This is a genomic window from Janthinobacterium woesei (genome assembly GCF_051380875.1).
In the GTDB taxonomy this organism is placed as follows: Bacteria; Pseudomonadota; Gammaproteobacteria; order Burkholderiales; family Burkholderiaceae_D; genus Janthinobacterium.
Genome location: NZ_JBNYXW010000019.1, coordinates 1 through 114,495, shown reverse-complemented (window position 1 = coordinate 114,495; position 114,495 = coordinate 1). Strand labels below are relative to the sequence as shown.

The 114,495-nt window shown below is 64.0% G+C and carries 93 protein-coding genes and 7 pseudogenes (1 of these 100 only partly in view); 45 read left to right on the top strand and 55 right to left on the bottom strand.

Annotated features, from left to right (window positions below; genetic code table 11):
* A pseudogene (locus tag ACQ4W6_RS21330) lies at positions 1-112 on the top strand (methyl-accepting chemotaxis protein) (its annotated part extends 1,101 nt beyond the left edge of the window); the annotation flags it as partial.
* 70 nt (positions 113-182) lie between these two features.
* The gene (locus ACQ4W6_RS21325; protein WP_436569171.1) at positions 183-719 is read left to right on the top strand and encodes a hypothetical protein; all 537 of its coding nucleotides are present in this window, start codon (positions 183-185) and stop codon (positions 717-719) included.
* Here ACQ4W6_RS21325 and ACQ4W6_RS21320 read toward each other — a convergent pair.
* A complete protein-coding gene (locus ACQ4W6_RS21320; protein WP_436569170.1) occupies positions 701-1,342 on the bottom strand; it encodes an MFS transporter in 642 nt (213 codons plus the stop codon). The genes ACQ4W6_RS21325 and ACQ4W6_RS21320 overlap by 19 nt on opposite strands.
* On the opposite strand from ACQ4W6_RS21320, the gene ACQ4W6_RS21315 reads away from it, so the two are divergent.
* From ACQ4W6_RS21315 to purT, 3 genes are all read left to right on the top strand, one after another.
* Positions 1,323-1,967, top strand: a complete 645-nt coding sequence (locus tag ACQ4W6_RS21315; protein WP_436569169.1) for a LysR family transcriptional regulator — start codon at positions 1,323-1,325, stop codon at positions 1,965-1,967. The two genes, ACQ4W6_RS21320 and ACQ4W6_RS21315, sit on opposite strands and share 20 nt — an antisense overlap.
* An 83-nt stretch (positions 1,968-2,050) precedes the next feature.
* On the top strand, positions 2,051-2,548 hold the full coding sequence (locus ACQ4W6_RS21310; RefSeq protein WP_436569168.1) for a VOC family protein: 498 nt from the start codon (positions 2,051-2,053) through the stop codon (positions 2,546-2,548).
* 132 nt (positions 2,549-2,680) lie between these two features.
* Positions 2,681-3,901: a formate-dependent phosphoribosylglycinamide formyltransferase gene (purT, locus tag ACQ4W6_RS21305; protein ID WP_436569167.1), complete on the top strand. Its 1,221-nt coding sequence runs from the start codon at positions 2,681-2,683 to the stop codon at positions 3,899-3,901.
* Between the two features lie 73 nt (positions 3,902-3,974).
* Here purT and ACQ4W6_RS21300 read toward each other — a convergent pair whose 3' ends face one another.
* The 6 genes from ACQ4W6_RS21300 to ACQ4W6_RS21275 are packed head-to-tail and all read right to left on the bottom strand — an operon-like array spanning position 3,975 to position 8,718.
* On the bottom strand, positions 3,975-4,706 hold the full coding sequence (locus ACQ4W6_RS21300; protein ID WP_436569166.1) for an ABC transporter permease: 732 nt from the start codon (positions 4,704-4,706) through the stop codon (positions 3,975-3,977).
* A complete protein-coding gene (locus tag ACQ4W6_RS21295) occupies positions 4,703-5,965 on the bottom strand; it encodes a glycosyltransferase (RefSeq protein WP_436569165.1) in 1,263 nt (420 codons plus the stop codon). The genes ACQ4W6_RS21300 and ACQ4W6_RS21295 overlap by 4 nt, the downstream gene beginning before the upstream one ends.
* Before the next feature lie 23 nt (positions 5,966-5,988).
* The gene (locus ACQ4W6_RS21290; RefSeq protein WP_436569164.1) at positions 5,989-6,867 is read right to left on the bottom strand and encodes a hydrolase 1, exosortase A system-associated; all 879 of its coding nucleotides are present in this window, start codon (positions 6,865-6,867) and stop codon (positions 5,989-5,991) included.
* On the bottom strand, positions 6,864-7,724 hold the full coding sequence (locus tag ACQ4W6_RS21285; RefSeq protein WP_436569163.1) for a hydrolase 2, exosortase A system-associated: 861 nt from the start codon (positions 7,722-7,724) through the stop codon (positions 6,864-6,866). Before ACQ4W6_RS21285 ends, ACQ4W6_RS21290 begins: the two co-directional genes overlap by 4 nt.
* Positions 7,721-7,966, bottom strand: coding sequence for an acyl carrier protein (locus ACQ4W6_RS21280; protein WP_436569162.1), 246 nt, complete (start codon positions 7,964-7,966; stop codon positions 7,721-7,723). Before ACQ4W6_RS21280 ends, ACQ4W6_RS21285 begins: the two co-directional genes overlap by 4 nt.
* Positions 7,945-8,718 (bottom strand): GNAT family N-acetyltransferase, encoded by a 774-nt coding sequence (locus tag ACQ4W6_RS21275; protein ID WP_436569161.1) that lies wholly within the window; start codon positions 8,716-8,718, stop codon positions 7,945-7,947. Before ACQ4W6_RS21275 ends, ACQ4W6_RS21280 begins: the two co-directional genes overlap by 22 nt.
* A gap of 197 nt (positions 8,719-8,915) precedes the next feature.
* Here ACQ4W6_RS21275 and ACQ4W6_RS21270 point away from each other — a divergent pair, with 197 nt between their 5' ends.
* The 3 genes from ACQ4W6_RS21270 to ACQ4W6_RS21260 all read left to right on the top strand — a co-directional run bounded on the left by ACQ4W6_RS21270 (position 8,916) and on the right by ACQ4W6_RS21260 (position 13,929).
* Entirely contained in the window at positions 8,916-10,553 is a 1,638-nt protein-coding gene (locus ACQ4W6_RS21270) for an acyl-CoA ligase (AMP-forming), exosortase A system-associated (RefSeq protein ID WP_436569160.1), read from the top strand.
* Entirely contained in the window at positions 10,550-11,803 is a 1,254-nt protein-coding gene (locus ACQ4W6_RS21265) for a pyridoxal-dependent decarboxylase, exosortase A system-associated (RefSeq protein WP_436569159.1), read from the top strand. The genes ACQ4W6_RS21270 and ACQ4W6_RS21265 overlap by 4 nt, the downstream gene beginning before the upstream one ends.
* Before the next feature lie 275 nt (positions 11,804-12,078).
* Positions 12,079-13,929 (top strand): asparagine synthetase B family protein, encoded by a 1,851-nt coding sequence (locus ACQ4W6_RS21260; protein ID WP_436569158.1) that lies wholly within the window; start codon positions 12,079-12,081, stop codon positions 13,927-13,929.
* Here ACQ4W6_RS21260 and ACQ4W6_RS21255 read toward each other — a convergent pair.
* Together ACQ4W6_RS21255 and ACQ4W6_RS21250 are read right to left on the bottom strand one after the other, a co-directional pair.
* Complete coding sequence (locus ACQ4W6_RS21255) at positions 13,838-14,773, bottom strand: polysaccharide deacetylase family protein (protein ID WP_436569157.1); 936 nt, start codon at positions 14,771-14,773, stop codon at positions 13,838-13,840. The genes ACQ4W6_RS21260 and ACQ4W6_RS21255 overlap by 92 nt on opposite strands.
* Positions 14,770-16,071, bottom strand: a complete 1,302-nt coding sequence (locus ACQ4W6_RS21250) for a putative O-glycosylation ligase, exosortase A system-associated (protein WP_436569156.1) — start codon at positions 16,069-16,071, stop codon at positions 14,770-14,772. Before ACQ4W6_RS21250 ends, ACQ4W6_RS21255 begins: the two co-directional genes overlap by 4 nt.
* 146 nt (positions 16,072-16,217) lie before the next feature.
* Here ACQ4W6_RS21250 and ACQ4W6_RS21245 point away from each other — a divergent pair, with 146 nt between their 5' ends.
* The 6 genes from ACQ4W6_RS21245 to ACQ4W6_RS21220 all read left to right on the top strand — a co-directional run bounded on the left by ACQ4W6_RS21245 (position 16,218) and on the right by ACQ4W6_RS21220 (position 24,854).
* Entirely contained in the window at positions 16,218-18,311 is a 2,094-nt protein-coding gene (locus tag ACQ4W6_RS21245) for a glycosyltransferase (RefSeq protein ID WP_436569155.1), read from the top strand.
* Between the two features lie 15 nt (positions 18,312-18,326).
* Positions 18,327-19,817: a lipopolysaccharide biosynthesis protein gene (locus tag ACQ4W6_RS21240; RefSeq protein ID WP_436569154.1), complete on the top strand. Its 1,491-nt coding sequence runs from the start codon at positions 18,327-18,329 to the stop codon at positions 19,815-19,817.
* 42 nt (positions 19,818-19,859) lie between these two features.
* Positions 19,860-20,966 carry a glycosyltransferase family 4 protein gene (locus tag ACQ4W6_RS21235; protein WP_436569153.1) on the top strand — a complete coding sequence of 369 codons (1,107 nt, stop codon included), beginning with the start codon at positions 19,860-19,862 and terminating at the stop codon, positions 20,964-20,966.
* A complete protein-coding gene (locus ACQ4W6_RS21230) occupies positions 20,956-22,533 on the top strand; it encodes an MBOAT family O-acyltransferase (RefSeq protein ID WP_436569152.1) in 1,578 nt (525 codons plus the stop codon). The genes ACQ4W6_RS21235 and ACQ4W6_RS21230 overlap by 11 nt, the downstream gene beginning before the upstream one ends.
* A 13-nt stretch (positions 22,534-22,546) precedes the next feature.
* Positions 22,547-23,737, top strand: coding sequence for a hypothetical protein (locus tag ACQ4W6_RS21225; RefSeq protein WP_436569151.1), 1,191 nt, complete (start codon positions 22,547-22,549; stop codon positions 23,735-23,737).
* A 112-nt stretch (positions 23,738-23,849) separates the two neighbouring features.
* Positions 23,850-24,854: a 2-hydroxyacid dehydrogenase gene (locus ACQ4W6_RS21220; RefSeq protein WP_436569150.1), complete on the top strand. Its 1,005-nt coding sequence runs from the start codon at positions 23,850-23,852 to the stop codon at positions 24,852-24,854.
* 3 nt (positions 24,855-24,857) lie between these two features.
* On the opposite strand, the gene ACQ4W6_RS21215 is transcribed toward ACQ4W6_RS21220, so the two are convergent.
* The 14 genes from ACQ4W6_RS21215 to ACQ4W6_RS21150 form a co-directional block, all read right to left on the bottom strand.
* Positions 24,858-25,247, bottom strand: a complete 390-nt coding sequence (locus tag ACQ4W6_RS21215; protein WP_436569149.1) for a TfoX/Sxy family protein — start codon at positions 25,245-25,247, stop codon at positions 24,858-24,860.
* A 182-nt stretch (positions 25,248-25,429) separates the two neighbouring features.
* Positions 25,430-27,361 carry a sulfatase-like hydrolase/transferase gene (locus tag ACQ4W6_RS21210; RefSeq protein WP_436569148.1) on the bottom strand — a complete coding sequence of 644 codons (1,932 nt, stop codon included), beginning with the start codon at positions 27,359-27,361 and terminating at the stop codon, positions 25,430-25,432.
* A 41-nt stretch (positions 27,362-27,402) separates the two neighbouring features.
* The gene (locus ACQ4W6_RS21205; protein WP_436569147.1) at positions 27,403-29,850 is read right to left on the bottom strand and encodes a glycosyltransferase; all 2,448 of its coding nucleotides are present in this window, start codon (positions 29,848-29,850) and stop codon (positions 27,403-27,405) included.
* Positions 29,847-31,061: a TIGR04063 family PEP-CTERM/XrtA system glycosyltransferase gene (locus tag ACQ4W6_RS21200; RefSeq protein WP_436569146.1), complete on the bottom strand. Its 1,215-nt coding sequence runs from the start codon at positions 31,059-31,061 to the stop codon at positions 29,847-29,849. Before ACQ4W6_RS21200 ends, ACQ4W6_RS21205 begins: the two co-directional genes overlap by 4 nt.
* A 4-nt stretch (positions 31,062-31,065) precedes the next feature.
* Complete coding sequence (locus tag ACQ4W6_RS21195; protein WP_436569145.1) at positions 31,066-33,006, bottom strand: XrtA/PEP-CTERM system amidotransferase; 1,941 nt, start codon at positions 33,004-33,006, stop codon at positions 31,066-31,068.
* A 10-nt stretch (positions 33,007-33,016) separates the two neighbouring features.
* Entirely contained in the window at positions 33,017-34,207 is a 1,191-nt protein-coding gene (locus ACQ4W6_RS21190) for a TIGR03088 family PEP-CTERM/XrtA system glycosyltransferase (protein WP_436569144.1), read from the bottom strand.
* The gene (gene xrtA, locus ACQ4W6_RS21185) at positions 34,197-35,804 is read right to left on the bottom strand and encodes an exosortase A (RefSeq protein WP_436569143.1); all 1,608 of its coding nucleotides are present in this window, start codon (positions 35,802-35,804) and stop codon (positions 34,197-34,199) included. The genes ACQ4W6_RS21190 and xrtA overlap by 11 nt, the downstream gene beginning before the upstream one ends.
* On the bottom strand, positions 35,801-37,126 hold the full coding sequence (locus ACQ4W6_RS21180) for a TIGR03087 family PEP-CTERM/XrtA system glycosyltransferase (RefSeq protein ID WP_436569142.1): 1,326 nt from the start codon (positions 37,124-37,126) through the stop codon (positions 35,801-35,803). The genes xrtA and ACQ4W6_RS21180 overlap by 4 nt, the downstream gene beginning before the upstream one ends.
* A gap of 15 nt (positions 37,127-37,141) precedes the next feature.
* Positions 37,142-38,251 (bottom strand): FemAB family XrtA/PEP-CTERM system-associated protein, encoded by a 1,110-nt coding sequence (locus tag ACQ4W6_RS21175; protein WP_436569201.1) that lies wholly within the window; start codon positions 38,249-38,251, stop codon positions 37,142-37,144.
* Entirely contained in the window at positions 38,251-39,126 is an 876-nt protein-coding gene (locus tag ACQ4W6_RS21170; RefSeq protein ID WP_436569141.1) for an XrtA system polysaccharide deacetylase, read from the bottom strand. Before ACQ4W6_RS21170 ends, ACQ4W6_RS21175 begins: the two co-directional genes overlap by 1 nt.
* Positions 39,123-40,307 carry a non-hydrolyzing UDP-N-acetylglucosamine 2-epimerase gene (gene wecB, locus ACQ4W6_RS21165; RefSeq protein WP_436569140.1) on the bottom strand — a complete coding sequence of 395 codons (1,185 nt, stop codon included), beginning with the start codon at positions 40,305-40,307 and terminating at the stop codon, positions 39,123-39,125. The genes ACQ4W6_RS21170 and wecB overlap by 4 nt, the downstream gene beginning before the upstream one ends.
* A gap of 12 nt (positions 40,308-40,319) precedes the next feature.
* The gene (locus ACQ4W6_RS21160) at positions 40,320-41,891 is read right to left on the bottom strand and encodes a TIGR03016 family PEP-CTERM system-associated outer membrane protein (RefSeq protein ID WP_436569139.1); all 1,572 of its coding nucleotides are present in this window, start codon (positions 41,889-41,891) and stop codon (positions 40,320-40,322) included.
* A complete protein-coding gene (locus ACQ4W6_RS21155) occupies positions 41,869-42,720 on the bottom strand; it encodes an XrtA-associated tyrosine autokinase (RefSeq protein ID WP_436569138.1) in 852 nt (283 codons plus the stop codon). Before ACQ4W6_RS21155 ends, ACQ4W6_RS21160 begins: the two co-directional genes overlap by 23 nt.
* Before the next feature lie 20 nt (positions 42,721-42,740).
* Positions 42,741-44,270 carry an XrtA system polysaccharide chain length determinant gene (locus tag ACQ4W6_RS21150; RefSeq protein ID WP_436569137.1) on the bottom strand — a complete coding sequence of 510 codons (1,530 nt, stop codon included), beginning with the start codon at positions 44,268-44,270 and terminating at the stop codon, positions 42,741-42,743.
* 273 nt (positions 44,271-44,543) lie between these two features.
* On the opposite strand from ACQ4W6_RS21150, the gene ACQ4W6_RS21145 reads away from it, so the two are divergent.
* Both ACQ4W6_RS21145 and ACQ4W6_RS21140 read left to right on the top strand, forming a co-directional pair.
* Positions 44,544-45,167 (top strand): XrtA/PEP-CTERM system exopolysaccharide export protein, encoded by a 624-nt coding sequence (locus ACQ4W6_RS21145; protein WP_436569136.1) that lies wholly within the window; start codon positions 44,544-44,546, stop codon positions 45,165-45,167.
* A gap of 197 nt (positions 45,168-45,364) precedes the next feature.
* On the top strand, positions 45,365-46,111 hold the full coding sequence (locus ACQ4W6_RS21140; protein WP_436569135.1) for an N-acyl amino acid synthase FeeM domain-containing protein: 747 nt from the start codon (positions 45,365-45,367) through the stop codon (positions 46,109-46,111).
* 23 nt (positions 46,112-46,134) lie between these two features.
* Here the strand turns inward: ACQ4W6_RS21140 and ACQ4W6_RS21135 are convergent, their stop codons facing one another.
* Genes ACQ4W6_RS21135 through prsT form a run of 3 tightly spaced genes read right to left on the bottom strand, consistent with a single transcriptional unit; the run spans position 46,135 to position 52,265 of the window.
* Positions 46,135-46,908 carry a S1 family peptidase gene (locus tag ACQ4W6_RS21135; RefSeq protein WP_436569134.1) on the bottom strand — a complete coding sequence of 258 codons (774 nt, stop codon included), beginning with the start codon at positions 46,906-46,908 and terminating at the stop codon, positions 46,135-46,137.
* A complete protein-coding gene (locus tag ACQ4W6_RS21130; protein WP_436569133.1) occupies positions 46,905-49,436 on the bottom strand; it encodes a hypothetical protein in 2,532 nt (843 codons plus the stop codon). The genes ACQ4W6_RS21135 and ACQ4W6_RS21130 overlap by 4 nt, the downstream gene beginning before the upstream one ends.
* 21 nt (positions 49,437-49,457) lie before the next feature.
* Positions 49,458-52,265 carry an XrtA/PEP-CTERM system TPR-repeat protein PrsT gene (gene prsT / locus ACQ4W6_RS21125; RefSeq protein ID WP_436569132.1) on the bottom strand — a complete coding sequence of 936 codons (2,808 nt, stop codon included), beginning with the start codon at positions 52,263-52,265 and terminating at the stop codon, positions 49,458-49,460.
* A gap of 223 nt (positions 52,266-52,488) precedes the next feature.
* Here prsT and ACQ4W6_RS21120 point away from each other — a divergent pair, with 223 nt between their 5' ends.
* From ACQ4W6_RS21120 to ACQ4W6_RS21105, 4 genes are all read left to right on the top strand, one after another.
* On the top strand, positions 52,489-53,793 hold the full coding sequence (locus tag ACQ4W6_RS21120; RefSeq protein ID WP_436569131.1) for a nucleotide sugar dehydrogenase: 1,305 nt from the start codon (positions 52,489-52,491) through the stop codon (positions 53,791-53,793).
* A 137-nt stretch (positions 53,794-53,930) separates the two neighbouring features.
* Positions 53,931-55,127 (top strand): SDR family oxidoreductase, encoded by a 1,197-nt coding sequence (locus tag ACQ4W6_RS21115; RefSeq protein ID WP_436569200.1) that lies wholly within the window; start codon positions 53,931-53,933, stop codon positions 55,125-55,127.
* Positions 55,128-55,596: 469 nt separating this feature from the next.
* On the top strand, positions 55,597-56,778 hold the full coding sequence (locus ACQ4W6_RS21110) for a chymotrypsin family serine protease (protein ID WP_436569130.1): 1,182 nt from the start codon (positions 55,597-55,599) through the stop codon (positions 56,776-56,778).
* Between the two features lie 161 nt (positions 56,779-56,939).
* The gene (locus ACQ4W6_RS21105) at positions 56,940-57,284 is read left to right on the top strand and encodes a hypothetical protein (protein WP_436569129.1); all 345 of its coding nucleotides are present in this window, start codon (positions 56,940-56,942) and stop codon (positions 57,282-57,284) included.
* 156 nt (positions 57,285-57,440) lie between these two features.
* On the opposite strand, the gene ACQ4W6_RS21100 is transcribed toward ACQ4W6_RS21105, so the two are convergent.
* From ACQ4W6_RS21100 to ACQ4W6_RS21085, 4 genes are all read right to left on the bottom strand, one after another.
* Complete coding sequence (locus ACQ4W6_RS21100) at positions 57,441-58,877, bottom strand: catalase (protein WP_436569128.1); 1,437 nt, start codon at positions 58,875-58,877, stop codon at positions 57,441-57,443.
* Between the two features lie 272 nt (positions 58,878-59,149).
* Positions 59,150-59,413 carry a hypothetical protein gene (locus ACQ4W6_RS21095; RefSeq protein WP_436569127.1) on the bottom strand — a complete coding sequence of 88 codons (264 nt, stop codon included), beginning with the start codon at positions 59,411-59,413 and terminating at the stop codon, positions 59,150-59,152.
* A 130-nt stretch (positions 59,414-59,543) separates the two neighbouring features.
* Entirely contained in the window at positions 59,544-60,236 is a 693-nt protein-coding gene (locus tag ACQ4W6_RS21090; RefSeq protein WP_436569126.1) for a tetratricopeptide repeat protein, read from the bottom strand.
* Between the two features lie 68 nt (positions 60,237-60,304).
* The gene (locus tag ACQ4W6_RS21085) at positions 60,305-62,401 is read right to left on the bottom strand and encodes a bifunctional 2',3'-cyclic-nucleotide 2'-phosphodiesterase/3'-nucleotidase (protein WP_436569125.1); all 2,097 of its coding nucleotides are present in this window, start codon (positions 62,399-62,401) and stop codon (positions 60,305-60,307) included.
* A 294-nt stretch (positions 62,402-62,695) separates the two neighbouring features.
* On the opposite strand from ACQ4W6_RS21085, the gene zigA reads away from it, so the two are divergent.
* From zigA to ACQ4W6_RS21070, 3 genes are all read left to right on the top strand, one after another.
* Positions 62,696-63,922, top strand: coding sequence for a zinc metallochaperone GTPase ZigA (zigA, locus tag ACQ4W6_RS21080; RefSeq protein WP_436569124.1), 1,227 nt, complete (start codon positions 62,696-62,698; stop codon positions 63,920-63,922).
* A gap of 19 nt (positions 63,923-63,941) precedes the next feature.
* Positions 63,942-64,955, top strand: coding sequence for a CobW family GTP-binding protein (locus ACQ4W6_RS21075; RefSeq protein WP_436569123.1), 1,014 nt, complete (start codon positions 63,942-63,944; stop codon positions 64,953-64,955).
* Positions 64,956-65,129: 174 nt separating this feature from the next.
* Positions 65,130-65,528 carry a GFA family protein gene (locus tag ACQ4W6_RS21070; protein ID WP_436569122.1) on the top strand — a complete coding sequence of 133 codons (399 nt, stop codon included), beginning with the start codon at positions 65,130-65,132 and terminating at the stop codon, positions 65,526-65,528.
* 113 nt (positions 65,529-65,641) lie between these two features.
* Here the strand turns inward: ACQ4W6_RS21070 and ACQ4W6_RS21065 are convergent, their stop codons facing one another.
* From ACQ4W6_RS21065 to ACQ4W6_RS21035, 7 genes are all read right to left on the bottom strand, one after another.
* On the bottom strand, positions 65,642-66,067 hold the full coding sequence (locus ACQ4W6_RS21065; protein WP_436569121.1) for a Fur family transcriptional regulator: 426 nt from the start codon (positions 66,065-66,067) through the stop codon (positions 65,642-65,644).
* A gap of 104 nt (positions 66,068-66,171) precedes the next feature.
* Positions 66,172-67,530, bottom strand: coding sequence for an alpha/beta hydrolase (locus ACQ4W6_RS21060; RefSeq protein ID WP_436569120.1), 1,359 nt, complete (start codon positions 67,528-67,530; stop codon positions 66,172-66,174).
* A 108-nt stretch (positions 67,531-67,638) separates the two neighbouring features.
* Positions 67,639-68,502: a proteasome-type protease gene (locus ACQ4W6_RS21055; protein WP_436569119.1), complete on the bottom strand. Its 864-nt coding sequence runs from the start codon at positions 68,500-68,502 to the stop codon at positions 67,639-67,641.
* Positions 68,503-68,593: 91 nt separating this feature from the next.
* Entirely contained in the window at positions 68,594-69,403 is an 810-nt protein-coding gene (locus tag ACQ4W6_RS21050) for a transglutaminase family protein (RefSeq protein ID WP_436569118.1), read from the bottom strand.
* Positions 69,403-70,347, bottom strand: coding sequence for an alpha-E domain-containing protein (locus tag ACQ4W6_RS21045; protein ID WP_436569117.1), 945 nt, complete (start codon positions 70,345-70,347; stop codon positions 69,403-69,405). The genes ACQ4W6_RS21050 and ACQ4W6_RS21045 overlap by 1 nt, the downstream gene beginning before the upstream one ends.
* Positions 70,341-71,804: a circularly permuted type 2 ATP-grasp protein gene (locus ACQ4W6_RS21040; RefSeq protein ID WP_436569116.1), complete on the bottom strand. Its 1,464-nt coding sequence runs from the start codon at positions 71,802-71,804 to the stop codon at positions 70,341-70,343. Before ACQ4W6_RS21040 ends, ACQ4W6_RS21045 begins: the two co-directional genes overlap by 7 nt.
* Before the next feature lie 147 nt (positions 71,805-71,951).
* The gene (locus ACQ4W6_RS21035) at positions 71,952-73,103 is read right to left on the bottom strand and encodes a sensor histidine kinase (protein WP_436569115.1); all 1,152 of its coding nucleotides are present in this window, start codon (positions 73,101-73,103) and stop codon (positions 71,952-71,954) included.
* Between the two features lie 767 nt (positions 73,104-73,870).
* Between ACQ4W6_RS21035 and ACQ4W6_RS21030 the strand changes: the two genes are divergently transcribed.
* Positions 73,871-74,287, top strand: a complete 417-nt coding sequence (locus tag ACQ4W6_RS21030; protein WP_436569114.1) for a DUF2384 domain-containing protein — start codon at positions 73,871-73,873, stop codon at positions 74,285-74,287.
* A complete protein-coding gene (locus ACQ4W6_RS21025; RefSeq protein ID WP_436569113.1) occupies positions 74,284-74,793 on the top strand; it encodes an RES family NAD+ phosphorylase in 510 nt (169 codons plus the stop codon). The genes ACQ4W6_RS21030 and ACQ4W6_RS21025 overlap by 4 nt, the downstream gene beginning before the upstream one ends.
* Positions 74,794-74,888: 95 nt before the next feature.
* Here the strand turns inward: ACQ4W6_RS21025 and ACQ4W6_RS21020 are convergent.
* The 3 genes and pseudogenes from ACQ4W6_RS21020 to ACQ4W6_RS21010 form a co-directional block, all read right to left on the bottom strand.
* Positions 74,889-75,742, bottom strand: a pseudogene (locus ACQ4W6_RS21020) (Tn3 family transposase); the annotation flags it as partial.
* Positions 75,734-76,399, bottom strand: a pseudogene (locus ACQ4W6_RS21015) (IS4 family transposase); the annotation flags it as partial. The pseudogenes ACQ4W6_RS21015 and ACQ4W6_RS21020, both read right to left, overlap by 9 nt.
* Before the next feature lie 82 nt (positions 76,400-76,481).
* Positions 76,482-78,689, bottom strand: coding sequence for a TonB-dependent receptor (locus tag ACQ4W6_RS21010; protein ID WP_436569112.1), 2,208 nt, complete (start codon positions 78,687-78,689; stop codon positions 76,482-76,484).
* A 228-nt stretch (positions 78,690-78,917) separates the two neighbouring features.
* Here ACQ4W6_RS21010 and ACQ4W6_RS21005 point away from each other — a divergent pair, with 228 nt between their 5' ends.
* The 3 genes from ACQ4W6_RS21005 (at position 78,918) to ACQ4W6_RS20995 (ending at position 82,046) form a co-directional block, all read left to right on the top strand.
* Entirely contained in the window at positions 78,918-79,619 is a 702-nt protein-coding gene (locus ACQ4W6_RS21005; protein WP_436569111.1) for a hypothetical protein, read from the top strand.
* A 140-nt stretch (positions 79,620-79,759) separates the two neighbouring features.
* Entirely contained in the window at positions 79,760-80,713 is a 954-nt protein-coding gene (locus ACQ4W6_RS21000) for a 2-hydroxyacid dehydrogenase (protein WP_436569110.1), read from the top strand.
* 148 nt (positions 80,714-80,861) lie between these two features.
* A complete protein-coding gene (locus tag ACQ4W6_RS20995) occupies positions 80,862-82,046 on the top strand; it encodes a low temperature requirement protein A (protein ID WP_436569199.1) in 1,185 nt (394 codons plus the stop codon).
* A gap of 5 nt (positions 82,047-82,051) precedes the next feature.
* On the opposite strand, the gene ACQ4W6_RS20990 is transcribed toward ACQ4W6_RS20995, so the two are convergent.
* Positions 82,052-82,948: a LysR family transcriptional regulator gene (locus tag ACQ4W6_RS20990; protein WP_436569109.1), complete on the bottom strand. Its 897-nt coding sequence runs from the start codon at positions 82,946-82,948 to the stop codon at positions 82,052-82,054.
* A 63-nt stretch (positions 82,949-83,011) separates the two neighbouring features.
* Here ACQ4W6_RS20990 and ACQ4W6_RS20985 point away from each other — a divergent pair, with 63 nt between their 5' ends.
* Both ACQ4W6_RS20985 and ACQ4W6_RS20980 read left to right on the top strand, forming a co-directional pair.
* Positions 83,012-84,520 (top strand): MFS transporter, encoded by a 1,509-nt coding sequence (locus tag ACQ4W6_RS20985; RefSeq protein WP_436569108.1) that lies wholly within the window; start codon positions 83,012-83,014, stop codon positions 84,518-84,520.
* Positions 84,521-84,635: 115 nt separating this feature from the next.
* Positions 84,636-86,195, top strand: a pseudogene (locus ACQ4W6_RS20980) (EAL domain-containing protein).
* Positions 86,196-86,265: 70 nt separating this feature from the next.
* On the opposite strand, the gene ACQ4W6_RS20975 reads toward ACQ4W6_RS20980, so the two are convergent.
* The gene (locus ACQ4W6_RS20975) at positions 86,266-86,973 is read right to left on the bottom strand and encodes a serine hydrolase (protein WP_436569107.1); all 708 of its coding nucleotides are present in this window, start codon (positions 86,971-86,973) and stop codon (positions 86,266-86,268) included.
* On the opposite strand from ACQ4W6_RS20975, the gene ACQ4W6_RS20970 reads away from it, so the two are divergent.
* Entirely contained in the window at positions 86,916-87,275 is a 360-nt protein-coding gene (locus tag ACQ4W6_RS20970; RefSeq protein ID WP_436569198.1) for a DUF1801 domain-containing protein, read from the top strand. The genes ACQ4W6_RS20975 and ACQ4W6_RS20970 overlap by 58 nt on opposite strands.
* A 72-nt stretch (positions 87,276-87,347) precedes the next feature.
* On the opposite strand, the gene ACQ4W6_RS20965 is transcribed toward ACQ4W6_RS20970, so the two are convergent.
* Complete coding sequence (locus ACQ4W6_RS20965; RefSeq protein ID WP_436569106.1) at positions 87,348-88,370, bottom strand: DNA-binding protein; 1,023 nt, start codon at positions 88,368-88,370, stop codon at positions 87,348-87,350.
* A gap of 221 nt (positions 88,371-88,591) precedes the next feature.
* Between ACQ4W6_RS20965 and ACQ4W6_RS20960 the strand changes: the two genes are divergently transcribed.
* Entirely contained in the window at positions 88,592-89,620 is a 1,029-nt protein-coding gene (locus ACQ4W6_RS20960; protein ID WP_436569105.1) for a tyrosine-type recombinase/integrase, read from the top strand.
* 88 nt (positions 89,621-89,708) lie between these two features.
* On the opposite strand, the pseudogene ACQ4W6_RS20955 reads toward ACQ4W6_RS20960, so the two are convergent.
* The 4 genes and pseudogenes from ACQ4W6_RS20955 to ACQ4W6_RS20940 form a co-directional block, all read right to left on the bottom strand.
* Positions 89,709-90,076: pseudogene (locus ACQ4W6_RS20955) on the bottom strand (helix-turn-helix domain-containing protein).
* Between the two features lie 122 nt (positions 90,077-90,198).
* A complete protein-coding gene (locus tag ACQ4W6_RS20950) occupies positions 90,199-90,543 on the bottom strand; it encodes a helix-turn-helix domain-containing protein (protein ID WP_436569104.1) in 345 nt (114 codons plus the stop codon).
* A gap of 8 nt (positions 90,544-90,551) precedes the next feature.
* Positions 90,552-90,866, bottom strand: coding sequence for a type II toxin-antitoxin system RelE/ParE family toxin (locus ACQ4W6_RS20945; RefSeq protein WP_436569103.1), 315 nt, complete (start codon positions 90,864-90,866; stop codon positions 90,552-90,554).
* A gap of 70 nt (positions 90,867-90,936) precedes the next feature.
* Positions 90,937-91,818: a LysR family transcriptional regulator gene (locus ACQ4W6_RS20940; protein ID WP_436569102.1), complete on the bottom strand. Its 882-nt coding sequence runs from the start codon at positions 91,816-91,818 to the stop codon at positions 90,937-90,939.
* Positions 91,819-91,914: 96 nt separating this feature from the next.
* Between ACQ4W6_RS20940 and ACQ4W6_RS20935 the strand changes: the two genes are divergently transcribed.
* Together ACQ4W6_RS20935 and ACQ4W6_RS20930 are read left to right on the top strand one after the other, a co-directional pair.
* Positions 91,915-92,499, top strand: coding sequence for a GNAT family N-acetyltransferase (locus ACQ4W6_RS20935; protein ID WP_436569101.1), 585 nt, complete (start codon positions 91,915-91,917; stop codon positions 92,497-92,499).
* 118 nt (positions 92,500-92,617) lie between these two features.
* Positions 92,618-94,108 carry an MFS transporter gene (locus tag ACQ4W6_RS20930; RefSeq protein WP_436569197.1) on the top strand — a complete coding sequence of 497 codons (1,491 nt, stop codon included), beginning with the start codon at positions 92,618-92,620 and terminating at the stop codon, positions 94,106-94,108.
* Positions 94,109-94,169: 61 nt separating this feature from the next.
* Here ACQ4W6_RS20930 and ACQ4W6_RS20925 read toward each other — a convergent pair whose 3' ends face one another.
* Positions 94,170-95,252, bottom strand: coding sequence for an alpha/beta hydrolase (locus ACQ4W6_RS20925; protein ID WP_436569100.1), 1,083 nt, complete (start codon positions 95,250-95,252; stop codon positions 94,170-94,172).
* 86 nt (positions 95,253-95,338) lie between these two features.
* A complete protein-coding gene (locus ACQ4W6_RS20920; RefSeq protein ID WP_436569099.1) occupies positions 95,339-97,618 on the bottom strand; it encodes a heavy metal translocating P-type ATPase in 2,280 nt (759 codons plus the stop codon).
* A 98-nt stretch (positions 97,619-97,716) separates the two neighbouring features.
* On the opposite strand from ACQ4W6_RS20920, the gene cadR reads away from it, so the two are divergent.
* Genes cadR through ACQ4W6_RS20905 form a run of 3 tightly spaced genes read left to right on the top strand, consistent with a single transcriptional unit; the run spans position 97,717 to position 99,200 of the window.
* The gene (gene cadR / locus ACQ4W6_RS20915) at positions 97,717-98,148 is read left to right on the top strand and encodes a Cd(II)/Pb(II)-responsive transcriptional regulator (protein WP_436569098.1); all 432 of its coding nucleotides are present in this window, start codon (positions 97,717-97,719) and stop codon (positions 98,146-98,148) included.
* Positions 98,148-98,837, top strand: coding sequence for a hypothetical protein (locus ACQ4W6_RS20910; RefSeq protein ID WP_436569097.1), 690 nt, complete (start codon positions 98,148-98,150; stop codon positions 98,835-98,837). The genes cadR and ACQ4W6_RS20910 overlap by 1 nt, the downstream gene beginning before the upstream one ends.
* Positions 98,838-98,879: 42 nt before the next feature.
* On the top strand, positions 98,880-99,200 hold the full coding sequence (locus ACQ4W6_RS20905; protein ID WP_436569096.1) for a hypothetical protein: 321 nt from the start codon (positions 98,880-98,882) through the stop codon (positions 99,198-99,200).
* A gap of 154 nt (positions 99,201-99,354) precedes the next feature.
* On the opposite strand, the gene ACQ4W6_RS20900 is transcribed toward ACQ4W6_RS20905, so the two are convergent.
* The 3 genes from ACQ4W6_RS20900 to ACQ4W6_RS20890 form a co-directional block, all read right to left on the bottom strand.
* Complete coding sequence (locus ACQ4W6_RS20900) at positions 99,355-99,735, bottom strand: hypothetical protein (protein ID WP_436569095.1); 381 nt, start codon at positions 99,733-99,735, stop codon at positions 99,355-99,357.
* 131 nt (positions 99,736-99,866) lie between these two features.
* Positions 99,867-100,418 carry a DUF4142 domain-containing protein gene (locus tag ACQ4W6_RS20895; RefSeq protein ID WP_436569094.1) on the bottom strand — a complete coding sequence of 184 codons (552 nt, stop codon included), beginning with the start codon at positions 100,416-100,418 and terminating at the stop codon, positions 99,867-99,869.
* Between the two features lie 69 nt (positions 100,419-100,487).
* On the bottom strand, positions 100,488-101,054 hold the full coding sequence (locus ACQ4W6_RS20890; RefSeq protein WP_436569093.1) for a recombinase family protein: 567 nt from the start codon (positions 101,052-101,054) through the stop codon (positions 100,488-100,490).
* Between the two features lie 317 nt (positions 101,055-101,371).
* Here ACQ4W6_RS20890 and ACQ4W6_RS20885 point away from each other — a divergent pair, with 317 nt between their 5' ends.
* From ACQ4W6_RS20885 to ACQ4W6_RS20855, 7 genes and pseudogenes are all read left to right on the top strand, one after another.
* Entirely contained in the window at positions 101,372-102,046 is a 675-nt protein-coding gene (locus ACQ4W6_RS20885; RefSeq protein WP_436569092.1) for a heavy metal response regulator transcription factor, read from the top strand.
* On the top strand, positions 102,024-103,448 hold the full coding sequence (locus ACQ4W6_RS20880; protein ID WP_436569091.1) for a heavy metal sensor histidine kinase: 1,425 nt from the start codon (positions 102,024-102,026) through the stop codon (positions 103,446-103,448). Before ACQ4W6_RS20885 ends, ACQ4W6_RS20880 begins: the two co-directional genes overlap by 23 nt.
* Positions 103,449-103,641: 193 nt before the next feature.
* Complete coding sequence (locus ACQ4W6_RS20875; RefSeq protein WP_436569090.1) at positions 103,642-105,267, top strand: 2Fe-2S iron-sulfur cluster-binding protein; 1,626 nt, start codon at positions 103,642-103,644, stop codon at positions 105,265-105,267.
* A 25-nt stretch (positions 105,268-105,292) separates the two neighbouring features.
* On the top strand, positions 105,293-106,003 hold the full coding sequence (locus ACQ4W6_RS20870; RefSeq protein WP_436569089.1) for a hypothetical protein: 711 nt from the start codon (positions 105,293-105,295) through the stop codon (positions 106,001-106,003).
* A 64-nt stretch (positions 106,004-106,067) separates the two neighbouring features.
* On the top strand, positions 106,068-107,288 hold the full coding sequence (locus tag ACQ4W6_RS20865; RefSeq protein ID WP_436569088.1) for an MFS transporter: 1,221 nt from the start codon (positions 106,068-106,070) through the stop codon (positions 107,286-107,288).
* A gap of 50 nt (positions 107,289-107,338) precedes the next feature.
* Positions 107,339-110,332, top strand: a complete 2,994-nt coding sequence (locus ACQ4W6_RS20860; RefSeq protein ID WP_436569196.1) for a Tn3 family transposase — start codon at positions 107,339-107,341, stop codon at positions 110,330-110,332.
* Between the two features lie 216 nt (positions 110,333-110,548).
* Positions 110,549-110,686 (top strand): annotated as a pseudogene (locus ACQ4W6_RS20855) (SDR family NAD(P)-dependent oxidoreductase); the annotation flags it as partial.
* An 87-nt stretch (positions 110,687-110,773) separates the two neighbouring features.
* Here the strand turns inward: ACQ4W6_RS20855 and ACQ4W6_RS20850 are convergent.
* From ACQ4W6_RS20850 to ACQ4W6_RS20840, 3 genes are all read right to left on the bottom strand, one after another.
* Complete coding sequence (locus ACQ4W6_RS20850) at positions 110,774-112,069, bottom strand: NRAMP family divalent metal transporter (protein WP_436569087.1); 1,296 nt, start codon at positions 112,067-112,069, stop codon at positions 110,774-110,776.
* 5 nt (positions 112,070-112,074) lie between these two features.
* Entirely contained in the window at positions 112,075-113,217 is a 1,143-nt protein-coding gene (locus ACQ4W6_RS20845) for a catalase family protein (protein ID WP_436569086.1), read from the bottom strand.
* Between the two features lie 144 nt (positions 113,218-113,361).
* A complete protein-coding gene (locus tag ACQ4W6_RS20840) occupies positions 113,362-113,784 on the bottom strand; it encodes a DUF2061 domain-containing protein (RefSeq protein ID WP_436569085.1) in 423 nt (140 codons plus the stop codon).
* A gap of 381 nt (positions 113,785-114,165) precedes the next feature.
* On the opposite strand from ACQ4W6_RS20840, the pseudogene ACQ4W6_RS20835 reads away from it, so the two are divergent.
* Positions 114,166-114,495: pseudogene (locus tag ACQ4W6_RS20835) on the top strand (transposase); the annotation flags it as partial.

Below are 114,495 nucleotides of genomic sequence, written 5' to 3'. Positions count from 1 at the left end.
GGCCGCCGCCGCCGCGCACGAATTGCAGCGGCAGGCGGCGCAGCTGGCACAGGAAGTGGGCATTTTCAAGCTGGCCAAGGCGTCCCAGCGTCCATTGCGCCTGGCCGCCTGACGATTGATGCGGCGCGCCATGCGCCGTTTTACGCGCTACAATGAAAGCTGGATTATCGCCAGGATCTCTCATGCAAGTGCGCAGCCGCAATGTGTCCGGCCCGGACGATGCCGACAAACCGGCGCCGCCCGTGCTGCAGCTGGCCTTGGCCGGCCTCGGCTGGGGCTTGCTGACCTGCGTGCTGTGCTTCGTCATCCTGTTCGTCACCAAATGGCTGCTGCCGCCCGAGTACTGGGGCGCGCATACGGGCCTGACCAAGTTCAAGCGCGAAGTCTCGCTGCCCATGCTGGTTTTCTGGGTCGTCATTTACTCTCCCATCCTGGAAACTTTCCTCGGCCAGCTGCTGCCGCTGGAAATCCTGAAACGGCTGGGCGCCAGCCGCCAGCTGAGCATTTTTATCGCCACCATCCTGTGGGCCATCGTGCATTACATCAGCGGCGGCTTGCTGCACGCCATCGTCGCGCTGGGCTCGGGCAGCATGTTCAGCTTTGTCTACCTGCGCTACCGCGCGCCGGGCGTGGCTGTCGCCTACGCGACGACGACATTTTCGCGCGCCTGCAATAACATCGCCATTCTCGTCGCCGTGTTCTACGGGCTTGACGCCTGAGTGCGTTCCTTTCTTAATAAGTACAGCACCAGCCCAGCCAACGCCACGCCCATGCCCGCCAGCAAACCCAGCAACTGGCGGAAGGCAGCGTCATAACTTGCCCGCAACAGCGTTTCTTGCCCCGGCAATAGCTGCGTTGCCTGTTCGATATCGCCCAGTGCGGCGCGGCTGGCGGCGGCCAGCAGGGGCAGGTCGGCGGGCAATTGCTGCGCCAGCGCTGCCGCGATCAGACCGGCCAGCACGGCGCCCGCCATGGCCAGCGCCACGCCGTCGGCGCTGATGCGCACGGTATTGAAGATGCCCGTCGCCATGCCCGCCCGCTGCGTCTCCACCACATTCAAGGCCATGCCATCCATCAAGCCCCACGGCAGGCCGATGCCGGTGCCGATCAGCAGCAAGGGCCAGGCCAGCGCCGCAGCGCCACCATGGCCCAGCACCTGCGCCAGCCAGGCCAGGCCCGCCGCCGCCAGCAGCAGGCCCGCCGCGCACAAGGTAGCGGCATTGAACCAGCGCAACAGCAGCGCCGCAAGCATGGGCACGAGCAGCAGCGGGGCGGCCAGCGCGATCATCAGGCGGCCCGCCGCCAGTGGCGACAGGCCGTCGATGCCGATTGGCATCGCCATGTTCGTGCAGGTAGCCGACAGCGGCAGTTTTTCCGCCACGGCCCGGCTGCTGGGACTGTCATCGTCGGCCGTGGGCAAGAGCGTGGCGCGCATGGAGGCGCGGCTCGGTGCGCGGCTGTTCCAGCGCAGCACGCGGCATCTGGCGCTGACGGACGAGGGCGAAAAGTTCTTGCAGCGCTGCAAGCGCATCCTGGCCGAGGTGGAAGCGGCCGAGCGCGAGCTGAGTGCCTCGACTGGCGCGCCCAGCGGTCGCCTGCGCATCAGCCTGCCGCGCTACAGCGGCTTGTTCGAGCCGGCCATTGCCGCCTTCATGCTGGCTTATCCCGCCATCGAACTCGACCTGGACTTCTCTGACGCCATGGTCAATGTGCTCGGCGATGGCTATGACGCCGTCGTGCGCACGGGCGAACTTGCCGACTCAGGCTTGACGCGGCGCAAACTATGTACATTTCGTCGCCTGCTGGTGGCCGCGCCCGCCTATCTGGCGCGCCATGGCCGGCCCCTGCATCCGTCCGACCTGGCCAGCCACCAGCGGCCGGCCAGCCGCCACATGCCGCCGCGCCTGCGCGTGTTCATTGATTTTCTGGTGGAAAAACTGCAGGGCCAGGCCTTTGGCACGCCCTGACGGCGCTGATTGTGCGCCATGGCGTGAAAAAAGTGCTTATATTGGATGCTTCCTGACTGGTTCACCCAACGCAAGGAGACGCCATGCACAGCATCCAGAAAATTACCCCGTGTCTATGGTTCAACGGCCACGCCGAGGCGGCGGCCCGGTTTTATACGGGAATCTTCCCCAATTCCAGGACTGGCCTGATCTCCTACTATGGCGAGGAAGGCAAGGAAATCCACGGCCAGGAACCGGGCAGCGTCCTGACGGTGGCGTTCGAGCTGGACGGCCAGACGTTCACGGGCTTGAATGGCGGCCCTTTGTTCCAGTTCAGCGAAGCGATCTCGTTCCAGGTCAATTGCGAGACCCAGGACGAGGTCGATCATTACTGGACCCAACTGTCCGAAGGCGGGCCGCCGGAAGCGCAGCAATGCGGCTGGCTCAAGGACCAGTTCGGCGTGTCGTGGCAAATCGTGCCCACCATCATGGTGAAACTGCTGACCGACCCCGATCCCGGCAAGGCGCAGCGCGTGATGGGAGCCATGATGGGCATGAAAAAGATTGACATCGAGCAGATCAAGCGCGCCTACGCTGGCTAGCGGCTACGCGGTGCTTGTGCTGGCGTGGCGGTGTGGCGTGGTCAGCCGCACGCGAGCGCCATGCCCTGTCCAAGATGGCGCGCATTTGTTATAGTCCCAGCCATCTTTCCCACCGCCAAACTGACCCTGCCCATGACCTCAAGCACCATCACGCCCCGCACCTTCGGCACGCCCCTGTCTTCCACCGCCATCAAAGTCATGCTGCTTGGCTCCGGCGAACTGGGCAAGGAAGTGATCATCTCGCTGCAGCGCCTGGGCGTGGAAGTGATCGCCGTCGACCGCTATCCGAACGCACCGGGCCACCCGGTGGCGCACCGCTCGCACGTGATCGACATGAGCGACGGCGCGGCCCTGGCGGCCCTGATCGAGCTGGAAAAGCCGGACCTGGTCGTGCCGGAAATCGAAGCCATTGCCACCGACACCCTGGCCGCGCTGGAAGCTGCCGGCCAGATCACCTGCATCCCGAACGCGCGCGCGGCCGTGTTGACGATGAACCGCGAAGGCATCCGCTGCCTGGCAGCCGAAGAACTGAAAGTGGCCACGTCGCCGTACCGCTTCGCCAGCAGCTTGCAGCAATTGCAGCTGGCGTGCCAGGAAATCGGTTTCCCGTGCGTGGTGAAACCCGTCATGTCCTCGTCGGGCAAGGGCCAGTCCAAGCTTGACAGTGCCGCTGATGTGGAAACGGCGTGGGCGCATGCGGCCAGCGGCGGACGCGTCGATACGGGCCGCGTGATCGTCGAAGGCTTCATCGATTTTGATTATGAAATCACCTTGCTGACGGTGCGTGCCGTGGGCGCCTCGGGGCAGATCGAGACGCAGTTCTGCGAGCCGATCGGCCACTTGCAGGTGCAGGGCGATTACGTGGAATCGTGGCAGCCGGCGGCGATGGCGCCGCTGGCACTGGAGCGTTCGCGCGAGATCGCCCGCAAGGTGACGGACAACTTGGGCGGCCTGGGCCTGTTTGGCGTGGAGCTGTTCGTCAAGGACGACATGGTGTGGTTCTCGGAAGTGAGCCCCCGTCCGCACGACACGGGCATGGTCACCATGGCCAGCCAGGTGCAGAGCGAATTCGAACTGCACGCCAAGGCCATCCTCGGCTTGCCCGTGAACGTGGCGCTGCGTTCGCCCGCCGCCTCGGCTGTCATCTACGGCCAGGTGGAAGCGAAAGGCATCGCCTTTGAAGGCGTGGCCGAGGCCTTGCGCGTGCCGGGCGCTGACTTGCGCCTGTTCGGCAAGCCCGAATCGTTCGCCCGCCGCCGCATGGGCGTGGCGCTGGCGGCGGCCGACGACATCGCCACGGCGCGCGAACGGGCCGTGCTGGCCGCGTCGAAGGTCAAGCCGGTCGCCCCATAATGGTGGACGCCAGCTTGCCGCTGGCCGGCGCGGGCAATGCAGCCGTCGCCGTCAGGCAAGCGGGCGCCGCTGGTCAATCCGGCCTTGCTTCTTCAACGCTCGGCTGCGCATCAGGTTCGGCAGCGGCGGGCGCCGGCTCTGGAAGCGTGGCTGGCTCCGGTGGCGGCTGCGGCGGTTCGCGCCACTTGCCGGCCGCCTTCAGCTTGTTTTTCAGCCCCGGCAAGGGAAAACCCAGCGCATAGGCTTTTTGCGCATGGGCGCTGGCCTTGTCGTATTCCTTTTTCTTCATATACATCAGGCCCAGGTTGTACTGGATGGTGGCGTGCTCCGGCGCCAGGCGGCTGGCCGCGTCCAGCTGTTCGAGCGCCGTGGCATCTTGGCCCATGGCCAGCAGGTAGTTGCCATACACCATGCGCGCCGTCACGTCGTGCGGCGCGAAGGCGATGGCGCGCTCGAAAAAACAGCTCACCGTATAGCGCGCGCCCGTGGGCTGCGTGCTTTTCAGGCGCAGGCCCAGCTTGGCCATCGACGCCAGCGCCCGATGGTGGTTCGGAAAGTGTTCGAGCGTGTAGCCGATATCGGCCCCCAGGCTGCCCGTCATGCCGTGCGTCAGCGTTTCCACGGCGCGCGAAAAATGGTAATTCTCGACCACGGAAAGGCCGCTGCGGTCTTCCGCGCTGGTGTAGTCGCCGCCCGTCGCGTGTTTGACGTAGGGCGGGCAATCGGCGGCAGTCGCGGTAACGGCGGCCATGGCGCCGCCGGCAGCGAGGGCGCAGGCGAGTGCGAGTAATGATGCATGCTTCATGGGGGACTCCTGTGGCTGACCTGGTCGAGCAAGTCGGCCAGGGCGTTGCAGCGCTCTTGCCGCGATTGCAGGGCGATGGCCGCGTGGCTGGCCAGCGGTGCGCGGCCCTGGCGCGCCAGCGCCAGGAAACGCAGCAGCGCGCGCGCGCAGTCGGCGCTCGATGCCAGCTGGCCGATGGTGTCGATGCCGCAGTGGCGCAGCTTGGCCGCGCTGTCGCCGGCCAGGTCGGTCAGCGCCAGGATAGGCCGGCGGCAGCGCAGGTATTCATACAGCTTGGCGGGAATCTGCGCGTTGCAATTGGCCGCCTGCAGCAGCAGCAAGCCATCGGCGCCCTGCATTTCCTGCAGCGCCGCGTGGTGCGGCTGCAATGGCGCCAGGCTGACCAGATCGGCGATGCCGTACTTGGCCAGCAGGCCGGCCAGCCACGCATCGTGGCCCGTGGCGCGCAGCAGCAGCTGGAAGTTTTGCGCATGCAGCGCACCTTCGCGGCGCAAGCGGGCCAGCGCCTCGAACAGCGGCTGCGGGTCGCGCTCGGACGGATAGATCACGCCGCTGTGTAGCAGCAGGAAGCGGCTGCGCTGGCCGCGCGGCGCGTGCAATGCAGTTGGCGCATGGCCAGCGTTAGCGTAAGCATCGTCATCATGGCCATTTTCGATCAGGCAGAAACGCCCGCGCGGCACTTGCGCCAGGCGCCGCTGGTGCGCCGCCATGGCGCCCGGCGTGGTGCAGACGATGGCCGCGCTGCGCGCCGCGATACGCTGCTCGATCCACGCGTGCATGCGGTGCAGCCGCGCTTCGGATGGATACGGCGCCAGCGCGTCGCTGTCATCTAACATGGGATCGCGCTGGTCGGCGATCCACGGCAGGCCGCTGATTTTTTGCAGGGTCAGCGCGATCAGGTGCGCCGTGGCGATCGGGTAGGTTGACCAGATGGCGTCGGGACGGTATTGGCGGATCAGGCGCAGGCCGGCCGGCACGGCGCTCAGCCACCAGGAACTCCAGCGGTCGGGCAGGGCCAGGCAGCGCGGATAGCGCCCGCCAATGGCCAGGTGGCGCGCTGCATCCAGCGCCAGCGTGCGCCGCACGGTGGTGTGCGCGCCGATCTGCGCCAGTTGCGATGGACCCTGCTGCGCATACGCTCCCGCGCTGGGGCTGAGCACCAGCGGCTGCCAGCCGCACTCGGGCAAATGGCGCGCGAAACCGAGCGTGCGCAAAATGCCGCTGCCGCCAGCAAGCGGCGGGAAATGGTAGGCGATCATCAACACCCGTTTGGGCCTGGACGCTACCATGCTTGCAACCAGCGTGCGCACAGCTGTTCGACTTCGCCGCGCCAGGCGGCGCTGGCAAAGGTATGGTTGGCGCCATCGATGTGCGCCTGCGTCCATTGCGCGCGCGCGGTCACGGCGCGCCAGGCCGCGTCGCCATCGAGCAAGGCGCGGCACTCGCGTGCACCGAGGTCGTCGCCGCTCAAGATCAGCAAGACCTTGCCCTGGAATTGCGTCAGCGCCTGCAGCAGCGCGGGCGCGGGCGCCTCGTCTTCCGCCGCCGCCACCGCGTTCCGCGTGGCCGCCGCCACCTGGCGCAGCGATGCCAGGCTGGCGCCCAGTTGCACGCTGCCGCCGGCCAGCTTGCGCCAGAAGCCGCCCTGCAGCAGGCGTGGCAAATAATAGTGCAGCAGGGTGGCGCGCGCCAGGCCGGCGCTGCTGCGCACCCATGGGTTGAGCAAGATCAGGGCGCTGATGCGCGCGTCGCGCGGCGCATGGCAGGCGGCGGCTGTGGCGCCGTCGCACAAGCCCCATAGCACCACTTCGCGCAGGGATGGCACGGCGTCGAAGAATTGCGCCAGGGCGCCGGCAATGTCGGGACCGGTGGCGCGGTAGCCGCGTGGCGCGCCTTCGCTGTCGCCCATGCCGCGCAGGTCGAAACGCAGCACGGGCAAGCCTTGCGCCGCCAGCGCGCCAGCGAGCAAGGTGAACTGGCGGTGGCTGCCGGCGCGGTACTGCGGCCCGCCCGTAACAATCAGCACGCCGCGCGGCGCCGGCACGGCAGGCAGGCTGAGGATGCCAACCATGCGCGCCTGCGCTTCATGGTCTTTTGCCGCGCTGCGAAAACGCAGGGCCAGCTGCCGCACGGGCTGTAGTTCGACCTTGTCGCGTTTCATGACGTGTTCCTCTCTGGTGCCAGCCAGTCATGGCACAGTTCCCGCGTGGCCTCCAGCAATTGCGGGCACGCCAGCAGTTCGCCGCTGTGCCAGAAAGGGCCGTCGCCGAAGCTGGCCATGTGCAAGGCGGCGCCCTGGTCTAGCCATTGCCGCGCCAGCGCTGGCAGGGGGGCCGCACTGGTCTGGTCTGGCGCCTGGTAGGCTAGCCAGTAGACGGGAACACGCGGCAGCAGCGCCGCTGCGCTGACGGCGTCGATGGCCTGCGCCAGCGCTGGTGCCAGCAGGTAGCCGGCCACTTCCACGGGCGAACCCTGTGCCAGCTCTGCGCGCGCATCGCCGGGCGCTTGCGCTTCTGCGCTGGCCAGCAGGCGTGCAGCCAGGCGCAGGCGCAGGAAGCGGTCGATGCAGCGCCGTCCATCGAGTTCGGGTTGCCACAGCAGCAAACGCGCCACGGGCAGCGGCGCGCGGCTGGCGAAATCGAGCGCCAGCAGGGCGCCCAGGCGCAAGCCCCACAAGGTCAGCGGACCGTCGACGCGCTGCGCCAGCCAGGCGCAGGCCAGGTGCAGGTCGTTGTGCCAGATATCCCAGCGCGCCTCGCCAAAATCGCCGCTGCTGTCGCCGCAGCCATACAGGTCGATCTGCAGCACGCTGTAGCCGGCGGCGGCAAAGGCGCGCGCCTGCGCGGCGGCCACGTGGCGGCTCTTGTTGAGTTCTTCGGCCAGCGGGTGCAGGTAGACGATGCCGCCGCGCGCGCTCTGGCCCGGCGGTGGCAGATGCAGCAAGCAATAGCGCTGGCCGCCGCTGGCCGGCAGGAAGAAGGGCAGCAAGGGCAGCGGGCCGGTGGCGGTATTGCTCATCGGCGCAGCTTTGCAAAGACGAAATCGTGCAGGCTGCCCACCGTGGCGAAATGGCGCGCGTGGATGTCGTCGTCGGCCACTTCGATGCCGAAATGGTCTTCCAGCGCGGCGATCACGCCGATCACCGCCATCGAATCGAGTTCCGGCACGCTGCCCAAGAGCGGCGTGCGCGCATCGAGCGCGCGCCCGTTCAGGCCCAGGGTGGTGTCGAGGATGTGCTTTACTGCTTCAAGATGCGGCATGTCAGCTCCAGAGAGGGGTAGTGGGGCAGGTCGCTGGTGTCAAAGGCCAGCAGTGGAAAGGCATCGGGGCGGCGCGACAGGTGCAGGTAGGGCGCCACGCTGGCGGCCATCCATTGCCAGCTGCCGCAGCGCAAAAAGGTGGCCGTGCCCAGCCCATGCGTGCCCAGACGCGCATGGGCGGCCAGCGAGGCCCGGTTGAAACGCGAGATGCGGCTGCACGACCAGCGCACGCCCTGCGCGTGCAGCACCTTGTTGGCTTCTTCCCACAGGCGGGCGAAGACCAGGCCGCCGCGTTGCTCGGGCTGCACCCACACGTCCAGGTCCCACGACGATTGTGCCGACGCCAGCGCATAGCGGGCGCGCACCTCGTCTTCCTGGCAACCGTGGCGCAGCAGCCACAGCCAGCCGGCCATGCTTGTCTGGTCGTCTGCTTGCCTAGCATTGCGCGCCACCAGGCATTGCGCGCCCTGGCGGTAGCGTTCGCGCAGCACGGCGCTCGGGCGCTGCGGCCCCGGCGGCAAGTCGTCGGCAGACAGGCACGGCGTGACGGCGATGCCCTGGCCGCGGCCACGGCACAGCGAGCCGGGCGCCACCGCCTGCGCCACGAACTGGTAGCGGTGCAGCGCGCAGCGCTCGCCCGGCACCCGCGCCAGCAGGCGCGCCACGGCCAGCCAGGCGCTGTCGCGCCAGCCCAGCTGGCGAATGCTGGCGGCGAGGCGCTGCAGCAGGGGGAAATGCGGGATCAGGGCCATGGCGATCACAAAGGGGGCGGCTATGCAGCCAACGCTGTCCATTAGAGCGCAGCGGCCAGCGCCGGTCTTGCGCAGGCTCAAGTGTTATGGCAACTGTCTTGCTGCAACTCGATGATTGATAAAAATCAAGACCGCTGTGTCCGTTTGTCTGAATCATGGGGGATGCATACTATTCATGGCGACCAGAGGGCGAGACGATGGCAACACTGATACAGGATGTGATTCTTGACACGGCGCAGCGCACGCCCGATGCACCGGCGCTGTCGTGGCAAGGCGAAGAGCTGGCCTATGGCGCGCTGGCGCAATCGGTGCGCGACTGCGCAGGCGCCTTGCTGACCCTGGGCGTGCAGCGTGGCGCGCGGGTCGCCGTCTACCTGGGAAAACGCCCGGAAAATGTCAGCGCCATGTTTGGCGCGGCGGCGGCCGGCGCCGTGTTCGTGCCCGTCAATCCACTGCTCAAGGCGGACCAGGTGGCGTATATCCTGGCCGACTGCAATGTCGCCATCCTCATCACCTCGCGCGAACGCCTGGCGCTGCTGGGCCCGGCGCTGGCCGCCTGCCCCGACTTGCGCACGGTGCTGCTGACGGGTGCATGGGAGCCGGAGGCCAGCCTGGGCGGCGTGCGGCTGCTGTCCTGGCGCGCCGCGCTCGATATGACTGGCGAGGGCGGCGCGGCTGGCGCGCCCGCTCCACACCCGGTGATCGACACGGATATGGCCGCCATCCTGTACACCTCTGGCAGCACGGGGCGGCCGAAAGGCGTGGTCTTGTCGCACCGCAATATGGTAGCTGGCGCGCTCAGCGTATCGACCTATTTGCGCAACACGCCGCAAGACCGCATCCTGTGCGTCTTGCCGCTCAGTTTTGACTACGGCCTGAGCCAGCTGACGACAGCCTTCATCAGCGGCGCCTGCGCCGTGCTGATGAATTACCTGTTGTTGCGCGACATCGTCGAAGCGGTGGAACAGGAAGCCATCACGGGCCTGGCTGCCGTGCCGCCACTGTGGGTGCAACTGTCGCAGCTGAGCTGGCCCTTGTCGTCGCCGCTGCGCTATATCACCAATTCGGGCGGCGTGATGCAGCGCACCACGCTCGACAAGCTGCGCCTGGCGTTGCCGCGCACGCAAGTGTTCCTGATGTATGGCTTGACGGAAGCGTTCCGTTCCACCTACCTGGCGCCGGAGCAGCTGGAGCGGCGCCCCGATTCCATCGGGCGAGCCATCCCGAATGCGCAAGTGCTGGTGCTGCGCCCCGACGGCAGCGTCTGCGCCGCCGATGAGCCGGGCGAGCTGGTGCACCGTGGCGCGCTGGTGGCGCTGGGCTACTGGAACGATGCGGCGCGCACGGCCGAGCGTTTCAAGCCCCTGCCGCCGCAGGCCAGCGGGCTGGTGCTGCCGGAACTGGCCGTCTGGTCGGGCGACACCGTGCGCCGCGATGCGGAAGGCTATCTGTATTTCGTCGGACGCAGCGACGACATGATCAAGACCTCGGGCTACCGGGTCAGCCCGGCCGAGATCGAAGAAGTCGTGTATGCGAGTGGCCTGGTGGGCGAGGCGGTTGCGCTGGGCGTGCCGCATGCCGTGCTGGGCCAGGCCATCGCCTTGCTGGTCACGCCTGCGGCGGGTGTGGAATTGCTGCGCGAGGGCGTGCTGGCCGCCTGCCGCGCCCGCTTGCCCAGTTATATGCTGCCCCTGTGGATCGGCATCCGCGACGGCGTCTTGCCGCGCAATCCGAACGGCAAGATCGACCGCCCGCTGCTGGCGCGGGAGTTGGTGCTGGAGTTGGCACGGGAACTCGCGCAGGCCTCTGCGGTCCAATCAGGAAGTGCGGCATGAACGGCCCAGTCATGCACGACCCCGAACTGCCGCTGCATGCGGCCATGCGCCAGTTTGCCGTCGCCGATGACATGCTGCAAGTGGGCGGTTTGCCGCTATGCCGGCTGGCGCAGCGTGTGGGCAGCACGCCGTTCTACGCCTATGAGCGCGCCCACATCGTGCGCCGCGTGGCCGATCTGCGCGCCGCCTTGCCCGCTGGCGTGCATGTGCATTACGCCATGAAGGCCAATCCCATGCCCGCCGTGGTGCAACTGCTGGCGGGCCTGGTCGACGGCATCGACGTGGCCTCGGGCGGCGAATTGGCGACGGCGCTCGATACGCCCATGCCGGCCGCGTGCATCAGTTTTGCGGGGCCGGGCAAGCGTGATGGGGAGTTGGCGCGCGCCGTGGCGGCGGACGTGCTGATCAATGTGGAGTCGCTGGCCCAGCTGGAAAAAACGGCACTGGCCAGCACGCGGCAGGGTGTGGCGGCCCGGGTGGCGGTGCGCGTGAATCCAGACTTTGCCTTGCGCCGGGCTGGCATGCGCATGGGTGGCGGCGCGCAGCCGTTTGGCGTCGATGCGGCGCAGGTGCCGGCCCTGCTGGCGCGCATTGGCGAGCTGGGCCTGGATTTTCACGGCTTTCATTTGTTTGCGGGCGCGCAAAACCTGTGCGCCACGGCCCTGGCCGAAGCCCAGGCGCACAGCGTGCAACTGGCCTTGCAGCTGGCCGACAGCGCACCGGGCCCCTTGCGCACGCTCAATATCGGCGGCGGCTTTGGCGTGCCGTATTTTCCCGGCGACCAGGAACTGGACCTGGCGCCCGTGGCCGACGGTTTGCAGTTGCAGCTCGATAGGTTGAACGTGGCCGCGCCCGGCGTGCGCCTGAACCTGGAACTGGGCCGCTATCTGGTGGCCGAGGCAGGTATTTATGTGTGCAAGGTAATCGAGCGCAAGGTTTCGCACGGGCAAGTGTTTCTCGTCACCGATGGCGGGCTGCACCATCATTTGGCCGCCTCGGGCAATTTTGGCCAGCTGATCCGCAAGAATTACCCGGTCGCCATCGGCAACCGGCTGCAAGGGGGCGCGCGCGAAGTGGCGTCTGTCGTCGGCCCGCTGTGCACGCCGCTCGATCTGCTGGCCGACCAGATGGAACTGGCGCGCGCCGACGAGGGCGACCTGGTGGTAGTGTTCCAGTCGGGCGCGTATGGCTTGACGGCCAGCCCGACGGCATTTCTCGGCCATCCGCTGCCGGCCGAGGTGCTCGTATGAGCGGCCTGTGCGGCTGGCTGGCGGCTGCGGGGACAGGCGCATCTGGCCATGATTGGCCTGCAAATGCTGCTGCCGGTGCGGGTGCGGGTGCCATCGCTGCTGTTCATACTGCTGCTGCTGCTGCGGCGGGCGCGGATGCTTGCACAAGCGCTGGTTCAGGCGCAGGTACAGGCACGGCGAAAGCTTTTGATGTTTGCGACAATGTCGCGTCTACGGCTGGCGCCGGCAGTCTTGACACTGTTTTGGCAGCTGCTTTGGCTGCTGCATTGGCACGCATGGCCGCACCCCTGTCGCGCTTTGATGGCGCGCCTCTGGCGGCAGGCGTGGGCGAGGTGGGCGGCGTGGCCGTGGCCGCTATCGATGGCAGCCGCCACCTGTACCAGCAAGATGGCTTGCAAGTGGCCATCTGGGGCCGGCCGGAACTCGACGGCTCGTTTGACGACGTGGCGCGCCGCCTCGCTTCCTTGTGGCTGAGCCGGGGCGTGGCTGCCTGTGCCTGCCTGTCTGGACCGTTCGCGCTGGCCATCCTCGACGCCTTTTCCGGCTCGGCCCTGCTGGCCGTGGACCGCGCCGGCATCCACCCGCTCAGCTACGCCAGCAATGCGCAGGGCCTGTTCTTTGCTTCCTCGCACGACGCCTTGCTGGCCCATCCGGCCGTGCGCGGCGCGCTCGATCCGCAAGCCTTGTATAACTACCTGTTCTTTCACATGGTGCCGGGCCCGGCCACGGCTTACCTGGGCCAGCAGCGGCTGCTGCCCGGCGAATACCTGCATGTGCGTGGCGGCAAGCTATGCAAGGGCAGTTACTGGCAGCTGGCGTTCCAGGAACACGCTTACGCGCGCACGCCGGCCAGTTTTGCCAGCAACAAGCAGGAATTCCTGCGCATCTTGCGACTGGCAGTGGAAAGCAGCCTGGGGGCGGACGGGGATAGCACGGGCGCTTTTCTCAGCGGCGGCACGGACAGTTCCACCCTGGCCGCCATCATGGGGCAGGTGACGGGCCGCCCCGCGCGCACCTATTCCATCGGTTTTGATGCGCCCGGCTATGATGAAATGGCGTATGCGCGCCTGGCCGCCAGCCATGCGGGCAGCATCCACCACGAGCGCTATGTGACACCAAACGACGTGCTGGGCGCCATACCGGCCATGGCGGCCGCGTTTGACCAGCCTTTCGGCAATGCCTCGGCCATTCCTGCCTTTTATTGCGCGCAGATGGCGCGCGCGGATGGCGTCACGCGCCTCCTGGGCGGCGATGGCGGCGATGAATTGTTTGGCGGCAATGAACGCTATGCGCATCAAGCCTTGCTGTCGCGCTATGCGCAATTGCCGGCCCTGCTGCGCCAGTGCATCATCGAGCCGTTGCTGTTCCGCCAGCAAATTGGCCAGCCTTGGCGCCTGTTTGACAAGGCGCGCCGCTACATCGAGCAAGCCAGCCTGCCATTGCCAGCCCGCCTGGACAGTTATAACTTGCTGTTGCGCCATGGCTACCGCACGGTGCTCGAAGCGGGCTTCATCGACACCATCGATCCGGGCATGGCGCCCGGCTGCGTGAATGACGCGTACTGGCAGCGGCAAGGGCAGGGCTTGAGCCAGATCAATGCACTGCTGGCGCTCGACATGCGCTTTACCCTGGCCGACAACGACTTGTTCAAGGTGCGCAAGGCGTGCGAGCTGGCCGGCGTGGAGGCGGCGTTTCCCTTCCTGCACGACGCGATGGTGGCGTTTGCCGCGCGCCTGGCGCCGCAGGACAAGCTGGATGGCACGCAGCTGCGGCCCTTCTTCAAGCGGGCGCTGGCGGAAATCCTGCCGCCGGCCATCGTGCGCAAGAAAAAGCATGGTTTTGGCTTGCCTTTCGGCCTATGGCTGCACAGCCATCCTGCGCTGCGCGAGTTTGCCTTCGATAATCTGACGCAGCTGCGCCGGCGCGGCATCGTGCGGCCCGCCTTCATCGACGATTTGCAAGGGCGCTTGCTGGCCGAACACCCTGCCTATCACGGCACCATGGTGTGGCTGCTGATGATGCTGGAACAGTGGCTTAGTCAGCATCCTGCGTCGCTGGGGCCGCACGCAAGCGGTTTTGCCGCATGCGCCACAGAAACGCCAGGCGTCCTCGATCCCATGGCGTAAAGCGGGGCAGCTGCCACACATCCACGGCATGAGCGGGGCGCGCCACGCCCCAGTCCGTGGCGACGGCCGCCGTAAAACCCAGGCTCTTGACGATCTCCACGTGGGACGCGCCATAGTCGCGCCCGGCCTTGCCGTTCGGATAGGCAAACAGCGAGACAGGCGCCTGGATCAGGTCTTCCAGCTGCTGCTTGCCATTGACAATGTCCAGCCGCGCGGCCCGGTTTGACAGGGTCGCCAGGATGGGGTGGCTGACCGTGTGCGCCCCTAGTCCCATGCCGGCCGCGTGCAGGCGGCGCAGCTGCTCAGTGCTGAGCATGGTTACTGGCCGCGGCCTGGCGGGCGCCTGGCGGCGGATGTGCATGGCCATGCGCTGGCGCTGAGCGAACGGCAGGTATTTAAGCTGGCCCAGCAGGGTGGCGATGGCGGCGCGCCGCTGCGCCAGGCTGCCGACCGGCAAGCAGCCCAGGCCGTACGCCTGCAAGTCCAGCAGCGGCCCGGGCGCATGGCGCACGCCTTCGATCACGCTGTCGTTCCACATTTGCCCGCCGTCCAGGTAACCCGTGGCAATAAAAAAAGTGGCATGCATGGCGTGGCGCTGCAGCAGCGGCAAGGCCACTTGCGCATTGTCCGCATAGCCATCATCAAAGGTGATGCTGACGGCGCGCGCGGGCAAGGTGCCGTCCTGCAGGCGCTCTACGGCCAGCGCCAGGGGCAGCGGCGTGTAGAAACGCTTGAGCAGGCGCAGCTGGCGCTCGAACAGCCGCGCATCGACTTCGCCGGGAAACAGCGGGTCGGGCCGCGCCAGCACGCGGTGGTAGATCAATATCGAGAGGCTGGACGTCATGGCTGCTCCGCGATAGTGGCGTTCTTGTCCCTTGTCCTGGCCGCCAGCGTACGCGGCGCTGCCGCCTGTAACTGCTGCTCGACGACGCTGCGCGTGGCGATCAGGGCCGCCATCAAATAATAGGGCATGTCGAAATACAGCAGGCTGAGGAAGGCGCCGCCCACGGCAAAGCCGATCAGGCTGGCCTGGCTCATGGTGGCCAGGCCGTGCGCCCAGCGCAGCTCGGCGTTGCCGCGCGTCAGGCGGATGATGACGGACGCCGTATGCCAGGTGGCGATGCCCAGCGCCAGGTAAAGGAACAGGCCGACGAAGCCGTGTTCGCCCAGCGCCTGGAAATAGATGCTGTGCGCTGCGTGCACATCCATGGGGTTCGGCGCGTAGCGGGCGAAGATGGCGGCATCGGACACGTCGAAACCGCCGCCCAGGAAGCGGTCGCGCGCCAGGTTGTACGCCATGCGCCAGGCATTCAGGCGGCCCATGGCGGAAACATCGTCCTGGTAGGTATTGATGGTGTCCATGCGTTCGCTCCAGCGTTCGGGCATGAAGGCGAGCAGCAGCGGCGCGACCGTACCGAGCAGCGCGCCCAGCACCAGCTTGCGTTCGCTTTTGAGCCACATGAGCAGGCCCATGGCGGCAATCGCCAGCAGGGCGCCGCGCGAATACGAGCCCAGCGCGGCCAGCGCCGACAGCAGCATCGCCGCCGACAAGCCGTGGCGCAGCCAGCGTTGATGCGTGTTTTGCTGCAGGTAGTACATGAGGGGAATGGTGATGATGAGGGCCAAAGCCAGCGAATTGTTGTCACCTATGAACGTTCCTTCTGGCCCCCAGACCCGCTCCGTGCCGCCGCTGCGGATGGTAAAGATGCCGCCTTTCACGCCGTAGTAAGCGATCGAGCCCACCAGCACCCATACCAGGCGCACGATATCGCGCCGCGTGCGTATCACCATCATCACCACAAAACTCATCAGGATGATCTTCATGACCTTGTTCCATTGCACCCAGGACGACTCGGGCAGCAGGGCGAATGGCGCCGTGACGTTCATCCACGCCACGAACAGCAACAGCAGCACGCTGACGGGGGTGAGCGGCAAGCCCTTCGGTTCGCGCGTTTTCAGCAGGCTGAACATGGTGGCGATGGCGATGATGAAGGCGAACGGCATGTGGGTGGCGAAACCCCAGCCTTGCGTGTGGGGATTCATGACGCTGACCCAGACCCACATCAGGCCGCCAATGGCCGGCGTTTTCAGGATGAAGGGTAGCGAGCCCAGGATGATGATGGTAACGAGTATGTCGCGCATGAATGGTGGACTCCTGCTGGTGCATGGCGTTGCATGGACGGTGCCGGGCCTTGATGCCTGTCAACGGCTTGGGGGTCAGGCTCAGTACACTGGGTCAGTACGCCGTTGAGGCGCACATCTCATGGTAAGACCAAGGAGGCATGCACTTGTTGACCGTTCTCATGGCGACCTACAATGGCGCCGGCACTTTACCGCAAGTGTTGCAGGCTTACATGGGCTTGCGCGCGCCGGTGGGCGGCTGGCGCCTGGTCATCGCCGACAATGGCAGCAATGACGGCACGGCGGGCGTGATCGATGCGTTCCGCACGCGCCTGGCACTCAGTTCGGTGTACGTGGCGCGGCGCGGACGCAGTGCCGCCCTGAATGGGGCTGTCGAGCACGCCTTGCGCTACGGCGGCGACGGCAGCGAACTGTTTGTCTTTGGCGACGACGATGCCATGCCCGCATTTGATTGGCTGTGCCGCCTGCAAGAGAGCGCGCGCAGCCATCCCGGCTACGCCCTGTTCGGCGGCGCCATCGTGCCCGCCTGGCGCGAGCGGCCAGCGCACTGGCTGCTGCGCCTGACCCCCGTGGGCTTGACGTGGGGCATTACCAGTGCCGACCTGCGCGACGGCCCCGTGTATCCTGGGCTGGTGTGGGGCGCCAACATGGCCATTCGCCGCCGCATCTTCGAGACCGGCGCCCGCTATGACGAAAGCATCGGCCCGCAAGGGGCCAGCTATGCCATGGGCAGCGAGACCAGGCTGAACCTGGAGATGCACGCGGCGGGCAATCCATCGTGGTTCTGTCCGCAGGCGCGCGTGGCGCACATCATCCGCGTGCAGCAGGTGCAACGGGGCTGGATACTGCGGCGCGCCATGCTGTTCGGGCGTGGCCAATGCCGGCTGGCGACGCCCGAACCCAGTGCAGAACTGCTGGGCGTGCCGCGCTGGATGCTGGGACGCTATCTGCGCGACACATTCGGCGCCGTGCGGGCCTGGCTGCGGCGCGACCATGCCGACCTGTTCCTGCGCCAGTGGGAGCGGGCGAAGCTGCGCGGCTTTTTCCATGAAGCATGGCGCGGACGGCGCAAACGCTTGCCGCGCATCGTCATCAGCAGTTATTCGGGCGAACTGGGCGGCATGGAGCTGCGCATGGCGCAAGAGGCGCGCCTGCTGGGCCACTGCGGCTATGACAGCGTGCTGGCGCTGCGGCGCTTTCCCGGCTTTGCCCACTGGGCGCGCGGCTTGCGCACGCAGCAGCTGGAAGTGCACATCTATGAGCCGCCGCTGTTTCTCGAACACTGGCCGTGGCGGCGCTGGAACTTGCTGCGCGCCAAACTTACGGGCGCCTGGCGGCTGCGGCGCCTGCGGCCCGACCTGGTGCACGTGGCCTTGTGCTGGACGGCGTATGGCGCCTCCATCCTGTGGCTGGCGCGGCAATGCCGCCTGCCTGCCGTCGTCAGCGTGCACAACGCCTTTCCCCTGGAGGCGTTCAGCGCCTGGCAGCGGCCCCGGCTGGAAGAAGCGTTTCGCAGCGTGAAGGGCGTGTACGCCGTCTCGCCTTCGGCCATGCGGCATTTCCTGGCCCTGTACCGCGACATGCTGGCGCCAGCCACGCGGCTGGCCGTGATACCGAACGGTGTCGATACGGATGTCTTCATCGTCTCGCCAGAGCGGCGGGAACTGGCGCGCCAGCAACTCGGGCTGCCGCACGACGCGCTGGTGATGGGTTCCGTGGCGCGACTGTCCGCGCAAAAACGCCCGCAAGCGCTGCTGGACCTGTTCGCCCGCCTGGCGCCGCAGTTTCCCAACTTGTATTTAGTGCTGGTGGGCACGGGGCCGCTGGAAGCCGTGCTGCGGCTGCAGGTGCAGCAAATGCAGCCGGCGGGACTGGCCGAGCGCGTGCGGTTTGCCGGTTTCCAGCAACGCATCGAGCTGCTGATGCCGGCCTTCGACTTGCATGTGCTGCTGAGTAAAAATGAAGGCTTTGGCATCGCCACCATCGAAGCGATGGCTTGCGGCGTGCCGGCCGTGGGCACGGATGTGCCGGGCACGCACGATATCTTGCACGATAGCGCAGGCGGCCTGCTGCTGCCGCTCGATGATGCGCATGCGGCCTGCGCGGCCGTGGCAGAGCTGCTGAAGGACTCGCCCCGGCGTGAGCGCATGGGATGGCTGGCGCGCGAGGAAACGCTGCAGCGCTATTCGATGCCGCGCCTGCAAGGCCAGCTGCGCCAGTTTTATGACGGCCTGGTGTAAGTCCAGGCGCCACGCATGAGCGCCACCCGCCATTCCTTTGCGTTTTCCTTCGCCGAAAAATACACGGTGCTACTGCTGGGCATTATCGCCAGCATGGTCTTGTCGCGCCTGCTCACGCCGGCCGAGGTGGGCGTGTATTCGCTGGGCGCCGTGCTGGTGGCGCTGGCGCAGGTGGTGCGCGACTTTGGCGTGGGGCAATATCTGATCCAGGAAAAGCAGCTCGACAGGGTAAAGCTGCGCGCCGCGCTGGCCACCAGCGTGCTGGTCGCCTGGCTGCTGGCAGGCGTGGTGCTGCTGGCCAGCGCGCCGCTGGCCAGGTTTTATGATGAACCACGGCTGACCCTGGTGCTGCGCCTGCTGTCAATCAACTTCCTGTTGATACCGTTCAGTGCGCTAACCCTGCCGATATTGCGCCGGCAGCTGCGCTTTCGCGCCATTTACGCCATCAACGGGGCCAATGGCATGGTCAATGTGCTGGTGGCAGTGACGCTGGCGCTGCTGGGCCAGAGTTATATGAGCATGGTGTGGGCGGCGCTGGCCGGGTCCTGCGCCTCGCTACTGGTGAGCCTGCTGCTGCGCCCGAAAGAGCTGCCATGGCTGCCGGGATGGCGCGGCATGGGCGCCATCGCCAGCTTTGGTGCGTACTCGACGGGAGGCGGGCTGGTCGACGAGGCGGGCGTGGCGGCGCCGGACCTGATCATCGGCAAGCTGATCGGTATCGACAGCCTGGCCCTGTTCGGCAAGGCGCAAAGCGTGCTCAATCTGTTCAACCAGGCCATTACCAGCGCCATTTCTCCCGTGGTGTTTCCCCTCTTCGCCGCGCGCGACCGCGAGGAGAAGGGGAAGATGGGAACCCCGGGCGGGGCGGTGGCCGTGTATCTGCGCACCATCAGCTACATGACGGCGCTGGCCTGGCCGTTTTTTCTCTTCCTCGCGTGCATGGCTTTGCCCTTGGTCAAGGTGTTGTACGGCTCGCAATGGCTCGCTTGCGTGCCCTTGATCCGCATCATGTGCCTGTCCTCGGCCGTGTATAGCATGTTCAGCATGGCCCGCTACCTGCTCGTGGCGACGGGCCAGATGCGCGCGCAGGTGCGCCTCGATGCCTGGGCCGGCGTACTGAAGGTGGCGCTGCTCTTGCTGGCGGCGCCGTTCGGGCTGGTGGCGGTGGCCTGGGCCGTGGTGTTGGCCAGCGTGCTGCGTAGTTGCCTGGTGTATGCCTGTTTGCGGCGCGTGAATGGCTTGCACTGGCGCATCCTGGCGCAAGCCGTGCGCAAGAGCCTGGTCCTGTGTCTACTTTGCAGTGCGCCGCCGCTGCTGATGCTGCTGTGGCTGCCAAACGAGCTGCCGTATGCAGGCGCGCTGCTGGCGCTGGCAGGCACGGCGCTGGCCTCGCTGCTGTGCTGGATCGCCGGTATTTTCTGGTTGAAACACGAGATCGCGGCCGAGTTTTTGTTATTGCAACGCAAGCTGGCCAGCCGTTGGCTGCCCGTCAAAGCACCGCACTGACTCCTGCCGCTGCCAGTGGCGCGGGGGGATGAAAGGATGACCATGCGTGTCGGTATTCTGTCTTATCCGATGCTGTTCCAGCGCGCCGGCGGCTTGCAGATCCAGGTGCGCGAAACCATCGCCGCGCTGAACCGGCTGCAGGCGCAGGCGGCGCGGCCTTTGGCGGTGCAGCTGGAGGTGCAGCTGGTCGACGCCAACCACGAGCGGCTGGCCGATTTCGACGTGCTGCACGTGTTTTCGGCAAGCAATGGCACCTACCGCATCGTCGAGACGGCCAGAGAGCTGGGCGTGCCGGTGGTGCTGTCGCCGCTGCTGCCGCCAAGCTGGGACCGTGCCAGCGCCTGGCGCGCACGGCTGGCCGACCGGCTGGCGGGACGCATGACGCAGTGGATGGTGCAAACGAGCTATGCGCAGACGCGGCGCGCCTTGCAGCTGGCCGACGTGGTCATCGCACTGGGCGAGGCCGAGCGCGACGCCCTGGTGCGCGCTTTCGGCTTGGCGGACGCGTCCATCCGTGTCTTGCCGAACGGTATCAACCCGCATTTCTTCACGGCCAATGGCGATCTGTTCCGGCGCACGACGGGCATCGCCGGGCCGTTCGTGCTGATGGTGGGCAGCATTTCGCCGTATAAAAACCAGCTGGGACTGGCCCAGGCCTTGGGGGGCGCCGGCCTGCCCGTGGTGCTGATCGGCGCCGCGCCGCGCGCGCAGCAAACGTATCTGCAGCAACTGCTCGATTTGCCCCACGTCAGCTGGCTGGGCGCGCTCGGGCATGCCGACCCGCTGCTGGCCAGCGCCTACCATGCGGCCGGGGTGGTGGCCTTGCCCAGTCAGGGCGAAGTGTTCCCCTTGTCCGTGCTCGAAGCGCTGGCGGCCGGCACGCCCGTCGTCATGACGGCGCACAGCGCGCTGGACTTGCCCGCTTCCGCGTTTGCGCTGCGCAAGGTGCGCTGGGACGATGGCGCCGCGCAGCGCCTGGCCATCACCGAGCTGCTGGCGCTGGCACCCGAGCGGCCCCGCGTGCAGGCGCTGGTGGAACGTTTTACGTGGGAGCGGGTGGCGGCGCAGCTCGCCGATTGTTATGTCCAGCTGCATGCCGGCGCCGCTGCCGCTATCGCTATTGAAACAAGGAGGAGCCATGCTGTTTAATTCGTTCGCTTTCCTGTGTGCCTACCTGCCCATCGTGCTGGCCGGCTATTTCCTGCTGGACCGCCTGGCTCCAGCCGGCGACAAGGCCGGGGCCGCCTGGCGCCGCCTGGCGCCTGCCATCTGGCTGGCGGCAGCCTCGCTGTTCTTCTACGCCTGGTGGGACGTGCGCTACCTGCCGCTGCTGCTGGCCTCGATCACCGTTAATTACGGGGCCGGCCGCCTGATGGGCGCGCGCGCCGGCGCGGCCCGCAAGCGCGTGCTGGTGGCGGCGCTGGCGCTGAACCTGGGCTTGCTGGCCTGGTACAAGTACGCGAATTTCTTCATCGACAGCGTCAATGCCGTCGCCGTCGCCACCGGTGCTGGCGCTGCCAGCCTGCCATGGTCGGGCCTGGACATCGTCTTGCCGATCGGCATCTCGTTCTTTACCTTCACGCAGATCGCCTTCCTCGTCGATTGCTACCGGGGCGAGGTGCGCGAATACCGCTTCATCCATTACGTGCTCTTCGTCAGCTATTTCCCCCACCTGATCGCCGGTCCCGTGCTGCACCACCGCGAAATGATGCCGCAGTTCGCCGACCCTGCCAACGCCCAGCCGCGCGCGGCCAACTTCGCCATCGGCATGTCGATCTTCGTCATCGGGCTGGCAAAGAAAGTGCTGATCGCCGACAACCTGTCGCCGCTGGCCATGCCCGTCTTCGCCGCTGGCGCCGAGCCGGCCCTGATCGAAGCGTGGATCGGCGTGCTGGCCTACACCTTCCAGCTGTACTTTGACTTTTCCGGCTATTCCGACATGGCCATCGGCCTGTCGCGCCTGTTTGGCGTGAAATTGCCGCTGAACTTCAATTCGCCGTACAAGGCCGTCAATATCACCGAGTTCTGGCGCCGCTGGCACATGACCTTGTCGCGTTTCCTGCGCGACTATTTATACATCGCCATGGGCGGCAGCCGCCGCGGCGAGGCGATCCGCTACCGCAACTTGATGCTGACCATGCTGCTGGGCGGCCTGTGGCATGGCGCCGGCTGGACGTTTGTCATCTGGGGCGGCTTGCACGGCCTGTTCCTGGTGGTGCAGCAGGCGTGGCGGCGCGTGTTTGGCGCGGCCACGGGGGGCTGGTTGCCGCGCTGGTGGCCAACCTTGCTGACCTTTTTCGCCGTCATGCTGGCGTGGATATTCTTCCGTTCGCCCGACGTGGCCACGGCCTGGGATATTTTGGGCGCGCTGGTGGGCGCAAATGGCGTCAGCCTGCCGCGCGGCTTGGGCAGCCATGCGGCCAGCCTGGCGCAATGGGGCTGGCAGCCTGCGTTCGACGGCATCCGCTGGATCGAACTGGAGGGGCCGGGCTTGCCGGTACTGCTGCTGGCCATCGTGCTGGCCTTCAAGGCACCGAATACGCAAGAAATTTTCTTTCACTATGAGCCTGCCATTGAAAGAATATTTCAGCCCGAAGGACGCTGGGCCTTCAACTGGCGCCCCACGCGCAGCTGGAGCCTGGGCTTTGCCGCGCTCTTCATCGCCTGCATCTTCGGCATGAACCGGGTCACCGAATTTCTCTACTTCCAATTCTGATCATGGACACGTCATGAACACTTCTTCGCGCCGCTACCTCGTTTGCTTCTTCGCCTGCGCCTTCCTGGTGCTGGCATCCGTCTCGGCCATGAATTACCGGGTCGACCCTTACCTGCTGCACCAGTGGGACAGTCCCTTGCTGCAGCGCTTGCGCCCGACGAATGAAAAACTCTCCGCCTGGGGCAAGACCTACGCCGTGGCGCGCTACCGGCCCGCCATCATCTACATCGGCAATTCGCGCACGGAAATGGGCATGCCCACCCGCGCGCAAGCCACTTTCCCCGACAAGAGCGTGTTCAACAGCGCCGTCTCGGGCGCCTCGCTGGGCGACGCCATCCGGCTGGCCGAGCATGCGGCCAAGGTCAGCCGCATCGAGACCATGGTGTGGGGCGTCGACGCACCCACCTTTTCGCTCGACCTGGGCTCGGCCCGCGTGGAAGATGGCCTGACGGGCGCCGACAACGCATTTTTCGCCCGGCGCGCCTTGCTCAACCTGAAGCGGGGCCTGACGGTGGACATGACGCAGGACAGCTTGCGCATCCTCGGCGGCAGTTTCGGCGACGTCTGCCTGTCCAGCCTGGCGCTGTTTGGCCAGCGCGACGAGACGTGCGTCATCAGCCGCATGAAGGGCTGGGGCGGCGCGGCCCATGCGATTCCCCTGCGCCTGCAGGAGTTCGGCGATGGCGAAGGGCCGACGCCGCCATCGACGCCCGCGCTCGACGCCAGCATCGGCAAGCTGTGCCAAGGCAGCATGCGCTTGCGCATGTATATCAACCCCACGCATGCGCTGACGATGGACGTGCTGCACTGGCGCGGCAAGTGGGATGCCATGCAGGCTTGGCAGCGTGGGCTGGTGCAACTGGTCGAACGCCACCGCAAGCAGGGCTGCGACGTGCGCCTGTATGATTTCTCCGGTTTCAACAGCGTCACCACCGACCCGATCCCGCTGGCCAGCGGCAAGAGCGAGATGCGCTACTACTGGGAAGTGTCGCATTACCGGGACAACGTGGGCCGGATGATCCTGGCGCGCCTGTTTGGCGGCGACATCGTGCCGCCGGCCGATTTCGGCGTCGAACTGAGCAATGCGAATGTCGACGCCCACCACGCGGCCATGCGCGCCGCGCGCGAACGCTATCACGTCGAACACGCGCAGGAGACGGCGTATGTGCAGCAAGTGCTGAACGGGCCGCGCATCCCGCATTGAGGCGCGGCTTCAGGGGCGCTTTCAGGCGTACGCAAGGGGCGCGGCGGCTGCGTTATGATGGCGTTTTGTTATCCGGCATGTTTTTACGCCGGTTCTCTTTCCAGGACGCCCCATGAAAATCGCCTTCTTTGCCAGCCAGCCCTACGACCGCCGCTTCTTCGATGAAGCCTTGCCGTCCCAGCCCGATGCCGATGGGATCGAACTGGTGTTCCACAGCGCCTTGCTGGGCCAGGAAACCGTGGTGCTGGCGCAAGGTGCGAAGGCCGTTTGCGTCTTCGTCAACGACGTGCTCGACGCGCCCGTGCTGGAAGCCCTGCACGGCTACGGCGTGCGCGCCATCCTGCTGCGCTGCGCCGGCTACAACAACCTCGACCTGGAAACGGCCAGGCGCCTGGGCTTTTTCGTCGCCCGCGTGCCCGCGTATTCGCCCGAAGCGGTGGCCGAATACACGCTGGCCCTGGTGCAAACCCTGAACCGCCACACGCACCGCGCCTATGCCCGCGTGCGCGAAGGCAATTTTTCGCTCGATGGCTTGCTCGGCTCGACCCTGCATGGCATGACGGTGGGTATCGTCGGCACGGGCAAGATCGGCCTGGCCACGGCGCGCATTTTCAAGGGCTTCGGTTGCAAGGTGCTGGGCCACGACCCGTATCCGGCGCCCGCGTTTGCCGAACTGGGCACCATGGTGGAATTGCCGCAGCTGCTGGCCGAATCCGACATCGTCTCCCTGCATTGCCCGCTGATGGACAGCACGCGCCACATGATCAGCGCGGCCACCTTGCCGCTGATGAAGAAGGGCGCTATGCTGGTGAACACTTCTCGCGGCGGCCTGATCGACACGGGCGCCGTCATCGAAGCCTTGAAATCGCGCCAGCTGGGCTCCTTGGCCATCGACGTCTACGAGCAGGAAAGCAATCTGTTCTTCCAGGACCACTCGTCCGACATCATCGACGACGACATCTTCCAGCGCCTGATGACGTTCCCGAACGTGCTGGTGACGGGCCACCAGGGCTTCTTTACCATCGAAGCGCTGCGCGAAATCGCCGCCATCACGTACCATAACCTGGACTGCTTCCGCCAGGGCAAGGCGTGCGACAACAGCGTGCTGGCCGCCTGACGCTTATTTTTTCGCTTTAGGTGCTGCCTTAAGTGCTGCTTTCGGCGCGGCCTTGGCCTTGGGCGGCGGCTTCGGTTTCGGCTGCGGCAGCGCGTCCGCCGTGCGCCGTGCCAGCTGACTCAGCCAGTCGCGCTCGTCCCACAGCCCCCCATCGATGAGGAAGTACGGCTTGGCTTGCGGATAGGGCGGCGCTTCCTGCGGCGCGCCTTGCGCGCTGATCCAGTCGCGCCCCGCCGGGGTCGGCTTGATGAACAACTGATCGTCGGCCACGATGGCAAACATCTTGCCGTCGCAATACAGGCCATACTCGCCAAACATCTTCCTGGCGCTGACGCCGCCCGCGCCGCCCAACTGGTCGAGCAAAAAATCCACCGTGCCTTGCTGTGACGCCATGATTTCCCCTTGTTTGAAATGCCAGTGTAGCGCAAGGCGTTTCCGCCCGCGCCCAATTTTTTTGCCGCAAGCGAGTCAACAGCGACTAGACGACTGGTAAATGACAAATGGGCTTGCCCTTTGATGGTCAAGCCCTGTGTCGATTTTAGTGAAAGGATGCACGCCCCCCTTTTTTCCTTCCCTCACGGATTCTGGCGTTTTGTCGCCCGCAATTCCCGCTCCGCCGCCAGCACCGTGCCGATGATCAGGCGTTCCACCTGCGCGCCGCTGGCGCCGTCCGGCGTGCCGGACAGCGCCACTTCCAGCGCCGCGTCGCTGCCGGTGGCGGCGAAGGTGCCGTCGCTGGCCAGGGTCAGGTAGAGCGTGCCCGCCGGCGTGACGGCGGCCCACTGCACGGGCGTCTTGCCGTGGTTTTGCTTGGACACCAGCGCGACTCGTGGCCGCTGCTGGCCAAGCAGTGAGCGTCCCATGATGGACAGGCGGTGCTCAAAGCCGAGCATGTCGAAGATGGTGGGGAAGATGTCGGCGTGCGAAGAAAGTTGGGCCGAGGCGCCCGCAGTGGTGGCCAGCGAGGCGGGGGCGCAGATGGCCAGCGGGGTACGGATTTGCGGCGCGTCGAGGGTCGAGGCGTGGCCCAGGCGGCCCGTCTCGAACATTTCTTCGCCATGGTCGCCCGTGATGACGACGATGGTGGACGCCAGGTCAATCTGCTGCAGCAAGGTATTGAGCCAGGCATCGAGTTCGCCCAGGGTATTGCGGTAGCGGTTGATGATGGCGCTGCGCTCCTGCGCCAGGTTGCTGCTCTGGAAATTGAACTGGGACGGCGTTTCCGGCCGGTGCGCCGAGAAATGCGGTGCGTGCAGGTAGGGATAATGCGTGGCGTAGTAATGCGCGTGGATGAAGGCGGGGTCCGGATGGCGCAGGCGCGCGGCGATGGTGTGGATATTTTCCCAGTCTTGCTGGTTGACGACTTCGGCCTGGTTGAAGCTGGCCAGGTAGCGGGGGATCGTATTTTGCTGGGTCATGTCGCTGACCACGCGGCCCGTGCGGTAGCCGAGCTTGCCCAGCGCTTCAATGTATGGCGATTGCCTGACGATGGCAGCATGCTGGCGGTAGCCGGCAAAGAAGACGGTCGGGTCGCCATACAGCAGGCTCAAAATGCCCAATTCAGTTTGGTTCGCCCCCGAATAATGGTTCGTGCCGATGTGGCAGCGCTGCGCCAGCGAGGAAAAATACGGCATGCTGCGCTGGTCGGCTAGGTTCACGTTCCAGCTTTCGATGGTGAGGAACAGGATGTCGGGCCGCCTCGCCTGTGCTAACGGTGCCGGGCGCAGAGGCAGGCTGGCGGGGAGGGCAAGTGGTTTCAAGGTTCTCGCCTGGCCCCTTGCGGCCTGCAAGCGCGCGTTGAAGCGCACGAAGGTGTTTGGCAGGCGCGCTTCGCGCAGCCAGCGGTCGGCCGCCGAAATGTAGTATGGATTGGCGCTGGCGGCGATGTCCCACACGGTGCGCGCGTATTCGCCGCCCCGGCGCAGCATCGTGTACGACTGCCCAAGCAGCACGAGCACCAGCAGCAGGGCGAAGGCGTGGCGCCATGCACATATGGCCTGCAGCCTGCGCAGCACGGGGCGGGCAGCCGCATGGCGGCGCAGCTGGCGGTGCATATAGTATATGAGGCCAACGGCGGCGAGGTGCGCGCAGGCGACGCGGTAAAAGCGCCAGATATCGTGCCGCTGGATGCCGAAATGGTGCTGCCAGCTTTGCGTCAGGAACAGCTGCAGGTCGCCCAGGGTGACGTGCGATTTCGACATGGCATACCAGCCGATGTCCGCTTCCAGCGCGATCAGCGAGAGCGCCGCGTACACGGCGATGAGCGCGGCGCCCCAGCGCGCATGCACGGCGCCCAGCAGCAGGCCCACGAGCGCGAACAGCAAGGTGCTGCACAAGGTGCAGGCCAGCAGCAGCGCCAAGTCGGGCAGCGATGGCTGCGCGATGCCGAACGGTCCATGCGACTGGAAGATGGGCCAGTACAGCCAGCGGAAAGTCAGATTCAACGCCAGCCACAGGGTCAGCCCCAGCACCAGGAACTGGTTCGAGCGGATGCGGTCACGATCCATGGCGGCTACCTCACGGTGAACAGGCTGTTTTTGGGGCGGGGTCAAGCCACGCAGCTGACGACATAGCGGTACTTGCCCGACGCTTCGGCGGCGATGTCGTCGACTTCTTCGATGGCGACGTCCACTTGCGCGCCCAGCCTGGCCCGGAAACCGGCCACGATGGCGGCGCGCGTGGCGTCGTCCAGGCGCGGCAGGCATACCAGCAGCACGCGCGTGCGCAGCAGGCTTTCCTGGATGATCTTGAAGCTGCGCACCTGCGCCAGTTCGCGCACGATGTAGACCAGGGCCAGGCCATGCATGACGGTGCCGTCGACGGCCGTGAGGAAATCCGTGCTGCGGCCTTCGATTTTTTGCAGCAGCGGCAGGCGGCGCCCGCAGGCACACGGTTTTGTGCCCAGCGCACCCACGTCGCCCGTGGCGTAGCGGATGAAGGGATAGTCCTGCGTGGCCAGGTGCGTGACGACGATCTGGCCCGAGTCGCCTGCCGGCACGGGGCGGCCATGCGCATCAAGGATTTCCACGATGATGTCTTCGGCCGTGATGTGCATGCCGCCATCGGGGCATTCGTGGGCGATGAAGCCCGCGTCGCGCCCGCCGTAGCCATTCGCCACGGGGCAGCCGAAGGCGCCGGCGATCTGCGCGCGCTGTTCGTCGTACAGGCGCTCGGCCGTCACGAACGCCACTTTCACGCCCAGGCCATCGAGCGTCAGGTCGTGCGCGCTGGCGTGGCTGGCGATGCGGCACAGGGCTGACGGATAGCCGAATAGCATGCGCGGACGGGCGCGGCGCAGCTGCGCGATGTAGCCGGCCAGGCGCGCAGGCGACATGGCAAAGGCGGGCAGTAAGGTAGTGCGCAGCAGCGCGTCGCGCAGGCGGCGCACGCGGTCTTGCGCATGCAGTTCGATGGGCGAGCCCCACAGCACGGCTTCGCGGTCGCCGATATCCACGCCCCACCAGCGCGTGGCGCGCCACTTGGCGGCAATGTCGTGGCTGATGCGGCGCCGTCCGAGGAAAAACAGCAGCGGCTCGCCGCTGGAGCCGCCCGTGGCGAACGGACGCAAGCCCACGGCGCATGACGATTTGAAAAGCTCGCGCGCGCCGGCGATGTCCGCCTTGCGCAGCAGCGGCAAACGGGCCAGGTCGGCCAGTTGCTGCACCCGGGCGGGATCAAAACCGCTGCGGGCGAACAGTTCGCGGTAGTACGGCACGTGCTCGCCCGCATGGCGCAGCAGGTCGCGCAGGCGCGCCAGCTGCCAGTCTTGCAGCTGCTGCGCACTCCACCATTGCGAGCGCTCCATGCGCCGCAGCAAGCGCGCGCTGTGGTGGCCCTTGAGCCATTCATGCAGGGGAAACAGCCAGCGGGCGACCAGGCGCGTGTAGCGGCCCGGGCGCGGCGTGGCGCGGATGCGGCGGTAATGCGTGGCCAGCAGCGGCGCGATGCGCTGCCAGTCGAAGCTGGCCGCGTGCGCCAGGCCGGCGTCCACTTGTGCGCGGGCGCGCAGCGGCTCGCGCAGCAGCGTGATGATCGCTTGCGCCATGGCCGCTGCATCGCCGGGTGGCACTAGCATCGCCGTCACGCCATCTTGCAGCAGGGCCGGGATGCCGCCCACATTGGTGCTGACGACGGGCACGCCGCAAGCGAGCGCTTCGAGCACGGAAATGGGCATGTTGTCGGCCAGGCTGGGATTGAGGACGATGTCGCTGGCGTGGTACAGGGCGGGCATGGCGGCGTTATCCACATGGCCGGCAAAGGTGACGCCATCGTGCACGCCCAGCGAGGTGGCCAGCTGCGCCAGCGCCGTCCGTTCGGGGCCACCGCCCGCCAGCACCAGGCGCGCCGTGGGATAGGCTTCGCGCACGATGGCGAACGCGCGCACGGCGCTGGCGTTGTCGTACAGCGCTTCGAGGTGGCGCGCCACCAGGATGCAAGACGCGATGCATGGGGCGTCAGGCGTTGCCGCGCTTACGGCGCCGGGGGCAAAACGGCGCAAATCGACCACATTGGGCACGATGTGCGCCGTGTGGCCGTATTGTTCGAAGACGCCGGCGAGGAAGGCCGAGGGCACGACGATGGTGCTGGCGCAGCGCAAGCTCATCGAGACCAGGCGCGGCGAGCGGGCCAGGAAGGCCGCAGCCTCGCCACCCCGGTAATTGAGTACCGATGGCTTGCCTTTCAGGCTGGCGATCCACAGCGCGGGCGCGGCCTGCAAATGCCAGGACCAGCCGGAATTGGCCATGATGTGGAGCAGGTCGACCGTATCGGCCGTGCGCCACAGCCGCCACAGGTGCAGCGGCAGGCGCAGCGCTGCGCGCAGGTAGCGGATGCGCGCCAGCCAGGGCGGCAGGCATGGGCCGTTGACGGCCAGCAGCTGCACCTGCGCGCCGTCTGCACGCAGCAGCGCCGCCAGTTGCGCCGTTTGATTGGCCATGCCGCCGGCCGGCGGCGGCAGCGGACCCACCAGCGCGATGCGCAGCCCAGTGAACATCATGGCAGCTCTCCCTTTGGTGCCGCCAGGCGCGCATACACTGGGGCATAGCGGCCCACGCTGGCGCCCCAGTTGCGCTGCGTGTCGACAAAGGCGCGCGCCTGGCGCCGCAGCGCCGGCCAGCTGGCAGGCGCCAGCAGCAAGGTCAATACGGCTTGCACCAGCGCTTCGGCGTCGCCGGCGCGAAACAGCATGCCGGTCTTGCCATGCTCGATCAGTTCCCGGTGGCCGCCCACGTCGGAAGCCACCACCAGGCGCCCCTGCGCCATCGCTTCGAGCGGCTTCAAGGGCGTCACCAGTTCCGTCAGCCGCATGGCCAGGCGCGGATACACGCAAATATCGACCAGCTGATAATACGCGGCCACCTGCGCGTGCGGCACGCGGCCCGCGAACACGACGGCGCCACCTATGCCCAGCTGCGCCGCCAGGGCGATCAAGTCTGCTTCCTGCGGCCCGCCGCCGGCCAGCAGCAGCCGCAGCGCCGGCTGCGCGGCCAGCATGCGCGGCATGGCGCGCAGCAGCAGGGCCAGTCCTTCATAGGCATAAAACGAGCCGATGAAGCCGATGACGGGATGGCCAGCCAGGCCCAGGCTGTGCGCCAGCGCGGGCTCTGGCGTGGCATGGAACGCGGCCGCATCGACGGCGTTCGGGATGACGGTGATCTTATGCGCCGGCACGCCGCGCGCGCACAGTTCGCGCCGCAAGCCTTCGCAGATGGTGGTGACGGCGTCGGCGCGGCGCAGCGCGTGGTTTTCCAGCGCGCGCGTGAGCCGGTAGCGCAGACCGCCGGGCGGGCTGCTGCCATGGTCGGCGGCCGCGTCTTCCCAGAAGGCGCGCACTTCATACACGACGGGGATGCCCAGCGCGCGGCCCGCATTGATGGCGGCGATGGCGTTCAGCGCGGGCGAGTGCGCGTGCAGGATGTCGGGCCGCAGCTGGCGCGCCAGCTGGCGCAGGCGTAGCGCCAGTCCCACGATCACGGCCACCTGGCGCAGCACGGGCAGGCGCGTCCACCACTGCGTGCCCGATGGCGTGCGGTAGAAATGCCAGCCGTCGACCAGCTGCTGCGGCGCCTCGGCCGGTCCCTGCTTGGCGCCGGTCAGCTGCATGGTTTGCCAGCCCAGCGCGCGCTGCTGGCGCAAGATGGCCAGGGTGCGGAAGGTGTAGCCGCTGTGCAGGGGCAGCGAATGGTCGAGGATGTGTAGGATGCGCATGTTTTTACTCCATCGCCATGGCCGGCGCGGGCGCTGGGGTCTTGTGCGCATCGAGCGGCAGCACCTGGCGCAAAAACGCCTCGAACATCAGCAGCGACCACAAGGGCGCGCTGTAGTCGCGCCGGCCGCTGGCGTGCTGCTCGAGCAGCAATCGCACGTAGTCCATGTCGAACAGGCCGCACTGCGCCAGCGTGGGACCCAGCAGGCGCTGTTGCAGGCGCTGGCGCAGCGGCCCGCGCAGCCAGTGGGCCAGCGGCACGGAAAAGCCTATCTTCTGGCGGTACAGCAGTGCGTCGGGCAAGAGCGGGCGCAGGGCTTTTTTCAGCAGGTATTTGCCCGTGCCGCCGCGTAGTTTCAGCTGCGCCGGCAAGCCGGACATCCACGCCACCAGTTCATGGTCGAGCAGGGGCGAGCGCACTTCCAGCGCATGGGCCATGCTGGCGCGGTCCACCTTGGTGAGGATGTCGCCGGGCAGGTAGGTCTTCAGATCGAGGTACTGCACCTGCGACAGCGGATCTTGCGCGGGACTGGCCAGCGCGTGGCGGCGCAGCACTTCCACGGCGCGGTAGCCGTGCAGGCTGCGCCGCAGCTCGGGGCTGAACAGGCGCGCGCGCATGGCGTCGCCCAGCAGGCTGACGCTGTGAAAATACGCCTCCGTGGTGTCGCGCGCCAGGCCTTCGAAGGTGGTCTTGGCGCGCAGGAAGCGCGGCGCCCAGTCGGCCTTCGGATACAGCCGCCCCAGGGTGCCGAACAGCGACTGGCGCAGGCCGGCAGGCAGCAGGCCACGCACCTTTTCTTCGCGCGTGTGCAGGCGGTAGCGCCGGTAGCCGGCCAGGCTTTCGTCGCCGCCATCGCCCGACAGCGCCACCGTGACGCGCTGGCGCGCCAGCTGGCAGACGCGGTAAGTGGGCATGGCCGAACTGTCGGCAAACGGCTCGTCATACAGATTGGCCAGCAGGTCGATCAGCTCGAAATCGTCGTGCTCCACCTGCCGTGCGTGGTGCAAGGTGCCGTAGCGGCGCGCCACCAGGCTCGCGTAGTGCGCCTCGTTGTACGCCGGGTCGCCGAACGAGATGGAACAGGTGTTGACGGGCGTGGCGCTGGCGCCCGCCATCAGGGCTACGACGGCGCTTGAATCGACGCCGCCCGACAAAAATGCGCCGAGCGGCACTTCGGCCACCATGCGGATGCGCACCGCTTCGCGCAGGCGCGCCAGCAATTCGTCGGCCGCCTGCGCCTCGCTTGCCGGCGGATTTGGCGCAAACGGGATGTCCCAGTAGGGCTGCGGCGCGGGCAGCGGCTGGCCGGCGCGGATCGACAGGGTATGTCCGGGCGGCAGCTTGCGCGCCTGCTGGAAGATGCTGCGCGGCTCGGGCACGTAGCCGTAGGCGAAATACTCTTCCACCGCCAGCGGGTCGAGCGCGCGCGGCATGGCCGGATGCGCGAGCAGGGCCTTCAGTTCGGAGCCAAACAGCATGGTGCCGTCGCTAGCCTCGCCGTAATACAGGGGTTTCACGCCCAGGCGGTCGCGCGCCAGGAACAGCACATGGCGGCGCCGGTCCCACAGGGCGAAGGCGAACATGCCGCGCAAGCGCTGCACGCACTGTTCGCCCCATTGTTCCCAGGCGTGGACGATGACTTCCGTGTCGCTGCTGGTGCGGAACTGGTGGCCGAGCTGGCGCAATTGGGCCATCAGGGCGCGGTAATTGTAGATCTCGCCGTTGAAGACGATGGCGATGCTCCGGTCGGCGTTGAACAGCGGCTGCTGGCCGCTGGCCAGGTCGATCACGGACAAACGCCGGTGCGCCAGCCCCAGTCCCGGCTCGCGGTGCATGCCCCCTTCGTCGGGGCCGCGGTGCTGCAGGCTGTGGTTCATGCGCGCCAGCAGGAGCGGGTCGACGTCGCGCTGGCCCTGCAAATCAAAGATGCCGGAGATGCCGCACATGGGGTGCCTTTCAGGGTAGGGTGGACAAGGGCGACGGCTGGTGCGCGCCCGTCAGGCGGTCGTACACGGCCAGATAGGCGCCGGCCATGGCGGGCAGGCTATGCTCGGCCAGCACCTGGCGCCGCCCGCGCGCGCCGTGACGCGGGCCCAGCTCCGGCATGCTGCAGTAATCAAACATGGCGTCGGCCAGCATTTCAGGCGAGCCGGATGGCACCAGGGTGCCGCTCCAGCCCGACTGCACCAGTTCCCCGTTGCCGCCCACCAGGGTGGCGACGACGGGCAAGCCCGTGGCCATGGCTTCGAGGATGGTGTTCGAACTGCCTTCGGCCAGGGATGGCAGCACGAACAGGTCCATCGCGCGCAGCAGTTGCGCCACGTCGTCGCGCGCGCCGGGCAGCCAGGCCAGGTGGGCCACGCCTGCCTGCTCCAGCATGGCCAGGCATTCCTGGCGGCAGGGGCCGTCACCGACGAGGAGCAGGCGCAGCCGTGCGCTTGCGCCAGGCTGGGCCAGCAGCAACAGGAAGGCCTGCACCAGCGAGCGGTAATCCTTGACGGCGGCCATGCGGCCCACGCTGCCGATGACGAAGGCGCCGTTGCACAGGAAGCCGGGCGGGCCCACGGCGGCGGCAGGTCCCAGGCGCGGGTGGAACTGTACGCTGTCGACGCCGTTGCCGATGTGCGACACCTGCGTGGGCGCGGCGCCGATGGCGTCCACCAGCCATTGCCCGAGGTCGGCGCTGACGGCGATGAAATGCTGCACCAACGGCAGCATGCATTTGCGCAGCAGCCGGTATTTGCGGCTGGTGCCGTGCAAGTCGTTGATGTCGCGCCCGTGTTCGCCATGCACGCGCAGGCGCACGCCGGCCAGGCAGGCCAGCAGCTGCGCCTCGATGCAGCCCAGGTTGCGCGTGTGCACCAGCGCCGGCTGCAATTGCCTGAGCACCCGGTACAGGTGCAGATAGTGGCGCCAATCCTTGCCTTCGCGCTTGCCCAGGCTGATGATGTCGACGCCGGGCGCCGTCAGGCGCTGGCGAAACGCAGTGGCGTTGGTCAGGCAGACGATGGCGTGCCGGTAGTGCCCGGGCGGCAAGTGGTTGATCAGGTTCACCAGGCCGTTTTCCAGTCCGCCCACATCCAATTGGTGGATGACGTGCACGATCAGGGGCGCGGCGTTGGTCTCAGAATCGGTATCAGGGGCCATGCGGCAACTCCTGCAAGCGTTGTTCGATGGCGGGCAGCGCCGCCTCCAGGAAGGCTTGCAGTGCCGCACGCGGCGGCGGCGCCAGCTCGTCGTAGGTAGCCGAGACGATGATGTCCGCGCCATCCTGGCGTGTGCCCAGCAGCTTGGCTTTGGCCAGCAGCAGTTTGACCAGCACCGGTTCAGCGGTGACGACGCCGCCCTGACGGTAGAGGCGCCACACCAGCAGGCGTTCGCTGCCTTGCGCCAGCACGCTTTCGCGCACACTGCATGGGCCGTGTGCCAGTTGCGCCGTGTGCTTGCCGTGCGCCAGCGGCGTCCAGCGCGCGCCATACGGCAGGCTCTGGTGCGCCAGTAGCTCGGCGTCGCGTGCCTGGCGCGCATACCAGGCCAGTTGCAGGCTTACTTGTACGCCCGCTTGTACGCCCGCTTGCACGCCGCCATCGCTTGCTCGCGCATAGCTGGCGGCAAATGTTGCGGGCTTGCCCGCAAACGGCGCCTGCCATGCGGGAACCACGCCGGACAGGCGTTGCCAGGGCGCCGGATCGGGCAAGGCCAATACGCTGCCAACTGGCGCGCCGCTGTCGCCCCGGTGGCTGGCCCACGCCAGCGCTGGCCACAGCGCAGCGAGAAACAGGCACGCCAGGCTGGCGCGCACGAGGGCGGGTATATTCGCGCGCATATCGGCCCTGGCGGCGCTTGCAGGCACGGATGGCAGCGCGCGTAGCGGCGGCGGTTCGCGCCAGCGCGAGGCCAGCCCGAACAGCAGCAGCGCCACCAGGCCAAAGAACAGCCAGCCATAGACCAGGTGGTCGATGCCCACGGCCAGGCGCATGTTGCTCAGGTGGCCCAGCATGACGATCAGGTAGGCGCGCACGCCATTGGCCACGATGGGGACGAGCAGGGCGGCGGCCATGATGGCCAGGCGCCGGCGCGTACTGTGACAATGCAGATGCGCGAACAGGGCGCCCAGGGCCAGGGCGGCGATCAGGTAGCGCAAGCCGCTGCACGCTTCGACGATTGACCAGTTGCCAGTTGGCAAAGAAAAGTTGCTGCCATCGCGGAATACGGGCACGCCCGTCAGTTGCAGCGCCATCACCGTAAAGCTGGCAGTGAAGTCGATCAAGGGTTGCAGGAAGACTTCGCCAAACGGCACGGCCAGGAACAGATACGCCAATGGAAATGCCAGCAGGCGCACGGCCGCCGGACCGAGGATGGCCAGCACGCAGGCGGGCAGCATGGCCGTGGCCGCATATTGTTCCACCACTTGCACGTTGGCGGCGTCGGCCAGCAGCCAGGCCAGGCCCAGCATTGCCAGCAGCAGCAGGCCCAGCCACGATGGCCGGGGCGCCAGCGCGGCCAGCTGGGAGCGGCGGCGCCAGGCCAGCCAGGCACTGATGGGCACGATCAAGTAGCCGTGCGCGAAGGTTTGCGAGCGCGACCACAGTTCCAGCATCGACCAGAAGGTGGCGTGGTACAGCAGCACGGTGGCGGCCAGTATCAGCGCCAGCAGCAGGGCGGCCAGCGCCTGGTGGCGCCGGCCGGCGGGCAGGACAGCGGCGTCCGGCATGACGGCGATGCTGTCCAGGCGCGCGCTCATGTGGACGGTTCCCGCGAGGCCTGCTGCATGGCGGCAGTGCGGCTGATGCCTGCGCCCGCGTCTGCTGGCAAGCCCAGCATGGCGCCCAGTGCCTGCAAGTTTTTCTCCCAGTCATAGTCTTGCAAGACCAGCTGGCGCGCCGCCATGCCGATGGCCGCGCTGCCAGCGGCATGGCCGGCGCTGCCACAGTCGCCATTGCCGCCGTTGGCGCCGTGCAGATTGCGCAGCACGCGCGCCGCGTGGTGGATGAATTCCGCATCGTTGCGCGCCAGCAGCAGTTCCAGTCCGGGCTGGGCGGCGATACCTTCGAGTGCCTGCGGCGTGGCCAGCACGATTTTGCCCATCGCCATCGCTTCGAGCACCTTGTTTTGCACGCCGCGCGCGATGCGCAGGGGCGCCACGGCCAGTGCCGCGCCCGCCAGGTAAGGGCGGATGTCGGGCACCTTGCCCGTCACCGTCACGCCGGCCACGCGGGCCAGCGCCGTCACGGCGGCCGTGGGGCCGCTGCCGACAATATAGAACTGCAGTTGCGGAAACTGGCGCCTCAGGGCCGGCCAGACCCGGCGCACGAACCATTGCACGGCGTCGATATTCGGCCAGTAATCCATGGCGCCCGTAAATACCAGCACTTGCGCGCCGGGCGCATACGGGCCGGCTGGCGCCCCAGCGGCCTCTGGTGCAAAATAATCGGCATCGACGCCGTTGCTGAAATGCCCCGTCTTGCGGCGCGCCATGGGGGCGCACTGGCGGAACAGGGCCGCCTCGGCCGGCGAGACGAAGCTGGCGGCCGTGAACTGCTGGGCGATATGGCGTTCGTACTGCAGCAGCAGCCGCGCTTCGCGCCGGTACAGCTGCGACATGGGCCAGGGCTTGCTGTCGCCATACTGGCGCCACTTGTCCGAATCGACATCGACAAAGTCGATCACGCGGTGCAGCGGGCAGCCCGCGCCGCCGTCGAGGTACTGCGCCATGGGCCCGGAATAGGCCAGCGCGTGGCGCACCTTGCCGCCAGAGAGCACGCCAGCGACCCATTGCAGCAGACGTGCGTCGCGGTAGTACTGCACGCTCATCGACTGGCGCGACAGCAGCGCCTGCGCCGCGCGCCAGCGGGCCGCACCCCGCTGCAGGCCGATGAAGCGCGTGCTGGCGCACAGGGCGGCCACCGTTGTCGTGTGCTGCAAGTCGTCGTCATCGTCGATGAAGCAGCCCAGGTGGACGCGGAAATGCCGGCTCAGGTATTGCAGCATGTGCCACGAGCGTATCTTGTCGCCCTTGTTGGGCGGATACGGCAGGCGGTGCGTAAGGTAAAGGAGTTCGCGCATAGTGTGCCCAGTTGCTTAGCCCAGCTGCCGCACGATATGCGGCCCCAGAAAGTTGGCCAGCGGCAGCGGCAGGCGGCGCCAGGCGCGGATCGACAGCGCGTATTTTGGATTGGAGGGATGGACCTCGGGCAGCCTGCTGGCGCGCACTAATTGATAAGCGTAGGGCAGGGGCTGCGGCGTGAAGCCCCAGTTTTTCTTGAAGTCGTAGGCGCCCGTGCCCAGCTTGCTGCGGCCGAAATCGAACTGGCGGCAGCCGCGCGCCCCGGCGCGGCGCATCACTTCCCAGTACATGAAGTCGTTCGCGCCCGAGCTGCGCGCCAGCACGCTGCCGCCGCCGTAATAGGGCAAGACTTCATCGCGGAAATAAAACGTCAATACGCTGGCCTGCACTTGCCCGCCCTGATACACGCTGAGAATCTCGCAATCGGCGCCAAACACCGTGCGCAGCAGGGCGAAATGGCGGCGCGCGAAGACGGGCGTGCCCAGCCGGTGGACGCTGGCTGCATAGATGGGATAAAAACGGCCGAGGTCGACATCGATGGCGCTGTGCAAGCCGTTGGCGATGCCCTTGCGCACCACGGCGCGCTGCTTGCGGGGAATCGCCAGCAGATTCTGTTCGGCGTCTGCGTGCAGCGGGCGGCGAAACGTCGCATACAGGGGTCTGTGCAGCCAGCGCGCAGCGTCGATGTCCTGTTCTTCGCGCCAGCGGTATTCCAGGTGGCCCACGCCGAGGCGCCGCGCCAGCGCCTGCGCCGCCTCATCGAGCGCCTGGCGCACCGCAGCACTGCCGCCGGCGATGCCGCCATACACGCAAAATGGCAGCGAGACCAGCGCGGAGCCGAACAGGCGGCTGCGCAGATGCGCCAGCGGCAGCACGCCGGCAATGCGCCCGTCCTGCTCGGCGTACAGGAAATAACTGTCGTGGCCGAAACCTTGCTGCAGGATGGTATGCCAGCCGGCGCGGTGAAAGAAGGTCGCGTCCGGGCACGCCAGGACAAACGCATCCCAGCGCGCATGGTCGTGCTGCTGCAATTGCAGGACGCTGATGGCGCCCGGGCGCGGCGCCGTGGCGACGGGCCGCGGCGGGCGGTCGAGAGGAAGGCTGGCCTCGTGCATCATGTGCATCATGTGCTCTCAAGAAAAATGCGGTCCATGCGGTCCCAGGCGAAGTCGCGCGTCAGGCGCACCAGCCGCGCTTCCATGCGCCCCAGGTTCAGGTAGTGGCGAAAGCGCGTCCTGGCGCTCAGGCCTGGCGGGCGCGGCTGGCCAGGATCGAGTTCCCAGGGATGAAAATAGAATATGCCAGCTTGCCCGTCGAGCGAATTGATACGCCGCAAAAGCCAGCGCGACAGTGGATACGGCAAGAGGCGAAAATAGCCGCCGCCGCCCGCCGGCCAGTTGCGTCCGCGTACGCGCACGGTGCTGACGGGCAATTCGAGCACGCCTTGCGGGCCGCGCGGGCGCCAGGCGAAGCGGGGCGCATCGGGCATGCCGTAATGGTCGTGGCGGATCGGGTAGATGCTGGAACTGTAGCGGTAGCCCGCTTCCTGCAGCACATCGAAGGCCCACAGATTGGCCGCGCCGATGGAAAAACTGGGCGCGCGGTAGCCCAGCACGGCGTGCCCCGTCAATTGTTCCAGGATAGTCTTGCTGTGGCGCACGTCGTCGGCGAACTGGCGTGGCGACTGCTCGCTGGCGCGCAAGTGGGCGTAGCCGTGGCTGGCCACCTCGTGCCCGGCTTGCGCCACGCGGCGCAGCAGGGTGGGATAACGCTCGGCGATCCAGCCCAGGGTAAAGAAGGTGGCGTGGATGCGGCGCGCTTCCAGCAGCAGCAGGATGCGCTCGATATTCGCCTCTATCCTGCATTCGAGGTGCGGCCAGTCGGCGCGCGCGATGTGCGGCGCAAAGGCGGAAACCTGGAAATAATCCTCGACATCGACGGTCAGCGCGTTGCGCAGCTGTACCTGCCCCTCCCCCCGCGCCTGCAGAGGCGTCATCATGGCAGCGCCCGGCGCGCGGCCAGCCAGGGCACGATGGCAGCGGCGATGCGCTCGGCCGCATGGCCGTCCCACAGCGGCGGAATGCGGCCGCGCTTGCCGCCAGTGTCCAGGATGGCGCGCGCCAGCGCCACGATGGTGGCCGGGTCCGTGCCGGCGATGGTGTTCGTGCCCTCGGCCACGGTAACGGGCCGCTCGGTATTGTCGCGCAGGGTCAGGCACGGCACGCCAAGCGCCGTGCTTTCTTCCTGGATGCCGCCCGAATCGGTCAGCACCAGGCGCGCCGCCTGCATCAGCCCCAGCATTTCCAGGTAGCCCAGCGGCGGCAAACACGTAATGGCGTGGCGCGCCAGCAAGCTTTCCAGGCCCGCCTGGCGCAAGCTGGCCCGGGTGCGCGGGTGGACGGGAAACAGCAGCGGCAGCTGGCTCGACAGTTGCCCCAGCGCCTGCAGCAGGGCCGCCAGCTGGGCACCATCATCCACGTTCGACGGCCGGTGCAGGGTCAGCAAGCCATACGCGCCCGGGCAGGCGTGGCCGTGGGTGCGCAGGGTGGCGGCGGGCGGCGTGGCGCGCGGCAATTGCTGCCGCAGGCTGTCGATCATGACATTGCCCGTAAAATGGATGCGCTCGGGCGCGATGCCTTCGCGCAGCAGGTTGGCGCGCGCGCCTTCTTCGCTCGTCAACAGCAGGTCGGACAACTGATCGGTCAGCACGCGGTTGATTTCCTCGGGCATGCGCCGGTCGCCGCTGCGCAAGCCCGCCTCGACGTGGATCACGGGCGTACCCCGCTTGGCCGCCACCAGAGCGCAGGCCAGGGTGGAGTTGACATCGCCCACCACCAGCACGGCGCCGGGCGCGGGCTGCAGTTCGCCCAGCACGGCGTCAAAACGGCGCATGATCTCGGCCGTCTGCTGCGCGTGGTTGCCGGAACCGACGCCCAGTGCGATGTCGGGCGCGCGCATGCCCAGGTCGGCAAACACTTGGCCGCTCATGGCCGGGTCGTAATGTTGCCCTGTATGCAATAAAGTCACGCGCAGCGTGGGTGCCTGGCGCGCCAGAGCGGCCAGGATGGGTGCCATCTTCATCAGGTTGGGGCGCGCGGCCACCACGCACAGCAGGTGCGCGGGCGGGGCGGGCAAGGTGGGCAAGGTGGGAGAGATGGGCACAATCGCTGGGTCGGGCATGCTGCGGCCTCCTTAAAATTGCATGTTGAGCGTGGCGCTGACGCTGTTTTCGCGGTAATTGCCGCCGCGCGTACTGGTGTGGCGTGTGTGGCGCAGGTCGATGCTGGCCGTCATCTTGCGCTGCATGATGCGGCTGTAGCCGGCCGTGACGGTGGCGTTGCCGTCACGCCGGGGCACGCTCAGCGAGCGCACGCTGGCGTAGCCGGCATTCAGATTGAGGCTGCTGCGCGAGGATGCCTGCCAGCTCCAGCCCAGGTTGCCGGCCACCTGGCGCGTGCGCTCTTCGCTGCCGAAGTCCAGGCCCGGCAGCAAGGCGCTGTCGATGCCGCTGCTGGTCTGCGCCGTGCGGTCGACGGCGCTCAGGCCGGCGATCAGCGTGCTTTTTGCCGTCGCCCGCGCCATCGTCAATTTGACTTGTTTTTGCAGGAAATAGCGGTGGCTGAAGTAATTGAGGGCGCCCAGTTCCGGCCCCAGGCCGTTGGCGTCGCGCAGGAACGCGTCGATGCGCAGGCCCCGTTCCAGGGCGTTGGGGAAGGCGCTGCGCCACAATTGATCGAGCAGGCTGGCCGCATCGCGCTCGCCCAGGCGCAGCAATTGCGCGGGCATGCTGGTGATGTTTTCGCTGTAGTTCAGTTGCCAGTTGGTCTGGCGCTGCAGGAAATGGGCGTCCAGGCTGTACGTGTTGCCAAAGAAACGCTTGCCCGCGCTGAAGGCGACGCTGGTGCGCGGCGACGGCGTCCATACGCCGCCCAGCGACCAGAAGCGCCCTTGCGGCGCCTGGCCCGTAGTCGACTCATAGCCTTCCTTCTCCATGCCGCCACTGGCCGTGGCCGACCATTTGCTGCTGAACGGGTAGCGCAAGCCCACGCTGCTGCGCTGCATGCGCAGCGGCGCCAGCTTGCTGTCCTGCGTGCGGCGCGCGTCGTGGCTGGCGTTCCAGGTCCAGCCGCCGCCGTGCGGTTCGCCGCTCAGCAGCAGCGCCACTGTATCGCTGTGCATGGACCGCAGCTCGCCGCCGCTGGCCATGCTATTGCGCGTATAGCGCAGCTCGGCCGTCGCCAGGCCGCGAAAACGGTGGCGCAGGTAGGGGCTGATGCTGGTGGTGCGCAGCGTGCTCTCGTTGCTGTTGCCGGGCAGCGCATCGATCACTTGCGGGCCGAATGGCGAAATGCTGTGCCGGCTGACGCTGGCGGCCGCATCGACATGGAACCAGTCCTTGACCAGTTCGGCCTCGCCTGCGGCGCGCAATTGATGCTGCTCCGTATCGGCCCGCCGCGCATACAGGAACTTGTGCCAGCTGTAGTCGAGGTGCACGTGCAGGCGTGGGCCGCTGCCGATGAGGGCGATGGCGGGCGCGATTTCCGTGATGAAGTCAGACTGCTGCTGGCTGCCTGGGGTGCGCAGGGCGTTGTCGGTGTACGTTTCGCGCACCCGCATCGAGGGCTGCACCAGCCAGTCGACAGCAAAGGCCGGCACGGGCAGCAGCAATGACAGCAGCAGCGGCAACAGGCGTGGCAACAGCGGTGACAACAGCGGTGACAACAGCGGCGGCGCGCGGCCGCTAGTCGTAATTGCCGTAGCCATAATACTCGTTGCCGGGGAACGATTTGGTCTTGTTATAGATCAAATGAATGTGTTCGCACGCTTCGATCTGGCGCAGCGCTTCCTTGACCGCGTGCTGGGTCGTCGTTTCCGCTTCCACCACCATCACCACTTGCCCCATCTGCCCCACCAGCGCGTGGGCTTCGCTGGTGATGAGCAGCGGCGGCGAGTCGAAGACGACGATGCGGTCGGCGTAGCGGCTGGCGATCTCGGCCAGCAGGCGGCTCATGGCGCGGCTGGCCAGCAATTCCGTCGCATGCCTGTTGCTGCGCCCGGCCGGCAAGATGCTCAGGTTGGCCACGTTGGTCTTCAGGATCACGTCCGCCATGGCCAGCTGCGGGTCGAGCAGCACGTCCATCAGGCCCGGCTCCGGCGCCAGGCCCAGCACTTTCAGCACGGACGGGCGCGCCACGTCGGCGTCCACCAGTAGCACCGTGATGTCCATTTCCATGGCGATGCTCATGGCCAGGTTGACGGCGCAGTACGTTTTGCCTTCGCCGGGCATGGCGCTGGTGACGACGATCAGGTTGCCGTGGCGGACGGCATCGCTGCCGCTGGCGCGCGCCTGGCGCAGCAGCGGGCGCTTGATGATGCGGAAATCTTCGGCCACGCCGCTGCGCCCGCCGTCGTGCGTCAGCATGCCTTGCTCCTGCAGCCGGGCCAGGTTCAGTTCCCGGTAACGCGGCGACAGTTGCGCCGCTGCCAGCGCAGCCGCTGCGCCCTGGTCCCCGGCAGCGTAATGTACGCCGCTCTCGGCCACGCCCAGGATGTGCGGCTCCTGCATGCCGTTAAGACTGTCCTTGCTGCTCATCGTCGCTCCCGTGGCGTGGTCTAGAATTTGAGCTGCACGGCCGTCATGATGCCGCCGTACAGCACGAACAGGCTGCCCAGGCAGGCGCCGAAGGCGTAGCGGGCGCGGCGCCGGCGCACCTGCTGCAGCGCGGTCCAGTTCATCGATACCGTGCCTAGCACGTTCAAGCCGGTGGCATCGCGCAGTTCGGCCGGGCTGAGGAAGGTGGGGCGTACCTGGCTGATCAGGAGGGCGGCGGCGATGCCGGCCACCAGCGCCGCGCCCAGCGCCGCGCTGAACAACAGCGCGCGGTTCGGGCCGATGGGCTTGTATTGCACGGTGGGCGGATCGATGATCTTGAAGGCCATCATGTCGGTGGTGGAACTGAGTTCGCCCGACAGCTTGGCCGCTTCGCGCCGGCCGATCAGCTTTTCATAGTTTTCCTTATTGATGACGTAGTCGCGGTTCAGTTGCGCCAGTTGCGACTCCACCTCGGGCACGGCATTGCTTTGCGCCAGCAATCGCGCGTTGCGCGCGCCATATTCCTGCACGCGGGCGCGGATGGCGGCCACCTTGGCATCCGCATCCGTCAGCGCCACCTTCAATTGCTGCAGCATGGGGCTGTAATTCTTGCCCGGATCGCCGGACGCCGCCTTGAGCTTGCTTTCCTCTATCTTGCGCTGTTCCAGCTGGGCGACCAGGCGTTTCGAGGCGATGATGTCGGGATGCAATTCCGTAAATTGCATGCGCAGGCTGTCGAGGTTCTTGTTGAGCGAGGCGATGCGCTCGTCGAGCTCGGGATTGGTGATGCCCGCCGCGCTCGGTTCCAGGTCCAGCACCGGCTCGTCGCCTTCGATCTGGCTCTGGATCGCCTTGCGCGACTGTTCCGCCTCGAGCAGTTCCAGCCTGGCATTGTTCAGGCTATCGGACGACATCAGCAGCTGGCTGCCATAGTCGATGCCCTGGCGCGGCAGCAGCAGGTTGTTGCGCAGCTTGAATTCCTTCACCAGGTTTTCCGCCGCGCTGAGCTTGTCCTCGTAATTCTTGATCTGTTCGTCGATGAATTGCACGGCCTTCTGCGAATCGCCTTTCTTGCCCTGGAAACTGCCTTCGACAAAAATGGTCAGCAGGCTTTGCACCACGTCGCGCACCAGTTTCGGGTCGCGCCCGCTGTAGCTGATGGTGTAGATGTCGAAGGCATTCGTGCCGGTAATCTTGATGCGCCCCATCAATTCATCAAGCTGCGCCTCGTGTTCGCGCACGGTTTTCGAGCCCAGGTCGAGGTCGACCATGCGCATGACGCGCTCGACGTTGGGGCGGCTGAGCAGGGTGCGGCTCATGATGGCCACCTGCTGCTCCGCGTTGGGCACGCTGGTCATGCCGGACAGCAAGGGCTTGAGGATGGTTTGCGTATCGACAAACACGCGCGCCCTGGTTTGATAGTCGTCGGGCAGGCTGATGACCTTGATGAAACCGGTAATGGCCACCAGCCATGCCACCAGCAACGCATGCCAGCGGTATTTCCAGATGCCTTTCAGGCTGGAAAGCAGTTGCTGTAGCAATTCCTCCATGGCGCTTCCTTCAGGTGACGGTGCTTGGCGGGGGCGGCGGCGCGGAAAGCGACGTTGCGATGCAGTTGTTGCTTGTTGCTTGTTGAGCAAAGTATAGGGCGCCTGTTGGGCAAGATTTCCCAAGATGATTGCTTCTTGATACGCCTCAAGGTTCACTTGCCGTGTTTTCATAATCATAGGAAGTTGGCGGCCCAGGCTGCTTCTGCGCGGCCGGCGGTTTGACGTGCCGCCCTACGCGCCACCCGACGCGCCATCGACTCGAAGAGGCCCAGCATGAATCTGTTTCGCCGTGCATTCGTATTCAACACGCTGGCCGTGGCGGCCACGGCCAGCCTGCTGGGCGCCTGCCGCTCGCGCCTCCCGCTGGCGCCCGCCGACGACAGCGCGCCCATGCACGACTATCTGATCGGGCCGGGCGACTCCGTCAACATCATCGTCTGGCGCAATCCGGAAGTGTCGCTGACGGTGGCCGTGCGGCCCGATGGCAAGATCACCACGCCGCTGGTGGAAGACCTGGTGGCCAGCGGCAGGACCTCGACCCAGCTGGCGCGCGATATCGAACAGGCCTTGAGCAAGTTCATCCAGCAGCCCGTGGTGACGGTCATCGTGACGAATTTCTCGGGGCCGTATGGCGAGCAGATCCGTGTCATTGGCGAGGCGGCCAAGCCGCAGGCGCTGCCATATCGGCTGGGCATGTCGCTGATGGACGTGCTGATCGCCGTGGGCGGCATCACCGATTTTGCCGCCGGCAACAAGGCCAGCATCATCCGCATGCGCGAAGGCAGCCAGCAGCAACTGCGCGTGCGGCTCGACGATTTATTGAAAGACGGCGATATTTCGGCCAACGTCATGATGCGGCCCGGCGATGTCCTGTTGATACCGGAGAGTTTTTTCTAGTCAGCACGCCAGAGCGTTCAAGGCAGCACTTTGTGTGTTGCTTTGTACTTTTTGGCAAATTTCATGGTGTTGTTTTGCTATTAAATAAGATATTTCTTCTGTTTTTTTAGTCATCGCGGGAACTTCTTCAGTTTTGATCTTGTCACAAGACATTGGCTTCAGTCCGTCTCGACGGCAGCCGATTACGTGAGGACACGATGACTTTTGAAGATGAACCTATTATTTCCTTCGACACCCCGGCCGGTTTCAGCAACCTGCTGGTGGGCGAGGGGACGATCGACCCGGCCATGGAGCACGAGCTCGATCTGCAGCGCTTTCATATCCGCATGGCCAATTCGCGCGGACGGCGCGAAGCGGCCAGCTTGCTGATCCGCAAGATGTACGGCTGGCGCGGCTATGCCGTCGACCCCGCCGTCGCCCATGCGCTGAACAAAATCACCCTGTTTGCGGAAACGGTCGGCACCACCGTCGGCACCATGACGCTTTGCCTGGACGATCACGAGGCGGGCTTGCCAGCCGATGAAAACTTCCGCGACAAGCTCGACCTGCTGCGCGCCGAGGGCCGGCGCCTGTGCGAACCGTCGCGCCTGGCCATCGACAAGGGCGTCAGCAAGCGCGTGTTTGCGGCGCTGATTCATATTTCTTATATCTATGCCCACAATATCCATGGCTTTACTGATTATGTGATTGAAGTCAATCCGCGCCACGTCGTGTTTTACAAGCGCATGCTGGGTTTTCGCGACTTCGGTGGCGAACGCGAGTGTACGCGCGTGGGGGCGCCGGCCGTGCTGCTACGGCTCGATCTCGACTACATGGGGGCGCAGATCCGCAAGTATGGCGGCTTGATGGAGCAACATGGGGGAGAGCGCTCGTTTTACCCCTTTTTTTTTCCGACATGGGATGAACCGGGCATGACCGAGCGCTTGCGCCAGGGGCGCGATTGAACGCTTGTTGATTGAACGCTTATTTATTTTTTCAGCAAGATGGCTTGCATGTAGTTGCCCGGAATCGCATAGGTGATGCCGCTGGGCGCGCTGATGGCTGTCTCCTTGAGGCCTTTCAGATACACCATGTTGACGATGCCGTAGACCAGCCCCGTCGCGGGGTCGAACAAAGGGCTGCCGCTGCTGCCCGGATATGCCGTCGCGTCCAGCTGGAATACAGTGTAGGGCGACTTTTGCAGCTGCGCCAGACGGCGGGTGTCGAGCCGCTGCGCGTTTTCACTGGGCATCACCACCGGCGTCAGCGAAGACACGGTGGCGCGGTGCGTCACGTGGTGCAAACCGAGCAGCATGCCTAGCGGAAAACCCGTGAAGGCCATGGCCTGGCCTTCGCGCACCGTGGCCGCATCGCCCAGCGCCAAGGCCGGCAGCGGCGCGCCCGTCAGGCGCAGCAGGGCCAGGTCGTGTTCGGTGTCGATCGACTCCACCTTGGCGGGGCGAAATTGCGCCGTCTCGCCCTGGCCCGTGAGGATGCCGATGACCTCGTTCGGATTCGCGTCCAGCAGTTTCTCGATCACATGGGCGCAGGTCAGCACGCTCAAGCCATCACCGGCCACGAAACCCGTGCCGATGAAATTCATGGGCGGCGTGCGCGTCTTGAGCACGCTGCCCACGCCGACGATGGACGGCTTGACGCGGGCGATCGCTTGCGCCAGCGATGCATCGGCGCGGCATGGCGCGGCGGCCAGGCCAAGGCCAAGGCCAAGGCAGAACAGCAGCGCGGGCAGGAAGACTTTCATGGCGGCGACCTTTCGGCAGGGTGGGAAGAAGAGGGCGGAAGGGGCTGCAGCAGCGCGCACAGCAGCATCAGATAGGCCAGCAGGGCCAGGCGCGGCACGTCGAGCAGGCTGTCGAACAGGCCGACGACGAGAAAGCCTGCCATTGCGCCGCCGCAGGCCAGCACGCCAGCCTGGCCCAGTGGGCCATGCCTGGCGCAGCGCAGCAGGCGCAGAGCTGCCAGGCTGAGCAGGCCCAGCATGGCCAGCGCACCGCACCAGCCCGTTTCCACCAGCAATTGCAGCGCCAGGTTCTTGATATGCCACGGCAAGTGATGGTGGTCGCTGCTGAAAAACCAGTAGTTATTTGCCTGCGTAAATTGGCCATTGGCGATCAATTCCTCGCCGCCGGACGCGCGCAGGCTGAGATTGTCGATATCGACCACGGACGAGTTGGCCGTGCCGCTCGCTGCCAGTTCAAGCTGCACGGGGGGGCGCAGCAGCCAGGCGCCCGATCCCAGCGGACCGCTGTCGAACTGTACCTGGTAGTGCTGCCAGGCTGCGGCGGGCGTGCCCGGATGGACAGCCGCGTTCGCGCGCAGGCGCAGCGGGGCATTGATGCAATTTTGTGCATACAGCAACTGGCGCTGGCACAAGCGCACCAGCAGCACGGGCATGGGCATGGGCATGGCAGCGTCGCGGCGCGCATCGAGCGCGAGGCTGTAGCGCGTGCCGGGCTGCACGGGCAGCCGTTGCAGCAAGCGCAGCAGCTCGCCATAACCGGCGCTGTAGCCGGGGCTGGCCAGGCGCACATACCGATTGGGTGGATTAGGCGGATTAGTCGGATTGGGCAGATCAGGCAGATCGCCTGGATTGCCGCCTTCATCGGCGTAGGAGATGCTGGCCGGCACATCGCGCACGGGATTGTGCCAGTAATACGTGGCGGGAAAGCTGCCCAGGCCCATGCCGAACAGGCGGCTGCCCCAGTCGGCCGGCTGCATGGCCAGCACTTGGCGCCAATGGCGCAAGCGGCCCTGCAAGTCGCCCGCGCTGGTGGCGAAACGTTCCGTGGCGTAATAACTGGCCGAGACGGGGATGGCCAGCAGCAAGACGATGCTGGCCGCGCCCGCGATGCCCAGGCTGGACCGGTCCAGCCGCCACAGCGGCGCTCGCCTGCGGCCGTTGCACAGCATCAGCATGGCCAGCAGCACGACCAGGCCGGCGGGCAACAAGGCTTTGCTGCCCGCCCAATGCCAGCCTATCCAGGCGAGATTGCAGGCGAGCAAGGTCCACGCCATCATGGCCACGCCCAGGCGCGCCGGACTATGCTCGGCTGCGGTGCCGGGCAGCAGCACGGCCGCCAGCAGCAGGGCCGCCAGCAGGAACAAGAAATACGGCCCTTTCAGCCAGCCGGCGGCCAGGTGTGCGGCTGGCTCGGGCCACCAGCTGGCCAGCACCGCTTGCAGGCACAGGGCGCACAGCACGCTGGCCGGCGCCAAACGCCACGGCAGGGGCCGCGCCGCCAGCACGAAGGTTGCACCCAGCAGCACAAAGGCGGCCAGCAAGCCCCGGTAGCCGGCCAGGCTGAACATATATAAGAGCAATGCCGCACCCAGGCTGGCCAGCAGCAGGACCGGCACCAGCCTGCGCAACGGCAGCTGGCCAGATTGCGGCGTGCGCCGGCTCGCAGCGAGCACCTGCCAGAAAACCAGCAGCGCGGCCGCCAGCAGGGCTGCGTACAGGCCGCGCGAAAACGTGCTGAATGCCGCATGCAGGCCCAGGGCCAGCAGCAGCAAGGCCAGCGCAATGTGCCAGCGGCTGTGGGCGCGTGCCAGCCACAGGGCGGCAAACGGCAGGCTCAGGGCCAGATAGCCGTCGAGGGCGGCGCCGCCCGTATGCATGGCGGAAAACGGCGCCGTGGTGCGGTAGTCGCTGGACATGTTCAACAGGCCGGGAAACACGGCCCGCTCCCACAGGGTGAACAGGGCCACCATGGCCAGTCCCGCCAGCATGCCCGGCAGCGCATAACGGCGCACGCCATCGGTGCCCGCGTCGCGTCGCAGCAGCGGCAGCAGCAGCATGCTCCAGGCCCAGGCTTTGCCCAGGCGCAAGCTGTTATAGGCGCTGAGATAATTGTCCCAGGCATTTACGTCCAGGGGCGGCAGCGGCAGCAGGCCGCGCAGCAGTGCCACCAGCCAAGCCAGGCTGCACAGCAGCAGGCAAGCGCGGGCGGCAGGCGACAGCCGCGCCGCCGCCGGCTGGACCGGGCCGCCCAGGCGCCAGTAGCCGCAGGCCACCGTCAGCAACAGCAGCACGTCGATTTCTTCGAGGAAGAACCAGCCCGTCCAAGGCGCCAGGTCGAGCACGGGCAGCAGCGCCGGCACGCAGAACAGCCAGCAGGCGGGGCGCCAGCACAGCAGCAAAAAATACGCCGGCAGCAGGGCGGCAAACAGCAGGCCTGGCCAGCCGTGGCCGAGCGGGTAGTGGCGCAAAGCCAGCACGCAGGCCGCGCCCGCCACCAGGGCCAGCGGCCGCGCCGCGAGGCTGGGCATGGCCGCGTGCGCTGCCATGGCCTAGAGCTGGCTCAGCAAGGCCTGCGCTTCGGCCCGCTGCGGAAAGTCCTTGTTGGCGGCGAGCAATTGTTCCAGCCGTTTGCGCGCGGCCCCCTTGTCGCCCGACCTGGCCAGCGCCACGCTCAGGTGGTACGCGATTTCAGGTGATGCCGGCGCCAGTCCCGCCGCCTGGCGCAGCAGTGCCGTAGCGCGCTTCAGGTCGCCTTGCTGCAGCACGATCCAGCCCAGGGTGTCGAGCACGGCGGGATTCTCAGGCGCCAGTTTGAGTGCCTGCTCGGCCGTCGCCTGCGCGCGCGGGTCCTTCTCTTGCAGATAGGCCCAGGCCAGGTCGTTCAGCGCCACCAGGTTGCCCGCATCCCTGGCAACGATGTGCTGGAAGTGCTCGATGGCGGCGAGGTATTGTTTGGCCACTAGTTGGGTACCGGCCAAATACGTTCGCGTGGGCAAGTCGTCGGGATGGTCTTTCAGCCAGGCCGCCATGCGCGCCTCCGCTACGCGCGCCTGTCCCGACGCTTGCAAGGCGCGGTACAGCTGCACTTGCAGGGGACCGATCTTGCTGATTTGAAATGCCTGTTCGTACAGCTTGACGGCTTGCTGCGGCAGTTTTTGTTCCATCAGCACGTCGCCCTCTAGCTTGTAGCCGGCCGCCAGCTTGGGCTGCTGTTGCTGTACCTGCCGGGCCACGGCCAGTGCTTCGCGCTGGCGGTTCAAGCTTAGCAGCATGGCCACTTCGATCACCCTGGCGTCGAGCAAAGTGGGGTCGAGCACTTGCGCCCGCTTGACCGCTTGCAGCGCGCTGGCATGCTCGCCCAGCGCCAGGTGCAGGCTGGCGATGCGCATCTGCAAGGGCGCCGAGGTCGATTGTATGCTGGCCAGCCTGGTGTAGCTGTCGAGCGCGGCCGGCGCCTCGCCGGCGCTGTACTCCACCTGCGCGCGCAGGGCCAGCGCGTCGGCGTCGCCCGGGTGACCCATCTGCAAGGCGCGCGCCAGTTCCAGCGCTTTCCCGGGCGCCCCCGTTTTCAGGTAAAAATTACTCAGCAGCAGGGCTGGCGCGACGGCATCGGGATTGTCCCGCTGCGAGCGCTCCAGCCAGCGTTGCGCTTCGTCCGTCTTGCCCTGCGAGGCGGCCAGCTTGGCCAGGGCCGCGCCCAACTCGGCATTTTTCGGCGCTTTCGCCAGCGCCCGCTCGAAGCGCTGGCGCGCCTGCTCGGGTTTTTTCTCGGCCAGGTCGATCTGCGCCAGGTTGTTCAGTGCCGGCAAGTACAAGGGATCGATGCCGAGTGCCTGCTCGAAACTGGCGCGCGCGGCCGGCAAATCGCGCAAGGCCAGGTAGACGCCGCCTTTCAGGTTCAGCAGCAGGGGATTCGTGCCTTTCTGTTGTTTTTCCAGCATGAGCACGCTGGCCAGGGCCTTGTCGTTCTGCCCGTTGCGCAGCAAGGTCATCACCAGCATGGTGCCCGCTTGCGGCGTGCTCTTGTCGAGCATGCTGGCCCTTTCCAGCTCATCGATGGCGCGGCTGTGTTCGCCCATGCCCAGGCGGCTGATGCCCAGCGCCGCATGCAGCTTGGCCGTGTCTGGCGCCAAGCCGCTGGCCTTTTCAAAGTAGCTCGTGGCCTTGTCGTAGTGGCGCGCGCGCAAATGCGCTTCGCCCACCAGCGACAGCAATTCCACGTCGTCGGGAAAGGCGGCCAGCACGGGCGCCAGCAGGTCGATGGCAGCGTCGGTCTTGCCGCGCATCAATTCGATCGAGGCCATCATCTTGACGGCATATAAATGCCGGGGGTACACGGCCAAAAAGCGCTGCAGATAGTTTTCCGCCTGTTGCGGCGAACCGAGCGCCAGCTGCACGGCGCCGGCCAGCAGGATCGACGGCATGTGCTCGGGCGCCGCCTTGAGTACCAGCTGCAAGGCTTGCAGCGCCGCCTTGTTCTTGCCCTGGCGAAAATCGAGCAGCGCCTGCGCCTGCAGCAGGCCCAGGCTGTTGGGCGCCGACTTGCGCGCCGTGGCCAGCTGGGCGGCCGCCTGCGCAAAGCGGCTTTGCTCGATGTCGAGGTTGGCCAGGTCGATATGCGCCTGGGTATTGTCGGGTTTTAACTTGAGAATCTGCATGTAGGCCAGCCGCGCCAGGTCGTTCTTGCCTTGCAGGCGCTGCAGGTCGCCCTGCAGGCGCAAGGCGTCGAGGTTGGCGGGTGCGCTTGTCAACGCCTGCGCCAGCAGCAGCTCGGCGGCCGTCACTTGCTGTTCCAGCGCGGCGATGCGCGCCAGGCCCATCAGCGCCTCCACCTGGCCAGGATGATCGGCCAGCATGCGCGCAAACAGGCTGCGTGCTTCCTCTGGCCGGCCCAGAGCCAGCAGGGCGTCGCCGCGCAGGGCCAGCATGCTGGGGGGCAGCGCGGCATCGTCGGCGATCTCGGCCAGCACCTTGTCGAACTGGCCCAGCATCAGCCAGGACTTGCCCAGCAGGGGCATCACTTGCTGCGGTGGCAATCGCAGCGATTTTGCCTTGCGCAACTCTTTCTCAGCCGACAGCGCTTCGCCCGTGTCGATATAAATGCTGCCCAGCAGCAACCGCGCAGCGGCGTTCTCCGGGTCTTTTTGCAGCAGGTTCTTCAGCTCGATGATGGCGGCGCGCGCCTCGCCCTTCTGGCGGTACTGCTGCGCGTCGACCAGCAGGCTGTCGCTGCCGTGCGTGCCGTGGCAAGCCGTCAGCAAGGGCAGCAGCAGGGCGCAGCACAGCGCGCTGGCAGGTACGCCGGGGAAAGAGTGGAGGAGCGGACGCAAAAGGGGACGCAAAAGACGATGGGCCATGGAATTCTCCGGTAGCGGCGTGCAGGATAGGCACGATCGGCAAGGTCTAGCTTAAAAAGATGGCAGCCGGCCTCCTTGATTGCGCTCAACAGGCCGTTGATTGTTGGCGTCCATGGCCGTGCGCACTCCGTGTTTCTTGTTCCTGCTCAAGAAAGGCCGGACTGGCGACCGTAGAATTTCCTGGACGGCGCCAGTCAGGCCGCAACCATTCGGAGCACATTCTATGGATAGCAGCGTGGACAGCAGCGGCAGCGTGGTAGCGGTAGTGGGACTCGGTTATGTGGGCTTGCAGCTGGCAGTCGCGTTTGGCACGCGCCAGCGCACCATCGGCTTTGACTTGTCGGCGCGCAAGGTCGAGAGCTACCGGCGGCATATCGACCCGACTGGCGAAGTCAGTCATGAACAGATGCTGGCCGCGCAGTGGCTCAGTGTCGGTTGCGATCCTGCCGCGCTGGAACAGGCCGATTTCATCGTCGTGGCCGTGCCCACGCCCGTCGACAGCGCGCACAATCCCGATTTTTCAGCCCTGGCCGGCGCCAGCGCGGCCGTCGGACGCCATATGCGGCGCGGCGCCATCGTCATCTATGAGTCGACCGTGTATCCGGGCGCCACCGAGGAAATCTGCATTCCCATCCTGGAGCAGCATTCGGGCTTGCGCTGGAAGGAAGGCTTCCATGTGGGCTTTTCGCCCGAACGCATCAACCCTGGCGACAAGGCGCACACCTTGCACACCATCCGCAAGGTGGTGTCGGGCGACGATGGCGCCACCCTGGAGAAGGTGGCGGCGCTGTACGAAGGCGTGGTCGAGGCCGGCGTGCACCGGGCCTCGAGCATCCGCGTGGCCGAAGCGGCCAAGGTCATCGAAAACACGCAGCGCGACCTCAATATTGCGCTGATGAACGAACTGGCCATCATTTTTGACCGCATCGGCATCGACACGCTGGAAGTGCTGCAGGTGGCTGGCACCAAATGGAATTTTCTGCCGTTTCGTCCCGGCCTGGTGGGCGGCCACTGCATCGGCGTCGACCCCTATTACCTGACGCACAAGGCGGAAATGCTGGGCTACCATCCGCACGTGATCCTGGCCGGGCGCCGCATCAATGACGGCATGGCCAAGTTCGTGGCGGAAAAGACCATCAAGGAAATGGTGCGTGCCGGCTTCAAGCTCAAGGGCGCGCATGTGAACGTGCTGGGCCTGACCTTCAAGGAAAATTGCCCGGACTTGCGCAATTCGAAAGTGGTCGACATGATCCACGAGCTGCAATCGTACGGCGTGCAGGTGCATGTGCACGATCCCGTCGCCGACGGGCGCGAAGCGCTGGAAGAATACGGCTTGACGCTGGAGAGCTGGGAGCAGCTGCCGCAGGCCGAAGCCATCGTCAGCGCCGTGTGCCATCAGGCGCTGCTGGCCCGCCCACTGGCCGACTTCCAGTCCAAGGTGCTGGAAAATGGCTGTTTCATCGACATCAAGTCGCATTTCGACCCCCGCCCATTGCAAGCTGGCGGCCTGAACGTGTGGCGGCTGTGATGGCGCCCGACGCTGGCAAGGCTGCTTCGGGCTCAGTACAGAACGGCGCGCGCGCCGACGCAGTGCCGGCTCAGAAGGATGGCGCACCTTCGGACGCAGCGATGCGGCCAAACGATGGCACACGCCCTGACGCAGCGATGCGTCCGGCCGCAGAGGAAAGCGCTTACGCCCAGGCTTGCGCACAGCTGGCGCAAGCGCCGCGCCGCTGGCTGGTGACGGGCGTGGCCGGCTTTATCGGTTCGCATTTGCTGGAAACCCTGCTCAAGCTGGGGCAGGAAGTGCGCGGCCTGGACAATTTCATGACGGGCCACCGGCACAATCTGGCGCTGGTGCGCGCCAGCGTGGGCGAACAGGCGTGGCGGCGCTTCACCTTCATCGAAGGCGATATCCGCGATCCGCAAGCCTGCGCGCGCGCCTGCGGCGGGGCGCTGGGTGCCGTGAATGCCGCCGATGTTGCTGATGTTGCCCATGCTGGCAGCGTGGATAGCGTGGCTAGCACCAATGGCGGTGACGGCGGTGACGCGCCTGGCGATACGCATCCTACCCATGCTACTGATACAGGTGACAGGGTCGACTATGTGCTGCACCAGGCCGCGCTGGGGTCCGTGTCCCGCTCGCTGGACGAGCCGCTGCTGTGCCATGCCGTCAATGTCAGCGGTTTTCTCAACCTGCTGGACGCCGCCCGCGCCGCTGGCGTGCGGCGCTTCGTGTATGCCGCTTCCAGCGCCACCTATGGCGACCATCCGGCCTTGCCGAAAGTGGAACAGCACATCGGCGCGCCCCTGTCGCCGTATGCCTTGAGCAAATATGTCAATGAACTGTACGCGCAAGTGTACGCGCGCTGCTACGCCACGCAAACCGTGGGGTTGCGCTACTTCAATGTCTTCGGCCCCCGGCAAGACCCGCTGGGCGCCTACGCCGCCGTGATACCGCGCTGGATCGCGGCCATGCTGGACAAGCAGCCCGTGCAGATCCACGGCGACGGCGCCACCAGCCGCGACTTTTGCTTCGTCCACAATGCCGTGCAAGCCAATATCCTGGCCGCCACCTGCGCCAACCCGCTAGCCGTCAACCAGGTCTATAACGTGGCCGTCAATGCGCGCACCAGCCTGACGCAGCTGCACGCCAGCATGCAGCAGATGCTGCTTGCCTCCCATCCGCACCACTTGCCGCAGGCGCCTGAATACGGCGACTTCCGCGCCGGCGACGTGCGCCATTCACAGGCGGACATCGCCAAGGCGGCCCGCTTGCTGGGTTATGCCCCTACGCACGACCTGGCGCAAGGCTTGCGGGAGACCATCGCCTGGTACGTGGCGCAAGCCTGCCGCGCGTGACGGTTGCGTGACGATGGCGTGAGGGCGGCGTTGGCGGGCAGGACTTGCCCGATGACGCCGCCAAAGGTGCCGCACCACGGACGCAGGCGTTGTTCAGCCACATAAGCGGCCATGCCGAGTGGCCATGGTGCGCACGAAACCTGCGCTGGCCTTCGCCATCAAGCCCATCAGGCGCCGCGTCCGCTGCGTCCGCCGCCTCGTCGCCTGCAGCTGCATCGTTCTAGGTGCCTAGGCTCGTCATCGTGACCTCATTGCTGGAGCAGCCCCTTTTCTCAGTTCGTCGATCCAGTATACGGCGCAGCCCCTGTCTGCACCGCTGATCTCGCTCAAGCTTGAGAACGGAACTATTTCCAACGCCTTTAGCACAGGGCGCGCCCGGTATGCCAGCGCCAGCGCAGTTTAATCCAGATCAATACCGCGCACCGTGGCGTACCCACACTGGATATTCCGAGCGACCTATGAGGAGAACATGATGTTTGGCAATGACAATGGTTTCAGCGCCCCACCGGGCAGCGCTGGCGGGGGGCAAACTGCAGACGATGAAGAGGCGGTCAATCAGTTCGCCGTGCCTGGCGAGGACGGTGGCATGATCGAGAGCGCGTCCGCATCGGACGTGCCCGAGGCCTTGAGTGGCGTCAGCATGGAATTGCTGGAAATTAAGCGCAGCATCGAAGACGGCATGCGCCAGGCTATTTCACAGGCGCGCGGCGTGCGCGCGGCAGATGCCTTCAGCGATGGGGGCAATATCCAGGGCGTGTCCATCGGCCTGGGCGAGGGAGCCAGCGACAGTTCGTCCGGCGAACCGGGCATGCCGGCGCTGACCCTGTATGTCGCCGAGCCAACCTCCGTCGACCGTGCCAAGGCCGCCATCGTGGGCGCCATGGGCTTGCGCGCCGTGGCCAGCGACAATGTGCCCGTGAATATCGTCGTCACGGGCTTGATCGACGCCCAGCCCCACCGTTTCCGTTTGCGTCCGGCACCGGGCGGCGTCTCGGTCGGACATTTCCGCATCACGGCTGGCTCCATCGGCTGCCTGGCCGTGGGCCGCAGCGCGCCGCGCAACAGCCGCTTGATGATACTGAGTAATAATCACGTGCTGGCCAATTCCAACAGCGCCGTGTTCAACGATTGCATTGTGCAGCCCGGCCCCATCGATGGCGGCCGCTGCCCGCAAGACCAGGTCGCCGTGCTGGAACGCTTCGTGCCCATCAATTTCAGCGGCGGCGTCAATTTTGTCGATTGCGCCACCGGCTGGGCCTGGCCAGACCGGGTGCGGCCCGAACTGGTCTATCTGAGCGGCGGCATGCCCGCGTATTTCCGCATCAGCAATGCGCTGGTGGCGCCCTCGCTGGGCATGCTGGTGGGAAAATCGGGACGCACCACGCAATTGACGCAGGGGCGCATCACGGGCCTGGGCGCCACCATCAACGTCAATTACGGCAGCGGCAGGATCGCGCTGTTCCAGGACCAGATCGCCATCACGGGCGTGAGCGGCGCGTTCAGCGCGGGCGGCGACTCTGGCTCGTCCATCTGGACCTGGAATCAGCAGCGCAATCCCGTCGGCCTGCTGTTTGCCGGTGGCGGCAATATCACGTTTGCCAACCAGATGCGCCGCGTGGTGGTGGCGCTCGACATCAAGCTGTACACATGAAGTATGGGGTCCGGCGGCGCGATGCGCGCCTTGCACTGCGCCGCCTTTTGCACGATGATGATATGGTCAGCAATAGATGCCGCACATGGCTCTGCCCGGCAAGCGGGCGTCGAGGCGCCGGGTTGCCGCGTGTATCATCGATAGCATCAGGAGGGTTTGTCATGTCAAACAGTAAATTCATGCAGTCGCCATCGGCCATCTTCGAAGATGCCGCCATGTCTTATCTGCCCGATGGCACCAGCGATCAAGGCGCGCCTGGCGCCAGCCTTGGCCAACCGGCTCAGCCGCTGCCACAGGGCCTGCTGGAAGCGGCAAAACGGCGCAACGAGCGCTCCTTGCTGGCCATCGACGGCGTCGAAGGCGTCAGCCTGGGGCAAACGGCCGTCGGCAAGGAAGCCATCGTGCTGTACCTGCGCGACGCATCTGTCAAGCGGCGCGTGCCGTCGCAAGTCGAGGGATATCCGGTAGAGACGAGTATCACGGGCCAGATCGATATCCAGCGCTAGTAGGCGCTGGCTGGCATATTGGCGCTGCGGCCGGCGCCTGCTGGCGTATTTTGCGGCCGTACTTTTGCGGGCATACTCTTGCTGCCATTCTCTTGCAAGCGAAAGAGGAAGGCCTGCTTGTGGGCCTTCCTTGCCTGTCTGGCTGCCGTGGGCGGCTTATTTGCTCAAGCGGGCTATTGCTTCGGCCACGCCCGCGCCATAGGCCGGGTCGCACAGGGTACAGTTGCCGATGTGGCGTTGCTTGACTTCATCGGACGCGCCCGAGATGGCGCGCGCCGTATTCTCGAACAGCACCTGCTGCTGTGCCGGAGCCATCAGCTGGAACAGGGCGCGCGGCTGCGAATAATAATCTTCGTCGACGCGGTGGTTCCAGTGATCGGCCGCACCTTCCAGGCTCAGGGGCGGTTCGCGGAAGTCGGGCTGCTCGGCCCATTCTTGCTCACTGTTCGGTTCATAGCCCAGGGTGCCGCCCTGGTTGCCGTCGACGCGCATCTGGCCGTCGCGGTGGTAGCTGTGGAACGGGCATTTCGGCGCGTTGACGGGAATGTGGCTGTGGTTGACGCCCAGGCGGTAGCGCTGCGCATCGCCATACGAGAACAAGCGGCCTTGCAGCATCTTGTCCGGCGAAAAGCTGATGCCGGGCACCACATTGGCCGGGTTGAAGGCGGCCTGCTCGACTTCGGCGAAGTGGTTGTCCGCATTGCGGGTCAGTTCCATCACGCCGACTTCGATCAGCGGATAGTCGCCGTGCGGCCACACTTTCGACAGGTCGAACGGGTTGATGTGATACGTGCCCGCGTCTTTTTCCGGCATGATCTGTACGAACAGGGTCCAACGCGGGAACTCCTTGTTTTCGATGCTGTCATACAAATCGCGGTGCGAGCTTTCGCGGTCCTTGCCGACCAATTCCGCGGCTTGCGCATCGGTCAGGTTTTCGATGCCTTGCTGGGTTTTAAAGGTGAACTTGACCCAGAAACGCTCGCTTTGCGCATTCAGGAAGCTGAAGGTATGGCTACCGAAGCCGTGCATGTGGCGGAAGCTGCGCGGCAAGCCCCGGTCGCTCATCACCACCGTCACCTGGTGCAGCGCTTCGGGCAGCGAAGTCCAGAAGTCCCAGTTACTGTTGGCGCTGCGCAAGCCAGTGCGCGGGTCGCGCTTGATGGCGTGATTCAGGTCGGGGAATTTCAGCGGGTCGCGCATAAAGAACACGGGCGTATTGTTGCCCACCAAGTCCCAATTGCCTTCTTCCGTATAGAATTTCAGGGCGAAACCGCGGATGTCGCGTTCCGCGTCCGCCGCGCCGCGTTCGCCGGCCACCGTGGAAAAGCGGGCAAACATCGGCGTTTTCTTGCCCACTTCGCCAAAAATCTTTGCCCGCGTATAGCGCGTGATGTCGTGCGTGACGGTAAATGTACCGTGCGCACCGGAACCCTTGGCATGCATGCGGCGTTCCGGGATGACTTCGCGGTCGAAGTGGGCCAGCTTTTCCAGGAACCACACATCTTGCAACAGGGCAGGGCCACGCGGGCCAGCCGTCTGGATGTTTTGATTGTCCACAACAGGTGCGCCAAAGGCGGTGGTCAGCTTTTTCATTGGACTCTTTCTTTATAGTGAGGTCAACGGACGAGCCCAGGTATCGACTCAAATACTGGCTGGGTTGAGTCGGCATGCAGTACGCACATGCGGCACTCACCGGGGCTGGTCCAGAGCAACAGATTTCTAAAAAGCAATTTCAGTGTAATCCATTTCGAGGCCGGCAGCAGCCCCGCCGCCTCCGAAGAAGCGGCGAATCTATCATAGCCTCTCGGCAATACTCTCCGCAACACGTTTGACGCCGCGCAAGGCCGCTCGCCACCGCTGCCATCTCAGCGGTATTTGGCCCAGTTCGCCCGCAGCCACGTCAGAACCGCCCCGTGGCCGCGTATCTCGGCCGGCAAGTGGCGCTGGATCAGTCGTTCGCATTTGAGCGCCGTCGCCAGGCTGCCGCCCGACCAGCTGTTGCAGCTGAACAGCACCTCGTACCATTCGTTGCGGTTCAGCAGCGCGCTGTCGGGCAGGTGGCGCTGCGCCGGGTCGTCGCCGGCCGCCGCGCCATCGGCATACACGAATTGCAGGTCGGACTTTTTCATGGGGCCACTTCGGGGATCTGTCATGCGTTGCCTCGCGATCAGCTTGCGCAAGGACGGCTTGTCCGTGCCCGCCCAGCGTATGCCTGTTGCGGGCGGAACATTCAACAATCCTGCCCGGCCTTGACCTGGCTTAAAACTTGTTCCAGTTGTTATGCCGGTGCTCGGTCGCTTCCTTCATCAGGTGGCCGGCGCGCAAGGCATCGTCCGCCTGCACCGTCATGGCCAGTTCCTGGATGGCGGGCGGGTATTCGTGGTGGGCTGCTTCTTCCAGCAAGGCACGGCCCTTGGCCAAGTCGCGCGCCACGCCGCGGCCTTCGCGGTAGGCGTTGTACAGCAAAAACATGGCGTGCGGGTTGCCCAGTTCGCCAGACTTTTCCAGCCAGCGCGCCGCCACTGCCGGGTCTTTCGGCACGCCTTCGCCATTTGCGGCCAGCAGTCCCAGCATCAGGGCCGCTTTTGCATGGCCTTGCTGCGCCGCTTGGCGATACCACGGCCATGCCTGGTCCGGCGTAGCTGGACGCAACATCTGGCCCAGTTCGAACGCCGCCTCCGTGTCGCCGGCGCGGGCCGCCTGCTCGAACAAGGTCAAGGCATCGGCGCGGCGCGCTGGACGGGACTGGTAAATGAGGGCCAGTTCGCGCTCGGCGACGGGCATGTCCTTGTTGGCCCAGCTGCGCACACGGCGCTCGGCCTTGTGGTCGCCCGCCTGGCGCGCGTGCATGGCGACGGCTTCGATTTCTGCCGCCGTGGGCGGCGGCGAGGACTGGCAGGCCGCCAGCGCGGTAGCGAGCACGATGGCGGGCAGGGAGAGAGCATGTTTCATCCTGATCACTTTCAAGAAAGACAGGCCGGAACAGTCGTAATCCCGGCCCGCAGAGCTATTAACGCAACTTATTTGCTGAGATCGATGCGGTACTTGGCAAAGCCGCTCGCGTCGAGCCCGCCTTCGGACGCCACGTTGGCGATGCCGCCGCTTTGCGCCAGCGCCAGGTGGCCCGGTGCCGAGCGCAGGATCACGGGGCCGGCCGTGGCAGTCTTGACGAAGCTCCAGCTGCGCGCACTGCCGTTGTTGGCAAGAGTCACCTTGCCGCCCTTGGTGCTCAGCGACGCCAGGTAATTGCTGACCACGGCCTGGTTGGCGTCCGGCGACTTGATGATGGTCTTGCTGCCGTCGATGCCAGGCACGGCGCCGCCGCCGCCGGCGCGGTAGTCGTTGGTGGCAACGATGAAATCATCGCCATCGGCCACGGGCGCACCCTTGTACGTGAGGTTGACGATGCGGCTGCCAGCCACTTTCGTCACGTCGATCTGGTACGTCAGCGCATTGTTTTCCGCGTAAAACACGTCATAGTTGTAAATCGTGCCATACGAGGGCACCAGATCCTGCTCGGCGGTATTGGCCGGGTTGATCTGGGCAAACTGCCTGGCCGACGTTTCCAGCCATGCCTTCAAGTCCGAACCCTTGATCTTCACGGCTTGCAGGTTGTTATTGCTATATAAATACAAATCGCCCGGATTGCGCACCTGCAAGCCAATCGGTGCGGCTGGCGTGGCGCCTGCGGCCACGTCCGTGAAGTCCGATGGTCCGTTGCGGCCCGCCTTGAATGGCGCGCTGCACGAAATGACGGGGATATTCTTGTAGCCCGACAAGGTAGCGTCCGTGCTGGTGGCGATGAAGTTCTTCACGTAGTCGAGCTGCGCCTGGTTCACCAGCTGGATGGCGCTGACGTCGCCCACCAGCGCGAAATAGGCGGACATCTCGAAGTCCGTGCTGATGCCCAGCGGCTGCTTGGCGTAGGCGATGGTGGCCGCGTGCTCGGTGGCGACCAGCGGCGCGATGGCCGGGTCGGCTTTCACCAGGGTCGTGCCATCCGTGTACTTGAAGCCGCGCGACTCGACCGTGGTCTTGGTCGGCTGCACCACCCATTTACCGCCCTGGTAAGCCATGGTCAATTTGATGATGCCCAGGCGGCGGCCCCAGCTTTGCGCCATGACGGTGGGCACGCCGTTGACGAAACCGTTATCGGCGTCGATCTTCGCGCTGGCCGGGAAGGCGGTAAACGAGGCGTCCAGCGCGGCGGCGCCCACTTCCTTGCCTTTCGGGAAGATCAAATGCGAGTGGCCGATCATCAGCGCGTCGATGCCCGTGCTGGTCAGGTGATAGCTGCCGTTTTCCATCTTCGGGCTGTAGGCGCTGGTGTCCAGGCCGCCATGCGACAGGGCCACGACGATGTCGGCGCCCTTGCTGCGCAGTTCCGGCACGTATTGCCTGGCCGCTTCCTGCACGCCCGTCACGCTAACCTTGCCGGCGAGCACTTTTTGATCCCATTCGAGGATTTGCGGCGGCACAAAGCTCAGCACGCCCACATTGATTTTCACATTGAGCTTGCTGCCGTCCGGCTTCACGGCCGTGAAGTCGCGCGGCAGCAAGGTGTAGGGCTGGAAGATGGGCTTGCCGCTGGCCACGCCGACGACGTTGCTCAGCACGGAAGGGAAGGTGGGCGCGCCGCAGTTGCCGGCCGGCTTGGCCACGCCGGGAATGCCGAAATCCGTGTTGGTGATCTGGCTCAGGTACGCCAGGCCGTAGTTGAATTCGTGGTTGCCCATGCCGCCCGCGTCGTACTTGAGCGCGTTCATGGCCTTGTGCACGGCCAGGGTGCCGGTACACGGCACGGGGGCGGCCACGGCCTGCAAGTCTGCCAGCAAGGTGCCCTGGATGACGTCGCCATCGTCGAGCAAGACATTGTTCGGATTTTCCGCGCGCGCCGCCTGGATCAGGGTGGACGTGCGTTCCAGTCCCAGGCTGGTGTCTTCGGCCAGCGCGTAGTAGTTATAGCTGAGCACATTCGAATGGATGTCCGTCGTTTCCAGCAACGCCACGGTGACCGTCGTGCCTTCCGGAATGACCAGCGCCGTCGTTGCACCACCGTTGCAGCCAGTTAAACCCACACTTGCCAGCGCCGCCAGCATGACCCAATTTGTTTTCATTACCGCCCTCGGAAAGATGCAAAGAACACAACTGTAACGCCGCCATATGACGCCGCGATGACAGCCGTGCAGGGCGCATGGATACGGCGTTGCGCGCAGGCAGCCACGGCCCTTGCCAGCCTGGCCGCAGCGATTTGTCCGAGCCGGGCGACCCCCGGCAGGCGTGGCGCCAGGCCCGCATCAAAGATTGCCGCACAAATGCAAGTGAGCTGCATTATAATTCAAAACGCAATACACTTGCATTTAAAGATAAGCCATCCATTGCCCCCTCTCCGACTCATCCAAAGGATTTCCATGACCCAGCGCACACTTCCCGTCACCGTCCTGTCCGGCTTTCTCGGCGCAGGCAAGACCACCTTGCTCAACCACATACTGCGCAATCGCGAAGGCAAGCGCGTGGCCGTCATCGTCAACGACATGAGCGAGGTCAATATCGACGCCTCGCTGGTCGGGGAGGGCGCCGAGGCGGCCGGCGCGGCCCTGTCGCGCACGGAAGAAAAACTGGTGGAAATGTCGAACGGCTGCATCTGCTGCACCCTGCGCGACGACCTGTTGCTGGAAGTGCGGCGCCTGGCCGCAGAAGAGCGTTTCGACTACCTGTTGATCGAATCAACGGGCGTGGGTGAGCCGATGCCCGTGGCCGCCACCTTCGACTTCGAGAACGAGCACGGCGACAGCCTGAACGACGTGGCGCGCATCGACTGCATGGTCACCGTGGTCGACTGCGCCAACTTGCTGGCCGATTTTCACAGCGAAGACAGCCTGGAGCAGCGCGGCGAAATCGCGGGCGAGGGCGACGACCGCCAGCTGGCCAACTTGCTCACCGAACAGATCGAGTTTGCCAATGTGATCGTCCTCAACAAGGTGGACATGGTGGCTGCCGACGAGCGCTTGCGCGTGCTGGCCATCCTCAAGGCGCTGAACCCGGGCGCGCGCATCATCGAGACGAACCAGTCCGTTGTGCCGCTGGACGCCATCCTCGGCACGAATCTGTTCAATCTGGAGCAGGCGGCAAGCATGCCTGGCTGGGCCCAGGAGCTGGCGGGCGCGCATACGCCGGAGACGCAAACCTACGGCATCGGCAGTTTCGTGTACCGGTCGAGAGAACCGTTCCATGCGCAACGCCTGCACGACTTCATCTCGCAACCGATCAAGGGAGTGCTGCGCAGCAAGGGTTATTTCTGGCTGGGCAGCCGCCCCGAATGGGTGGCCAGCCTGTCCGGCGCGGGCAAGCTGATGAATATCGAACCGGTGGGCCTGTGGTGGGCGTCCGTGCCGAAGGAGCGCTGGCCGACGGATGCCGAATCGCTGGCCGAAATGCATGCAGACTGGAGCGAGACCTACGGCGACCGCTACCAGGAAATCGTCTTCATCGGCCAGGACATGGACCAGGCCGCCATCGAGGCGAACCTGCAGAAATGTCAACTCAACGACACGGAAACGCGCAAGGGCATGGCGGCCTGGCGCACGCTGCCCGACCCTTTTCCCCAATGGCAGCGCATGGAAGAACTGGAAGACTAACCTTGAAGAGGAAAGCAGCATGACAGAATTGATCCCCGTCACCATCATCACGGGTTTTCTCGGCAGCGGGAAGACCACCTTGCTCAAGCGTATATTGCAGGGCGACCACGGCTACCGTATCGCCGTGATCGAAAATGAATTTGCCGCCGAAAGCATCGACCATGGCTTGCTGGTGCAGGACAGCAGCGAGCAGATCGTGGAAATGAACAATGGCTGCATCTGCTGCAGCGTGCGCGGCGACCTGATCCGCATCCTGGGTGAGTTGCAGGCCAAACGCGAGGCTGGCACCATCGCGTTCGACCACGTGATCATTGAAACGACGGGCCTGGCCGCGCCCGGTCCCGTGGCGCAAACGTTCTTTGCCGAACCGTCTGTCAGCGAGTTTTACATGCTCGACGCCATTTTGACGGTGATCGATGCGCGCCATGCGCAGCAGCAACTCACCATGCACAAGGAAGCGCAGGAGCAGGTGGGCTTTGCCGACCGCCTGCTGCTGTCGAAGACGGATTTAATCAGCAAGACCGAACTGGCCGCCCTGCGCCAGCGTTTGATCGCCATCAATTGCCGTGCCAGCATGCAAAAGGTCAGCTTTGGCAATGTGCCGCTGCGCGACATATTGAATATCCGTGGCTTCAACCTGAACGCCATCGTCGAGCTGGAACCGGATTTCCTCGGCGAATTGGGCCACCGACATGGCGACGGCGTGCAATCGTTCGTGTATCACCAGGCCCACGCCTTCGATTTGCTGCAGGTGGAAAACTTTCTCGATGCCGTGGTGCAGCTGATCGGCACCCAGCTGATGCGCTACAAGGGCATATTAAACATTGCTGACACGCCATGCCGCGCCGTCTTCCAGGGCGTGCATATGCTGATGGGCTCGGAACTGGGCGCACCGTGGCGCGACGGCGAGACGCGCGCCAGCAAGATGATTTTCATTGGCCGCGACTTGCCGCAGGATATGCTGATCCGCGGCCTGGACCGCTGCGTGGCCGTGGCGGGCGCGGCCAGCGCAGTCAATCGGGTGGCCGCATGAGCGTCATGGTGAACTTTAACTGGAATAAGGCATTAATTTACGTAAAATATTTATCAAGAGCTGCGAAGATCCGTCGTATTTTGCTGTGGCTCGGGTCGCATACAGCTGGGTGCGCGGAATGCTTACCCTCAAGATACTGCACCAGCTATACTGCACGCAGCGATGAAAAGGAGCATGATGAGCAAGCACGATGCACACTGTAGTTGTGGCCAACTGACCCTGAGCGCCGAGGCGGCGCCAGTACGCGTTTCGGTGTGTCACTGCCTGGCCTGCCAGAGACGCACCGGGAGTGCATTTGGGCAGCAGGCCAGATTCGCCCGGGAGGCCGTTTCCATTCGTGGCAATAGCACGCAATATGTGCGGATCGGTGATTCTGGCGGTAGTGTGACGTTTAGTTTTTGTCCTTGCTGCGGCGCGACCGTTTTCTTTGAGTTGAGTGGTTCGCCTGACGTTATTGCCATTCCTGTCGGCGCGTTCGGTGACCCGACATTCATGGCGCCATCGGTGTCGATTTTCAACCAGTATCAACATGGCTGGGTCGCGGTGCCTGAGACGATGCAAAGACTCGATTAGCGCACAGCTGACGAGGTAAATTGTCGCACGGCCCATCGTCGATTCATTCAATACGTCGAGGGTCTATGACGAGCATCACCTGGCGCTATTGCTCAGGTAATGTCAGATGCCGCTTATTTGCAGCGCGGGCACAGGCCCTTGATCAGGTAATCGACTTCGTCGCCGCTAAAACCTTCCGGCAAGGCCACGGGCGTGGGCAGCTTGACTTCGTTGAAGCAGGTGACGTTGGCGCATTTGGTGCACTGGAAATGCGCGTGCTCGTGCGCCTGGTGGCCGGCCCCGGCGCTGAAGCGCCATACCTGGTCGGCACCGGCGATGCGGTGCACCAGTTCATTTTCCGTCAGCCATTCCAGCACGCGGTACAGGGTGACGGAGTCGATATCGCTGTCCTGCGACAGCGCCTGCTGGATTTCATGGTGGGTCAGCGAACGGCTTTGCACCATTAAAAAATCGAGCACCTTCACGCGCGTCTTGGTGACGCGGGCGTTGGTGTTGCGGATCAGTGATTCGGCGTGCTGCGTAGAAGAAGATGTCAACATAATATGGCCTGCTTACGGGTGGACGGGCTGGCGGCGTGATCGCCGTGCCTTTGGCACCCTCATGGCCGTATCTTAGCATGCGTGCCGCGCCTCATGAAACCGCGTCATGGTTTGAACGTCCAATAGCGGCCCGCCACGGTATCGACGGGGTCGAGAAAGCGCTGGTCGGCGCGGGCATTGTTGCGTATCAAATAAAACATGTCGGACAGGGCCGAGCGCTTTTCCGCAAAATAGGAATGCTTGATGAAGCTGGTGTCGACCCCGGTCGCGTCGATGGTTTCCACGCCTGCCACGATCAGCATGCCGGCGCCGCTGTCGCCCGCGCGCGGGTAGCCGTGCACGGCTTTCGAGGCAGCCAGCGCCAAGTCTTGCGACGAGGCATACAGGGTGACGGGGTTGCGCGCGCCTGCCAGTTTCGGCGCGATATCGTGCTGGAAGATGGCGGCGTCGATGTCGGGCGCGGACAGGATGAGCTCGGTAATCTTTTGCGCCAGCAGCGGCTGCGCGGCCAGCAAGTCGGCCACGGCGCGCGCCAGGCCCCGGCTGCCCATGCTGTGGCCCACCAGATATACCTGCGCCGCTTGCGTGCTGGCGAGGAAATCGGCCAGGAAGGCCGTGAGGTGGGGCGTGCTCCACTCGATATTGTTTTCATCGATGGTGTAGCCGGCGATGTCGCCCTGCGATGGCCAGCTGTAGAAGACGGGCGCGCCGTCGAAGCCCAGGTCGTAGGCCATCTGCCCCGTGCGCCGCGCCGCGTCTTCAAACGTGACATTGAATCCGTGGACAAAGATGAACGCGCTCTTGCCGGCCGAGGCGCGCACCTGGGTTTTCACGGCGGCAAAAAAGTTGTCGCGGTCTTGCAGCTCGGCATCGAGCAAGACCACGTGCTTGGCCGGGTCTTCGCGAAATTCCAGGCGCCACAGCGATGGCGATTCCAGCTGGCCCATGCGATGGTCGCGCGGGATGCTGATGGCGCAGCTGCCATAGCTGAGCGGGCCGTCGTCCGGCCCCGTGCTGCGCTGGCCGCTGAAACGCTGGGCCGGCGGCTTGCCCAGGTCGCGCTGCCGGTCCGTGGCGAAATACACTTTCACCACGGCATAGTTCGACACGATGGCGATTTTTTCCAGCATGTCGGGCACGGCAGCAGGCACTGCTGCAGGCGCGGCAGTGGTGGAGTGCGCCAGCGCATCGAGCAAGCCTTGCGCGGCAAACAGGGTGGCCATGTCGTCCGGCACTTTCGCCGTGGACAAGGCCGTAGATAAGGCTGCAGAGAGCGCCAGTTGCAGCTGCGCATTGGCAGGCGCGGCCTCCAGCGCGGCGATGGCGGCCAGAATGGTGGCAGCGCTGTCGAGCCTGCTGATGGCCCTCTTGATTTGCCGGTAATAGGCCGCGACGGCCTCGGGCGCGTGATCGGGCGCGCCATGTTCGATGGCCGCGACGACGGCGGAAGTGATCAGGTCCATGCGCCACCTGCCTTTCGGGTCAATCTGGATTGAATATCAATGCACATTGCCATAAAAGCACGCAAATAAGGACTTGTCCAGCGGCGCACGCACATGGCGCGCTTTCGGTCAATGTTGCTTGTCGTCGCGCAATTGCTGCGCCAGCGATTGCAGCGGGCCAGGGCTGACGTGCTCGGGCAGGGCCACGCGCACGGGCTTGCTGTGCATATTGGTCGATGACAAGACATTCGTCGTGGTTTCCGACGCGGTGTTCCACACGGGATCGGCGATGCCTTCGAACACGTGTTTCAATTGTTCGCCCCAGGTATCGCGGATCATGCGGAAATACTGGTTCTTTTCATCGATGGTGACGAAGCGCGTGACGGCCAGGCTGCCCGTCGCGTAGACCAGCAAGTCCAGCGGCAAGCCGACGGAAATGTTCGAGCGCAAGGTCGAATCCATGGAAATGAGCGCGCACTTGGCCGCTTCGTCGAGCCGGGTCGCCGGGTTGATGACCCGATCGATGATGGGCTTGCCGTATTTGGCTTCGCCGATCTGGAAATACGTGTTTTCATCGTGCGATTCGATGAAGTTGCCGGCCGAATACACCTGGAACAGGCGGCAGCGCTCGGCGCCTATCTGGCCGCCCAGGATGATGCTCACATTAAAGTCGATGCCGCACTCGGCCAGGGCTTTGGCTTCGCGCTGGTGCACGGTGCGCACGGCGTCGCCCACGATGCGCGCCGCGTCGTACATGCTGGTCACGTTCCAGATGCTGCGCCCGTCTGCATCGACGTGTTCGGCGACCAGCTGGCGAATCGCTTGCGAGATCGACAAGTTTCCTGCCGTCATCAACACCAGCATGCGCTCGCCCGGGTTTTCAAACACGCTCATCTTGCGGAAGGTGCCCACCTGGTCCACGCCAGCGTTGGTGCGGGAGTCGGACAGGAAGACCAGGCCTTCGTCGAGGCGCACGCCTATGCAATATGTCATCGTCGTAAATCGCGTAAAAGGGAAAGCATTCTACACCAGCCGGGCCCTGCCAATCTGCTTGCGAGGCCCGGCCAGCCGCGTTTCTGCGCCATTACACGGGAATGATCTGCACATCGACGCGCAAGGTCTCCGTGCCGCCACCCTGGCGCACGCCGCGCACGGGCGCGGCCGAATCGTAGTCGCGTCCGATGGCCAGGCGGCAATACGCATCCGTCATCAGGCGCGCATGCGTCACGTCGATGCTGACCCAGCCCGCGAAATCGCTGTCCTCGGCCCAGGCATCGACCCAGGCATGGCTGGCCGCGTGGCCCGTCGTGCCCGGATCGATATAGCCGGACACATAGCGCGCCGGGATGCCCCAGGCGTGGCAGCAGGCCAGGAACAGGTGGGCGTGGTCCTGGCACACGCCGCGCCCCAGCGCCAGCGCGTCGCCGGCCGTGGTGGTGACCATGGTGGCGCCGCTTTCATAGGCCACCTTGCCGACGATGTTCTCGGCCAGGCGCAGCAAGTGCCCCGTGCCGGCCGTCATCCGCCGGTCCGGCAGGCTGGCGCAAGCCAGCGCTTCAATGCCGGGGCCGGCCTGCGTCAGGCGCGTCGGCATGGTAAACAACAGGGGCGAGAGGGTATCGACCAGATTCAGCCGGCCTTGATATGGGTAGATGGTTTCCACCACGCCCTGTGCGACGAGGCTCAGGGCGTGATGGCTGCCGTGAATGGTCAGCATGTGCGACAAATTGCCGTAGGCATCCGTATAGGCGTGGCACTGGCCCGGCGTGGTGATTTGCCAGGACAGGGAGCGCTGCTGCGGCTCGATACGCGGCGTCAGGTTCAGTTGCTGGATTGTGTAGGCCAGCGGCGCAGTGTAGGCGTAATGGGTTTCGTGGCGGATGGTGAGTTGCATCAGGCCGCCAGGGGAACGAGGAAGTCGCGGCTGACCCGGTTGCCCAGGTCATAGATGTTTTCCAGAAACTGCGTCAGGGTTAGGTGCAGGCCCGCCTTCATGATGTCGTCGATGTGGCCAAATTTCAGCTCCGCATGCAACTTGCCCGCAAACCTTTCTGTATCGGCTGAAACATCGTTGCGGATGTGTTTCAAGTTTTCCACCACGTCATCCATGCAAGCGAGCAAGGAACGGGGCATGTCGCCGCGCAGCATCAGCAGTTCAGCCACGCGCGCCGGGGTAATCACGTCGCGGTACACCTTGCGGTAGATTTCAAAGCCGGAAACGGAGCGCAGCAGGGCCGCCCAGTAGTAAAAATCGCGCTGCGTGACGTCTTTCGAAGTGTCGCGCGCGCCATGGAACTTCACGTCGAGGATGCGCGCCGTGTTGTCGGCCCGCTCCAAAAAAGTGCCCAGGCGAATGAAATGAATCGCCTCGTCCTTGAGCATGGTGCCCAAAGTGACGCCGCGCGACAAATGCGAGCGGTATTTGACCCATTCGAAGAACTGGCTGGGGTCCGTTTCCAGCAGATTGCTGTTCAGGCGCTGCTGCATGTCGAGCCAGGTGGCGTTCTGGATTTCCCACACTTCCGTCGTCAGCGTGCCGCGCACGGCGCGGGCGTTTTCGCGCGCACCCGTCAGGCAGGCGAAGATGGAAGACGGGTTGTTCGGATCGCGCACCATGAAGTCGAGCACGTCGCGCGTGTGGAAGCGGCCATATCGATGGTCATACGCGCTTTGCAGCTCGGAAATGCCCAGCGTGGCGCGCCAGCCCTGCTCGGCGTCCTGCTCGGACTGGGGTAGCATCGAGGTCTGCATGTTGACGTCGAGCATGCGCGCCGTGTTTTCGGCCCGCTCCGTGTAGCGGGCCATCCAGAACAGATGATCGGCGGTGCGGCTCAGCATGTTTTTTCTCCTGCGATGACAGACGATACTGCCGATGGTTCCAGCACCCAGGTATCCTTGGTGCCGCCTCCCTGCGAGGAATTGACCACCAGCGAGCCTTCGCCCAGCGCCACGCGGGTCAGGCCGCCTGGCACCATGGAAATGGTCTTGCCGGACAGCACGAACGGGCGCAAATCGATGTGGCGCGGCGCGATGCCGGCCTCGACATAGGTGGGGCAGGCGGACAGGGCTAGCGTGGGCTGGGCGATATAGCCGCCCGGATTGGCCAGCAGGCGCTGGCGGAAGTCCTCGATCTGCGCCAGGCTCGATGCCGGTCCCACCAGCATGCCGTAGCCGCCCGCGCCATGCACTTCCTTGACCACCAGTGTCGCCAGATTGGCCAGCACGTAGGACAGATCGGCCGCTTTGCGGCACTGGTAGGTGGGCACATTGTTGAGGATAGGTTCTTGCGACAGGTAAAACCTGATCATGTCGGGAACAAAAGGGTAGATCGACTTGTCGTCGGCCACGCCCGTGCCGATGGCGTTCGCCAGGGTGACGCGCCCCGCGCGGTAGACGGACAGCAGGCCCGGCACGCCCAGCGAGGAATCGGAGCGGAAGGCCAGCGGATCGAGGAAATCGTCGTCCACCCGGCGATAGATCACGTCGACGCGCTTCGGCCCGCGCGTGGTGCGCATGTAGACCGAGTTGTCGTTGACAAACAAATCCTTGCCTTCCACCAGTTCCACGCCCATTTGCTGGGCTAAAAACGCGTGTTCGAAGTAGGCCGAGTTATACATGCCCGGTGTCATGACGACGACCGTGGGGTCATCCACGCCCATCGGCGCCACCGAGCGCAGGTTATCTAACAGCATGTCCGGGTAATGGTCGACGGGGGCGATGCGGTTGCGCGCGAACAGTTCCGGGAACAGGCGCATCATCATCTTGCGGTCTTCCAGCATGTAGGAGACGCCCGACGGCACCCGCAGATTGTCTTCCAGTACATAAAATTCGCCCTTGCCGGCGCGCACGATATCCACCCCCGCGATGTGCGCATAGATGTCGGAAGCGACGGCAATGCCCTGCATTTCCGGGCGGTACTGGGCATTCTTGTAGATTTGCTCGGCGGGAATGATGCCGGCCTTGATGATGTTTTGCGCATGATAAATATCATGGATGAACATGTTCAAGGCTTGCACGCGCTGCACCAGGCCCGTCTGCATCTGCGCCCATTCGGCGGCGGGGATGATGCGCGGGATGGTGTCGAAGGGAATCAGCCGTTCCGTGCCCGCATCGTCGCCATACACGGCAAACGTGATGCCGACGCGGCGAAACGTCAGGTCGGCTTCGGCCCGCTTGCGGGCGATGGTGTCGGGGGACTGCTGCGCCAGCCAGCTGTCAAATTCACGATAGTGTTCACGTACCTTGCTGTCCGTACCCACTTCATCTGCAGTCATTTCATTGAAAAAATTTGCCATGTTGTGATTTCCCTGGAGCCGTGTCTGTGTATAGCCCAGCAGAAATCGTGCCAGTGCGGTAGCGGTAGAAGAGTGTAAAAATGACCACTTATGTGGCGCAAAGCCGCCATTCGCACCGACTTGGTGCGCTGCTGGCGACCTTAAGTGTCAGTTTCCGGGCATGCCGGTCGGCACGACGAACGGCCGGCAATCGACGGGTACATCGAAGATGAAGCTGGTGCCCGTTTCCGGGGCGCTGTCGACGGCGACGCTGCCGCCATGGCTTTCGGCCACGTTTTGCACGAAGGGCAGGCCGATGCCCCAGCCTGGCGCCGAGCCGTGGTTTTCCCGGCGCAGGTAGTCAAAGATGCGTTGCATCTGGTCCGGCGCGATGGCGCGCCCGCCATTGTGCACGGTGATGAGCAGGCGCTCGTGGGTTTCCTCCACATGCACGCTGATGGGCTCGTGATTGCCATACTTGAGGGCGTTGCCGAGCAGGTTTTCCAGCGCGCGGCGCAGCGAATTCTCGCACCACCAGCCGCTGACGGCATGCCCGCTGACCACGCATTTGCCGGGCTGCTGCAAGTTGAGCTGGCTGGCCACGGCGTGCGCCAGCGGCAGGACGTCGAAGTGGCTCAGGACCAGCGGCAACTGCTGGCCCCGGTGGTAGCTGAGGCTGTCGAGCAATTCCTCGATCATGCTGTCGAGCCGCTTGCCGTGCGCGGCGATCTGCTGCGCCAGCTGGGCCACCCGCTCCGGCTCGGCTGGCTGCAGCAGCAGCTGGGCGCTGGTGCACATCACGGCCAGCGGATTGCGCATGTCGTGCGACAGGCCGGCCGCGATGCGGCGCCGGAAGCCGTCGTGCGTGCTGGTAAATGCGCGTATCGATTCGCGGATGCCCGTATCGATCGATACGTTGATGGTGTGCCATTCCTTGCCGCGCAGGGCGATGCCGGATTCCTGCGCGATGGCGGCGAAGCAGTCGCGGAAGATCTGGTACTCCTCGATGAGCTGTTCCGGCCCGTAAGTGGTCATGCGCGCCCGTTCGTTGCCATGCATGGCCGGCACATTGCTGTTGCTGGCGGCATTGTCGCGCGGGTGTCCCGGCGTGAGGGCCGCGGCCAGGTTGTCGAAAAAGGCTGGCAAGGTATTGATGAGGATGGGTGTCAGCAGCCGGTCGGCCCCGCGCACGCTGGCGCGCACCTGGTGTTCCCATGCGTTGAGAACGGCATCGCGCATGGCGAAGATGCGCTGCGCCCGCATCAGCGGATGGGCTGCGGCTGCCTGCTGATCCGTGTGATGATCCGTGGCAATATTCACCTGAAGTCCTGGCAGGGGCTATGTTTTCAATAGTATGCGCCGAATCGGCGGCCAGGGAAACGCTTTAATGCTCAGGTTTGGCTTGCTGTAGCGCAGTATTCAGGCGGGCCGGCGCTGCCGACCAATCGGCCAGGGAAAAGTTCTGCGGATCATCATGACCGTTCGCAAAGCCCGTATCGAGGACGGCGTGGAAGGCGGGAACCAGCCACGCGCCCTTGCGCACGCTGGCAGCTGTGTACAGCAGGGCCAGCCGCGCATATTGCGCCGGCGTAAAACCGGGATCGGGCGGCAGGCCATCGTTGCCCTTGGCGCCACCAGCGATTCGCCCAGGCGATTCACATACACGTGGCCTTTCGGGCCGCTGCCCAGGGCGGGATTGCGCTGGCAGGCAGGGACAGGCATAACAGGAGGGCGGGAAACAATTTCATGCGGGCATTGTGGGTCTGAGGTGCAGTGGAACGGAAAACCGGGTTAAGGAAAATCCTTGATTCGGACGTGGCACGTCCACACGGGCATTGCATAAAAAATCAGCCACTTATTACTTTCGCGTCTATGTGTCATTTCTGGCCGTATCCCGCCTGCCCACTCTACTCATCGTTGGCCGGGTTGAGTAACGGCCACAGCTCACCTTGGGGAGAATAGGTGATGCGGCCGATATTCTTCCTCGATGGCGGATGGCTGGCCATGCTCGCGCCCTGCATTGCGAGGTTGAACAATTCTAAGAATAGTGCAATAATAGTGCATATAAAGTGCATAAAGGAGCAGACATGGCTACCGCAGATATGGCCGTCCCAGCCGGCGAGGCAGTTCCTGTATTTGACCGAAACTTTGACGGGTTCATGAATTTCCTCAATTCCGAGGCAAGCCCGTCGATTTCCCCAAAACGATTCGGACTTGTTTTTAGGGTAGATATGCAGACCCTCGCGGCGCAGGCACACGTTCACAGGAACACCGTCAGGCTGGCACCGGACACCGAGACCATCCAGTCGCACCTGCGTGAATCTGTGCGCGTGATGCGCGCTGCCGCCGATATTTCCGGCAGCATCGAAAAGGCGATCTACTGGTTCAAGAATCATCCGCTGCCGACTTTTGACTACAAGACGCCGCAGGACCTCGTTTCAGAAAAACGCACGGAAGCCCTCATCAAGTACATTCAGTCGCTCCAGGCCGGGTACACCGGATGATTCTCACCCCGCTCGACTCCATTGTCTACCGGGTCCATCAGCCGAAATGGTCATTTGCGCCTACCTCGGGAGCCGGTGCCGGCACCTATGGCGGGCGGGCCAACCGGCCTGGTGTCAATGCGCTCTACCTGTCACTGGGGCTGGAGACCGCCCTAGCCGAGTACCAGCAGCTCGATGCGCTCCTTCCGCCTGGGCTCATGGTCAGCTATAACGTAAGCATCGACGCCATCGTGGACTTCCGCAGTGGCTTTGCGAGCGACTGGGACGCGCTCTGGCAAGATTTTTACTGCGACTGGCGGAGCATGCATTTCAACCAAGGCATTGAACCCCCATCCTGGGTCATCGGCGACCAGGTCCTCGCTGCCGGCGCAAGGGGAATCCTGTTCAATTCCGCGATCACCGGCGGCGCGAATCTTGTCATCTACACTGACGCGCTGACTGGCGCAGATGCCATCAACGTTTACGATCCGAACAACGATCTCCCGAAGAACCAATCGTCCTGGTAGTAGCGGTTTCCACAAGAATTGACCAGGCGCCTCCTATCGAGGCAGCGCCCTGACTGTCGAATGTCGCCGCTCTGGCCGTATCCCGGCTGGCCACTCTACTCATCGCTCGCTGGGTTGCGCAACGGTCGCAGTTCGCCTTTGGCCACCGCATCCGGCACCGAGAGCGAATACCGGCCCAGCATGTTGATGTGCTCATGCAGCAGCGGCGAGAGCCTGGCCACGTCCTCATCCCGCACTTCGAAGCCATCCGCGCGTAGCTGGTTCAATGCGGCCTCCATGTAGCTTGTGTTCCACAGCACGATCATGTTGAGCACCAGGCCGAGCGCGCCAAGCTGGTCTTCCTGCCCTTCGAGTGCTGCCGCAGCTCCCCCCGCTTGCCATGGAAGACAGCGCGGGCTACGCTGTGTCGGCCCTCGCCCCGGTTGAGCTGGGTCAGCGTCCCCCTGCGCTTGGCTTCGTCATCGATGTACGTCAGCGTGTGTAAGGTTTTGTCGATGCGGCCGAACTTGAGCGAGCCGGCCAGGCGCAGCATGTCGTCCCAATGTGGCTCGATCTTTTGCAGGCTGATATTGTGTCCGGATACAGAATTCAGCAACCCGTAGTCGGCCTTCGAGTCGATCCGCCAGAAACGCGTACCGCCGACATCGGCCAGGCGCGGGCTGAATCGGTAACCAAGCAGGCGGAATAGTCCGAAAACCACATCGCTGTAGGCACCCGTGTCAGTCATGATCTGGGTTGGTTGAAGGTCGGTCTGCTGTTCCAGGATGACAGCCAGCAGGACCAGGCTGTCGCGCAGCGTGCCGGGCACCGTGATGTCGTTCAGGCCGGAAAACTGGTTCGATATCAGGTTGTACCAGGTTACGCCGCGCCAGACGCCAAAGTATTTCGGGTTCGGCCCGGAATGCACTGACCGTACCGGTACCACGAACCGCATGCCGTCGGCCGGCGCGCCCGGTTCGCGGGCGATGAGGCAGGTGGCGCTGACGGTCTTGTCTTTGCCCGCTGGTAGTTCCACCGGGCGCGCCCATAATTGTTGGCGCACCGTGCGCGCCTTGACGCCGTGCCGCGCCACCATCTCAAACTCGATTTCACCCAGCGGCGTGCCTGCGCTGGTGTACCGCCAGAGCTTTTCGGATTGCGGCAGGCAGCGGTTGTGTTGCGCCCGCACCAGCCAGTCGGCCGGCGTGCCCAGCTCCGGCACCCGCAGCATCAGGGGCACCAAGTCGGCCTCGCGGTCGGCAACATACACCAGGCCGGTATCCGGCAATTGCGCCGCCATCTCGGCAATGCGCTCATAGCCCTCGATCCAGCGCAAGCTTTCCTTCGGCCCGCCGCGCAGGCCCTGTTTGCCCTTCTTTTCGCGTGCCCACATCCAGGCGTCGACAATGCCCAGCGGTTGGCGATCCGGCGTCACCGCGTACGTCGGGTGCAGGTACATGCCGCGCTGGGGCTCGTGGCTCAATGGTCCCAGGCCAAATGCCTGCTAGCCGTTGAAGTCCAGTTCCGTGGTGTCCTGCAAGCACGACACCACCGGATGCGCGGCGATGCGGTGCTGCTTTTGCTGCCAGTGCGGCTCCAGGATCGCTTGCCAGTCGACGCTGGCGTTGTCGAAGAGCATTGGCACAGGTGCGCACGCGAAGCTGCCCTGATTAAGGGCAGCTTCGCGGAAAACCGGGCAAGCTGGTGATTTAAAACGCCACGCTGCCGGAAACGACGAAGGTGCGCGGCGCGGCCAGCACCAGGCTGCCCGAGTCGAACGAGGATACGGCCGAAGCCCAGTAGCTGCGGTCGGCAACGTTGTCGATGCGTGCGCGCAAGGTCACGTCATGGCCCGCCACCTGCGTCAGGTAGCGCGCGCCGATGTCGAGACGCGTCCACGATGGCAATTGCCTGGTGTTGGCCAGGTCCGCATACTGCGTCGAGGTGTAGACGCTGCGGGCGTTCAGCGACAGGCCAGGCGCGCCGGGCACATCCCATTCGCCGCCTACGCTGGCTTGCATCTTCGGTGCGCCGATGGCGTTCTTGCCGTTGTTGGCAGGCTTGTCCGTGTTGCGCTGCTGCGTATCGAGCCAGGTCAGGCCGCCCAGCAGGCGCAAGCCGTTGGCCGGCGAGCCAAACACGGACAGTTCCAGGCCCTGATTGCGCTGCTCGCCCGACAGGGTGGCGCGCGTGCCGACCACGGCTGCCAAGGGCTTGGCGGTCGAGAACAGGGCCGCGCTCATGCCCAGCTTGCCAGCATCGTACTTGACGCCGATTTCCTTTTGCTTGGATTTATACGGCGCGAAGATTTCGCCGTGGTTGCTCACCAGCTGGTCCTGCGTGCCATCGAAGTAGGTGCCGCTGGCAACCGGGCCCTTGACCAGCGCCTCGATGTAGTTGGCGTACAGAGAAACATTCTTGCTGGCCTTGAAGACGATGCCCGCCACCGGCGTGGTGGCGCTTTTGTCATAGGTGGGGCCTGACTGCACTGCCGTGCCATAGTCGTAACCCGTATCCTTGATCTGCTGGTGGCGCGCGCCCACGGTCAGCAGCACGCTGTCGCCCAGGAAGGCCATGGTGTCGGCCACGGCAAAGCTGCTGAGAATCGTCCTTTGCGTGACGCGCGGATCGCTCATCACGCCGCCGAGGAAGGTCGTGGCGGGGCGGGCCGCATCGACAGGCGCATAGATATTCGTCGGGAAACCGGAAAAATCGCTGATCGCGTAGGCATTCTTCGCTTCATTCCAGTGGCCGGACCAGCTGGCCACCACCGTATGCTTGACGGCGCCCGTGTTGAGCTTGCCGCGAATGCCCAGTTCGCCCGTGCGGATTTCCTGCTTGCGCGCATTGTCGAAGCGGTACACGCTGGCATCGCCATTGATCGATGTCAAGGCCGGTTCGGCCAGGCTGTTCGATTCCTTGGTCGAGCGGCTGCCAAACGCGGCCCAGGCCACCACATCCGTGGCGAGGTCGACTTCGGCGCGCGCCGTGCCAAACACATCGTGTTCCTTCGAGAAACTCCATGGCTGGGCGAAATTTTTAGACGCATCGGGTGCGCCAGGCAAGACCGCCACGCGGCCGATGTTGACGGAAGGGCGGGGCGCCGTCAGGTCGAAGTTCTGGTAGCCGGCGTCGGCCGACAGGCGAACGCCACGGCCACGATAGTCGAGGCCGACCGAGAACATGCCTACGTCGTGCTCTTCGCGCTCGATGCTGGTCTCGCCCTGGCGCTTGGCGGCGTTGATGCGCACGCCAAATTGCTTGTTCTCGCCAAAGCGGCGCGCCACGTCGATGGCGGCGTAGGCATGGCCACCCGTTTCTACGCCCACCGTCAGTTCCGTCAGCGGCGTATTGCCGGCGCGCTTGGGCATCAGGTTGATGGCGCCGCCGATGCCGCTGCCGCCTGGCGCGGCGCCATTCAGGAAGGCGCTGGCGCCGCGAAACACTTCCACGCGCTCGAGCAATTCCGGCGATACATACTGGCGCGGCAAGACGCCGTACAGGCCGTTGTACGCCACATCATCGGAATCGAGGGCGAAACCGCGGATCACATACACTTCCTGGAAATTGCCGTAGCCGCGCGACATGCGCACGGCCGCATCGCTCTGCAGCAAGTCGCCCACGCTGCGCGCCTGCTGGTCGGCAATGAATTGCTGTGTGTAACTGGTGCTGCCGAACGGCGAGTCCATCATGTCCACCGAACCCAAGATGCCCATGCGCCCGCCGCGCGCCACCTGTCCACCGGCATAGGCCTTGGATAAACCTTCGGCCGAGGCATCGGCCGAAGCGTTCACCACCACCGTCGGCATGGTTTGTGCGTCGCCGCCCTCTGGCGCCGTTTGCGCATGGACGGCGGAGCTGGCCAGCAGGAAGGCGGCCAGGGCGAAAGGGGTAGGGGCGAGGTGGAACTTGCGCATGGTTTTACTGAATATTAGTGAGAATGATTATCATTATAGTCTTCGGCGCAGAAAAGCGTGTAAATCCATGTCAAGGAAATTAAAATAGTGCGGCGGCGACACTTTACGCACCAGGCACTGGATTTTTCTAAAAAAAGGCGCGTCTGGCGATACCTTGTGGATTTATTAATGCTTATCGGAAAGTCTGGCTAAAATGCAGCATCGCGCTTCGCGCTTACAGGACACCGCATGCCCATGCTCCTCCGCCATTCCCCGCCTGCCGCAGCGCGCACGCTGCTGCCGCGCTGGCTCAGCCTGAAAGGCGCGGCTGTCGTGCTGATCCTGGCCATGCATGCGCTGGGCCTGTATTTCCTGCTCTTGCCGCCACGCCAGTTGAAGCAATACACGGAAGTGGCCTTCATGACCCTGATGCCGCCCCGGCCGCTGCCGCGCACGCCACCGATGCCTTTGCCGATGCCCATGCCGCGCAAGCGCGCCGTGGCGCCGGCTGTGCCTACTGTGCCGACTATTGCTGCAGCGCCGGCGCAAACAGAGCCTGCACCAGTCACCGCCGAGGCGATTACGGCGCCCGCCGCCGAGCAGGCAGCCGCGCCCGCAAGCGTGCCGTCCACTGACGACTTGCGCACACGCGCCCGCTTGGCGGCGGGCGCTGCCGACAAGGCCTTGCGCGGCGAACTGAAGAAAGACAAGCCCTGGCTGGCTGCGCCGGAGCTACCCGGCGAGAGCAAGTTCCAGAAACTCGTCGCCTCGGCCTGGCGCGGTGGCCCCGTGCTGACGGTGGAAGACTATCTGACGGCAGATGGCCGGCCCGCCTCGCGCGTGCGCACGCCAGGCGGCTCGAGCTGCTTTGCCATGGCCGGCAATCCTGGCGCCGGCGCCGACCCGTTCAAGACGGGCGGCAAGCTGAAAAAAGTGCCTTGCCCAAGTTGAAATGGCACGCAAAGACCGTGCCCTGCGCATGGTCTTAATGGCTTTTCCGCAGCCGCCATCCCCGGCTGGGCGTCAACTATGCTAAGTTGCGTCTGCGTTTGTTTCACTTGTTTCCTACGCCGACACCATCCTGGACGCCCATGCCACCCGATATCCTCATCCTCGCCCCCAGCCCCTCGGCTGCCGTCAACGCGCAGCTGGAACAACAGTACACCTGCCATCACGCCTGGCAACAGGCACCGGAGGAACGCCACGCCTGGCTGGCCGAGCTGGCGCCCTGCATCCGCGCCGTCGTCACCACGGGCGTCCTTGGCTTGAACGCGACCGACATGGGCTTGCTGCCAAACCTGGAAATCGTCGCCGTCAATGGCGTCGGCCTCGACAGTGTGGCGCTCGATGTGGCGCGCCAGCGCGGCATCGCCGTCACCACCACGCCGAATGTGCTGACGGACGACGTGGCCGACGTGGCGCTGGGCTTGCTGCTGGCCAGCGTGCGGCATATCGCCGCGCTCGACCGTTTCGTGCGCGACGGCCGCTGGGAGCGCCGCGAGGCGATCGCCCCTGCGTCCAGCCTGCGCGGCAAGACGGCCGGCATCTTCGGCTTTGGCCAGATCGGGCAAGCCATCGCGCTGCGCCTGGCCGCCTTCGGCATCCACGTGCGCTATTACCAGCCGCGCGCCATTGCCGGCACGGCCGTGCCGCGCGCCGAGTCCCTGCTGGCCCTGGCGCAGGAAAGCGATTATCTGATCGTCTGCGCGCCTGGCACGCCCGCCACGCGCAAGATCATCGACCGCAGCGTGCTCGATGCGCTGGGCCCGCAAGGCACCCTGATCAATATCGCGCGCGGAGCCTTGATCGACGAGGCGGCCATGATTGCCGCCTTGCAAGATGGCCACCTGGGCGCGGCCGGCCTCGACGTGTTTGCGGACGAACCGAACGTGCCGGCTGCCCTGCGCGCCTTGCCGAATGTGGTGCTGACGCCGCACGTGGGCAGCCTGACCGTGGAAACGCGCCATGCGATGGGGCAATTAGTGGTGGATAATCTGCAGGCGCACTTCGCCGGCTTACCCTTGCCGACACGCGTAAAGTTGTAGGCGCAACAATTTTTTTGCCGGGCCAGCCTAGCTGCCCGGCGTGATGGCGTGACACATTGCCAAAGGCACGCTCCTGGGCCGAGCGCACTGCGCCAGCACGTTCACGGCACAATCAGGTATACATATTAGTGAAAGAGTATTTATGGAATTGACAAAATCGCTATTGCGCAAGCGCGGCGGGCAGGACAGCGGCAAGGTGAGCATGATCGAGCTGTTCTTCGACCTGGTGTTCGTCTTTGCCGTGACGCAGCTGTCGCATGGCTTGCTGGCGCACTTGAGCGCCATGGGCTGGCTGCAGACGGGCTTGCTGTTGATGGCCGTCTGGTGGGTATGGATTTATACCTCGTGGATCACCAACTGGCTCGACCCCGAACGCATTCCCGTGCGCATCAGCCTGTTTGCCTTGATGCTGGGCGGGCTGATCATGTCGGCCTCGATACCCGAAGCGTTTGGCACGCGCGGCCTGGGCTTTGCGCTCGCCTACGTGGCCATGCAGGTGGGCCGCCCCCTGTTTGCCTGGTGGGCCGTGCGCGATGAAGAGCTGTCGCGCCGCCGCAATTTCCAGCGCATCGGCTTGTGGGCCGCGTTTTCCGGCATCTTCTGGATCGCCGGCGGCCTCGCCGCGCCCGAGCAGCGCATCTTCTGGTGGGCCGTGGCCCTGCTGATCGACCTGGCGGGACCGTGGATGCAGTTCGGCATGCCTGGCCTGGGCCGCTCGTCGATGGCCGACTGGGATGTCGATGGCGGCCACATGGCCGAGCGCTGCGCCCTGTTCGTCATCATCGCCCTGGGCGAATCGCTGCTGGTGACGGGCGCCACCTTTGCCGGACTGGAGTGGACGGCTGCCAACTGGCTCGGTTTCCTGTCGGCATTGGTCGGCAGCATCGCCATGTGGTGGATTTACTTTGACACGGGCGCCGAAGCGGGCCAGCACCGCATCGCCCAAGCGAAAGACCCGGGCCGCATCGCGCGCAAGGCGTATACCTATATCCACCTGCTGATCGTGGGCGGCGTGATCGTCAGCGCCGTGGCCGACGAACTGGCCCTCGTGCATCCCGACGAAGCGAGCTTCGCCGGCATCAGCGCCTTGCTGGGCGGCCCGATTTTGTACCTGCTGGGTAATGCGCTCTTCAAATGGGTCAGCAATGACCGCCCGACGCCGCCGCTGTCGCACCTGCTGGGCATATTGATCATCATGGCGCTGATCCCGATGGCTTACGGCCGTTTGTACTCGCCGTTGACACTGGCCTGTATCACCAGTTGCGTGCTGGTACTGGTTGCCGTGTGGGAGCACATGGCCTTGCGCCGCCCGCCACCGGAAATCGATCCTTAATATCGCTAAGCCAACGCCGCCGGGCGCAACTGGGCAATAAAAGCGCGCGCGGCGGGCGCCTGTTCGTGGCGGCGGAATGCCGCCGCGATTTCCGAGCTGATTGGCGGCCCTGCCAGTTCGCGGAAGCACACTCCAGGCAATTGCACGCTGGCCATCACGGAGTGGGGCACGATGGCGCAGCCCACGCCCAGCGACACTTCCGTCAGCACGGCCACCAGGCTGCCGGGACGCGACACCACCTGCGCCGCAAAGCCGCCGCGCCGGCTCACCTCCAAAGTTCCCAATTCCTGTTCCGGCACGATCAATGCCTGCTGCGCCAGCGCGGCCGGCCCGACCACCTCCACTTGCGCGAGCGCACAATCAGCCGGCACGGCCAGCACGAAGCGGTCGCGCAGCAAGACCACGCTGGCGATGCCGTCCGGGTAATGCAGGGGAGGGCGCACGAAGGCCAGGTCCAGGCGGCTCTGGTCCAGCAGTTCCGGCAAGCTCTCCATCGCATATTCGCGCGCGCTGATATGGATGCCCGGATAAGCGGCGCGAAAACAGGCAAACTGCGCCTGCAGCACGCCAGAATACGCGGCCGAGGCCACATAGCCGATTTCCAGGCGCCCCAGTTCGCCCCGTCCCGCGCGCCGCGCCACGTCTTGCGCCTGTGCCAGCTGCTCCAGCGCGCGCGCCGCCTCGATCGCGAACAGTTCGCCGGCGGGCGTCAGGACTACGTTGCGCTTGCTGCGCTGGAACAAGCGCGTGCCCAGCAGGCTTTCCGTTTCCTGCACCTGCTTGGTCAGCGCGGGCGGCGAAATACCCAGTTCGGCCGCCGCCCGCGCGAAATGCAGGCTGTGCGCGACGGCCAGCACGCAGCGGAAATGCCGCAATTCCAGCGATTTTTCTGTATTCACCATGGATTAATTATAAAACGATTGTCTTATAACAAGAAATAACACCAGCCTGCTTACAATTGACGCATGAAAAACCTGAACCGCTCCCAAAACTGGCTTCTATATACGTGCTCGGGCGTGTGCGCGCTGATCATGCTCGACACCAACGTCGTGGCCGTCTCCTTGCCCTCGATCGCCCGTTCGCTCAACGCCAGCTTCGTCGACGTGGAATGGGTGGTCAGCGCCTACATGCTGGCGTTCGCCTCGTTCCTCTTGCCGGCAGGCAGCATCGCCGACCGCCTGGGGCGCCGCCGTGTGATGCTGTTCGGCCTGGCCATCTTCGCGCTGGCCTCATTGTTATGCGGCCTGGCCTGGACGCCGTTCGTGCTCAACGTGGCGCGCGCCATCAAGGGCCTGGGCGCGGCGCTGCTGCTGACGTCCGCGCTGGCCGTCATCGGCCACACCTTCCATGCGCAGGCCGACAGGGCGCGTGCCTGGTCGGTCTGGGGCGCGGCCATGGGCGTGGCCATGACGGTGGCCCCCCTGTTGGGTGGCCTGATCACCAGCGCCATCAACTGGCGCTGGATTTTCTATCTGAACCTGCCCGTGGTTGCCATCTTGATGTGGCTGGTGAAGCGCCACGTGGAAGAATCAAAAGACGCTTCCCATGCCAGCTTCGACCCGCTGGGCGCGCTACTGTTTCCGGCCGGCCTGTTCTGCATCATCTGGGGCTTGATCGATGCTGGCGTGGCGGGCTGGGCCAGCCGCGCCAGCATGCTGCGCTTTATCGGCGGCGCGGCGCTGCTTGCCGTATTTGTCGTCGCCGAACGGCGGCAACGGGCGCCGATGGTCGACCTGACACTGTTCGGCCGCCGCGTGTTCGTCGGCGCCGTGCTGGGCATGTTCGGCTACGCCATCGCCGCGCAAGTGATGATGACCTTTCTACCGCTGTACCTGCAGAATGCGTTCGGCTTTTCCGCCGTCATCGCCGGCTGCGCCATGCTGCCATTTGCCGTCGCCATGGTGGTGTTTTCCCGCTTGGCGCCGCGCGCCATGCGCTGGCTGGACGACCGCGGCATCCTGGTGACGGGTTTGCTGATCGTCGCCGCCGGCAACGTGGCCACGGCGTTTGCTGCCGCCAGCCTGCAATATGGCTGGGTGGCGGCCGGCATGGTCGTCACGGGCGCAGGCGCGGGTTTGCTCAACGGCACCACGCAAAAGGCCATCCTGGCCTGCATTCCCCGCGAGCGCACGGGCATGGGCTCGGGCATCAGCACCACCACGCGTTTCGTCGGCATCGTGCTGGCCGTGGGCGGCCTGGGCGCCGTGCTGGCCATGCGCACGGCGGCGTCATTCGAGCGTCTGGCGTGGCTGCACGGCTTGAAGGCGTCGCCCGACATGATAGGGCGCATCGTCGCTGGCAATGCGGCCGAGGCGTTTGGCCAGTTGCCGCCCGCCATGCAGGCGCTGGCGCAGGAAGCGGCGCGGCACGCCTTCATCGACGGCTTTGCCAGTGTCTTGCAGCTGGCAGGGGCGCTGGCGGCCTTGGTGGCGGCGCTGGTATTCGTGCTGGCGCGGCCGGTGGAAAAAGTGTAACTCTTCAGCAAGATCCGCGTGCGCCGGGCGTGCGTGTAATATGATTCCACAAAGAAATACATATCAATCATATAACTACCAATGCTGAGCATCAGTCACGGCACAGGAGGCGCGCATGCGCAGGAAACGCATTATCATCATCGGCGCGCTGGTCGCGTTCGCTGGCGTGGCCGCGCCGCTGGGCCTGACCTGGCACTGGTCGCAGCAGCGCGCCGTGGCCGCCGAGCAACAGCGATTGCGCTTCCTGGCCAGCAAGGCGTTGCAGCGCGCCGAGCGCACCTTCCGCGACGCCAGCGCCGCCTTGCACAGCTTTGCGCCGCTGATGGATGCGCCGTGCTCGGACGCGCATATCTTGAACATGCGCCGCACCACCGTGCGCACGCGCAGCATCGACGATATCGGCTACGTTGAAAATGGCGTGCTGAAATGTACCTCCAGCGGCATGGAGCGCGAACGCATCAAGGTCAGTCCGCCGCAATTCCTGCTGGCCAACGGCGTGGGCGTGGATATCGACCTGCATCCATCTGTGAGCGCCGGCAAGAAAATGGTCGGCGTGGCGTACCTGTCGCACAAGGTGCTGATCGACCCGGTGCGCTTTGCCGATGTGCTCATGGACGAGGACATCCAACTGGCCGTGGCCACCAAGAGTGGGGCACTGCTGGGCACCTTGCACGGTCCCGATCCCGCGCTGGTGAAGGCGCTGATGGCTGCGGGAGAATCCGGCAGCGATGCCGGCGCCATCTACGCCGTGCTGCACAGCGACGCCCTGACAGCCATCGTCATCGAGCCGCGCAGCAAGCTCGAAGCGCGCTTGCGCAACGAGCAGATCGTGCTGCTGCCGCTGGGTTTGCTGTTTGCCGCGCTCAGCGTCGCCGCCGTGGTGTGGCTGTCGCGGCGCCGCCTGTCGCTGCGTGGCGAGCTGAAAATCGCCGTCGACAAGCGCGAATTCTTTATCCACTATCAACCCATCATCGCACTCGACACGGGCGCCTGCGTGGGCGCCGAGGCGCTGATACGCTGGCGCCGTCCCGACGGCAGCATGATACGCCCCGACCTGTTCATCCCCGTGGCCGAGGAAAGCGCGCTGATACTGCCGATTACCGACTAGGTCATAGCCTGCGTCATCGCCGACCTGCGCGATGCGCTGGTGGCCGACCGCGCCTTGCACATTGCGATCAACCTGTGCGCCAGCGATATCGAAACGGGCAGGGTGCTCGACGTGCTTGACCGCTCGCTGGCCGGCACGGGCATCGAGGCGCAGCAAATCTGGCTGGAAGCGACCGAGCGGGGCTTCATCAACGTCGAGGCGGCGCGCGCCACCATCGAAAAAGCCCGCGCACGCGGCCATGCGGTGGCCATCGACGACTTCGGCACGGGCTACTCCAGCTTGTCGAGCCTGCAAAACCTGCCGCTCGATGCCTTGAAAATCGACAAATCGTTCGTCGACACCATCGGCACGGACGCGGCCACCAGCAGCGTCACGCCACACATCATCGCCATGGCGCGCAGTTTGAACATGCTGATCGTGGCCGAAGGCATCGAAACCCAGGCGCAAGCCGATTACTTGCTGGAACGCAAGGTCGAGTACGGCCAGGGCTGGCTGTTTGCAAAAGCGCTGCCGGCAGCGGACTTCCTGGCGCTTTACGCGGCCCGCCGCCCGCCGCCCGCCGCATGAACGGCGCCGCGCATTGGCCCTATCCTTTGCCGCCGCTGCGCGTGCCGGGCGCCTGGACAGGCCATGCCGGCTATGGCTTGCGCTTGGCCGGCATGGCCTGGCCGTTCTGCTGCAATACCACGCCAGTGATGGCGCCCTGGGCGTCGCGCTGGAATACCAGTTGCGCTTCGACCACCTTGTAGAAGAAGGTGTCTTTCGCGCTGGCGAACACGGGCGCTTCGCCCTGGCCGGTGGCGCCCACCAGCAAGCCAGCGGGTCCCTGGCGCACGCTCAGTACGAAAGCAGGCGCCAGCGCATACTGACCCGTGTACTGCGCCAGCTCAGCGGGCGCAATGGCGATTTCCTTTGGTGCCGGGCCAGGCTTTTTCACGGTCGGCAGGCTGCCGGGCAGTAGCACGCCGATGCCCAGCCCATCGACTTCGCGCGAGGTACTGCTCAGTACCACCACGCCCCGCTGGCCGTCCAGGGTGTAGCCGGCAAAACTGGCATAGCCGCCCGTCTGCCCGTTATGCCAGGCGAAAGGCTGGCCCTTGACCTGGTCGAGCATCCATGCCAGGCCGATCTTTTTCACGCCGTCGCCATCGCCTTCACCGGCCAGCACCTGGCGCGGCTGCACGGCCAGTTGTTGCGCCGGAGCGGCTGTTTGCATGTACGACTGCATATAGGCAATCAGGTCGCGTGCGCTCGAACGCACGGCGCCAGCCCCGCGATGGCCTGGAAATCCCAGTTCGACGCTGGCTTGCCATCGGCCAGGTGGCCAGGCGCCAGGTGCGCGCACTGATCCACCAGGCGGACCCGGGCGTGCTGGAAGAGGTCAAATGGCGCGGCGTGCCCATCTGGTCGCACGCGGGCATTATTTGCACGGGCGAAACGTACAAGCTGGCCGTGAAACTGACCTTTGCCAAGGGCGCCGCCTTGCCGGACCCGGCCGCGTTGTTCAATGCCAGCCTGGAAGGCAATACGCGCCGCGCCATCGACATCCACGCAGGCGAAACGGTCGATGCCACGGCATTCAAGGCACTCATACGCGCCGCCGTGGCCCCGAATACGGCGCCCAAAGCCAAACGGCCTGTCACTTGAATGGCATGCCACGATTTTCTGCCGGCCCTCAGGAGTGCGGGCGGCGTGCTCTTGTCAAGGGTGAGTACAGGTTCAACTATCGCGCTGCGCCCGCGTTTCGGCCAGCAGCGCCAGCCTGGCGGCCATGCCAGCGTTGTCACGCAGCAAGGCGTCGCGCTCCTGCGCCAGCGTTTGCGCGCTGTGCTGCGATGTTTTTGTATTTTCCGCCAGCATGTCGAGCTGCCGGTCTTGCGCGGCCAGCGCCACCTTGGCGTCGCCGAGCGCGTGCAGGGCCGTGTCCAGCTTGGCCAGCAGGGCGTCGGCGGATGCGGCCGCCTGCAGGTATTGAAACTCGAACTGGTCGCGTTCGGGACGCACGGTCGCCAACGCCGCGCGGCCGGCGGCTGCCTCGGCAGACAGGCGCGCCTGTTCCGCCTGCAACTGCGCCAAACGCATGTCTTGCTGCACCAGGGTCGCTTGCTGGCCTTGCAGCCGCTGCTGCAATTGCGCGCTTTCCTGCTCCAGCCGGCTTTCGCGCTGCTGCGCCTGCGTACGTTCCTCGCTGCGCTGGGCGGCTGACGCTTGCTGGTAATGATCGAATTGCGAGCGCACCTGCGCCAACTGGCGGTTCAGGGCGGCGATTTCCTCGCCGCGGTCGGCCAGGCGCTGCGCCAAGCCCGCGTTATCGCTGTGCAAGGTGGCCAGGGTGACGGCGCGGAAATGGTGCTCTTCCTTCAGTTGCGCCAGCGCGTGCTGCGTGGCGCGCAATTCCTGGGTGAGGGCGGCGCGCACCTCCGTCAGCTTCAGGCGCTCGGTTTCCGTCTTTTTCAGTTTTTCCGTGGCCGCATCTAGTTCGGCGCGGTTTTGCTGCATACCCGTTTCCAGCTGCTGCGCTACGTCGCGCTGCTGCTTGTCATATACGCCGCGCATCGCTTCCATCAGCTCAGCCGGCAAGCCCGCTTCCGTCTTGACGGCGCCCACGCCCTGGAACTCTTCCTTCCAGCGTTTCAGCAGGGGCGCGATGGTGCTCTTGCTGCCCGTGCTGCCCAGCGCTTCACGCACATTGTCGACCGTGGGATTACGCCCATCGGCAGCGACGATTTGGGCTGCCTTCATAACATCAGAGTACAGAATACCGGTGCGGGCCATAAAACCACCTATGAGCGAAATTTAGTAACGTATTACATGATACGTAATATGGAATAATATTACGATATAAATTTTACTAATTTTTCAGAAAATTAAGACGCGATAAGATCGCTTATCGCGTGTTATGACCTTGGTTTGCGTGGTATCCTGCGACCCTCCCAGTACAAAAGCGTGATTTCGCCGATTCCATGCCCGATCTGCCCCTCTCGAAACGCCGGGCCGCCGCCCCCAAAATCGCCGCCGCTACCGCCGTGCCCGCCGTACCAGTCCACGGCGCCCTGATCGATGCGGAACTGGCCGCGCGCCACCAGGCCTTCCTGGCGGCGGCCACGTCGGACAACACGCGCCGCACCTACCGCTCGGCGATTCGCCACTTTCAGGCGTGGGGTGGGGCACTTCCCGCCGATGAGTCCAGCGTCATCCGCTACCTGCTGGCATACGCCGGCAGCCTGAACGCGCGCACCCTGGCCCTGCGCCTGACGGCTCTGTCGCAATGGCATGTGTATCAGGCGTTTGCCGACCCCGCGTCCACGCCCACCGTGCGCAAGACCCTGGCTGGCATCGCCCGCCTGCACGGCAAGCCGAAAAAGAAGGCCAAGGCACTGCCACTGGAAGACCTGGAGTTGATCGTTGCCACACTGGCTGCGCTGGGCAGCATCAAGGCCTTGCGCGACAGCGCCTTGCTACAACTGGGCTTTTTTGGCGGTTTTCGGCGTAGCGAGCTGGTGGGATTAAGGCTGGAAGATGTGAGTTGGGAGCCGCAGGGCATGGTGATCACCTTGCCGCGTTCGAAAACGGACCAGCTGGGCGAGGGCATCGTCAAGGCGATACCGTTTGGCGACGGCGTCTGCTGCCCGGCCACGGCCTTGCGCGCGTGGCTGGCGGCAGCACAGATCAGCGCCGGGCCGCTCTTGCGCACCGTCAATCAATGGGGGCATGTGAGTATGAAGGCGCTGCACGCGAGCAGCATCAACACCATACTGGAAGGCTGCGCGAAGCTGGCGGGGCTCGATTATGTGCCGGACTTGTCGAGCCACAGCCTGCGCCGGGGCATGGCCACCAGCGCGCACCGGGCGGGTGCCGATTTCCAGGCCATCAAGCGCCAGGGCGGCTGGCGCCACGACGGCACCGTGCATGGCTATATAGAAGAGGCGGGACGCTTTGAGGAGAATGCGGCCGGCAGCCTGTTGAAGGCGAAGAAGAAGCCAGCTGTTTGATGCAGTGCATGAGTGGCATCGCCAGTCGATGAGCGCCTTGGGGTCTATCAAGTGCGGCAGATGCTGAAATCAGCGTCGCCCGGGCCAGTCAGGCTGCGTTCAAGCCCTGTCGTATCAGCACTTCGGCAGGGATGCCCAGAGCGCTATTCAAACGCACGATCATCGGCAGCGTAAGAGGGCGCTTGCCGTTGAGGATTTCATACACGCGATTCAAGCGCCCGATCATGGGTTGCAGATCCTTTGGCGCCAGGCCTTCTGCTCCATGCTGAATTTGATGGCATCGATTGGGCTCGGCAACTCCATGGGGAAGTGGCGCGCTTCATAGGCTTCCACGAGGGTTGCCAGCACATCGAGCCGGTCACCATCAGGCGTGCCAAACTCGGCAGACATCAAGGACGCGACGTCCCGTAGCGCGGCGCGGTAGTCCTCTTCAGTGCGGATGGGTTTGATGTCCATGATGGCTCCTTAAATTGTCTGTGCATCGATGGCATCGTATTCATGGTAGCCCCACTGGAACTAAGGTCAAGACTGGTTACGGACCACCAACGCGGGCAGGAAATAGGTGCAGTGCTGACAACTCAACTTGCAGCAACAGCGATTCCGCGTGCCTTGACATCTTGAAGAGAGCGCTTGAACGCTTTCAAATGCTTAGTTGCAAAAAGTTGATTTCTACCCACTTCACCAGATGCTCTAATCCGTCCATGGCTAACATGGCGACGGAAAGTAGATATCGACACGCCTAAATACTCAGCTGCTTCCAGTGCCGTAAATTCATCCTCGGCAAGGTGGCCAAATACTTGATCATGAGAAAAATTCTCCCCCTGAGTACTTGGCGAAGCAAGTAACGCAAAAAACCTGGCACGCTCATTGGAGCCCAGTTGCGTAAAATTTTTATAGACAGCTTCAGCGGTGACTTGGCTCATGGTGGACCTCATTTTAGATATTTTTTAAGGGCTGCATAGAAGTTTTCATGTGAACCCAATTGGTAAAAATCAATCAGTAACAGTTCTATATTCACACCTTCCGCCTTGAGCTCCTCGTTCGTAGGCGGACGGTAAGCCATTAAATACTGCTGGTGATTGTGTGTAAATTTATACACACAGATACCTTGCAGATCCCCGGTCTTGGGCTCACCAATGCTGGGATCTTCACAGACAAACTCAACCGCATCCTCAATGACCAATTGAAATGGATTGTGTTGCTTCTTTACGAATGCTACGAAGGGCGGCTTGTAGATCGGTATCATATTATGAGTTCTTAATTACTCAAATATGAGTATATATGAGGCCACAACCTCTTGCAATACACGAATGTCATCACCCACGCGGACCATCGAACAGCAATTCGGCCAGCCTTGTCGTCAGCCACAAGCTCGTTTCGCTGAGTTTCTTGCCGTGCAGGGCTAGCCGGCGCACGGGCAGGCGCGACAGGGCCAGGGCGGGGCAGGGGACTTCCTGCAAATAGCCCTTGTAGTTGTCGTAGTTGGCGATGTTCAGGGGCAGGATGGCCCAGCCCAGCTCGTCGGCCACCATTTCCGCGATACTGTAAAAACTGTCGGAAAACCAGACGGCGGGGCTGAATGCGTGTTCGCGGTTCAGCTCTGAATCCATGATCAGCTGGCGGTAGCGGGTCAGCTCGTTGCGGCTGATTTCCTTGCCGTGCGCCATCGGGTGGCCCTTGGCGACGAACACGCCCTGCGCCACGCTGCCGATATGCTGCTGCTCCAGCACGGGCGATATCGGGCCACGGTCGAAGTGGAAGGCCACGTCCGCCTGCTGCTGCTCCACGTATTGCGCCACTTCCGAAGCCGTGGCGTTGAGCATGACCAGTTCCAGCGCCGGGTAGCGCGCCGCCAATTCTTTCACCAGGGTACTGATGGCCAGGTAGGGCAGGGCTTCGTCCAGCGCCAGGGTTAGCCGCGCCTCCGGCGCCACGCTCAGCAATTGGGCGCGCAGCTGCAAGCGCTCGGCCTGGCGCAGCAGTTCGCACGCTTCCAGGTACATCACCTTGCCCGCTTCCGTCAGCACGGCGCTGCGGCGCGAGCGGTCGAACAGTTCCACGCCGAATTCCGCTTCCAGCAAGCCGATCGAGGTACTGACCACCGATTGCGCGCGGCCCAGCCTGCGCGCCGCGCCCGAGAAAGAACCGGCCGCGACGGCCGCCTCGAAGTAACGCATTTGTTCCAAAGTCCATTGCATGACGTCAGCCTATCTGTTTTACAGATGGATTTTAACTTGAATGCCATTCAGGGACGACATAAAATGACTTTCACATTCAACAACACGAGATCCGCCATGAAAAACGCTCAACACAATACGCCCGCCATCAGCTTCAGCTGGTGCCACGATGCCACGCAGGAAGATACGCTGTGCAAGTTATATCTTGATAACGTCAGCGCCGACTATATCTCCCATTCGGAATTGCAGGGCGAGCGTGCCGATGCACCTGGCAACTGGCGTGCGGACTTGCCTGAGGTCATCCGTGGCGAAATCCGCGCCGCCCTGTCGCATGACTGGGAGCATGGCGATTCGACCCTGCTGGCCGTCGCCACTGCTGGCGACGCCATCGTCGGCATGGCCCTCGTGTCCATCGACACGCGCCAGCGCGCCTCGAAATCGTTTGCCGCGCTGGACGACCTGGTCCTGTTGCCCTCCGTGCGTGGCAGCGGCATCGGCAGCCTGCTGGTGGAATGGGTGGCAGCCGAACTGCGCAGCCACGGCATCGCCCGTTTGTTCCTCGAATGCGGCGCGCACAACCTGACGGCGCAGAAATTCTTTCAGGGACGTGGCTTCAAGCAAGTGTCCGTCGTCATGCTGCGCGAACTGGACGCAGCGGATGCCGCCGCTGCAGTCGATGACCAGGAGGCTGACCGTGGCTGACGAGCGTTGCCCCCGACAAAACCAGGCCCGCGGCAGCCTGGAACGTAAATATTTGCGCAGTACCAAATTCATCCATACCGATAGTTGTTAAAGAATACATGAGTTACCTATGCATCCAATGAAAAAATGGCTGACGCTGGCCATCGTCTCCAGCGCCTTGTTCCTGATCGTGGTCGACATGACCGTGCTCTACACTGCCTTGCCCGCGCTGACGCGCGACTTGCAGGCATCGTCCTCGCAAAAACTGTGGATCATCAACGTGTACGCGCTGGTCGTCTCCGGTCTGTTGCCCGGCCTCGGCACCCTTGGTGACCGATTGGGCCATAAACCTGTCTTTCTTGCCGGCCTGGCCGTTTTCGGCATCGCCTCGCTGTGCGCCGCGTTTTCGCCCGCGCCAGAATGGCTGATCTTTGCCCGCGTCTTGCTGGCCATCGGCGCCGCGCTGATGATGCCGGCCACCCTGTCCATCATTCGCCTGACCTTCAGCGACAGCCGCGAGCGTTCGTTCGCCATTGGCGTGTGGGCCGCCATCGCCTCGGGCGGCGCCGCCTTCGGCCCCGTGCTGGGCGGTTTCCTGATGGAACATTACTGGTGGGGTTCAGTCTTCCTGATCAACGTGCCTATCGTGCTGCTGACCGTGGTGCTGGCTGCCGTCGTCTTGCCGAAACGGGCAGGCAACCGCGACAAGCCGTGGGATCTGGCCGGTTCGCTGCAAATCATGATGAGTCTGCTCGGTGGCGTATATGCCATCAAGGAACTGGGCAAGCCATCGCCAGCGTATGCGATTGCCGCCGCAGCTTTCGCCGTGAGCGCCTTCTTCATGCTGACCTTCGTGCGCCGCCAGAAGCGCCAGGCCAAGCCGCTGATCGACTTCGCCCTGTTCCGCGAGCTGCCGTTTTCCAGCGCCGTGGCTGCCGCCATGGTGGCCTCGGCCGCCCTGATCGGCATGGAACTGGCGCTGAGCCAGCACATGCAGCTGGTGCGCGAACTGTCGCCGCTGGAAGCGGGCCTGCTGCTGTTGCCGCTGCCGCTGGCGTCCGTGTTTGCGGGGCCATTGACGGGCTTCATGCTGCCGCGCGCCGACAAGGCCATGGTCTTGTGGGGTTCACTGTTGCTGTCCGGCATAGGCATGGCCAGCTATCTGCTGCTGCATGATGCCGCCGTCTCGGCGCAAGTGGCCAGCCTGGTGATTCTGGGCCTGGGCCTGGGCGCCGTCATGACGGCTGCGTCGAGCGCCGTGATGCTGAACGTGGCGCCGCAGCAAGCGGGCATGGCCGCCTCGATCGAGGAAGTGTCGTACGAGCTGGGCGCAGTGATCGGCGTCACCGTGCTGGGCACCATCCTGTCGGCCGTCTACAGCGCCACCCTGGTGATCCCGGAAAGCGTGGGCGTGTTGCCTGACGTACATGACACGCTTGACGCGGCACTGCTGGCCGCCGAACAATTGCCGGCCGAACTGGGCTTGCAAGTGTCGGAACTGGCCCGTTCGGCCTTCGACAAGGCGTTCATTGTCGTGCTGGCCACGGCCTCTGCCATCCTGATAACGGCAGCGGCAACCATCCGCCACTTGCATCTGCGCGCCCACCGCGCCACGGGCGCCGCGGCCTGATCCATGGGACCTTGCGCCCCAGAAATGCTTCCCTGACCACGGGCAGAGTTGCTGTGGCGCCTTAGTGCAGCAGCGGTGCTATTTGCTCGCGCAAAGTCAGCCATTGGGCGTCCAGCACAGCTTGGTTGGGGTCATGCCCGGCCCGTTTTACCAGGGTAAAACCCTTGTGCGGCGCGGTGATGCTATCAAAATAGCGGCGCGCGATGGCCGGCGAAGCCAGCAGATCTTCTTCTCCCATCACGAGGAAGACGGGCAGCTCAAAACGCGTGCCCAGCGCGGGCAGGTCGACTGTCGAGAACATGCCATCGCCGTGCATGCCGATGAACTGGAGATACGAGTAATCATCGGCCGCTTCCGCGTCGGCCAGCGCCTGTGGCGTGGCGTAGAACGGCGCGGGCTGCCACCAGTGTTTCGGCGGCGCATCCGTTGCCAGCGCTTCATACTTGCGGTCAACGCGGCGCAGGATGCCGAAATTGCGCGGGTCGCGCCAAGGCGGCGGGCCCAGCACTGCCAGTTTTTCCACGGTGGCCGCATCCCTTGCCGCTTGCGCCAGCGCAAGGACGCGGCGGTACATATCGGCCATGTTTTGCTGCGAGTCGACCACCTGTGCCGTGCCGATATACGCGTGGAACAGTTCCGGGCGCGCCTTTGCCATGTGTACGCCGAGGATGGAACCCCAGGAACTGCCCATCAGGATGACTTTTTGCTGGCCCAGGCGCTGGCGAAAATAGTTGACTACGGCGATGCCGTCGTCGCGCATTTGCGCCACGCTCAAAGGCACATCGTCGGACGGGCGCTGTTTCGTGTAAGTCATGCCGGCGCCGCGCTGGTCCCACTGCACCAGGGTGTAATCGTGCTGCCAGCGGCCGTAGAGGGCGTCCGCAAACGGACTCAAGGGATTACCAGGGCCGCCGTGCAGGAACAGGATCACGGGGTTGCTGCAGGCAGCGCCCGCCACCGTGATCCATTGCTCGATGCCATTGATCGGCACGTAACCTTGTTCGCGGATGGCCTGGTCCGGCGCGGCGCAGATGGAACTGGCAGCCACGGCGGGTTCGGCGTGCAAGGCCGCATGTGGCAACAGCATGGCCAGCAAGGTACACACGCGTGTCAGGCGGTAGCGCGTTATTGCCAAAGGTGTCATCAGCTTACCTGGCTGGCTGTTGAGGTCAGCCGCCAAAGTAGCGTTTTTTACACCAAGTGTCCAGCTTGAAATACTTCTGCGATGATTTAGTTGGCCTTGCTGGCGCGCAGCAGCCGCAGCCCGTTCGCCACCACCAGCAGGCTGGCACCCACGTCGGCAAACACGGCCATCCACAAAGTCGCCATGCCGGCCAGGGCCAGGGCGAAGAAGACGGCCTTGATGCCGATGGCAAAGCTGATGTTTTGCACGAGGATGGTGCGCGTGCGCTGGCTCAGGAGGATGAATTCGGGCAATTTGCCCAGTTCATCATCCATCAGGGCCACGTCGGCCGTCTCGATGGCCGTGTCGCTGCCGGCCGCGCCCATGGCGAAGCCGATGTCCGCCTGTGCCAGGGCGGGCGCGTCGTTGACGCCGTCGCCCAGCATGGCCACCACACCAAATTGCTGCTGCAAGGCCTTGATTTCATCGAGCTTGTTTTCCGGCAGCAATTCCGCCTTGACCAGGCTGATACCCACGTCAAGCGCAATGCGCTGCGCCGTCAACAGGTTGTCGCCCGTCAGCATCACGGTAGTCACGCCCAGCGCGTTCAGTCTGGTGATGGCGGCGGCGGCTGTCGGGCGCAGCACGTCGGCCACGGCGATCACGCCCAGCGCACCGGCTGGCGTGGCCAGCACCATGGCCGTGTAGGCTTGCTGTTCCAGCCGTGCCAGCACGGCTTGCAGTTCCGGGCTGAGCAAGTTCAAATCCGTCATCAGGCGCGCATTGCCCAGGTAATACGTCTGGCCATCGATACTGCCGCGCACGCCGCGCCCGTGCAGGGCGGCAAACTGGGCGACTGGCAAGTGGCTGCTGGCGGGCGGGCCCGCCTTGACGATGGCGGCGGCCAGCGGATGGGCGGAATGCGCGTCCAGGCTGGCCGCCAGCAGCAACACGGCGTCGCCGCTGCTGCCAGCAAGCGCCACCACGTCCGTGACGGCTGGCTTACCCATGGTCAGGGTGCCCGTCTTGTCGACGGCGATGGCCTTGATGCGGTAGCCCGTTTCCAGGAATTGTCCGCCTTTTACGAGGATGCCGCGCCGCGCGGCCGCCGTCAGGCCGCTGACCACGGTGACAGGCGTGGAAATAACCAGCGCGCACGGGCAGGCGATCACCAGCATCACCAATGCCTTGTAGACCCACGCCAGGAATGGCGCGCCCAGCAGCAGAGGGGGCAAGATAGCCACCAGGATGGCAAATACCACCACGGCCGGCGTGTAGTAGCGGGCGAAATTGTCGACAAAGCGCTGCGTGGGCGCCTGCTTGCCCTGCGTTTCCTCGATCACCTTGACGATCTTGGCCAGGGTGCTGTTGCCGCTGTTGGCTGTCACAGTGATGTCGAGCACGCCCCGTTCATTGATGGTGCCGGCATACACCACGTCGCCTGCGGTCTTGTCGACCGGCATGCTTTCGCCCGTGATCGGCGCCTGGTTGACGGACGACTCGCCGCTCTGCACGACGCCGTCCAAGGCGATGCGCTCGCCCGGTTTCACGCGCATGGTGGTGCCGATGGCCACTGACGCCACGGGTACCTGCTGCCATGCAGCGTTGGCATCGGCCACCGTGGCCACGTCGGGCGCCAGCTGCATCAGGCTGTGGACGGCGTTGCGGGCGCGGTTCAGCGACAAGCCTTCGATCAGTTCGGCAATGGCGAACAGAAAAATGACCATGGCCGCTTCGGGCCACTGGCCGATGGCGACGGCGCCGATGACCGCCAGGCTCATCAGGAAATTGATGTTCAGAGTGAAACTTTTCAGGGCGATCCAGCCTTTTTTCAGCGTTGTCCAGCCGCCCGTGGCGATCGACAGCAGGGCCAGGGCGATGACCAGTGGCGAACTGTCTGCGTGCGTAGTCCACGCCAGCGCTTCGGCACCAAACGCGGCCAGCCCGGAGACGATCAGCAAGCCTTTCTGCATGCCGCTCAGCCTGCCTTCGTTCGGATCGCGCACGACGGCAGCGCCCGCATCCATGGGCACGGCTTGCATGCCGATGCCGTGCAGCGCCGCTTCCACCGTGGCCAGCGAGGGCAGGGTGTGGTGCACGTCCAGCACGCGGTTCATCAGGTTGAAATCGAGGCCCACCACGCCCGCCAGGCTGCCCAGCTTGTTGCGGATCAAGCGTTCTTCCGTGGGGCAATCCATGTTGGCGATGCGGTATTTCGCCGTCTGCGCGCCGGCGATGGGCGCGCTGGGCAGGGCTGGCGCCGCATGGGCGGCAGGTGCACTGGAGCAGGCATGCTGGCTGGAACAACAACTGGCGGCCTTGGGCACGGCGGCTGGCTCGTGGTCGCGAGTGTGGTCATGAGCATGGTTATGGCTGTCGTGCGGCATCGCATCATCCTTCAGGATTCGTGTATGCTTCCATTAGAAACCCTGTAGCCGCTACAGGGTCAAGCAAAATTTGCATGTTGGAATGAGAAGAGGATGCCATGCGTATCGGAGAACTGGCCAAACGGACAGATTGTGACGTGGAAACCGTGCGTTACTATGAAAAGGCGGGCCTGCTGCAGGAGCCCGGGCGCAACAGCGCCGGTTACCGCGAATACAAGGACGAGCACCAGGAACGGCTGCAATTCATCCGCCACTGCCGCTCGCTGCAGATCGGCCTAGCCGATATCCGCGCCTTGCTGGAATTTAAGAACAATCCCGCAGAAGGTTGCCAGAGCGTTAATGAATTGCTCGACCACCATATCTTGCGCATCGCCGAGCAAATGGCGAACTTGCAAACCTTGCAGCAGCAACTGGTAACCCTGCGCCACCAGTGCGACCAGCCACAGCCATCGCAAGACTGCGCCATTTTACAAAACCTGTCCGAGGCTGCCAACGGCCACGACTGCGCTTGCCATACCGAATTGCACTGATGCCATTGATGCCATTGGTGCATGCTGAACTGCTGTCCCTACCCGTACTATTAACCCTCTCGCTGCTGTCCGGTCTGGCCCACGCTGCCGAGCCAGCCCATTATCTGACGCTGTACCGCGTGCCCGGCGTGCCGCGCACGGACGATCCGTATACCTGGAGCACGGCCGGCGGCAGCCAGCTGGTGAAGGGCTTGACGAATGCGCAAGGGCAGGCATTCGTCCAGCCGGCCGACGGCGAGGAAGAGTACGTCCTGGAAACACTTAGCATGCGCTGGGCGTTCAGCGTTCCGGCCCGTTGCTGGCAGGAACAGCCAACCGCCCTGCAGCAATGCATGCAAGGGCAGCAAAGCGCCAGCCGCTACGATATCGAGCAGGACGCGGCGAAACTGGAGCGCGAGAAAGAACATCAGGCCAGGGGAGCTGCCTACGGGCAAGCGGCCCAGGCCAATGACGATGCATTGGCCTGGCTGGGCAAGCTGCCGGCCGTCTGGTCTACGCAGGAGCACGCCAGGCGCTTGCTGGCCGTGAGCGAACAGATACAAAAGCATATCGCCAGCGGCTTGCGGCAAGGCGGGCACGATGTGCGCACCTTCGCCTGTCAGCCGCCCACCAGGTATGGCACGCTGCCGCAGCAGCAAGCCGTGCTGGCCTATCTGCTGCAGCCGCTACCCGTGCTGCACGCCGGGTAGGCATGGGACGAACTGGTCGCAGCGGCCGCACAAGGCAACTGGATGGCGCGCCTGGAAGTTTATTACGCGCTGGCTGGCCGCAAGGTGGGCGAACTGAGCTACCTGGAGCAGGCGCGCCTGGTGAAATTGATGGAATGGCTGCAGCGGCGCGAAATCGGCGGCCTGTATAGTTTCTTTGCCGCCAGCACCGTGCGCAATAGCGAGCTGCTGGAAAGAGTGGAGCGCCTGGCCGCCATGCAGGGCAGCGTCAGCGACCAGCGCGTCGTGGGCACGCTGTTGCAAGGGGAGGGCGATCCTGCGCTGGTGGCAGCAGGCAAGAAGATGCTGGCTTGCGCGGCCAGCGCCATGGCATCGGCGCGCTGATGCGGTCAGTGCAGCGCAGCGCGCTGCACCGCAGCGTGCATGGCGCAGGCGCCGAGGAGGTATGGAAATGGCGGAAGTGGGGGGCATGGGCACACAGGGCGCGTCGCTCCACGGTCCGCGCAGCTATTTCTCTTTTGATATCACGGCACCCCGCTCATGCGCATTGCGGCAAGGTCCAGCCTTCATAGCCCATGTCGGTCGGGTAGATGGCGCGGTGACTGGCCCAACGGGCATGGTCGAGGATGCCATCTTCATGCATGTCCAGCACCCATTCCGTGCTTTCCAGCATGCTGCCATCCTTGTGATACACGCGGAAGTAGCTAGCCGTGCTGAGCGCGCGCACGATGTTGTGCGCCATGCCGTTGCCATAGTGCGGCACGTAGGTCTTGATCACGCACACGCCGTTATCGCTCCATTGCTGGGCATACACGGTGGCGTTGCGCGCTGCGGACACTTTGATGAACAGCCAGCCTGCCAGCAGGATGGTGAGCACGATGGCAGCGGAAATCAGGCCGGTTTTCTTGAGTAGCTGCATGGAATCATGGCGTCGCCAAAAACGATAATGCCGCATTGTATGCCAGGAGGGGAAATACTTGCCGTACAGCACGTACAGCAAGTATTTATCCGCTTATTACACTTTTCTGTCCTGCTGACTATTTCTGCTGTCTATTTCGACAATGCCGCGTGCAGGGCATTGGCCATCTCCAGGTGATGCTGCAATGCGGGCAAGTTTTTGCTGGCAAAGGCCTTGATGTCGGGATCGCTGGCTTTCTGGCTGGCATCGGTGAACAGCTTGACGACATCCCTGTGCGCGGCCACGCCGATGCTGGCCGCGTATTCCGCGTCAAACTGCTTGCCTTCCAGGCGGCTCAGCTTGTCGATCTGTACCTTGTGCCTGGCACCGGGCTGGTCGCTGACCTCGATCTGCTTGCTGCTGGCCAGCTGTTTCAATTCGTCGGCCACTTTCGTATGCTCGGTCACCATGGCATCGGCGAATTTCTTCACGTCCCCGTTGCTGCTCTTGCTTTGCGCCACTTTGCTGGCGGCAATTTCCGTACTGCCTGCGTCGGCAGCCTTGCTAAGGAATTGCTTGTCGTATGCGCCGGGCGCGGCGGCAGCGATGCTGTCGATGGCGATGCCGCTCAAGAGCGCCACGGTGGCGCCGATGGCCACGCTTTTCAAGGAAGGGATATGGGAACTGGTGGTTGAAATGCGCATGGAAAATCCTTTCGTGACTGGGTTTTTGTACAGGCTGGGGTTTGAGGTGCAGTGGAACGGAAAACCGGGTTAAGGCACTGGTACCACTTTCAGGTATTGATACAGCGTCTCGCGACTGATGCCGAACTCGCGCGCAAGCGTGGCTTTCTGCTCGCCGCCGCCCGCACGGCGGCGCAGCTCGACAACCTGGTCGTCCACCAGCGCCTTCTTGCGACCACGGTATGCGCCGCGCTGCTTGGCCAGCGCAATCCCCTCTCGTTGCCGCTCGCGGATCAGCGCCCGCTCGAATTCCGCAAAAGCCCCCATGACCGACAGAAGCAGGTTCGCCATCGGCGAATCCTCACCGGTGAAGGTCAGGCATTCCTTGACGAACTCGATGCGGATGCCTCGCTTGGTGAGCTGCTGCACCAGGCGGCGCAGGTCGTCCAAGTTGCGTGCCAGCCGATCCATGCGGTGCACCACAACCGTGTCGCCCTCGCGTGCGAACGACAGCATGGCATCGAGCTGCGGCCGCTCGGTGTCTTTCCCTGATGCCTTGTCGATGAATTGCTTGTCCACCTGGATGTGATCGAGCTGACGCTCTGGATTCTGGTCGAAACTGCTGACCCGGACATAACCGATACGTTGACCTCGCAAAACGTGCTCCTTAACAAGATGTGTCAGGAAAGACTCTATGACCGTTCAAGGTACATGTCAAGTAATCGAGATAGCAACCCTATCCTGACGGATTGCCTTGGGGGGGGGGGGCTGACATCAGGTTAGGGTATAGCTCAAAATGACACATCCGAAATTTTCTACATGTTGAAATTACCTTACGGGAATTTCTGAAGATCAAAAATTAATGTAATGGTTTTCAAGTACATCATATGATCGGGAGGCCACGAAGATGAGTTGACACGACAAAGCATCTAAATTAGCTATTATCGGCTGCTATACAAGATAAAGGTTTGGAAATGAAAATTCTGATCGTTGAAGACGAGCCCAAGATTGCAGCCTTCATCAAGCGCGGTTTCGTTGAGGAAGGTTTCGCTGCTGATCTCGCCGCAGATGGGCCGGACGGGCTCCATCTCGCGCTGACGGGAGTATATGACCTCATCGTACTTGATGTCATGCTACCCAGGCAGGACGGCTGGTCGGTGCTCACACAGATCAAGGAACACCTGCCCGACCAGCCGGTGATTCTCCTCTCGGCACTTGACGCCGTTTCTCATCGAGTCAAGGGCCTGGACCTGGGCGCCGATGACTACCTGGTCAAGCCGTTTGCGTTTTCCGAATTGCTTGCCCGTGTGCGCAACGCCTTGCGTAGAGCGCCGGCACAACATCCCGACATCTTGCGTTTGGCTGACCTCGACATGGACCTGGCTCGGCACAAGGCATCACGGGCGGGAAAGCCGCTTGACCTCGCTCCGCAGGAGTACCGACTGCTCGAATACCTGCTTCGTCATTCCGGCGAGGTGCTGACCCGGACGCGGCTGGCTGAACAGATATGGGACATCAATTTTGACGGCGACAGTAACGTGGTCGACGTCGCTGTGCGTCGACTGCGGCGCAAAGTTGACGATCCCAGCGACCGGAAACTGATTCACACTCTGCGGGGCGTCGGCTATGTCATTGAAGAACGGATTTGAGCCGATGGCCCTCATCAGGGAGCGCGGTTCGATCGCTTTTCGCCTCACGGTCTGGTACGCGCTCCTTAGCGTGGTGTTGATCGCATCAGCCGGCAGCATCCTTTACTGGGTTCTGGCGGACCGACTGCGCCAGGAAGATGACCAATGGCTGGCGGGTAGGATCGCCGATGTGCGCGGTATCCTGTTGTTACATTCCCGCGACTCCGCGGGTCTCCAAGAAGAGATTCATCGCGAGGCATCGATGCTTCCCGGCTCCTATCTTCGCGTCGTTGATACCCAAGGCATCACTGTGGTCGAAGCCCCGATCCCTCATGCCGTTGGGGGCGGAGACCCATTCGCCGATCCCCGTTTCCAAGCACGCGGCAATGAACTGGGCATGGACTGGGCTTCAGGTTCGGGGGAAACGTACCGCCTCATGTTCGCTCACGTCGGCATCGGCACCGGATTCACGGTGCAGGTGGCAATGAACCGGACAAGTGAAGAGGATGTACTCGCGGCATACCGGCGCATTCTGTGGCTCGCTCTTTCCGCTTCGCTTGCCATCGCCGTCATTGCGGGCTACCTGATCGCGCGGCGTGGCCTGCAGCCAGTGTCCCGCCTGGCAGCGATCATCGCGGAGCTGAGCGCAGCACAGTTGCATCGGCACGTGGTGGACGACGACTGGCCTCGGGAATTACGACTGCTTGCCGCCAATTTCGACCAGCTCCTAGAGCGCCTGGATGAGTCGTTCGTCCGAATGTCCCGGTTTTCCGCCGATATCGCTCACGAATTGCGCACCCCTCTCCACATTCTTCAGGGCGAAGCAGAACTGGCTCTTTCCAAGGACCGCTCAAAGGAGCAATATCGCGACTGCATCGCATCGGCTACGGAGGAGTACGAGCGCCTGGCACGGATGGTGGACGCGTTGTTGTTCCTCGCCCGTACGGAACAACCCGACTCGCTGCCTAACAAGCAAACGCTGGTCATTGAGCATGAGATCGCAGCCGTGTGCGCTTTCTACCAGGCGCTGGCGGACGAGCAAGAAACCACGCTGATCGCTGGTGGCAAGGGGACGGTGCTGGCCGATTCCGCCTTGTTGCGGCACGCGTTGGGCAATCTGATCATCAATGCGTTACGTCACACTGCCAGCGGCGGGTCCGTTGTTGTCGATGTGGCGGAAACACCTGATCGCGCTGTAAAAATCGTCGTCAGCGACACCGGAGAGGGCATTGCGCCGGAGGACTTGCCCCACGTTTTCGATCGTTTCTATCGTGCCGACAGCGCACGCTTCAGGCAGGGCGCTGGCACAGGACTGGGCCTCGCGATTGTCAAGTCCATCATGCTGCTGCACGGCGGGTCGGTTTCTCTCGAAAGCCAACTTGGCTGCGGCACCGCTGCGACTTTGAGGTTCCCAGCCTCATAACGACGACGTGAATCTGGCATTCCAAGATGACCAAATGGTCAGCTTCCGGTCATGTCGTAGCACTACTTCGTTCGCTATGATAGCGTCCATATAAAGTCGGGCCTCAACCTTAACGCACGATTTTTCCATTCCCTGCATAGGTTCTGATACCACTCGGTACAACCTGAGTCGCATTAAAAGAAAGAGATATTTGATGGAAGAGTTCCTAATAGCTCAATTTGATATTTCTTATATCGATGTCAGCGCCTATATTGGCCTGACCGCCGCCGGCATCATGACCCTGAATCTTTTCATTGGGCTGATGCTTTCGGTGCACTACAACACCGAACTCCGTTGGCCTCATCGGCGTCTCCCGCTGCTGGATCTTCACAAATGGTCAGGTTACGGCGCCCTATTTGTTTCGTTGCTGCATCCCGCGTGGTTACCATTGGCCAAAGCGGCGAATTACACGGTGCTTGCTGTCTTCTTCCCTTTTATCACGCGCGAGCAGCCGATCTTGACGAGTTTGGGTGCGCTCGCGGCTTACACACTTATATTCGTCGTAGTCACCGCGTACCTGCGAAACCGATTTGCGTATACGTTTTGGAAAAAACTGCACTACGCAAGCTATATCGTGATCGCTTCATTTCTAGTCCATGGAATTTTCACCGAACCGTCTTTGAAACATGGTGCTGTGATCGACTACCTGGACGGCGGCAAGCTATTTATTGAAGCTTGCGCGCTGGTCTGCGTCGGCCTCGTTATCTGGCGCGTGACATATGGAACCAAGCTTCGTGCATTCAATGCGGCACAACAACCGGGAGCGCCTTCTTGGCGCGGTGAACTGGTAATTCATTCGATCATCGATGTGCGCGATGACGTCAAAATGTTCCGACTGGTGAACCCGCGCGGCGGGGATCTGCCTTTTGCGTTTTTACCAGGACAGTATCTGAGATTTCGACTCAAGCATGACGACAGTGTGTTTACCCGCAGTTACAGCATCTGCTCGGCACCAGACTCAACAAGTTTTTGCGAAATCGCGGTAAAGCGTGCGAGCGATGGCAAAGGGTCGGCATATCTGTACAGCAAGACCCAAGTGGGGCAAGTCTTGACATGCGATGGGCCGCACGGCAGTTTCACGTTCACTGGCGCCGATTCCGACGGCGTTGTTCTCATCGCTGGCGGAATCGGCTTGACGCCGCTGCTATCGATCATCCGCCATCTGGCGACCCAGAACTGGCCGCACGACGTGTTTCTTCTGTTTGCTGTCAGTACCCCGACGCATGGTTTGTTCGAGGAAGAACTACACGCACTCGCCAAACAATATCGGCATTTCAACTACTTGATTCTGCCCTCGCGAATCGACGGATCGGCATGGCCGGGGCCAAGCGGTCGCTTGCAGCCTTCTCATCTTGTGGAACTCGCCCCTCAGATTGCCCGCCTTCCAGTCTACCTTTGTGGACCTGAGCCAATGATGTCAGCGACAATTTCAAGCCTTCGCAGTTTGGGCGTGGACGAAGCACAAATCCATACCGAATCATTCGGCGGCGCAATCATTCACGATGACGCACTACGCGCCGCGACCATCTTTTTTGCAAAGTCCAAGAAAACGGGACTTGTCACTGCAGGCAGGACGCTGCTTGACGCAGCAGAAGAATACGGCGTACCGATCGAATCGCTTTGCCGAACCGGGATATGCGGAACATGTAAAGTCCAACTGATTTCAGGTGAAGTCAAGATGCTCACAGACACATCGCTTACAGCGCGGGATATTAACAATAACCTTGTCCTCGCTTGCCAGGCACGGCCGACCACATCCACATTAGAAATCGCATGCTAATCCTACAAAACATCACGAGAGTACAATGAAAAAATTCCAATATGAATGGATTGTCTTTGGTCTGCTTGCCACTGCTGGCGCGGCGCAGTCGGAAGAATTCACAGGTCAGTATCTAGCCACAGGCAATCTCTCCACCCAGTCGCGCCTAATGCCCTCACTGAATAGTCGGTTGACAGCGAATTATGCGCCACCCGCCCTGACGGGAAATTTCGATTTTCGTCTGGAGCGCTACACCGAAAATTCGTATCACACCGTCGATGGCAACATGACGCGCGAGCGGAAGTTTGAAGCGCAGGTCAATTTCAATTTCCCACTCACCGAACATTTTACGGCAACGGTCGGTGCGCTACGGCATGAAAACTACACGTTCCGGGACAACTATAACTGGGCGGTCGCTGGTTTGTCATGGTCTGGCGATGTCGCAAAGGACCTGAGTCTCACCACGGCGCTCTTTGCTGAAAAGCGTAACGGTGGTGGTCGCACTTTTTATGATTTGTCCGGAACTGCCGAGCAACGATTCAATGAGAAGTATGGGGCGTTTGTCGCCGCTCATATTTACGAAAATTTGGGCGAGTTCGACGCATCGCCGTCTCATAAACGCGAGTTTGAGACGGGCATAAATTACTACATCAGTAAACGGTATTTCGCCGGAATTTCCTACTTTTATCATCAGCAGGTTGGCGACCCAAGCGACCGTTTTTCGTTTGTAAAACTAAAGGTGGGAGTAAATTTCTGAAAATTAAGTTCTTGACAATGCATAGAGTTGCATAGTTATAAGGTTTCATGACGATGGCGAAAAAATGACAAAAAAGAACATCGGCAGCACACTTAAACAAATTCCAATCGGAATCTGGATGCTCGGCTTCGTGAGCATGCTGATGGATATTTCTTCGGAAATGGTCCATAGCCTGCTCCCCCTATTCATGGTCGGCACGCTCGGGGCCAGCGCCTTTGCTGTTGGTTTGATTGAAGGACTCGCCGAGTCCACAGCCCTCATTGTGAAAGTGTTCTCGGGGGCATTGAGCGACTACCTCGGCAAGCGCAAGGGCCTGGCATTGTTCGGTTACGCGCTTGGCGCGCTGACCAAGCCACTTTTTGCAATGGCGAGTACCACCGGCATTGTACTCACGGCACGGTTGCTGGACCGGGTGGGGAAAGGTGTGCGAGGGGCACCGCGCGATGCGTTGGTCGCCGATATCGCGCCACTGCACCTGCGCGGCGCGGCATTCGGCCTGCGCCAGTCACTCGATACGGTGGGTGCGTTCCTTGGCCCACTGCTCGCGGTCGGTCTGATGCTTCTGTGGGCTAACGATTTCAGGAAGGTCTTTTGGATAGCGGTGATTCCGGGCGTGCTGGCCGTTGCGCTGCTTGTATTCGGCGTGCGTGAACCAGAGCAGCATCAAAATGGCAAGCGTACCAACCCTATTCGTCGAGAAAATCTAGCCCGTCTTAATACCCAATATTGGTGGGTGGTTGGGATTGGAGCTGTGTTCACACTGGCCCGTTTCAGCGAAGCGTTCCTGGTCCTGCGCGCGCAGCAAAGCGGCATCGCGGTTGCGTTGGTGCCCCTGGTCATGGTCGCGATGAATTTGATTTACGCCGCCTCGGCGTATCCGTTTGGCAAACTTTCCGACCGTATGAGTCACACGACGCTGTTGGCGCTCGGGCTTGTCGTATTGGTGGCCGCCGATTTGATTTTGGCCACCAGCGATCATTGGGCGGTTGTATTGACTGGCGTCGTGCTGTGGGGCGTTCACATGGGTATTACGCAAGGGTTATTGGCAACGATGGTGGCCGATACAGCACCGGCCGATCTGCGCGGGACAGCCTATGGCGTGTTCAATTTAATGAGTGGGATTGCCATGCTGATAGCGAGCGTCGTGGCAGGTCTGCTATGGGATCGGTTTGGAGCTTCGTCTACCTTCTATGCAGGTGCCGTCTTTTGTTTGGTGGCTTTGATTGGACTCGCCAAGTATCGTACTGGCGCGGTTCACCACAAGGTTGTCTCCTCCTCTGAGTAGTCCACCAACCCAAGTCAGCGTGGGGCAGTCACAGCCAAGCAGGAGAACTCCTGCCAGTCAGCTTTCTCTCGAACGAGCAGCGCGAAAACTACGGCCGCTACGCCGGCCCGCCGTCGCCCCATGATCTCGCCCGGTATTTTCACCTGGACGACACCGACCATGCGCTGATCGCACAGAAGCGCGGCGCGCACAATCGGTTGGGCTTCGCCGTCCAGCTTGGGACCGTGCGTTACCTTGGCACGTTCCTAGAAGACCCGCTGGCCGTGCCGCAGCCCTTGCTCTGGACGTTGGCCAAACAGCTGCGCATCGAAGCGCTGGACAAGGCGAGTGTCTACAATGCCGGCGAGCAGCGCTGGCTGCATGCGACGGAAATTCGCGCATCGTATGGCTACGTCGAATTCACGGAACCCCTGATCGCCTTTCGCCTGACTCGGTGGCTCTACGCCCTTTGCTGGACCGGCACCGTTCGGCCGAGCGTGCTGTTTGAGCGCGCCACAACATGGCTTGTGACGCACAAGGTGCTGCTGCCTGGCTGCACGACGCTCGAACGGTACGTTGCGCGCCTGCGCAGCCGCGTCGAGGAGCGTCTATGGCGCTCGTTAGGCAACGGGCTTAGTCTTGACCAGCAAACGCGCCTGGAAGGTCTCCTAGTCTCTTCTGGCGGCACTCGGAACTCGCCGCTTGATCGCCTGCGTACCGGGCCGGTTGTCGCCAGCAGCCGGTCGATGAGCCTGGCGCTGATGCGGCTACAAGCCGTTCGCGAGCTTGGCATACGGTTGCCGGCCGCCACGCGCATCCCGGCCACGCGGGTCGCGGCCCTGGCCCGGTTCGCCGGCGCCGCCAAGGCCAGCGCGATCCTGCGCCTGCCGGTACTGCGCCGCCTGGCCACCCTGGTCGCGTTCGTGCACTGCCTCGAAGCATCGGCACAGGACGACGCCTTGGAAGTGCTCGAAGTCATCCTGCGAGAGCTTTTCGGGGACGCCGTGAAGGCCGATAAAAAGTCGCGTCTACGCTCGCTCAAAGACCTTGACGAAGCGGCGGCCACACTCGCCAGCGCCTGTCAAATGCTGCTGGACGATACCGTGCCGGATGACGAGCTGCGCAAGCAGTTGTTCGCGCGGATTTCTCCTGATACGCTCGCGCTGGCCCTCGCCGGCGTCAATAAGTTGATTCGACCGACCGATAATGTGTATTACCAGGAGTTGGATGCCAAGTACAAGACCGTGCGCCGCTTCCTGCCTGCGCTGGCTGAACACATTCACTTTGGCGCGAATGCGGCTGGCGAACCGTTCATCGCTGCCTTTGCCTGGCTTCGCGCCAATATGACAGTGAAACGGCCCGGCAACGATGCGCCACGCGAAATTATCACAAAGCAATGGCAGCGCCATGTGCTGGGCGAGGATGAAGCCATCGATTTCCACGCCTACACATTCTGCATTTTGTCCGAATTGCGTATCGCGCTGCGTCGGCGCGACGTGTTCGTGGCCCCAAGCTGGCGGTACGCCGATCCGCGCGCAGGCCTGCTCAATAGCGCGGAATGGGAATCCACCCGCCCTATCATTTGCCGCACGCTGGGGCTGTCGGCGCTGCCGGGGCCGACCTTGACTACCCTGGCCGATGAATTGGACCGCACCTACCACGCGGTCGCAGCCAGGTTGCCCGACAAACCGGCCGTGCGGTTCGACAAGGTGGGCGAAAAACAAGAACTGGTGCTTAGCCCGTTGGACAAAATGGACGAACCGGCGTCGTTGATCGCGCTGCGCACCAAGGTCATGGGCATGCTGCCACGCGTCGATCTGCCGGAACTGATCCTGGAGATTGCGGCACGCACCCGCTTCACGGACGCTTTCACCCACATATCGGAGCGCACCGCGCGCGCCTCTGATTTGCATGTGAGCATCTGTGCGGTCCTGATGGCCGAGGCGTGCAACACGGGACCAGAGCCGCTGATTCGCGGCGACGTGCCGGCGCTCAAGCGCGACAGGTTATCTTGGGTGGACCAGAACTACCTGCGCGATGACACCATCACGGCGGCGAACACCATGCTGGTATCGGCACAGAGTCGTTCGGCGCTGGCCAGCGTGTGGGGCGGCGGCGAGGTCGCGTCGGCCGACGGCATGCGTTTCGTGGTGCCGGTGCGGTCAGTGCATTCCGGGCCGAACCCGAAATATTTCGGCGTCGGGCGCGGCGTGACCTGGTACAACCTGATATCGAACCAATTTTCCGGCCTGAACGACATCACGGTACCGGGCACGCTGCGCGACAGTTTGGTCCTGCTGGCCGTCGTCCTGGAACAGCAGACCGACCTTCAACCAACCCAGATCATGACGGACACGGGCGCCTACAGCGATGTGGTTTTTGGGCTGTTTCGCCTGCTTGGCTACCGATTCAGCCCACGCCTGGCCAATGTCGGGGGAACGCGCTTCTGGCGGATCGATTCAAAGGCCGATTACGGGCTGCTCAATTCTGTATCCGGACACAATATCAGCCTGCAAAAGATCGAACCGCATTGGGACGACATGCTGCGCCTGGCCGGCTCGCTCAAGCTCGGCCGCGTGCCGGCCGCCGGCATCATGCGCACGCTACAAGTCGGCGAGCGCCCGACCAGACTGGCCCAGGCCATCGCTGAGTTCGGCCGCATCGACAAGACGTTGCACACGCTGACCTACATCGACGACGAAGCCAAACGCCGGGGCACGCTGACCCAGCTCAATCGTGGCGAGGGGCGGCACAGTGTCGCCCGCGCCGTCTTCCATGGCAAGCGAGGAGAGTTACGACAGCACTACCGCGAAGGCCAGGAAGACCAGCTTGGCGCGCTCGGCCTGGTGCTGAATATGATCGTGCTGTGGAACACAAGCTACATGGAGGCCGCGCTGAACCATCTGCGCGCGGACGGCTTCGAGGTAGGGGACGAGGACGTGGCCAGGCTGTCGCCGCTGCTGCATGAGCACATCAACATGCTGGGCCGGTATTCGTTTTCGGTGCCGGAGGCGGTGGCCAAGGGCGAGCTGCGGTCGTTGCGCAACCCAGCGAGCGATGAGTAGACCAGTAAGCCGGGATAAAGCCAGAAATAGCACATAGATCGAAAAGTAATAAAAATGTCAGCTCTTATGGGAGGTATTTTACGGTCGCTGCTTGCTGAGCAAGCCCATCCCATCGAAAAGGTCAAAGTTTTACGCTAGGAGGTGGCGATCCAGTTTGGTCGATCCGCCCGAAAGATTGCTTAACCCGGTTTCCCGTTCCACTGCACCTCAAACCCCATGCTGGCGCAAGGGCGGGGCGCCATCATCAACGTGGCTTCCACGGCCGCCTTGCAGCCCGATCCCTACATGGCCGTGTACGGCGCCAGCAAGGCCTTCGTGCTGTCACTCTCGGCAGCGCTGTGGGCGGAAAACCGCCTGCTGGCCTGGCTGCCGCGTTTGCTACCGCGTGAGACTGTGCTGGGCATCGTGGAAAACATGCTCAAGCCCAGAATGCAATAATGATCAAAACACCATCGTGGCAAACATGGCCAGCACGGCCGCCGCCATCACTGCCGTGCACAGCCAGCCCAACCATCGCAGCCGGCGGGAAATGGTCAACGTTCCCATGATGGTAGGGCGCGACGCCATCACCATCATCAAGGCCATGATAGGCACGGAGATGACGCCGTTGATGACGGCGCTCCAGTACAGCGCCTTGATGGGGTTGAGCGGCGTGAAACACAGGGCCGCGCCCAGCGCGGTAGACGCAATAATGATGGCGTAGAACTTCTTGGCTGCCTTGGGTGCCAGTTCCAGGCTGTTTTTCCAGTGGAAGGCGCCGGCCATTGCGTAGGCGGCCGAGCCGGCCAGCACGGGAACGGCCAGCAAGCCCGTGCCGATGATGCCCAGGCTGAACAGGGCAAAGGCGAAGTCGCCGGCGATGGGGCGCAGGGCCGATGCGGCCTGCGCCGAGGTGTCGATATGCGTGATGCCTTGCGCGCCCAGAGTCACGGCGGTGGTGAGCATGATGAAGAAGGCCACCAGGTTGGAAAAGCCCATGCCGACGGCCGTGTCCATCTTGATGCGCTGGAACTGGCGGGGCGCCTGCTCCGGCGTGCGGCGCAAGGCTTGCGCGCTGGCGTCCGCCTGCAATTCCTCGACTTCCTGCGATGCTTGCCAGAAAAACAAATAGGGACTGATCGTGGTGCCGAACACGGCCACGATCATGGTGATCGAGGCGGCCGACCAGGCCAGCTTGGGCCAAATGGTGCGCAAGGCCACTTCCCCCCAAGGGATGTGCACGGTCAGCACGGTGGCCACATAGGCCAGCAAGCCGAGGGTCAGCCATTTCAGGATGCGCACATATTGTTGATAGGGAATAAACACTTGCAGCAGCAGCGATAGCAAACCGAAGCCCACCGCGTACAGGTGCGGCGGGCCGCCTGCGATGAGGGTCATGGCGTCGCCCATGGCAGCCACATCGGCGGCAATATTGATGACATTGGCCAGCAAGAGCAAGCCGACGATGGCGTACAGCAAGGGGCGCGGATAGTGGCGACGGATATTCGTCGCCAGCCCGTGCCCGCTGACCCTGCCGATCCTGGCGCTGATCACCTGGATGCCCAGCATTAATGGAAACGTCAGGCACACCGTCCACAGCATGCCGAAGCCGAACTGCGCGCCAGCCTGCGAATACGTGGCGATGCCGCTGGGGTCGTCGTCGGCCGCGCCCGTGATCAGGCCAGGGCCAAGCTTGCCCAGCCATGTGTCGGATGGGGCAGCCTTGACGGCGGCAGGCGTGGACAGGTCGCTGTGCATATGGATTAATCGGCAGGGAAATCGTCAAGATCGTGCGGTTCGCGCGCAGTGGCGCCCGTGCGCTCGAAACGGAAACGGGCAGACATTGCATACGCGGCCTTGCGCACGCGCATGATGGAGCCCAGCGGCCGGTGTGCCAGCACGCCATGCCAGGGGCTGAAGGCCATGCCGTCATCGACCGCGCGCGACAGGGCCTCGCTCCAGCCCGCCTGCGGCAGGGCCGTGATGCGCGCCACGGGCAGGTAGGGACTGTCTTCCTCGATCCAGGCGACGGACGCATCTTCCAGCGGCATGCTGGCGATGTCGCGGCACAGCTGGATGCGCACTTCCCAGGTGGCCGCATGGCCGGCAAAGTAAGCGACGACGGCTTCGCGCAAGCCGTTCGGCTTGTCGTCCAGGTCAACTGGCGCGTCTTTCAAGGCGGCCAGTTCGGGCGACACGGGCACGAGGGCCACCTTGGCCATGTAGTTGCCATACAGAATCGGCGCCTGGCTGTAGTAGGTTTCGCCCAGCGGGTGGGTTTCCGGATGGCCGCCAAGGCTTTTCAGGGTAGCGCTTTCGCCGCCCACCGCTTCGAGCGCCTTTTCCGTGCCTTGCAGCACGGTCGATAGCGCCTGCTTCAGGCGCGGCGCTTTGTCGGTAGTGCTGGCCAACAACTTCAAGCTGCCGAGGAATTTCTTGGCGCTGGGGGCCAGAAAGGCGGGACCGTTGACTAGCACGAAATCCTGCGTGCTGGCGGGCGCGTGGCCATCGCCATTGCCATCGCCACTCTCTGCGTCCAGGCTGGACAGTTGGACGCCCGGCACGCCGATGACTTTCACGGCCATGCCGCGCGGCACGGAAACCTTGTCGTCGAGCATATCGCCAGGGATGGTCGAGATGCGTATCACGACATCGAAGCTGGCGGGCGCGGCAAAAATGCCTTGCGCCAACTCGGGCGCCAGGGCGTCGAGCACCTCCAGGCGGGCGCGCAGCAAGCCATGGCTCTTGGCGTGCACGCTGCGCGTGGCATGGCCGGAATCGGCGTAGGTGGTGGCGGAAATGCCGTGCAGGGTCTGCAGCAGCTGCGCGCGCGTCTCCCGCTCGTCTTCTTCCTCGAATTCATAACGGCTGTCGTAGGGCACGGGCGGGCGGGGAATGGCGGACATGGCTTTTCCTTGTGATGGCTGAGTGTGCTCCATCATTGCCTCCTACGCCACAAACTTCTGTTTGCTGCCATACACAGGCGCAAAAACAGGCGCAAAAATAATAGCGGCGCCCACCCGTTTGGGCGGGCAATTAAACCAGGTGGATTACAGCGCTGCCAGGCGCGACGCGCCGCGGCTGTCCATGCGGGAGCGGAGTCTCTCCCACAGGCGGTCGTGGAAGGGCAGGGCGATCACGTTGCAGATCGGCTCGACCACGGCCAGCAAACCGCCGAATGCCATCGAACCCGTGGCCCAGTACATCGCGCCGAAGGCCACGCCCATGTGCAGACAGGTCTGGCTGACCTTTTCACCGGCCAGCGCGGCAAAGCCCACGCGGCTGGCGGCGTAGCGGCGGCGGATCGCGTGCCAGGCTTTTTCATGCCATGGCAGCAGGGCAACATTAATGATGGGTTCCATGATCGCTGCCAAGCCACCGAGTGCCAGCGAGCCCGTCAGCAAATAGGCGAGGCCGAAGGCGATCGACATGTGCGTACAAACCTGGCTGAATGTTTTGATGGCTATAAACAAGGGATGCTCCTTTCTGTTGAATTCGCTTATCCTTGAAGTAGATAGTAACGATTCTCATTTACAAAAGGAAGTAAAATTTCTCAACTGAATCAATAGATTGAAACTATTGCCATTTTATTTTCATGGCCGGCAGTTCGGGCGCCATCGCAGGCCTGGCTTTCAGGTGCGCTGGCATGGTCGCCCGGAGCGCCATTAGAATATCTGGCGCACTCCTGGGCGCCGGGAGCAGGGCGGGGAAGGGAGGAAACGCCATCGTTCAGCAGGGAGTATGGCTCTGTGTTGTCGTTATTCGTGGCAATGCGCGGCAAGTGCCGGAAGTAAAGTGGATCCCGAATCTGAGACGATGGTTTAAGCTGTGGTCCGTGAAGGGGATAACAGCAAATGAGTGAAGGTAAAAAACGCAGGGTGCATACGGCCGAGTTCAAGGCCAAGGTCGGTCTGGAGGCCGTACGTGGCGTCAAGACGGTAACGGAAATCGCGCAGGAGTTCGGTGTGCATCCGGTGCTCGTCGGCCAATGGAAAAAGGAAATCCTGGAGAATGCCGGGGCCTTGTTCGACGTCAAGCGCGGTCCCAAGCCCCTCGATGAAAGCAGCCCCGAGGACAAGCTGTACGGCGAGATTGGGCGGCTGAAGATGGAAGTGGACTGGCTTAAAAAAAAGCTGGGGCCGTGAGCCAAGAGGCGCGCCTGGGTTGGATCGAGGCCAAGCATG

Coding starts and splice junctions, on each gene's coding strand:
- ACQ4W6_RS21325 (WP_436569171.1), top strand. CDS start 183: ATGCAAGTGCGCAGCCGCAATGTGTCCGGCCCGGACGATGCCGACAAA.
- ACQ4W6_RS21315 (WP_436569169.1), top strand. CDS start 1,323: ATGCCGATTGGCATCGCCATGTTCGTGCAGGTAGCCGACAGCGGCAGT.
- ACQ4W6_RS21320 (WP_436569170.1), bottom strand. CDS start 1,342: ATGGCGATGCCAATCGGCATCGACGGCCTGTCGCCACTGGCGGCGGGC.
- ACQ4W6_RS21310 (WP_436569168.1), top strand. CDS start 2,051: ATGCACAGCATCCAGAAAATTACCCCGTGTCTATGGTTCAACGGCCAC.
- purT (WP_436569167.1), top strand. CDS start 2,681: ATGACCTCAAGCACCATCACGCCCCGCACCTTCGGCACGCCCCTGTCT.
- ACQ4W6_RS21300 (WP_436569166.1), bottom strand. CDS start 4,706: ATGAAGCATGCATCATTACTCGCACTCGCCTGCGCCCTCGCTGCCGGC.
- ACQ4W6_RS21295 (WP_436569165.1), bottom strand. CDS start 5,965: ATGATCGCCTACCATTTCCCGCCGCTTGCTGGCGGCAGCGGCATTTTG.
- ACQ4W6_RS21290 (WP_436569164.1), bottom strand. CDS start 6,867: ATGAAACGCGACAAGGTCGAACTACAGCCCGTGCGGCAGCTGGCCCTG.
- ACQ4W6_RS21285 (WP_436569163.1), bottom strand. CDS start 7,724: ATGAGCAATACCGCCACCGGCCCGCTGCCCTTGCTGCCCTTCTTCCTG.
- ACQ4W6_RS21280 (WP_436569162.1), bottom strand. CDS start 7,966: ATGCCGCATCTTGAAGCAGTAAAGCACATCCTCGACACCACCCTGGGC.
- ACQ4W6_RS21275 (WP_436569161.1), bottom strand. CDS start 8,718: ATGGCCCTGATCCCGCATTTCCCCCTGCTGCAGCGCCTCGCCGCCAGC.
- ACQ4W6_RS21270 (WP_436569160.1), top strand. CDS start 8,916: ATGGCAACACTGATACAGGATGTGATTCTTGACACGGCGCAGCGCACG.
- ACQ4W6_RS21265 (WP_436569159.1), top strand. CDS start 10,550: ATGAACGGCCCAGTCATGCACGACCCCGAACTGCCGCTGCATGCGGCC.
- ACQ4W6_RS21260 (WP_436569158.1), top strand. CDS start 12,079: ATGGCCGCACCCCTGTCGCGCTTTGATGGCGCGCCTCTGGCGGCAGGC.
- ACQ4W6_RS21255 (WP_436569157.1), bottom strand. CDS start 14,773: ATGACGTCCAGCCTCTCGATATTGATCTACCACCGCGTGCTGGCGCGG.
- ACQ4W6_RS21250 (WP_436569156.1), bottom strand. CDS start 16,071: ATGCGCGACATACTCGTTACCATCATCATCCTGGGCTCGCTACCCTTC.
- ACQ4W6_RS21240 (WP_436569154.1), top strand. CDS start 18,327: ATGAGCGCCACCCGCCATTCCTTTGCGTTTTCCTTCGCCGAAAAATAC.
- ACQ4W6_RS21235 (WP_436569153.1), top strand. CDS start 19,860: ATGCGTGTCGGTATTCTGTCTTATCCGATGCTGTTCCAGCGCGCCGGC.
- ACQ4W6_RS21230 (WP_436569152.1), top strand. CDS start 20,956: ATGCTGTTTAATTCGTTCGCTTTCCTGTGTGCCTACCTGCCCATCGTG.
- ACQ4W6_RS21225 (WP_436569151.1), top strand. CDS start 22,547: ATGAACACTTCTTCGCGCCGCTACCTCGTTTGCTTCTTCGCCTGCGCC.
- ACQ4W6_RS21220 (WP_436569150.1), top strand. CDS start 23,850: ATGAAAATCGCCTTCTTTGCCAGCCAGCCCTACGACCGCCGCTTCTTC.
- ACQ4W6_RS21215 (WP_436569149.1), bottom strand. CDS start 25,247: ATGGCGTCACAGCAAGGCACGGTGGATTTTTTGCTCGACCAGTTGGGC.
- ACQ4W6_RS21210 (WP_436569148.1), bottom strand. CDS start 27,361: ATGGATCGTGACCGCATCCGCTCGAACCAGTTCCTGGTGCTGGGGCTG.
- ACQ4W6_RS21205 (WP_436569147.1), bottom strand. CDS start 29,850: ATGATGTTCACTGGGCTGCGCATCGCGCTGGTGGGTCCGCTGCCGCCG.
- ACQ4W6_RS21200 (WP_436569146.1), bottom strand. CDS start 31,061: ATGCGCATCCTACACATCCTCGACCATTCGCTGCCCCTGCACAGCGGC.
- ACQ4W6_RS21195 (WP_436569145.1), bottom strand. CDS start 33,006: ATGTGCGGCATCTCCGGCATCTTTGATTTGCAGGGCCAGCGCGACGTC.
- ACQ4W6_RS21190 (WP_436569144.1), bottom strand. CDS start 34,207: ATGGCCCCTGATACCGATTCTGAGACCAACGCCGCGCCCCTGATCGTG.
- xrtA (WP_436569143.1), bottom strand. CDS start 35,804: ATGAGCGCGCGCCTGGACAGCATCGCCGTCATGCCGGACGCCGCTGTC.
- ACQ4W6_RS21180 (WP_436569142.1), bottom strand. CDS start 37,126: ATGCGCGAACTCCTTTACCTTACGCACCGCCTGCCGTATCCGCCCAAC.
- ACQ4W6_RS21175 (WP_436569201.1), bottom strand. CDS start 38,251: ATGCACATGATGCACGAGGCCAGCCTTCCTCTCGACCGCCCGCCGCGG.
- ACQ4W6_RS21170 (WP_436569141.1), bottom strand. CDS start 39,126: ATGATGACGCCTCTGCAGGCGCGGGGGGAGGGGCAGGTACAGCTGCGC.
- wecB (WP_436569140.1), bottom strand. CDS start 40,307: ATGCCCGACCCAGCGATTGTGCCCATCTCTCCCACCTTGCCCACCTTG.
- ACQ4W6_RS21160 (WP_436569139.1), bottom strand. CDS start 41,891: ATGGCTACGGCAATTACGACTAGCGGCCGCGCGCCGCCGCTGTTGTCA.
- ACQ4W6_RS21155 (WP_436569138.1), bottom strand. CDS start 42,720: ATGAGCAGCAAGGACAGTCTTAACGGCATGCAGGAGCCGCACATCCTG.
- ACQ4W6_RS21150 (WP_436569137.1), bottom strand. CDS start 44,270: ATGGAGGAATTGCTACAGCAACTGCTTTCCAGCCTGAAAGGCATCTGG.
- ACQ4W6_RS21145 (WP_436569136.1), top strand. CDS start 44,544: ATGAATCTGTTTCGCCGTGCATTCGTATTCAACACGCTGGCCGTGGCG.
- ACQ4W6_RS21140 (WP_436569135.1), top strand. CDS start 45,365: ATGACTTTTGAAGATGAACCTATTATTTCCTTCGACACCCCGGCCGGT.
- ACQ4W6_RS21135 (WP_436569134.1), bottom strand. CDS start 46,908: ATGAAAGTCTTCCTGCCCGCGCTGCTGTTCTGCCTTGGCCTTGGCCTT.
- ACQ4W6_RS21130 (WP_436569133.1), bottom strand. CDS start 49,436: ATGCCCAGCCTCGCGGCGCGGCCGCTGGCCCTGGTGGCGGGCGCGGCC.
- prsT (WP_436569132.1), bottom strand. CDS start 52,265: ATGGCCCATCGTCTTTTGCGTCCCCTTTTGCGTCCGCTCCTCCACTCT.
- ACQ4W6_RS21120 (WP_436569131.1), top strand. CDS start 52,489: ATGGATAGCAGCGTGGACAGCAGCGGCAGCGTGGTAGCGGTAGTGGGA.
- ACQ4W6_RS21115 (WP_436569200.1), top strand. CDS start 53,931: ATGCGTCCGGCCGCAGAGGAAAGCGCTTACGCCCAGGCTTGCGCACAG.
- ACQ4W6_RS21110 (WP_436569130.1), top strand. CDS start 55,597: ATGATGTTTGGCAATGACAATGGTTTCAGCGCCCCACCGGGCAGCGCT.
- ACQ4W6_RS21105 (WP_436569129.1), top strand. CDS start 56,940: ATGTCAAACAGTAAATTCATGCAGTCGCCATCGGCCATCTTCGAAGAT.
- ACQ4W6_RS21100 (WP_436569128.1), bottom strand. CDS start 58,877: ATGAAAAAGCTGACCACCGCCTTTGGCGCACCTGTTGTGGACAATCAA.
- ACQ4W6_RS21095 (WP_436569127.1), bottom strand. CDS start 59,413: ATGAAAAAGTCCGACCTGCAATTCGTGTATGCCGATGGCGCGGCGGCC.
- ACQ4W6_RS21090 (WP_436569126.1), bottom strand. CDS start 60,236: ATGAAACATGCTCTCTCCCTGCCCGCCATCGTGCTCGCTACCGCGCTG.
- ACQ4W6_RS21085 (WP_436569125.1), bottom strand. CDS start 62,401: ATGAAAACAAATTGGGTCATGCTGGCGGCGCTGGCAAGTGTGGGTTTA.
- zigA (WP_436569124.1), top strand. CDS start 62,696: ATGACCCAGCGCACACTTCCCGTCACCGTCCTGTCCGGCTTTCTCGGC.
- ACQ4W6_RS21075 (WP_436569123.1), top strand. CDS start 63,942: ATGACAGAATTGATCCCCGTCACCATCATCACGGGTTTTCTCGGCAGC.
- ACQ4W6_RS21070 (WP_436569122.1), top strand. CDS start 65,130: ATGATGAGCAAGCACGATGCACACTGTAGTTGTGGCCAACTGACCCTG.
- ACQ4W6_RS21065 (WP_436569121.1), bottom strand. CDS start 66,067: ATGTTGACATCTTCTTCTACGCAGCACGCCGAATCACTGATCCGCAAC.
- ACQ4W6_RS21060 (WP_436569120.1), bottom strand. CDS start 67,530: ATGGACCTGATCACTTCCGCCGTCGTCGCGGCCATCGAACATGGCGCG.
- ACQ4W6_RS21055 (WP_436569119.1), bottom strand. CDS start 68,502: ATGACATATTGCATAGGCGTGCGCCTCGACGAAGGCCTGGTCTTCCTG.
- ACQ4W6_RS21050 (WP_436569118.1), bottom strand. CDS start 69,403: ATGCAACTCACCATCCGCCACGAAACCCATTACGCCTACACTGCGCCG.
- ACQ4W6_RS21045 (WP_436569117.1), bottom strand. CDS start 70,347: ATGCTGAGCCGCACCGCCGATCATCTGTTCTGGATGGCCCGCTACACG.
- ACQ4W6_RS21040 (WP_436569116.1), bottom strand. CDS start 71,804: ATGGCAAATTTTTTCAATGAAATGACTGCAGATGAAGTGGGTACGGAC.
- ACQ4W6_RS21030 (WP_436569114.1), top strand. CDS start 73,871: ATGGCTACCGCAGATATGGCCGTCCCAGCCGGCGAGGCAGTTCCTGTA.
- ACQ4W6_RS21025 (WP_436569113.1), top strand. CDS start 74,284: ATGATTCTCACCCCGCTCGACTCCATTGTCTACCGGGTCCATCAGCCG.
- ACQ4W6_RS21010 (WP_436569112.1), bottom strand. CDS start 78,689: ATGCGCAAGTTCCACCTCGCCCCTACCCCTTTCGCCCTGGCCGCCTTC.
- ACQ4W6_RS21005 (WP_436569111.1), top strand. CDS start 78,918: ATGCCCATGCTCCTCCGCCATTCCCCGCCTGCCGCAGCGCGCACGCTG.
- ACQ4W6_RS21000 (WP_436569110.1), top strand. CDS start 79,760: ATGCCACCCGATATCCTCATCCTCGCCCCCAGCCCCTCGGCTGCCGTC.
- ACQ4W6_RS20990 (WP_436569109.1), bottom strand. CDS start 82,948: ATGGTGAATACAGAAAAATCGCTGGAATTGCGGCATTTCCGCTGCGTG.
- ACQ4W6_RS20985 (WP_436569108.1), top strand. CDS start 83,012: ATGAAAAACCTGAACCGCTCCCAAAACTGGCTTCTATATACGTGCTCG.
- ACQ4W6_RS20965 (WP_436569106.1), bottom strand. CDS start 88,370: ATGAAGGCAGCCCAAATCGTCGCTGCCGATGGGCGTAATCCCACGGTC.
- ACQ4W6_RS20960 (WP_436569105.1), top strand. CDS start 88,592: ATGCCCGATCTGCCCCTCTCGAAACGCCGGGCCGCCGCCCCCAAAATC.
- ACQ4W6_RS20950 (WP_436569104.1), bottom strand. CDS start 90,543: ATGAGCCAAGTCACCGCTGAAGCTGTCTATAAAAATTTTACGCAACTG.
- ACQ4W6_RS20945 (WP_436569103.1), bottom strand. CDS start 90,866: ATGATACCGATCTACAAGCCGCCCTTCGTAGCATTCGTAAAGAAGCAA.
- ACQ4W6_RS20940 (WP_436569102.1), bottom strand. CDS start 91,818: ATGCAATGGACTTTGGAACAAATGCGTTACTTCGAGGCGGCCGTCGCG.
- ACQ4W6_RS20935 (WP_436569101.1), top strand. CDS start 91,915: ATGAAAAACGCTCAACACAATACGCCCGCCATCAGCTTCAGCTGGTGC.
- ACQ4W6_RS20930 (WP_436569197.1), top strand. CDS start 92,618: ATGAAAAAATGGCTGACGCTGGCCATCGTCTCCAGCGCCTTGTTCCTG.
- ACQ4W6_RS20925 (WP_436569100.1), bottom strand. CDS start 95,252: ATGACACCTTTGGCAATAACGCGCTACCGCCTGACACGCGTGTGTACC.
- ACQ4W6_RS20920 (WP_436569099.1), bottom strand. CDS start 97,618: ATGCCGCACGACAGCCATAACCATGCTCATGACCACACTCGCGACCAC.
- cadR (WP_436569098.1), top strand. CDS start 97,717: ATGCGTATCGGAGAACTGGCCAAACGGACAGATTGTGACGTGGAAACC.
- ACQ4W6_RS20910 (WP_436569097.1), top strand. CDS start 98,148: ATGCCATTGATGCCATTGGTGCATGCTGAACTGCTGTCCCTACCCGTA.
- ACQ4W6_RS20905 (WP_436569096.1), top strand. CDS start 98,880: ATGGCGCGCCTGGAAGTTTATTACGCGCTGGCTGGCCGCAAGGTGGGC.
- ACQ4W6_RS20900 (WP_436569095.1), bottom strand. CDS start 99,735: ATGCAGCTACTCAAGAAAACCGGCCTGATTTCCGCTGCCATCGTGCTC.
- ACQ4W6_RS20895 (WP_436569094.1), bottom strand. CDS start 100,418: ATGCGCATTTCAACCACCAGTTCCCATATCCCTTCCTTGAAAAGCGTG.
- ACQ4W6_RS20885 (WP_436569092.1), top strand. CDS start 101,372: ATGAAAATTCTGATCGTTGAAGACGAGCCCAAGATTGCAGCCTTCATC.
- ACQ4W6_RS20880 (WP_436569091.1), top strand. CDS start 102,024: ATGTCATTGAAGAACGGATTTGAGCCGATGGCCCTCATCAGGGAGCGC.
- ACQ4W6_RS20875 (WP_436569090.1), top strand. CDS start 103,642: ATGGAAGAGTTCCTAATAGCTCAATTTGATATTTCTTATATCGATGTC.
- ACQ4W6_RS20870 (WP_436569089.1), top strand. CDS start 105,293: ATGAAAAAATTCCAATATGAATGGATTGTCTTTGGTCTGCTTGCCACT.
- ACQ4W6_RS20865 (WP_436569088.1), top strand. CDS start 106,068: ATGACAAAAAAGAACATCGGCAGCACACTTAAACAAATTCCAATCGGA.
- ACQ4W6_RS20850 (WP_436569087.1), bottom strand. CDS start 112,069: ATGCACAGCGACCTGTCCACGCCTGCCGCCGTCAAGGCTGCCCCATCC.
- ACQ4W6_RS20845 (WP_436569086.1), bottom strand. CDS start 113,217: ATGTCCGCCATTCCCCGCCCGCCCGTGCCCTACGACAGCCGTTATGAA.